This is a genomic window from Mesorhizobium sp. DxT, assembly GCF_058448885.1.
On record NZ_JBZFLJ010000006.1, the window covers coordinates 57,672 to 167,753 of the forward strand.

Annotated in this window: 117 protein-coding genes, 2 tRNA genes, 1 pseudogene and 1 riboswitch (2 of these 121 running past the window's edge); of the genes and pseudogenes, 44 read left to right on the plus strand and 76 right to left on the minus strand. The window is 63.5% G+C overall.

Annotated elements, in window-relative coordinates:
* From ACVJNE_RS12705 to ACVJNE_RS12795, 19 genes are all read right to left on the minus strand, one after another.
* On the minus strand, positions 1–557 hold the 5' portion of the coding sequence (locus ACVJNE_RS12705; RefSeq protein WP_499566043.1) for a phage distal tail protein, Rcc01695 family. Its footprint begins 85 nt before the window's first position; 557 of the gene's 642 nt are visible here — the first part of the coding sequence; it begins with the start codon at positions 555–557; the stop codon falls past the left edge of the window.
* Positions 558–570: 13 nt separating this feature from the next.
* Complete coding sequence (locus ACVJNE_RS12710) at positions 571–1,092, minus strand: phage tail tape measure protein (protein WP_499566045.1); 522 nt, start codon at positions 1,090–1,092, stop codon at positions 571–573.
* Positions 1,092–1,322: a rcc01693 family protein gene (locus ACVJNE_RS12715; protein WP_499566047.1), complete on the minus strand. Its 231-nt coding sequence runs from the start codon at positions 1,320–1,322 to the stop codon at positions 1,092–1,094. The genes ACVJNE_RS12710 and ACVJNE_RS12715 overlap by 1 nt, the downstream gene beginning before the upstream one ends.
* Positions 1,319–1,657 carry a gene transfer agent family protein gene (locus ACVJNE_RS12720; protein ID WP_499566049.1) on the minus strand — a complete coding sequence of 113 codons (339 nt, stop codon included), beginning with the start codon at positions 1,655–1,657 and terminating at the stop codon, positions 1,319–1,321. Before ACVJNE_RS12720 ends, ACVJNE_RS12715 begins: the two co-directional genes overlap by 4 nt.
* Positions 1,654–2,061, minus strand: a complete 408-nt coding sequence (locus ACVJNE_RS12725; RefSeq protein WP_499566051.1) for a phage major tail protein, TP901-1 family — start codon at positions 2,059–2,061, stop codon at positions 1,654–1,656. Before ACVJNE_RS12725 ends, ACVJNE_RS12720 begins: the two co-directional genes overlap by 4 nt.
* Before the next feature lie 44 nt (positions 2,062–2,105).
* Positions 2,106–2,516, minus strand: a complete 411-nt coding sequence (locus ACVJNE_RS12730) for a DUF3168 domain-containing protein (protein ID WP_499566053.1) — start codon at positions 2,514–2,516, stop codon at positions 2,106–2,108.
* On the minus strand, positions 2,513–2,671 hold the full coding sequence (locus ACVJNE_RS12735) for a hypothetical protein (RefSeq protein WP_499566055.1): 159 nt from the start codon (positions 2,669–2,671) through the stop codon (positions 2,513–2,515). The genes ACVJNE_RS12730 and ACVJNE_RS12735 overlap by 4 nt, the downstream gene beginning before the upstream one ends.
* Before the next feature lie 8 nt (positions 2,672–2,679).
* Positions 2,680–3,015 (minus strand): phage head closure protein, encoded by a 336-nt coding sequence (locus ACVJNE_RS12740; protein WP_499566057.1) that lies wholly within the window; start codon positions 3,013–3,015, stop codon positions 2,680–2,682.
* Positions 3,016–3,585, minus strand: a complete 570-nt coding sequence (locus tag ACVJNE_RS12745) for a head-tail connector protein (protein ID WP_499566059.1) — start codon at positions 3,583–3,585, stop codon at positions 3,016–3,018.
* A gap of 98 nt (positions 3,586–3,683) precedes the next feature.
* The gene (locus ACVJNE_RS12750; protein ID WP_499566061.1) at positions 3,684–4,940 is read right to left on the minus strand and encodes a phage major capsid protein; all 1,257 of its coding nucleotides are present in this window, start codon (positions 4,938–4,940) and stop codon (positions 3,684–3,686) included.
* The gene (locus tag ACVJNE_RS12755) at positions 4,937–5,626 is read right to left on the minus strand and encodes an HK97 family phage prohead protease (protein WP_499566482.1); all 690 of its coding nucleotides are present in this window, start codon (positions 5,624–5,626) and stop codon (positions 4,937–4,939) included. The genes ACVJNE_RS12750 and ACVJNE_RS12755 overlap by 4 nt, the downstream gene beginning before the upstream one ends.
* Positions 5,619–5,942 (minus strand): DUF6107 family protein, encoded by a 324-nt coding sequence (locus tag ACVJNE_RS12760; RefSeq protein WP_173190264.1) that lies wholly within the window; start codon positions 5,940–5,942, stop codon positions 5,619–5,621. Before ACVJNE_RS12760 ends, ACVJNE_RS12755 begins: the two co-directional genes overlap by 8 nt.
* A gap of 28 nt (positions 5,943–5,970) precedes the next feature.
* Positions 5,971–7,122 (minus strand): phage portal protein, encoded by a 1,152-nt coding sequence (locus ACVJNE_RS12765; protein ID WP_499566063.1) that lies wholly within the window; start codon positions 7,120–7,122, stop codon positions 5,971–5,973.
* 13 nt (positions 7,123–7,135) lie between these two features.
* Positions 7,136–8,410 carry a DNA-packaging protein gene (locus tag ACVJNE_RS12770; protein WP_499566064.1) on the minus strand — a complete coding sequence of 425 codons (1,275 nt, stop codon included), beginning with the start codon at positions 8,408–8,410 and terminating at the stop codon, positions 7,136–7,138.
* A complete protein-coding gene (locus tag ACVJNE_RS12775; protein ID WP_499566066.1) occupies positions 8,376–8,684 on the minus strand; it encodes a hypothetical protein in 309 nt (102 codons plus the stop codon). Before ACVJNE_RS12775 ends, ACVJNE_RS12770 begins: the two co-directional genes overlap by 35 nt.
* Before the next feature lie 434 nt (positions 8,685–9,118).
* A complete protein-coding gene (locus tag ACVJNE_RS12780; RefSeq protein ID WP_499566068.1) occupies positions 9,119–9,949 on the minus strand; it encodes a hypothetical protein in 831 nt (276 codons plus the stop codon).
* Positions 9,950–10,084: 135 nt separating this feature from the next.
* On the minus strand, positions 10,085–10,384 hold the full coding sequence (locus ACVJNE_RS12785) for a hypothetical protein (RefSeq protein ID WP_499566070.1): 300 nt from the start codon (positions 10,382–10,384) through the stop codon (positions 10,085–10,087).
* A gap of 254 nt (positions 10,385–10,638) precedes the next feature.
* Positions 10,639–11,619 carry an IS1595 family transposase gene (locus ACVJNE_RS12790; RefSeq protein ID WP_499566484.1) on the minus strand — a complete coding sequence of 327 codons (981 nt, stop codon included), beginning with the start codon at positions 11,617–11,619 and terminating at the stop codon, positions 10,639–10,641.
* A gap of 17 nt (positions 11,620–11,636) precedes the next feature.
* Positions 11,637–11,834: a hypothetical protein gene (locus ACVJNE_RS12795; protein ID WP_499566072.1), complete on the minus strand. Its 198-nt coding sequence runs from the start codon at positions 11,832–11,834 to the stop codon at positions 11,637–11,639.
* A gap of 304 nt (positions 11,835–12,138) precedes the next feature.
* On the opposite strand from ACVJNE_RS12795, the gene ACVJNE_RS12800 reads away from it, so the two are divergent.
* Positions 12,139–12,510 carry a hypothetical protein gene (locus ACVJNE_RS12800; protein WP_499566074.1) on the plus strand — a complete coding sequence of 124 codons (372 nt, stop codon included), beginning with the start codon at positions 12,139–12,141 and terminating at the stop codon, positions 12,508–12,510.
* Between the two features lie 703 nt (positions 12,511–13,213).
* Here ACVJNE_RS12800 and ACVJNE_RS12805 read toward each other — a convergent pair.
* From ACVJNE_RS12805 to ACVJNE_RS12815, 3 genes are all read right to left on the minus strand, one after another.
* Positions 13,214–13,900, minus strand: a complete 687-nt coding sequence (locus ACVJNE_RS12805; protein WP_499566076.1) for an RES family NAD+ phosphorylase — start codon at positions 13,898–13,900, stop codon at positions 13,214–13,216.
* Entirely contained in the window at positions 13,897–14,295 is a 399-nt protein-coding gene (locus ACVJNE_RS12810; RefSeq protein WP_499566078.1) for an antitoxin Xre-like helix-turn-helix domain-containing protein, read from the minus strand. The genes ACVJNE_RS12805 and ACVJNE_RS12810 overlap by 4 nt, the downstream gene beginning before the upstream one ends.
* Before the next feature lie 66 nt (positions 14,296–14,361).
* A complete protein-coding gene (locus tag ACVJNE_RS12815; RefSeq protein ID WP_499566080.1) occupies positions 14,362–15,006 on the minus strand; it encodes a TetR/AcrR family transcriptional regulator in 645 nt (214 codons plus the stop codon).
* Between the two features lie 99 nt (positions 15,007–15,105).
* On the opposite strand from ACVJNE_RS12815, the gene ACVJNE_RS12820 reads away from it, so the two are divergent.
* The 6 genes from ACVJNE_RS12820 to ACVJNE_RS12845 all read left to right on the plus strand — a co-directional run bounded on the left by ACVJNE_RS12820 (position 15,106) and on the right by ACVJNE_RS12845 (position 20,850).
* Positions 15,106–15,648 (plus strand): GFA family protein, encoded by a 543-nt coding sequence (locus ACVJNE_RS12820; RefSeq protein ID WP_499566082.1) that lies wholly within the window; start codon positions 15,106–15,108, stop codon positions 15,646–15,648.
* Positions 15,638–15,937, plus strand: coding sequence for a DUF6958 family protein (locus ACVJNE_RS12825; protein WP_499566084.1), 300 nt, complete (start codon positions 15,638–15,640; stop codon positions 15,935–15,937). Before ACVJNE_RS12820 ends, ACVJNE_RS12825 begins: the two co-directional genes overlap by 11 nt.
* A gap of 99 nt (positions 15,938–16,036) precedes the next feature.
* Entirely contained in the window at positions 16,037–17,248 is a 1,212-nt protein-coding gene (locus ACVJNE_RS12830) for an MFS transporter (RefSeq protein WP_499566086.1), read from the plus strand.
* 215 nt (positions 17,249–17,463) lie between these two features.
* A complete protein-coding gene (locus tag ACVJNE_RS12835; RefSeq protein ID WP_499566088.1) occupies positions 17,464–19,611 on the plus strand; it encodes a transglycosylase domain-containing protein in 2,148 nt (715 codons plus the stop codon).
* Positions 19,612–19,706: 95 nt separating this feature from the next.
* On the plus strand, positions 19,707–20,288 hold the full coding sequence (locus tag ACVJNE_RS12840) for a DUF1214 domain-containing protein (protein ID WP_499566090.1): 582 nt from the start codon (positions 19,707–19,709) through the stop codon (positions 20,286–20,288).
* A complete protein-coding gene (locus tag ACVJNE_RS12845) occupies positions 20,281–20,850 on the plus strand; it encodes a DUF1254 domain-containing protein (protein WP_499566092.1) in 570 nt (189 codons plus the stop codon). Before ACVJNE_RS12840 ends, ACVJNE_RS12845 begins: the two co-directional genes overlap by 8 nt.
* An 18-nt stretch (positions 20,851–20,868) precedes the next feature.
* Here ACVJNE_RS12845 and ACVJNE_RS12850 read toward each other — a convergent pair whose 3' ends face one another.
* Positions 20,869–21,063, minus strand: coding sequence for a hypothetical protein (locus ACVJNE_RS12850; RefSeq protein WP_368802602.1), 195 nt, complete (start codon positions 21,061–21,063; stop codon positions 20,869–20,871).
* 181 nt (positions 21,064–21,244) lie between these two features.
* Here ACVJNE_RS12850 and ACVJNE_RS12855 point away from each other — a divergent pair, with 181 nt between their 5' ends.
* Positions 21,245–22,189, plus strand: coding sequence for a hypothetical protein (locus ACVJNE_RS12855; RefSeq protein ID WP_499566094.1), 945 nt, complete (start codon positions 21,245–21,247; stop codon positions 22,187–22,189).
* Here ACVJNE_RS12855 and ACVJNE_RS12860 read toward each other — a convergent pair.
* From ACVJNE_RS12860 to ACVJNE_RS12870, 3 genes are all read right to left on the minus strand, one after another.
* Positions 22,176–22,523 (minus strand): DUF1491 family protein, encoded by a 348-nt coding sequence (locus ACVJNE_RS12860; RefSeq protein ID WP_368802600.1) that lies wholly within the window; start codon positions 22,521–22,523, stop codon positions 22,176–22,178. The genes ACVJNE_RS12855 and ACVJNE_RS12860 overlap by 14 nt on opposite strands.
* Before the next feature lie 9 nt (positions 22,524–22,532).
* On the minus strand, positions 22,533–23,306 hold the full coding sequence (locus ACVJNE_RS12865) for a peptidoglycan-binding domain-containing protein (RefSeq protein WP_499566486.1): 774 nt from the start codon (positions 23,304–23,306) through the stop codon (positions 22,533–22,535).
* 76 nt (positions 23,307–23,382) lie between these two features.
* Complete coding sequence (locus ACVJNE_RS12870; RefSeq protein WP_499566096.1) at positions 23,383–25,167, minus strand: sensor histidine kinase; 1,785 nt, start codon at positions 25,165–25,167, stop codon at positions 23,383–23,385.
* Between the two features lie 456 nt (positions 25,168–25,623).
* Between ACVJNE_RS12870 and ACVJNE_RS12875 the strand changes: the two genes are divergently transcribed.
* Together ACVJNE_RS12875 and ACVJNE_RS12880 are read left to right on the plus strand one after the other, a co-directional pair.
* Positions 25,624–25,998, plus strand: a complete 375-nt coding sequence (locus ACVJNE_RS12875) for a DUF5330 domain-containing protein (protein WP_173190231.1) — start codon at positions 25,624–25,626, stop codon at positions 25,996–25,998.
* A 31-nt stretch (positions 25,999–26,029) separates the two neighbouring features.
* Positions 26,030–26,464, plus strand: a complete 435-nt coding sequence (locus ACVJNE_RS12880) for a SufE family protein (protein ID WP_173190229.1) — start codon at positions 26,030–26,032, stop codon at positions 26,462–26,464.
* A gap of 5 nt (positions 26,465–26,469) precedes the next feature.
* Here ACVJNE_RS12880 and ACVJNE_RS12885 read toward each other — a convergent pair whose 3' ends face one another.
* Together ACVJNE_RS12885 and ACVJNE_RS12890 are read right to left on the minus strand one after the other, a co-directional pair.
* On the minus strand, positions 26,470–27,267 hold the full coding sequence (locus ACVJNE_RS12885) for a DUF6456 domain-containing protein (RefSeq protein WP_499566099.1): 798 nt from the start codon (positions 27,265–27,267) through the stop codon (positions 26,470–26,472).
* A gap of 10 nt (positions 27,268–27,277) precedes the next feature.
* Positions 27,278–27,691: a helix-turn-helix domain-containing protein gene (locus tag ACVJNE_RS12890; protein WP_499566100.1), complete on the minus strand. Its 414-nt coding sequence runs from the start codon at positions 27,689–27,691 to the stop codon at positions 27,278–27,280.
* Positions 27,692–27,898: 207 nt separating this feature from the next.
* Here ACVJNE_RS12890 and ACVJNE_RS12895 point away from each other — a divergent pair, with 207 nt between their 5' ends.
* Positions 27,899–28,189, plus strand: a complete 291-nt coding sequence (locus ACVJNE_RS12895) for a cytoplasmic protein (RefSeq protein WP_499566102.1) — start codon at positions 27,899–27,901, stop codon at positions 28,187–28,189.
* Between the two features lie 71 nt (positions 28,190–28,260).
* On the opposite strand, the gene ACVJNE_RS12900 is transcribed toward ACVJNE_RS12895, so the two are convergent.
* Positions 28,261–28,680: a Ros/MucR family transcriptional regulator gene (locus ACVJNE_RS12900; protein WP_173193405.1), complete on the minus strand. Its 420-nt coding sequence runs from the start codon at positions 28,678–28,680 to the stop codon at positions 28,261–28,263.
* Positions 28,681–29,091: 411 nt separating this feature from the next.
* On the opposite strand from ACVJNE_RS12900, the gene ACVJNE_RS12905 reads away from it, so the two are divergent.
* Positions 29,092–31,191 (plus strand): S9 family peptidase, encoded by a 2,100-nt coding sequence (locus ACVJNE_RS12905; RefSeq protein WP_499566104.1) that lies wholly within the window; start codon positions 29,092–29,094, stop codon positions 31,189–31,191.
* A gap of 6 nt (positions 31,192–31,197) precedes the next feature.
* Here the strand turns inward: ACVJNE_RS12905 and ACVJNE_RS12910 are convergent, their stop codons facing one another.
* The 4 genes from ACVJNE_RS12910 to ACVJNE_RS12925 form a co-directional block, all read right to left on the minus strand.
* A complete protein-coding gene (locus tag ACVJNE_RS12910; protein WP_499566106.1) occupies positions 31,198–32,121 on the minus strand; it encodes a c-type cytochrome in 924 nt (307 codons plus the stop codon).
* A gap of 24 nt (positions 32,122–32,145) precedes the next feature.
* Positions 32,146–32,577 carry a c-type cytochrome gene (locus tag ACVJNE_RS12915; protein ID WP_499566108.1) on the minus strand — a complete coding sequence of 144 codons (432 nt, stop codon included), beginning with the start codon at positions 32,575–32,577 and terminating at the stop codon, positions 32,146–32,148.
* Between the two features lie 185 nt (positions 32,578–32,762).
* Positions 32,763–33,365, minus strand: coding sequence for a superoxide dismutase (locus tag ACVJNE_RS12920; RefSeq protein WP_499566110.1), 603 nt, complete (start codon positions 33,363–33,365; stop codon positions 32,763–32,765).
* 122 nt (positions 33,366–33,487) lie between these two features.
* On the minus strand, positions 33,488–34,354 hold the full coding sequence (locus tag ACVJNE_RS12925; protein WP_499566111.1) for a branched-chain amino acid aminotransferase: 867 nt from the start codon (positions 34,352–34,354) through the stop codon (positions 33,488–33,490).
* A gap of 158 nt (positions 34,355–34,512) precedes the next feature.
* On the opposite strand from ACVJNE_RS12925, the gene ACVJNE_RS12930 reads away from it, so the two are divergent.
* The gene (locus ACVJNE_RS12930; protein ID WP_499566113.1) at positions 34,513–35,172 is read left to right on the plus strand and encodes a haloacid dehalogenase type II; all 660 of its coding nucleotides are present in this window, start codon (positions 34,513–34,515) and stop codon (positions 35,170–35,172) included.
* A gap of 240 nt (positions 35,173–35,412) precedes the next feature.
* Entirely contained in the window at positions 35,413–36,138 is a 726-nt protein-coding gene (locus ACVJNE_RS12935) for a L,D-transpeptidase (protein ID WP_499566488.1), read from the plus strand.
* 63 nt (positions 36,139–36,201) lie between these two features.
* Here ACVJNE_RS12935 and ACVJNE_RS12940 read toward each other — a convergent pair whose 3' ends face one another.
* On the minus strand, positions 36,202–37,764 hold the full coding sequence (locus tag ACVJNE_RS12940; protein WP_499566115.1) for a helicase HerA-like C-terminal domain-containing protein: 1,563 nt from the start codon (positions 37,762–37,764) through the stop codon (positions 36,202–36,204).
* Positions 37,765–38,002: 238 nt separating this feature from the next.
* Here ACVJNE_RS12940 and ACVJNE_RS12945 point away from each other — a divergent pair, with 238 nt between their 5' ends.
* Positions 38,003–39,427, plus strand: a complete 1,425-nt coding sequence (locus ACVJNE_RS12945; protein ID WP_499566117.1) for a methylmalonyl-CoA mutase family protein — start codon at positions 38,003–38,005, stop codon at positions 39,425–39,427.
* Between the two features lie 24 nt (positions 39,428–39,451).
* Here ACVJNE_RS12945 and ACVJNE_RS12950 read toward each other — a convergent pair whose 3' ends face one another.
* Complete coding sequence (locus tag ACVJNE_RS12950; protein WP_444725127.1) at positions 39,452–39,919, minus strand: GreA/GreB family elongation factor; 468 nt, start codon at positions 39,917–39,919, stop codon at positions 39,452–39,454.
* A gap of 107 nt (positions 39,920–40,026) precedes the next feature.
* Here ACVJNE_RS12950 and ACVJNE_RS12955 point away from each other — a divergent pair, with 107 nt between their 5' ends.
* Positions 40,027–41,400, plus strand: coding sequence for a TIGR03808 family TAT-translocated repetitive protein (locus tag ACVJNE_RS12955; RefSeq protein ID WP_499566119.1), 1,374 nt, complete (start codon positions 40,027–40,029; stop codon positions 41,398–41,400).
* Here the strand turns inward: ACVJNE_RS12955 and ACVJNE_RS12960 are convergent.
* Positions 41,397–42,401, minus strand: coding sequence for an asparaginase (locus tag ACVJNE_RS12960; protein ID WP_499566121.1), 1,005 nt, complete (start codon positions 42,399–42,401; stop codon positions 41,397–41,399). The genes ACVJNE_RS12955 and ACVJNE_RS12960 overlap by 4 nt on opposite strands.
* A 67-nt stretch (positions 42,402–42,468) precedes the next feature.
* Here ACVJNE_RS12960 and ACVJNE_RS12965 point away from each other — a divergent pair, with 67 nt between their 5' ends.
* The gene (locus ACVJNE_RS12965) at positions 42,469–43,218 is read left to right on the plus strand and encodes a DUF3750 domain-containing protein (RefSeq protein ID WP_499566123.1); all 750 of its coding nucleotides are present in this window, start codon (positions 42,469–42,471) and stop codon (positions 43,216–43,218) included.
* A gap of 3 nt (positions 43,219–43,221) precedes the next feature.
* Here the strand turns inward: ACVJNE_RS12965 and ACVJNE_RS12970 are convergent, their stop codons facing one another.
* The 6 genes from ACVJNE_RS12970 to ACVJNE_RS12995 form a co-directional block, all read right to left on the minus strand.
* Positions 43,222–43,575, minus strand: a complete 354-nt coding sequence (locus ACVJNE_RS12970) for a VOC family protein (protein WP_499566125.1) — start codon at positions 43,573–43,575, stop codon at positions 43,222–43,224.
* On the minus strand, positions 43,572–43,976 hold the full coding sequence (locus ACVJNE_RS12975; protein ID WP_499566127.1) for a VOC family protein: 405 nt from the start codon (positions 43,974–43,976) through the stop codon (positions 43,572–43,574). Before ACVJNE_RS12975 ends, ACVJNE_RS12970 begins: the two co-directional genes overlap by 4 nt.
* Positions 43,977–44,046: 70 nt before the next feature.
* Positions 44,047–44,844, minus strand: coding sequence for a helix-turn-helix domain-containing protein (locus ACVJNE_RS12980; RefSeq protein ID WP_499566129.1), 798 nt, complete (start codon positions 44,842–44,844; stop codon positions 44,047–44,049).
* A gap of 37 nt (positions 44,845–44,881) precedes the next feature.
* The gene (locus ACVJNE_RS12985) at positions 44,882–45,367 is read right to left on the minus strand and encodes a hypothetical protein (RefSeq protein ID WP_499566131.1); all 486 of its coding nucleotides are present in this window, start codon (positions 45,365–45,367) and stop codon (positions 44,882–44,884) included.
* An 18-nt stretch (positions 45,368–45,385) separates the two neighbouring features.
* Positions 45,386–46,135, minus strand: coding sequence for an SDR family NAD(P)-dependent oxidoreductase (locus ACVJNE_RS12990; protein ID WP_499566133.1), 750 nt, complete (start codon positions 46,133–46,135; stop codon positions 45,386–45,388).
* Positions 46,132–47,298: an acetyl-CoA acetyltransferase gene (locus ACVJNE_RS12995; protein ID WP_499566135.1), complete on the minus strand. Its 1,167-nt coding sequence runs from the start codon at positions 47,296–47,298 to the stop codon at positions 46,132–46,134. Before ACVJNE_RS12995 ends, ACVJNE_RS12990 begins: the two co-directional genes overlap by 4 nt.
* A 172-nt stretch (positions 47,299–47,470) precedes the next feature.
* On the opposite strand from ACVJNE_RS12995, the gene betI reads away from it, so the two are divergent.
* The 9 genes from betI to ACVJNE_RS13040 all read left to right on the plus strand — a co-directional run bounded on the left by betI (position 47,471) and on the right by ACVJNE_RS13040 (position 57,647).
* Positions 47,471–48,064: a transcriptional regulator BetI gene (gene betI / locus ACVJNE_RS13000; RefSeq protein ID WP_499566137.1), complete on the plus strand. Its 594-nt coding sequence runs from the start codon at positions 47,471–47,473 to the stop codon at positions 48,062–48,064.
* Entirely contained in the window at positions 48,061–49,587 is a 1,527-nt protein-coding gene (gene betC / locus ACVJNE_RS13005; protein ID WP_499566139.1) for a choline-sulfatase, read from the plus strand. The genes betI and betC overlap by 4 nt, the downstream gene beginning before the upstream one ends.
* A 1-nt stretch (position 49,588) precedes the next feature.
* The gene (locus ACVJNE_RS13010) at positions 49,589–50,227 is read left to right on the plus strand and encodes a glutathione S-transferase family protein (protein ID WP_499566141.1); all 639 of its coding nucleotides are present in this window, start codon (positions 49,589–49,591) and stop codon (positions 50,225–50,227) included.
* Positions 50,224–51,213 carry a threonine/serine dehydratase family protein gene (locus ACVJNE_RS13015; protein ID WP_499566143.1) on the plus strand — a complete coding sequence of 330 codons (990 nt, stop codon included), beginning with the start codon at positions 50,224–50,226 and terminating at the stop codon, positions 51,211–51,213. The genes ACVJNE_RS13010 and ACVJNE_RS13015 overlap by 4 nt, the downstream gene beginning before the upstream one ends.
* Positions 51,206–52,858, plus strand: a complete 1,653-nt coding sequence (betA, locus tag ACVJNE_RS13020; protein ID WP_499566490.1) for a choline dehydrogenase — start codon at positions 51,206–51,208, stop codon at positions 52,856–52,858. Before ACVJNE_RS13015 ends, betA begins: the two co-directional genes overlap by 8 nt.
* A gap of 10 nt (positions 52,859–52,868) precedes the next feature.
* Positions 52,869–54,335: a betaine-aldehyde dehydrogenase gene (betB, locus tag ACVJNE_RS13025; RefSeq protein ID WP_499566145.1), complete on the plus strand. Its 1,467-nt coding sequence runs from the start codon at positions 52,869–52,871 to the stop codon at positions 54,333–54,335.
* Between the two features lie 84 nt (positions 54,336–54,419).
* Positions 54,420–54,496, plus strand: a tRNA-Pro gene (locus tag ACVJNE_RS13030).
* 127 nt (positions 54,497–54,623) lie between these two features.
* On the plus strand, positions 54,624–54,821 hold the full coding sequence (locus tag ACVJNE_RS13035) for a hypothetical protein (protein ID WP_368802570.1): 198 nt from the start codon (positions 54,624–54,626) through the stop codon (positions 54,819–54,821).
* A 132-nt stretch (positions 54,822–54,953) separates the two neighbouring features.
* Positions 54,954–57,647 (plus strand): DUF2339 domain-containing protein, encoded by a 2,694-nt coding sequence (locus ACVJNE_RS13040; RefSeq protein ID WP_499566147.1) that lies wholly within the window; start codon positions 54,954–54,956, stop codon positions 57,645–57,647.
* A gap of 49 nt (positions 57,648–57,696) precedes the next feature.
* Here ACVJNE_RS13040 and ACVJNE_RS13045 read toward each other — a convergent pair whose 3' ends face one another.
* The 5 genes from ACVJNE_RS13045 to cysD form a co-directional block, all read right to left on the minus strand.
* The gene (locus ACVJNE_RS13045) at positions 57,697–58,938 is read right to left on the minus strand and encodes a saccharopine dehydrogenase family protein (RefSeq protein ID WP_499566149.1); all 1,242 of its coding nucleotides are present in this window, start codon (positions 58,936–58,938) and stop codon (positions 57,697–57,699) included.
* A 44-nt stretch (positions 58,939–58,982) separates the two neighbouring features.
* Positions 58,983–60,086 carry a carboxynorspermidine decarboxylase gene (gene nspC, locus ACVJNE_RS13050; protein ID WP_499566151.1) on the minus strand — a complete coding sequence of 368 codons (1,104 nt, stop codon included), beginning with the start codon at positions 60,084–60,086 and terminating at the stop codon, positions 58,983–58,985.
* A gap of 149 nt (positions 60,087–60,235) precedes the next feature.
* Positions 60,236–61,054 (minus strand): 3'(2'),5'-bisphosphate nucleotidase CysQ, encoded by an 819-nt coding sequence (gene cysQ, locus ACVJNE_RS13055; RefSeq protein WP_499566153.1) that lies wholly within the window; start codon positions 61,052–61,054, stop codon positions 60,236–60,238.
* Positions 61,055–61,077: 23 nt separating this feature from the next.
* Complete coding sequence (gene cysN / locus ACVJNE_RS13060) at positions 61,078–62,985, minus strand: sulfate adenylyltransferase subunit CysN (protein WP_499566155.1); 1,908 nt, start codon at positions 62,983–62,985, stop codon at positions 61,078–61,080.
* A 2-nt stretch (positions 62,986–62,987) separates the two neighbouring features.
* The gene (gene cysD / locus ACVJNE_RS13065) at positions 62,988–63,914 is read right to left on the minus strand and encodes a sulfate adenylyltransferase subunit CysD (protein ID WP_499566157.1); all 927 of its coding nucleotides are present in this window, start codon (positions 63,912–63,914) and stop codon (positions 62,988–62,990) included.
* Positions 63,915–64,184: 270 nt separating this feature from the next.
* Between cysD and ACVJNE_RS13070 the strand changes: the two genes are divergently transcribed.
* Both ACVJNE_RS13070 and ACVJNE_RS13075 read left to right on the plus strand, forming a co-directional pair.
* Positions 64,185–64,259: transfer RNA gene (locus tag ACVJNE_RS13070), tRNA-Gln, on the plus strand.
* 119 nt (positions 64,260–64,378) lie between these two features.
* Positions 64,379–65,497, plus strand: coding sequence for a DegT/DnrJ/EryC1/StrS family aminotransferase (locus tag ACVJNE_RS13075; protein ID WP_499566159.1), 1,119 nt, complete (start codon positions 64,379–64,381; stop codon positions 65,495–65,497).
* Positions 65,498–65,572: 75 nt separating this feature from the next.
* Here the strand turns inward: ACVJNE_RS13075 and ACVJNE_RS13080 are convergent, their stop codons facing one another.
* A complete protein-coding gene (locus ACVJNE_RS13080; protein WP_499566161.1) occupies positions 65,573–66,163 on the minus strand; it encodes a biotin transporter BioY in 591 nt (196 codons plus the stop codon).
* Positions 66,164–66,286: 123 nt separating this feature from the next.
* Between ACVJNE_RS13080 and ACVJNE_RS13085 the strand changes: the two genes are divergently transcribed.
* On the plus strand, positions 66,287–67,192 hold the full coding sequence (locus ACVJNE_RS13085) for an MBL fold metallo-hydrolase (RefSeq protein ID WP_499566162.1): 906 nt from the start codon (positions 66,287–66,289) through the stop codon (positions 67,190–67,192).
* Here the strand turns inward: ACVJNE_RS13085 and ACVJNE_RS13090 are convergent.
* Both ACVJNE_RS13090 and ACVJNE_RS13095 read right to left on the minus strand, forming a co-directional pair.
* A complete protein-coding gene (locus ACVJNE_RS13090; RefSeq protein ID WP_499566164.1) occupies positions 67,163–67,987 on the minus strand; it encodes a DUF1499 domain-containing protein in 825 nt (274 codons plus the stop codon). The two genes, ACVJNE_RS13085 and ACVJNE_RS13090, sit on opposite strands and share 30 nt — an antisense overlap.
* Positions 67,988–68,022: 35 nt before the next feature.
* Entirely contained in the window at positions 68,023–69,588 is a 1,566-nt protein-coding gene (locus ACVJNE_RS13095; RefSeq protein ID WP_499566166.1) for an MFS transporter, read from the minus strand.
* Between the two features lie 142 nt (positions 69,589–69,730).
* On the opposite strand from ACVJNE_RS13095, the gene ACVJNE_RS13100 reads away from it, so the two are divergent.
* Entirely contained in the window at positions 69,731–70,405 is a 675-nt protein-coding gene (locus ACVJNE_RS13100; protein WP_499566168.1) for a winged helix-turn-helix transcriptional regulator, read from the plus strand.
* An 18-nt stretch (positions 70,406–70,423) separates the two neighbouring features.
* Here the strand turns inward: ACVJNE_RS13100 and ACVJNE_RS13105 are convergent, their stop codons facing one another.
* Positions 70,424–72,052, minus strand: a complete 1,629-nt coding sequence (locus tag ACVJNE_RS13105) for a fatty-acid--CoA ligase (protein WP_499566170.1) — start codon at positions 72,050–72,052, stop codon at positions 70,424–70,426.
* A 250-nt stretch (positions 72,053–72,302) separates the two neighbouring features.
* On the opposite strand from ACVJNE_RS13105, the gene ACVJNE_RS13110 reads away from it, so the two are divergent.
* The 3 genes from ACVJNE_RS13110 to ACVJNE_RS13120 all read left to right on the plus strand — a co-directional run bounded on the left by ACVJNE_RS13110 (position 72,303) and on the right by ACVJNE_RS13120 (position 74,637).
* The gene (locus tag ACVJNE_RS13110) at positions 72,303–72,692 is read left to right on the plus strand and encodes a hypothetical protein (RefSeq protein ID WP_499566172.1); all 390 of its coding nucleotides are present in this window, start codon (positions 72,303–72,305) and stop codon (positions 72,690–72,692) included.
* A gap of 108 nt (positions 72,693–72,800) precedes the next feature.
* The gene (locus ACVJNE_RS13115) at positions 72,801–74,195 is read left to right on the plus strand and encodes an aminotransferase (protein WP_499566174.1); all 1,395 of its coding nucleotides are present in this window, start codon (positions 72,801–72,803) and stop codon (positions 74,193–74,195) included.
* A 61-nt stretch (positions 74,196–74,256) separates the two neighbouring features.
* Positions 74,257–74,637, plus strand: coding sequence for a DUF427 domain-containing protein (locus ACVJNE_RS13120; RefSeq protein WP_499566176.1), 381 nt, complete (start codon positions 74,257–74,259; stop codon positions 74,635–74,637).
* Positions 74,638–74,640: 3 nt separating this feature from the next.
* Here ACVJNE_RS13120 and ACVJNE_RS13125 read toward each other — a convergent pair whose 3' ends face one another.
* Both ACVJNE_RS13125 and ACVJNE_RS13130 read right to left on the minus strand, forming a co-directional pair.
* The gene (locus tag ACVJNE_RS13125; protein WP_173190164.1) at positions 74,641–75,126 is read right to left on the minus strand and encodes a peroxiredoxin; all 486 of its coding nucleotides are present in this window, start codon (positions 75,124–75,126) and stop codon (positions 74,641–74,643) included.
* 81 nt (positions 75,127–75,207) lie between these two features.
* Complete coding sequence (locus tag ACVJNE_RS13130; protein WP_499566178.1) at positions 75,208–76,005, minus strand: protein-disulfide reductase DsbD domain-containing protein; 798 nt, start codon at positions 76,003–76,005, stop codon at positions 75,208–75,210.
* A 143-nt stretch (positions 76,006–76,148) separates the two neighbouring features.
* Here ACVJNE_RS13130 and ACVJNE_RS13135 point away from each other — a divergent pair, with 143 nt between their 5' ends.
* Entirely contained in the window at positions 76,149–76,754 is a 606-nt protein-coding gene (locus tag ACVJNE_RS13135) for a YqgE/AlgH family protein (protein ID WP_368802554.1), read from the plus strand.
* 48 nt (positions 76,755–76,802) lie between these two features.
* Here the strand turns inward: ACVJNE_RS13135 and ACVJNE_RS13140 are convergent, their stop codons facing one another.
* The 4 genes from ACVJNE_RS13140 to thrC all read right to left on the minus strand — a co-directional run bounded on the left by ACVJNE_RS13140 (position 76,803) and on the right by thrC (position 83,016).
* Complete coding sequence (locus ACVJNE_RS13140; RefSeq protein ID WP_499566492.1) at positions 76,803–79,628, minus strand: EAL domain-containing protein; 2,826 nt, start codon at positions 79,626–79,628, stop codon at positions 76,803–76,805.
* A 67-nt stretch (positions 79,629–79,695) separates the two neighbouring features.
* Positions 79,696–80,292 (minus strand): GNAT family N-acetyltransferase, encoded by a 597-nt coding sequence (locus ACVJNE_RS13145; RefSeq protein WP_499566180.1) that lies wholly within the window; start codon positions 80,290–80,292, stop codon positions 79,696–79,698.
* Between the two features lie 12 nt (positions 80,293–80,304).
* The gene (locus ACVJNE_RS13150) at positions 80,305–81,597 is read right to left on the minus strand and encodes a M16 family metallopeptidase (protein WP_499566182.1); all 1,293 of its coding nucleotides are present in this window, start codon (positions 81,595–81,597) and stop codon (positions 80,305–80,307) included.
* A gap of 6 nt (positions 81,598–81,603) precedes the next feature.
* Positions 81,604–83,016, minus strand: coding sequence for a threonine synthase (thrC, locus tag ACVJNE_RS13155; protein WP_499566184.1), 1,413 nt, complete (start codon positions 83,014–83,016; stop codon positions 81,604–81,606).
* A gap of 101 nt (positions 83,017–83,117) precedes the next feature.
* On the opposite strand from thrC, the gene ACVJNE_RS13160 reads away from it, so the two are divergent.
* Positions 83,118–83,723, plus strand: a complete 606-nt coding sequence (locus ACVJNE_RS13160) for a hypothetical protein (protein WP_444851203.1) — start codon at positions 83,118–83,120, stop codon at positions 83,721–83,723.
* Positions 83,724–83,725: 2 nt separating this feature from the next.
* Here the strand turns inward: ACVJNE_RS13160 and ACVJNE_RS13165 are convergent, their stop codons facing one another.
* Complete coding sequence (locus ACVJNE_RS13165) at positions 83,726–84,415, minus strand: HAD family hydrolase (RefSeq protein WP_499566186.1); 690 nt, start codon at positions 84,413–84,415, stop codon at positions 83,726–83,728.
* Positions 84,416–84,580: 165 nt separating this feature from the next.
* Here ACVJNE_RS13165 and ACVJNE_RS13170 point away from each other — a divergent pair, with 165 nt between their 5' ends.
* Complete coding sequence (locus ACVJNE_RS13170) at positions 84,581–85,714, plus strand: site-specific DNA-methyltransferase (protein WP_499566188.1); 1,134 nt, start codon at positions 84,581–84,583, stop codon at positions 85,712–85,714.
* Between the two features lie 815 nt (positions 85,715–86,529).
* On the opposite strand, the pseudogene ACVJNE_RS13175 reads toward ACVJNE_RS13170, so the two are convergent.
* The 5 genes and pseudogenes from ACVJNE_RS13175 to mutY all read right to left on the minus strand — a co-directional run.
* A pseudogene (locus ACVJNE_RS13175) lies at positions 86,530–86,694 on the minus strand (cation transporter); the annotation flags it as partial.
* Between the two features lie 40 nt (positions 86,695–86,734).
* On the minus strand, positions 86,735–87,172 hold the full coding sequence (locus tag ACVJNE_RS13180) for an EamA family transporter (protein WP_499566190.1): 438 nt from the start codon (positions 87,170–87,172) through the stop codon (positions 86,735–86,737).
* Between the two features lie 12 nt (positions 87,173–87,184).
* Complete coding sequence (crcB, locus tag ACVJNE_RS13185) at positions 87,185–87,562, minus strand: fluoride efflux transporter CrcB (RefSeq protein WP_499566192.1); 378 nt, start codon at positions 87,560–87,562, stop codon at positions 87,185–87,187.
* A gap of 79 nt (positions 87,563–87,641) precedes the next feature.
* Positions 87,642–87,702: riboswitch (Fluoride riboswitch) on the minus strand.
* Between the two features lie 156 nt (positions 87,703–87,858).
* Positions 87,859–88,467, minus strand: coding sequence for an HAD family hydrolase (locus tag ACVJNE_RS13190; protein ID WP_499566194.1), 609 nt, complete (start codon positions 88,465–88,467; stop codon positions 87,859–87,861).
* Positions 88,464–89,585, minus strand: a complete 1,122-nt coding sequence (gene mutY / locus ACVJNE_RS13195; RefSeq protein ID WP_499566196.1) for an A/G-specific adenine glycosylase — start codon at positions 89,583–89,585, stop codon at positions 88,464–88,466. The genes ACVJNE_RS13190 and mutY overlap by 4 nt, the downstream gene beginning before the upstream one ends.
* A gap of 54 nt (positions 89,586–89,639) precedes the next feature.
* Here mutY and ACVJNE_RS13200 point away from each other — a divergent pair, with 54 nt between their 5' ends.
* The 5 genes from ACVJNE_RS13200 to ACVJNE_RS13220 all read left to right on the plus strand — a co-directional run bounded on the left by ACVJNE_RS13200 (position 89,640) and on the right by ACVJNE_RS13220 (position 95,313).
* The gene (locus ACVJNE_RS13200) at positions 89,640–90,134 is read left to right on the plus strand and encodes a DUF721 domain-containing protein (RefSeq protein WP_499566198.1); all 495 of its coding nucleotides are present in this window, start codon (positions 89,640–89,642) and stop codon (positions 90,132–90,134) included.
* 142 nt (positions 90,135–90,276) lie between these two features.
* Positions 90,277–90,966 carry a DsbA family protein gene (locus ACVJNE_RS13205; protein ID WP_499566200.1) on the plus strand — a complete coding sequence of 230 codons (690 nt, stop codon included), beginning with the start codon at positions 90,277–90,279 and terminating at the stop codon, positions 90,964–90,966.
* A gap of 51 nt (positions 90,967–91,017) precedes the next feature.
* Entirely contained in the window at positions 91,018–94,476 is a 3,459-nt protein-coding gene (gene smc, locus ACVJNE_RS13210) for a chromosome segregation protein SMC (protein WP_499566202.1), read from the plus strand.
* Positions 94,477–94,513: 37 nt separating this feature from the next.
* Complete coding sequence (locus tag ACVJNE_RS13215; RefSeq protein ID WP_499566204.1) at positions 94,514–94,840, plus strand: putative quinol monooxygenase; 327 nt, start codon at positions 94,514–94,516, stop codon at positions 94,838–94,840.
* 80 nt (positions 94,841–94,920) lie between these two features.
* Positions 94,921–95,313, plus strand: coding sequence for a hypothetical protein (locus ACVJNE_RS13220; RefSeq protein WP_499566206.1), 393 nt, complete (start codon positions 94,921–94,923; stop codon positions 95,311–95,313).
* Here ACVJNE_RS13220 and ACVJNE_RS13225 read toward each other — a convergent pair.
* Together ACVJNE_RS13225 and ACVJNE_RS13230 are read right to left on the minus strand one after the other, a co-directional pair.
* A complete protein-coding gene (locus tag ACVJNE_RS13225) occupies positions 95,307–95,651 on the minus strand; it encodes a GFA family protein (protein ID WP_499566494.1) in 345 nt (114 codons plus the stop codon). The genes ACVJNE_RS13220 and ACVJNE_RS13225 overlap by 7 nt on opposite strands.
* A gap of 2 nt (positions 95,652–95,653) precedes the next feature.
* Positions 95,654–96,004, minus strand: coding sequence for a VOC family protein (locus tag ACVJNE_RS13230; RefSeq protein ID WP_173186391.1), 351 nt, complete (start codon positions 96,002–96,004; stop codon positions 95,654–95,656).
* A gap of 196 nt (positions 96,005–96,200) precedes the next feature.
* On the opposite strand from ACVJNE_RS13230, the gene ppdK reads away from it, so the two are divergent.
* On the plus strand, positions 96,201–98,864 hold the full coding sequence (ppdK, locus tag ACVJNE_RS13235) for a pyruvate, phosphate dikinase (RefSeq protein WP_499566208.1): 2,664 nt from the start codon (positions 96,201–96,203) through the stop codon (positions 98,862–98,864).
* Here the strand turns inward: ppdK and rnhA are convergent.
* From rnhA to coxB, 11 genes are all read right to left on the minus strand, one after another.
* On the minus strand, positions 98,861–99,322 hold the full coding sequence (rnhA, locus tag ACVJNE_RS13240; protein WP_379016063.1) for a ribonuclease HI: 462 nt from the start codon (positions 99,320–99,322) through the stop codon (positions 98,861–98,863). The two genes, ppdK and rnhA, sit on opposite strands and share 4 nt — an antisense overlap.
* Entirely contained in the window at positions 99,319–100,287 is a 969-nt protein-coding gene (locus tag ACVJNE_RS13245; RefSeq protein ID WP_499566210.1) for a homoserine kinase, read from the minus strand. The genes rnhA and ACVJNE_RS13245 overlap by 4 nt, the downstream gene beginning before the upstream one ends.
* Before the next feature lie 4 nt (positions 100,288–100,291).
* Entirely contained in the window at positions 100,292–101,287 is a 996-nt protein-coding gene (gene ispH / locus ACVJNE_RS13250) for a 4-hydroxy-3-methylbut-2-enyl diphosphate reductase (protein ID WP_499566212.1), read from the minus strand.
* A gap of 51 nt (positions 101,288–101,338) precedes the next feature.
* Entirely contained in the window at positions 101,339–102,109 is a 771-nt protein-coding gene (locus ACVJNE_RS13255; protein WP_499566214.1) for an SURF1 family protein, read from the minus strand.
* Entirely contained in the window at positions 102,106–102,501 is a 396-nt protein-coding gene (locus tag ACVJNE_RS13260) for a DUF983 domain-containing protein (RefSeq protein WP_499566215.1), read from the minus strand. The genes ACVJNE_RS13255 and ACVJNE_RS13260 overlap by 4 nt, the downstream gene beginning before the upstream one ends.
* A 108-nt stretch (positions 102,502–102,609) precedes the next feature.
* On the minus strand, positions 102,610–103,488 hold the full coding sequence (locus tag ACVJNE_RS13265; RefSeq protein ID WP_173186400.1) for a cytochrome c oxidase subunit 3: 879 nt from the start codon (positions 103,486–103,488) through the stop codon (positions 102,610–102,612).
* A 1-nt stretch (position 103,489) separates the two neighbouring features.
* Positions 103,490–104,122, minus strand: a complete 633-nt coding sequence (locus ACVJNE_RS13270) for a cytochrome c oxidase assembly protein (protein ID WP_421929149.1) — start codon at positions 104,120–104,122, stop codon at positions 103,490–103,492.
* An 8-nt stretch (positions 104,123–104,130) separates the two neighbouring features.
* Positions 104,131–104,286, minus strand: a complete 156-nt coding sequence (locus ACVJNE_RS13275) for a cytochrome c oxidase system small membrane protein (protein ID WP_173186404.1) — start codon at positions 104,284–104,286, stop codon at positions 104,131–104,133.
* Positions 104,287–104,291: 5 nt separating this feature from the next.
* Positions 104,292–105,233 carry a heme o synthase gene (locus ACVJNE_RS13280; protein WP_499566495.1) on the minus strand — a complete coding sequence of 314 codons (942 nt, stop codon included), beginning with the start codon at positions 105,231–105,233 and terminating at the stop codon, positions 104,292–104,294.
* 78 nt (positions 105,234–105,311) lie between these two features.
* On the minus strand, positions 105,312–106,964 hold the full coding sequence (gene ctaD, locus ACVJNE_RS13285; protein ID WP_499566218.1) for a cytochrome c oxidase subunit I: 1,653 nt from the start codon (positions 106,962–106,964) through the stop codon (positions 105,312–105,314).
* A 35-nt stretch (positions 106,965–106,999) separates the two neighbouring features.
* Complete coding sequence (coxB, locus tag ACVJNE_RS13290) at positions 107,000–107,869, minus strand: cytochrome c oxidase subunit II (protein WP_499566220.1); 870 nt, start codon at positions 107,867–107,869, stop codon at positions 107,000–107,002.
* Positions 107,870–108,346: 477 nt separating this feature from the next.
* Between coxB and ACVJNE_RS13295 the strand changes: the two genes are divergently transcribed.
* A complete protein-coding gene (locus tag ACVJNE_RS13295; protein ID WP_499566497.1) occupies positions 108,347–108,844 on the plus strand; it encodes an invasion associated locus B family protein in 498 nt (165 codons plus the stop codon).
* 87 nt (positions 108,845–108,931) lie between these two features.
* A protein-coding gene (gene tldD / locus ACVJNE_RS13300) for a metalloprotease TldD (RefSeq protein WP_499566222.1) crosses the window boundary here: on the plus strand, positions 108,932–110,082 show its 5' portion. Its footprint extends 265 nt past the window's final position; 1,151 of the gene's 1,416 nt are visible here — the first part of the coding sequence; the start codon lies at positions 108,932–108,934; its stop codon lies beyond the right edge, outside the window.

Below are 110,082 nucleotides of genomic sequence, written 5' to 3' on the forward strand. Positions count from 1 at the left end.
AATCGGGCAGGCACATCGAATTCGTAGCCGGCGCGAACGGCCTGGCCGTTGGCCGGGATCGAACCTGGTCCGAACATGATGATGCCGCTTTCGTGGTCGACGGTGAAATCTGCAGGCTCGCTGCGCTCAATTCCATCGACGGAAACCCGCACGCTCCCCTCCACGGGTTTGCATATGTTGCGCAGGTAGGAATCCGCACCGCTGCCATAGCGCTTGATGAGCTGGAAACTCGCCGTCGCGGCGTCGCCGGTGCCAATGATCTGATCCGTGGCCGACGGCGCATTGTCCGGCGGACATGATTTCATGTCGAACGGATCGCGAAAGCGGAAGCCGTGGAATGAGCCGCGACGCGCCTCGAAAAATGCAATGATCTCATAGAGATCGCTCAGCGATCGCACGCCTGTGCCCGCATCGAAATGCCGGCGCGACTGCGCGAACCGCAAGTTCCGCCGTTCACGCCCCGATGTCAGCGCGACGATCTCGTTGCGGCGTTCCGGCCCGCCCGTCGCGCCGAACGACACGCCGACCGGAAAGCGAACCTCGTGAAAGCTGTCCATCTGCCTCTCCGGTTCACAATGTGCGCGCGCCGCGCGACACCGCACGCGCAAGCATGCCGGTGATCTGAGCCTCGGATTTGCGGAACGAGGCCGCGTCCTGCGCCGTCACGTTGAAGACGACATTGACCGGCGACCCGGCACGCGCTGCGGTCTGACCGGCTTCGGCGCCAGTCAAGGCCGGTGACGGTATCGGCGCGCCCATCGACATCGCTTCCACGTCCGGAAAGAAGTCCGGCATTCTCATCGCGCCGGCCTCCGTGGCAAACGGCAATCCACCGATGAGACGCGGCAGCAGGTCGGATATCAGACCCGACAGCGGCTTCAGCCCCTGGCTCAGCGCCATGCTCGCCAGGTTCAGGCCGATGCGCTGGAGCACGTCCTCAAGCGACCGGCCATTGATCGCCGCATCCCTGAGCGCACCCGTAAGCTGCCGGCCGAACGCATCGGACAGGTCCGCCAGTTCCCGCATCGCATCCGCGAATGGCTGCGTGTCCATCTCGAACTGGATTTCCAGCGGGTCGAGAGAGTCGTTCATCAATCCTGCCTTTCAGCCTCGTCCGGGAACCTGGTCATCAGCGTCTCGAGCGTTCCACGCTCCGGTGCACTCACTGCGCCGGACACTGCATTCAACCCACGCAAGACGCCGGCAAGTTCGCGCGGCGTCATCGCCCAGAAGTCGCGCGAGGAAAGCCGCAGCCGGCCCAGCCCGATGGCGATCACCTGATCCCACGGGAACTGACGCGCCTTGCCGCCTGCGGCGTTCAAGGGCGGCCGGAAGCCTCGCCCGCGTCACCAAAACTTGCCTTCAGCAGATCGGCTACGATGCGGGCAAAGCCGGCTACACCGCCCTCGACGGTCATTCCCGCCACATCGTCGTCGCTTACTGCAGCACCTGCACCTCGCAGCCCCGCAGCGATGATGCGCATCAGGTCCCGCGCGGAGAGCCTGCCGGACGCGAAGCGTTCCGCCAGCGCACCCAGGTCATCGACACCGAACGCGGTTTCCAGTTCCGCGAGCGCCCCAAGCGTCAGGCACAGCACGCAATCGCGACCGGCAATGGTGGCGGCGATTTCGCCGCGTCTCCTGTTCGCCGGCATCATGCGGCCGCAAACGCGATTGCGCCGGCGGATTCGAGCGCGATTTCGAATGTCACCTCGCCGTCGTGGTTGCCCGTATATTCAAGCGACGTCACCTGGAATGGCCCCTGAACCGTACCGAAATCCGGTATGGCGAACTGCCATGACGTGACCGATCCGCCAAAGAAGGCGGTCCGGATAAGTGCGTCCGACTGCGCGTCCTTGAAGATGCCTGCGCCGCTCAGCGATGCGCGCTGCACGCCGCTGCCGGCCAGAAGCTCGCGCCAGCGCCCGGTGGAATCGGCATCGGTGATGTCCACGGTCTCGCTGTTGAAGGCGAGACGTTTGGTGCGCAGCCCCGCGACAGTCGTGAACGCGCCGCCATTGTCGACCTTCAAAAGAAGATCCTTGCCCTTCTGTGCTGCCACAGCAAGCCTCCTCTGCGTTGAAATGATGTGAAGAAATGAAAGGGTCAGTCGACCGGTTCGGTCACGGCGCGGAACCTCAGGGTGCCGTGATGAACCGCGAGATCATCGTCGAAACGCGCTTCCTCGAATTCGCGGCGCAGATTGACCAGATGGTGCTCCTCCAACGCCAGGTTCGCGTCATGGAGCGTGGAGCGCACGATTTCCATCACATCCAGCGTCTCTGACAGGCCCTTGGCCTTCGACCAGACATGGACGGTGAAGACATGCTCGCTGCCATCCTCGGTGTCGGTGCTCCAGTCCTGCATCGAGGTCAGGCCGAACGTCAGATAGGGAAACGCCACATTGGCGGGCGCATGGTCGTGGATGCGGCTCTCACCGAGCTTTGCCGTCAGGTCGCCATTCCCGCTCAATGCTGCATACACGGCCTTGCGCAAGGCGGTAGCAGCCGAGCTCATTGCTGCCTCCTGGCGCGCGATATCGCCTCACGGTCCCGCGCCTCCGTCATGGCCTTTCGTCGCGCCCGCATCGCGCCTGCCGCGGCCTTGGTGTCCAGCGCACCTGCTGCCTTCATCTGCAACGCTCGCATAAGGCCGTCGAGCGTCAGTTTCATCGCCGCCTTCAAAGCCCAGCCTCCGTGACCGCACACACCAGATAGCGCCCTGTTTCATCGGGATCGTGGACGGTCACGATGTCGAACAGCCGCCCAAGCTTGCGCAGGCGCATGCCGCTGCGCAGGTCTTCGCGGTAACGCAGCGTAACACGATGCGTCACCTTCTCGAGCGTCTGATCGGCGCCGTAGCGGCTCTTCGCTGCCAACGGCTCGATCCGCGCGAAGATCGCGCCGGCCTCCGCCCACGCTTCGGTGTACCCGCCGGCCCCATCGGGAATGGTCGAGACCGTTTCCAGGACGAGTTCGTGACGGAACGATCCCGGGTCGATGAATTCCGTCCGCATCTACAGCCTCCGCGTCCGCCAGGGAGCAATCAGGCGCTCGTAACCCGGCGGAAACGAAACCGGCTGCGCGGACGGCGCAAAATGCGCGCGGAACTCGTACCAGTGCGCGACCAGCAGCACCATGGCCCGCTTCAGCAGGTCGGGCACGTCAGTACCCGCTTCGCCGAAACCTGCGGTGAAGTCGATCTCGATGCCGTTCATCGCACGGCCCGGCTCCGGGCCGTCCACGAAATGCAAACGAGCCGGCCGTGCGTGGGCATCGAGCTGATACCGGGCCGGATCGACCACTGCAGCCGCACCGTCCTGATCGTAGATCGTCACGGAAAGTACCTCGCGCACCGGATGCCTGCGGAGCAGCACGCGCCGCGTCGATGGCATCTTGTCCAGCACCAGCCGCCACGACTGGTCGACCAGCGCCAGGCCGCATGCGGCTTCCACCTCCTCGCGCGCGGCGCGTATCAAGCCATCCAGCAGCGCGTCGTCGCTGTCATGGTCGATGCGCAGGTTGCGCTTGGCGTCCACCAGCGTGACGGGCTCGGCCGAGGGCGCCACGGTTCGCAATAGTGTCATGCATGCCTCGAAGGGGGGGATGAAAAGAAGACGGCCCCGGCAAGGGGAACCGGGGCCGTCGCGGCATGGTGTTTCGGCGAAGGGACTATCGCCGGGTCTTATGCCACGCCGAACTTGACCAACTTGATCGCGTTGAAGTCCTGGACACCACCGCCCACGCGCTTGGTGATGTAGAAGAGCACGTAGGGCTTGGCGGAATACGGATCACGCAGCACTCGCACGCCGGCGCGATCCACGACCAGGTAGCCACGCTGGAAGTCGCCGAAGGCGATGGCTGTGGCATCAGTGGCGATGTCGGGCATGTCCTCGGCCTCGACGACCGGAAAGCCCATCAGCACCGCGCGACCGCCGGGCACCGCCGGCGGCTGCCACAGATAGTTGCCGTCGGCGTCCTTCATCTTGCGGATCGCGGCCTGGGTCTTGCGGTTCATGACCCAGTTGGCGTTCTGCCGATAGCCGGCCTTCAGCGCATAGATCGTGTCGATCAGCTTGTCGGACGGGTGGCTGGCCGCAAAGGCGCCGTCGACACCCGTCGCGATGTAGCCGATCTTCTCCCAGGCCCAGCTTGCCTCCGGCTCCTGATCGTAGTCGAGAAAACCGCGCGGCTTGTCGCTGCCGTCACCGCTGATGAAGGCGGTGCCCTCCTGTTCGGCGAAGGCGGATTCCACCTCGCCGACGATCCACTGGTCGAGGTCGACGACGCTGTCGTCGAGCAGCGACGGCGTCGCCGCAGGCATCGCGTAGATTTCCGCCGTCGGGAACTGGAGCGCATCCAGAACCGGCGACGTGGTCTTCGGACGTGCCGCCGTCTCGCCGACCCAGCCGACCACCGGGCCGGAGGTCATGAACGGCTTCTTCAGCACCGCCGACGAAACCTGTCGCACCGACGCAATCGACCGGATCGGGGAGATCACCGCAAGCCGCCGGCCGATCTCGGCCTCCACCTCGTCGGGCACGAGATAGCCGCCATCCGGGCCGGAGCCGTATGACATGTCCTTGGTCTCGATCGACCGCAGCGCATGTTCGTCGCCCGAGCGCAGATAGGCGTCGAAGGCCTGCTTGCGCTCGGCCCCGGCGACCGAAAACGCGTCGTCGCGGCCAAGTGCCGGCCGCACGCGCTTCAGTGCCAGATTGTCCAGCACCTGCTTCTGGCGGTCGAGCGCTTCGGAGATGCGGTCGACCTTGTCGCTGGTCACTGTGTCGGCGCCCTTGCGGGTCTCGATCTCGCGCAGGCGCCGGTCGTTTGCCTCGCGGAATTCCGCGAAGGTGGTCATGAATTCGTCGAACGTATCCGAAAGCGCGGCAAAGCCGCCGCCTTCCGATTTGATCTCGGGTGCGGCCTCATGGGTCGTCATGTCTGTTGGTCCTCATTTCTGATCAGTCGTGTCGCCTCGCGAATTCGCCCGGCAAGGCGGTCCGGTGTGCCTCGCGCGGCATCCCGCTCGCGCAACAGGCTGGAGAAGCCGCGCGCGATCACGGTGCGCGCCTCCCCGCGTGTCAGCTTCGCGTCGCGCGTCAGCCAACGTTCGAAGTCCCGCACCGACGGTAGCGCCGACGCGTCGTCCTTGACGCTTTCGATCCGCGCGCCCGGCAGCATCGGAAAGGTCACGATCGAGATTTCCCAAAGATCGGCCTCGACGATCCGGCGCACGCCGGATTTCGTGTCCCGGCGCGCCTTCACTGTCCGAAAGCCGATGGAGAGCCCGTCGAGCGCACCGCTGCGCATCAGCTCCAGCACCTCGCCGGCACGCGCCACGCCGCGTGCCAGCCGGCCGCGCACGAACAGGCCGCGCTCGTCCTCGCGCAGTTCCAGCCACGTGCCGATCGGCTGTGCCGGGTCGTGCTGGTAAAGCATGCGCACGCCGGTTGCGCCGCGCAGCCTCAAGGCTCGCGCGAACGCGCCGGGCTCCACCATGTCGCGCGCCAGGTCGACTTTGCCGAACAGGCTCGCATAGCCCGAAAACGTACCGTCCCGGCCGATGGTGCCGATGGAAACGTCGGTGAACTTGCGCTCGCGCGCGGCGAGCGGCATCTCATGCATCATGTTCGTTGCTCCGATTGCGCCCGTTCGCCCTGAATACGCGCATGACGAGACCCAGCGCCCACCAGGCGCTCAGGCTCGCCGCCGCCGATCCCATCAGCACCAGTTCGTGCGGGCCGAGGCTTTCCTCGATGCCCAGTTCCACGGCGATCTTCAGCCCGGCCGTTCCGCCGAATGCCAACCCGCTCGCAACGCCGATGCCGAAGCGGATCGCCGCTTCGCGCCGCCCGGCCGGAAGCACATAGGCGAGCGAGATGGCCGAGCCGGCCACGGCGCCGCCGAACTTGGCCAGCCAAAGCCAGCTTGCATCCGTCATCTCGTTTCCGCTCCGAATGCCCGTAGCCTCAACCGCGCGGTCCATAGCCGACCGCCTCGCGTTTCTCGTCGTCGGTCAGGAAGTCGGCCGTGCCCAGCCGCGCCCAGAGCGCCTCGCGCTCTGCCGAGAGGCCATCGATCCGGTCGGCGTCGAAGCCGAGCCGCAACCCGTTCCCGAAGCGCTGCCCGAGCCAGGCCGACAGCTCCACCGCCGTGCGCGCCACCAGCGGCAGCACGGTCATGCGGTAGAAGGCGCGGTTGGCTTCCTGGTAGTTCGAATAGGTGTTGTCGCCGGGGATGCCGAGCAGCATCGGCGGCACGCCGAAGGCCAGCGCGATGTCGCGGCTGGCGCCGTTGCGCGCCTCCATGAAGTCCATGTCCTTGGGAGAAAGCCCCATCGCCTTCCAGTCGAGGCCGCCTTCCAGCAGCATCGGACGCCCGGCCCGCGACGCGCCCGAATAGCCGTCCTCCAGCTCCACCTTCAGCCGCTCATACTGCTCCTCGCTGAGGTTTCCGCCCTCCTTCGGCGCATAGACCAGCGCGCCGGAAGGCCGCGCTGAATTGTCCAGCAGAGCCTTGTTCCAGCGCCCCGCGGCGTTGTGGATGTCCAGCGCCATCAACGCCGCCTGCAGGGGTGGAAAGCCGTAATGGTCGTCGAGCGGGTGAAACAGCGACAGATGCAGCGCGCCATCATCCAGCGGAATCCGCCGCTTCGTCGCGCCCTGCCGATATTCGAGCGCCACCGGCCAGCCGGACGCGTCGGCCGCCACCGCCACCCGATCGGGCCGCAGCAGGTGCAGTTCGCGCGCGTCCGCCGCCTCGATCAGCTCGACATAGGCGTTGCCCGACATCAGCAGGTGGCCGTAGAGCGTCTCGAAGAAGCCTGCGCCGGCGCTGCGCTGGTTCGGCCGCGCCAGCAGTTCCAGCAGCGGATGTTCGCTCAGTTCCTCCGCCCCGTCATAAAGCAGCCACGGCACGGCGGCGGCTGATTCCGCGACCATGCGCACCGCCCGGTGTACGACCGGATTGTGCATGAAGCCCTCGCGCGCCAGCGCCGTATAGTCGCGCCGCGTCCAGCGGGCGTCGCCCTGCGCGTGCAGCGCCACGAAGCCGTAGCCGTCCTTGCGTTCAAGGCGCGCGCCATCGCGCCGGCCCCGTCTCCACGGCCAGTTCCAACCCATCATCATATCCCGTTCAGCTCAGATTGCGGATGCGCGGCCGGTTCGCCCGGCCAAGCAGGAGTTCGGTGATCGCCCACACCAGTGCGTCGACGCGGTCGGGCGAGCGGCCGCCCGAGAGCCCGTCGGGGCCGAAATCGCACATCTCGTCCTCGAGTTCGGGAAAGTGGCGCGCATGCATCACCCGCCCTTGCGCGTAGAGTGCTGCGACCGGCTCCGCGCGCAGCCACTTGCCGCGGCTCGCCCTCACTTCCTTCACCGGCACGGCGGGGTCGACCGTGCGCAGCACGGCCGTCACCATCTCGCCGCCCTGGTTGACTTCGGCGACCACGCAATCCGCCTCATGGGCATGGAACCGCGCCACCGCGCGCGCCGCCCAGTCCTGCGGCCTCGCCGCAGCCATGGTCGCGTCCTCGATCACGATCGCTCGGTCGCTTTCATCCAGACCCGCCACCACGATGCCGCACGCATCCGAAGTCCGCCGCGACGTTGCCGGCGGGTCCACCGCGACGACGATGCGCCGCAGCGTTCCGACCGGCGCGGCCGGCGTCTCCAGCGCCGCGCGCGTCCACAGCGCATCGGCGCGATCTTCGATCATCTCGCCGTCGAGTTCCTGGCGGCCGAGCCGGGAGCCCGCATAGCGGGCGCGCACCGCCTCCAGAAAACCCGCCGCGAGGTTATCGACGTTCTCCCGCGTCGCCATGCGCGTCACGGTGAAGGCCGGATCGGCCAGCAGCCGCTTGATGAGCGGCACCGGCTTGGGCGTCGTCGTCACGAGCTGGCGCGGCTGCCGCCCCAGCCGCAGCCCGAACTGCAGCATGTCGAAACACGCCGTCGCGTTCTTCCACTTCGCCGCCTCGTCGCACCACGCGGCCTCGAACTGCGGCCCGCGCAGGCTTTCGGGGTCCTCCGAGGAGAATGCCTGCGCCACCGCGCCGCTGTCCCACAAAAGCCTGCGCCGCGTCGGCTCGTAGCGTGGCCGGTTCCGGCGCGCTATCGTCGCGATGCCCGACGGCCCGTCCACCATCACCTCGCGCACGTCGCCCAGCGTCTCGCCCACCAGCGCGATGCGCATGTGCCTGTGCCGGTGCGAAAAAGGCCCGAGGCCCCGCGCCAGCGCGTTCACCCATTCCGCGCCGAGCCGCGTCTTACCGGAGCCGCGCCCGCCCACGACCAGCCAGTTGACCATCGGCGGCAGGCCCAGCAGTTCGAACCCGAGCGGATATTGCGACAGCCGCGCATGTCCGACCCAGGCGTCACGAAGCAGCTTCAGCCGGTCGGGCGTCAGCACGCGCCGCGACCAGTTGGCCTGCAAGTCCCTCAGCCAGTTCGATGATGCGATCGTTGATGCGCCCGAGTATGGCGGCCAGCTCTTCATCGCCCAATTCTTCTTTTTCTTGTTGCGAGCGTTCCGTGGCCAGCACGTCCCAGCGCTCCATCATGCGCATGAGGGCGACAAGCGCCTCGATCTCGGTCTTCTGGATTTGCTCCCCCGCCTCGGCACGTGAGACCAGCGCGCCGACCTGGCGGGCGACATGCGCCGCGCATCTCGCCATCATCGCCACGGGGTCCTCCCCCGGTCGCGGCTCCACAAAACCCTCGTCAGCCGCCCCAACGGCACCCTGCGGCACGGAAACCGCACCCGCGTTTCGCGAACACCAAACCCAGCCTTCGCCATTCGCACGCCGCCGCACGGTCGCCTCGCTGCACCCCAGCGCAGCCGCAAGGTTCCCAGGCGTCGCCCCCGTCTCCACAACCGCGCGCACGGCATCCCACCGCGCCGCCGCGATAACGCACCGCCGCCTGCTCTGCCTGGCCATGAAAGAGAATGATCCGTTCGGGAAGGATTGCGCCGGAGACGCCGCCGTCAGGCGCAATTCTTCGACGATAGCGACAACCTACCAAAGCACCGTCACGGTGTCAAGGAATTTTTTCCTTATTATATACTTGACGTACCAAGGGAGTTTTTCCTATGATTCGCGGCGACAGGCCGGCAACTTCAATTGATGGCAGCGGTAGCGAATTTATCGAACGCCTTCAGCGTTTGCAGCGTGACGTGGGAGAGATTGACCAGCGTTGGAAGGACAGGTTCGTTCCCGAAAAGGTCGCCCTGAGGGAAAGTTACCTGCAAGGAGACTTCGATATTGTTCTCCACTTTCGCGTCTCTGCGGGCTGGCCCGGTAAAAAGGGCGATTGGCTGGTCCGCGTCATTTCCCCAGCGAGCCCCAATTACGCTGATGTTACCCTGAGCGCCCGTGATGATGGGCGAGGTAATCCCGACTACAGCGACGCGGGGGATGAGCATATTGTGCTTGTCGATCTTGTCGAGCTTGGTGAGAGCCCAAAGAGGGAAGTTTCCGTCCTTGTAAGGGCGTATCGTGTTTTGGAAGAAATCGGTGCAATCAGAACCGGGAATGGCCTTCTGTATCGCAGCGAGACCGGACGACTGGGCGGGTATAAGCTTCTCCCTTTCTTCGTGAAAGGGGAACGTGACGAATTGGGTCGAACCATTGGCCTTGCGAACGATAGCCGTCGCGGCGAGGTCCAGCGCGGATCGCAAATTGTGTATTGTGTCGCCGAGGATGAGGGCGAGGCTAACGGAGATCGCGGACGTTGGCTTGTAGATCAACTGGCGCATCTCATAGTCAGGATCTCTGACCGGGATGTCTATGTGTATCCCAGAAGCCATCAGGCGGTTGCCGCTGACCCATCCGATTTCATAAAGGTCGGGCGACAAATGAGGGTCAGTGAAGCTGCGGAACTCATCGATGTGTATATTGGCCCTTTGGACCTTTAGGTAAGCTTGAGGAAAGGCACTGGTCGCGGACATGGGTACGAATCCTAACAATGAAGACCAGGAAAAGGGCGACGAGGTATTGCGCCGCCTGTTGAAAACCCCTCCCGATCACAAGACCGGGAAGGGCGCGAAGCGCGAGAAGGGCAAGCCTCGCGACAGCTTGAAGGATCAAGCTGCCAAGCGGCGCTGATTCCTTTCGAACGTTGCTTTGAATTGGGCGGTGTCCACTAGGAGCTTGGTCCATGCTGCACCTGATACTTCCGCCACAATCAGAAGATCGTTTTGGCTCAGGATTTGCTGGATATATCCCCGCAGCGCCGTTGCGTTTGTTGGACCCCCAACATACCAGACTGTCTCAAGAATTCGGCCACGCACGAACGTTGGCCCCAGCGCCTTTAGATGATCGTCCATCTGTTTGTGCGTGGGGCGAGGTCCGTTCAAGTCATAAGTGACGAGGAAGTTTGCCATGACTGGCTCCTGTGGTTTTGTGCCACAGGACGGTTGACGGAACCACCTTTGGGAGTAGTGTGGTGATCGAGTTTCATGTGCCGGGCCGTCCTGTGGCTTGGTTGCATTAACGGCGGCGAAGTGATGATTCGCCGCCGTTTCCATTGGACGGCATGACGTACGGGAAAGACAAGCCTCGTTCCCGTTCTGTGCCCACAATTCACACTTACGGCTTCTTGCGCTTGCGCCAGCGGGTAAACGCCGCTGCCTTCTGCTTAGGCGTGACTGGCTTCACCAATCCGCCGATAGGTCAGGCGCTTGTCACGAGCCATACGAAGCAAATCTTCGGCGCGTTCTGCATCGCTGATCTTGAGCGCAGCGCGGCGGTTGTAGCGGAAGTCAAATTCGGCAAGATAGCGGTGAAGATGGGCTTCGCCGCAATGCTGGTAAACGCCGACCATGCCGCGCTTGAATACGGAGAACACGCTTTCGATGGTGTTGGAGTGAACCACTTCCGCGCCTTCATAGCGGACGTATTCGCCGCGATTGTGATTGGTGGTCTTGTGCGAAGCGTATTCCGCGGCGGTCTTCGTGTAGAGGCGTGACGAGTCGGTATAGAGGATCGAAGAACGGTCGGCATTGCGCACCAGCACTTCGCGCACCGTTTCCTTGGTGGCGTCGTTCAGATGGAACATGCGGGCTTTGCCGCCACGCTCCACGAGGCCGACAACGATGCGCTTCTGTGCGCCGCCTGCCTTGCCTGACTTGGTAGGCTTGGCAATGCGGCCACGAGAGAGTTTGCGGGGCGTCTCACGCTTGCCGATATAGGTTTCGTCGGCTTCAACGGTCTTGCCTTTGCCACCAAGAGGACCGGAGGACTTCACGTCCTCTTTCATGGCCTCACGAATGCGGTGCGCCATGAACCATGCGGTCTTGTAGGTGACGCCAAGCATGCGGTGTAGCTGGTGGGCGGACATGCCCTTCTTTGAAGCAGCCATGAGATGAGAAGCCAGCACCCACTTGTTGAGCGGGATTTTGGAGCGCTCGAACACGGTTCCGACAGTCACGGTAAAGGGCTGGCGGCACTCATTGCACTTATAGACGCCGGGGCGGGTGGACTTGCCCTCCAGCTTCGTGATGCGGTCGGGATGAACGTTGCCGCAATGCGGGCAGATAGGACCGTGCGGCCAATGGATGGCTTCCAGATGCTCGCGGGCCTTCTCGGCGTCGGTGTAGATAGGAGTAGTAATGTCCATGATAGCGGTATCCCGGTTCACGCCTGACCAGAGGCGGGCTTTTCACGAGGCAACACAACATCGATTTCCAGACGCAGACGTTCGAGGGTGGAGCGATCCATGTGAAAACTGTGGTCGGCATCGCCTTCCGTTGTCACGTGAAGGGCAAACGAGGTCGGATCGAGGCGATCAACGACGGCCTTTGTGGCTTCGTGTGTCCAGCGTCGTTTCGACATGGCGAGGCTCCTTGTTGCGCCTACTATCGCAAATCAAGGATGGTACGTCAAGTATATAATCAGGAATTTTTTCCTAGACCAATGCGAAAAAAGCGCAGATCATATGTGGCACGGAAAGGCGATAGGCCGGCAGTATGTTAGAGTGAGTTATACTCGAGACAACCAAGGCGGACCAGAGAACATATTTTTGGCGCTCGCGCCGCGAGGTGATACAATCTGGATCGTGTTCGGCCCGAGCAGGCTTGCGTTAAACGCTTCTCCACTATACCTCTTGCCTGAGAAGAAGATAGCGGGGAGATTTTCCATGGCAGATGAGAAGTCGAGTTTGCTCGAATTCCATATGCTTAAGAGCAATTTCTTTCGCGTGGTCCACGCCGATGGCGCTTGGGGAGGGGTTTCACCACGAGGCCATATTGCCTTTGCGTTCTACAGCGAGCGTGGCGCGATTCCCCGTAAGACACGCCTTAAAGTGACGCCAACAGAGGGCGGTATGAAGCCGGAGGGCGCCGAAGAGATTGTGGCTACCGAAGACACCAAGTCCGGTATCGTTCGGGAGTTGGAGGTCCAAGTTATGATGGACATTCAGGCGGCGAGCGATTTCCATGATTGGTTAGGTAAGAAGATCCAGGAACGGCTAGCCGCCACGCAACCGCAAGCCCAGGGTGTAGTACAATGACGCCATTTGCGATGCAGTTGGTCGACAATTCTGCACGAAACAACCCTGCGCCTCCCGTTGGGAAGCATGAGTTGCGTCCCAATTTTTGGATCGCGAACCTTACTCCTAGCACGCCAACAATCTCACGCCCCCTTCTGACGAAAGACATCCTCATTGTTCGCTCGATTGAACGGAACGCCAACGACAACGTTGATCACGAGAGGTATGCGCTCATGAGAAACCTTCTCGGGGGAGGTGTAGTACTTGGTGTGCTGTTTATGGCTGTGGCTGTTGCTGCCAATTTAGCGGTAGGGGCTACGATCGTTTCGATCCTCTTCCCTGTTGGGGCAACGCTAGTATTTCTGATTGCTTTGCTTGCGGGTGGAAATAGGGGCGGCACCAGTGGCGACACTCGGATCACTGCCTGATCTAGTTAAGAATGTTCGCGGCGGAACGGCTGCGCTCTGCGTGGCAAGTTGGGGCTCGTGGTCTGGGCCCCATGCAAAGAGCTTCTTACAACCTTTTGATTGGTGGGCGTCGCTTGCCGCCACCAGTGCCATGTGGATTGGCGTCGCGCTTCTTGTTTTTGGTGCAGTAAGATCGGCACTGTCGTCGGCGAACTAAAAACGTTCATACTTTCTGCCAAGAGGTGACTGCACCAATCCGCCGAGAAATGGACGCTTCTTGGTAGCACTGACATGGGCACCCCCAGCCCGCTCCAAACCTAACCCCTCTCAACCTCCGGCCCCTCACCACCACTCCACGTAAGCACGAACGACTCCCCGCGCGTCACGGTCTTGATGCAGGAGGGTTTCAGGGCCGCGAGGCACACACCGCCGGCGTGGCGCACCGAGGGGTAGCGGATGCCGACGAGATCCCTGGCGCGGATGTCCGCCGCGAAGGCCTGCCCGGCCGGGTAGCCGACCAGCGGGTCGGGGTTTAGGCAGGGGGCGTCGCGGTGCTGCAGCAGGCATGCCATCGGGCCGGCGATATGGGCCATCAGTTGCACATATTGGGTGACGTTCTCCGTCTCGCCGGTGTTCTTCAGTTCGCGGCCGAGGTGAAAGGCGATCTCCGCCAGGCAGGTTTCGACGGCGAGTGCGGCATACCAAGCGCCCCGCCCTTCCCGGTTGAACCGGTTGCCGCCGATGCGCGTGTAGGAAAACGCGGCGTTGACGAAGGACCAGCCATAGCCGAACGTCTCCGTCAGCAGTTCCCTCGGGTCGACCTCGTCGAGCTGGCCGTCCTGCCCCAGCAGCCGGTTGCTGGTTCTTGCCTCCAGCCTGTCCAGTATCGCCTTCTCGCCCTCGTCGTCGCACAGCGGCGCGATGGCCGGCTCGTCGACATAGGCGCTGGACAGGAGACGGTGCGTATTCTGCTCGTCGATGAACTGGATGTCGAAAGCGCTCACGCGCCACCCCTGAGGGCGTCGATGTGGCGGCGCATCCGCACCATTTCGGGAATGCCGTCACGCATCATCAGCTCCACCGGCGCCCGGCCGTCAAAACCCTGATTGGCGCGTTTCGGCCATTCATAGGTCAGCGGTCCGTTGAAGAGCAGCCGCAGACCCTTGAACAGGCCCACAAGCAGGCTCGCCCGCATCTCCTGGTCCTGGTTCAGCGTGCCGGAGAAGGTGCCGCCCTTCATGCGCGACCATGTCCGCACGTTCACGCCGGCCAGCGCGGCCGCCTCCTCGTTGGTGAGGTTCCAGAGCGTTGCGATGCGCGTCAACGCCTTGACGATGGCTGCCCGCTCGTCGGCTGCCGATACGTCGAGCAGTTCGTCGGATGTTACAGGCTGGGCCATGTCGAAATCTCCTTGCCAAATGGCAATATAGTATTCGCCATATGGCAAGTCAATAAAGCCGTTGCCTCACTCGACCCGAGGCGCATCCGGCCCGAAGGCACACAGGAAGATGCGCACCGCCTCCTCGGCGTGGCTGCGCAGCTCGGCCGGTTTCGGGATACCCGCATCGCCCAGCAGCATTGCCGCATTCGTCGGTGCGGCCATCAGGATCCAGTTGAACTGCACGGCTGCCGCCCTCGGGTCCGGCGTCGCGAGCTGCCCGATCCGCGTATAGTGCGCGAACGCCCGCTCCATCCGGCGGATAGAGCGCCCCGGCCCGTTGTCGTGCAGGGATCGCCCGAGCTCGGGAAAACGCTCGACCTCGCCGATCACCATGCGCCGCAACCGCATCAGCCGCGGCGTGAGCACGACGGTGAGCTGATCCAGCGCCAACTGCATCAGGAAATCGCGCACCGAGCGGTCGCCGAACACATCCTCCTCGTCCTCGCGGATTTCGCGCGCCGCCCCGCCGGTCATCGCCTCGACGACCTGGATGAACAGCGCCTCCTTGGAATGGAAATGCGCATAGACCGTCTGCTTCGAAACCCCGGCGTGCTCCGCCACCGCATCCATGTTGGCGCCCAGGAAACCGTTGTGCAGGAACACCTCTTCCGCCGCCGCGACGATCTTCTCGCGGCTTCTTCGGGTTCGCGTGGCGGCTCCGTTCGACATGGCACCTGCTCTTGGCATGAACCGGCAAAGCATACCACGGCCGCTTGACAAATCAAACTGGACCGTCCAGTCTAATTAATGATCCACTGGAGACTGCCGATGGCCAGCCATACCGAACTGAGCTGCACCTGCGGAAAGGTGGCGATGCGCGTCGAAGGCGCGCCGATCCTCACCGCCGAATGCCTGTGTTCCGACTGCCAGAAGGCCGGCGCGTTTTTCGCAACACTGCCCGGCGCGGAACCGATCGTCGATGAGAAGGGCGCCACGTTTCACGTTGTCTATCGCAAGGACCGGGTCGGCTGCGTGAGGGGCGCCGAGTTCCTTCGCGAGCACCGCCTCACGGCCGACACCAAGACAAGGCGCGTCGTCGCGACCTGTTGCAACACGCCGATCTTTCTCGATTTCACCAGCGGACATTGGCTGGATCTTTTCGGCACGCTCTGGCCCGAGGGCACCCTGCCGCCGCTCGACCTGCGCACCATGACCCGCGACACGCCGCACAACGTCCAGCTCCCCAACGACGTGCCAAACCCGAAGACCCACAATTTCGGCTTTTTTGCCAAGCTGCTCATGGCGTGGGCCGCCATGGGCTTCCGCACCCCCAAGATCGACTATGTGAAAGGCACCCTCGATGCCCGCTGAAGACAAGATCGAAATCGAGAATGTCGTCTCGCCCGGCCGCACCGTACGGGTCGACCGCGCCAAATACGAAGCGATGCGCGACGCGCTGCTTGCGGTCCTGCCGCATTCCTCCCCGGGGCTCACGGTGGCCGAGGCCAAGGCAAAGCTGCTGCCACTGCTGCCCCAGGACCTATTTCCGGGCGGAGACAAGGCCGGCTGGTGGCTCAAAGCCGCCCAGCTCGACATGGAGGCCAAGGGCACGATCCTGCGCGACAGCCCCAAGCCGGTACGGCTGCGCCTGCCCGATTAGACGGGAAGGCCCGCGCCTGATCCGCTTGGCAGGTTTCGGGTGGAGCATGCGGCTGCGCAAGCGCTAGCTGCGCCCCGACATCAACTTCGGGGCCTTTCCATGCGCGCCATCCGCAACCTGACCTTCGCCGCCTACGGCATGCACCTCGCCGACCAGATCGCGCTCGTCGCCGTGCCCCTGGTCGCCGCGCTCGTGTTCGGCGCTTCGGCGCAGGTCATCGGGCTGCTCGTTGCCTGCCAGTCGATGGCGCATTTGCTCGGATCCCTGCCCTTCGGTCTCATCATAGACCGTGCCCAGGCGCGCACGGTCGCCATCGTCTCTACACTCATCTCGCTTGCCGGTTTCGGCGGCGCTGCCCTGAGCATTCTCGGGGGCAGCCTCGTCGGGTTCGGCACCTTCGTCGTTGTCGGCGGGTTCGGCATCGTCGTTTTCGTGCTGGTCAGCCTGTCGATCCTGCCCCGCCTTGCTCAGCCCTCCGATCTCGCAAGGGCCAATGCCCGCCTCGACCTCGCCCGCGCGCTCTGTTCCTTCGCCGTCCCGCTCGCAATCGGCCTCATCATCACGACCCGGAATGCAAACTGGGTCTTCGTCGTGGCTGCCGCGGGCGGGCTGCTGGCGCTGGTCTCCGCAATCGGCCTGCCCCGCTTTCCAGTCTCGCCGCCACAGCAGGCCGGCATCGTCAGCCTCATCCGCGAAGGTGGCCGCTTCGTCCTGCGGCATCAGCTCCTGCTGCCGATCGCGCTCTGCGCCGTCCTGTGGAACCTCGCCTTCGCGGCGCTGCTCGCGATCATGGTGCCGCTGGCAGTCGACATCTATCTAGCCGAACCGGGCGTGTTCGGCATTGCGCTCTCGGCTTTCGGGCTGGCAGCCACACTCGGCGCCTTCACCGTCGGTCGTCTCTCCGCAGTGCTGCCCACCAGCTTCTTCCTGCTTTTTGGGCCGGGCAGCTCGGTGGTTGCCATCCTCTTGCTGTTTGCGGTCGCTCCCGGCGGTTCGGTCCTCCCGGTCTATGCCGCCTTCTTCATCCTGGGTTTCGGCCCATCAATGTGGCTCACCACGCAGAACTCCGTCCGGCAATTGGTCACGCCCGCGGCCATGCTCGGCCGCGTCAATGCCGTCATCCAGACTGCCATTTACGGGATCAGGCCCGTCGGCGCGCTTCTTGGCGGCTTCATCGCGGGAACGGCATCGCCAGATGCCGCGCTGGTCTTCGTCGCGGCAGCTTACGCGGGCTCCTTCGCGGTCCCCCTCTTCAGCCGCTTGCGCACGGTGCGGCGCTTCACAGATCTTACGATCATGGAAGCCGGCTGAAAGAGTGGATACGCCCCACACTCGCCGTCGATAACCAGTGCGACCTTCTTCACACACTGCCGCTGCGAAATTTACGATCACTACGGATTTATCGGACTAGTCCTTGTTCCTGGTATCGAAATAGGCAAGAAAAGTCGTAAGTTGACCCTGCGTAGACTGCCCTCTGATCGAGCGACACTCGGGCAAGGCGGGGTCGATCGCGTGGCGTGGGTGTAATGGAAAATCCGTTCGAGGCGAGAAAATCGAAGGCCCCGCGGGCAACGCGTCTGCTCGCCATCGACGCTTGGATCGATTCCAGCCTTTACGAAGCAGGCTTCAAGGCCCGCGAAGCCTGGGAAAACATCACAATCTTCTTCCGCCGCTTCCGGGTGACCGGCTGGCGGCGCGCGCTCGTCGAGCTTGGCAGCGAAGGGTTCACGCTCGGCACACTGGGCACCATCGTCATGCTCGCGCTCGCGCTGCCCGCCTTCGAGGAAACCGCCAAGGACTGGCGCAGCCAAGGGGATTACGCGGTTACCTTCCTCGACCGCTACGGCAACGAGATCGGACAACGCGGCATCATCCAGCGCGACTCCGTGCCGGTCGACGAGATACCCGACCACGTCATCAAGGCGGTTCTGGCGACGGAAGACCGGCGGTTCTTCGAGCATTTCGGCATCGACTTCATCGGCCTCGCCCGCGCCATGGGCGAAAACGTGCGCGCCAACTCGGTCGTCCAGGGCGGCTCCACCATCACGCAGCAGCTCGCCAAGAACCTGTTTCTGACGAATGAGCGCTCGGTCGAGCGAAAGATCAAGGAAGCCTATCTGGCGCTGTGGCTGGAGTGGAACCTCTCGAAAAAGGACATCCTCCAGCTCTATCTCGACCGCGCCTATATGGGCGGCGGTACGTTCGGTATCACGGCCGCCGCGGATTTTTATTTCGACAAGGGCATCAAGGAGGTCAACCTCGCCGAGGCGGCGATGCTCGCCGGCCTGTTCAAGGCTCCCGGCAACTACGCGCCGCATATCAACCTGCCTGCCGCGCGCGGCCGCGCAAACGTTGTGCTCTCCAACCTCGTCGAAAGCGGCTTCATGACCGAGGGGCAGGTGCTTTCCGCGCGTCTGCATCCGGCCACCGCGATAGACCGCGGCAGTCAGGACAGCCCCGACTACTTCCTCGACTGGGCGTTCGAGGAGGTCAAGAAGATCGCGCCGAAGAATGGGCCCCATGCGCTGGTCGCACGGACCACCATCGACCTCAACCTGCAGAAGGCGGCCGAGGAATCGGTGGAATTCAACCTGCGCCAGCACGGCCAGGCATATCGCGTGACCGAGGGCGCAATGGTCGTGCTGGAGAACAACGGTGCGGTGCGCGCCATCGTCGGTGGGCGCGACTACGCCCGCAGCCAGTTCAACCGCGCCACGCGCGCGCAGCGCCAGACGGGCTCGTCCTTCAAGGTCTATGTCTACACGGCCGCGATGGAAGCGGGCTTCACGCCCGATTCCGTAATTTCCGACGCGCCGATCTCGTGGGGCGGCTGGTCGCCCCGCAACTACGGTCGCAGTTATGCAGGCCGCGTCCCACTTTCCAACGCGCTGATCCGCTCGCTCAACACTGTGCCGGTGCGGCTTGCAAAGGACCATCTGGGCATTCCGGCGGTCATCGAGACGACCAGGGCGATGGGCGTCGAGTCCGAACTCAACGGCCACAAGACCATGGTGCTCGGCACGTCGGGCATGACCGTCATGGACCAGGCCACCGGCTATCTCACGCTTGCAACGGGCGGGTTCGTGGGCAAACGTCACGGCATCACGCAGCTCCTGACCCATTCCGGCGACATCGTCTACGATTATGGCCGCGACGCACCAGAACCGCGACGCGTGGTGTCCGAGCAGGCTGCGGCATCGATGAATTCCATCCTCGTGCAGATCCCGGAGATCGGCACCGGTCGGCGCGCCGCCCTCCCCGGCATCCGCTCGGCCGGCAAAACCGGCACGACCCAGGCCTATCGCGATGCGTGGTATGTGGGCTTTACCGGCAACTACACGGCGGCCGTCTGGCTCGGCAACGACGATTACACGTCGACCCGCAACATGACCGGCGGTTCCGTCCCCGCGATGGTGTGGCAGAGGCTGATGGAGTACGCGCACCAGAACGTCGAGCTCAAGCCTATCCCAGGCATCGAAAATCCGTTTATCGACAAGCCAGCCGACGCCGCCGTCGCAAGCGCAGACGGCGACAACGGCGAGGCGGCCCTGGATGAGAGGCCGTCCGTCCTGTCGGCCCGCACAACACGCCTGCTGAGCGAGATGTCCGGCGAATTCCGCAACGCTCCGCGTCTCGAGGTTCCGCCGGGACCGGAAACACTTTCCTCGCTGTAGGTGCAGCACTCTGCCTTGACTTTCGCGGGCAGGACGGCAACCGCTGTGTGCGCGCGACAGTTGCCATGAACAATGACTGACCTCGATAGCAATCGATGCTGAAGACGATCTTCCTGACCGCACTGACACTTGCGATCGCCATCGGTGGCGGTGCTGCAAGCGTTTGGCTTGTGGTCGAGCGCGATTTCGAGTTCGGAACCGTCACCATCGGCAACTGGACAGCGTATCCCAAGCGCGGCACGCCGGCCGCGGACCCCTATTCGAAAGCCACGTTCTCGCGCGAAGCCGATCTCGCCCTGGGATATGCCGAGGGGCTCGTCTTTACCGCCACACGCGATGCTTCAGGCGCACTTCTACGTCGCGAATGCGACTACCGAGTCGAGGGCAGCCTGCCTCCCGCGCGTTTCTGGACGCTTTCGGCGCGCGATGCAGACGGCGGCTTTATTGCCCCCGACGACAGCGTTCCTGCTCTGCATTCCTACGCGCTGCTGCGGCAGTCCGACAACACGGTGGCAACCACCGTCTCCCGCAATCCTGTGCCCGGCAACTGGCTTGCCGTTGACGGTAGCGGTGCATTTGCTCTCGTGCTGACCCTCTACGATACGGCGGTCGCATCCAGCGCCCGGATCGCCGACGTGGAGCTTCCGCAGGTGCTGCGCGAGGGTTGCGATGGCTGAGCCCCGCACCTCGCGCCCGTTCTGGACGGGGCTGTTGCATGCACTGGTGTTGGGCCTGGTGGGCGCGGGCATCGTGCACATCGCCATTTTGCTGATGCTGCCCTCCTATTCCGAGCGCGACGCGTGGTCGATTCTGTCCAGACAAGCCAACTACTATGCCATGACGCGCCTTGATCCACCCGATGCCGCGCCGCTGATCTCTTCGCTGGACCCGCTATTCGATGCGGCGGCGTGCCGCTTCGACCTGCGTGACGGCACCCTTCACATGACCGGCCGGGGCGACGTCCCCTATTGGTCGATCTCCGTCTACGACAGGGCGGGCCAGAACATCTTCAGCATGAACGATCGATCCTCGACGGACGGAGCGCTCGATTTCGTCGTCGCCACTTCTGAACAGATGATCGACCTGCGCAATGCGCTGCCGGCGGATTACGACCGCGCGGTCTTCGTCGAAGCCGATGTCGACGAAGGCATCGTGGTGGTGCGCGCCTTCGCTCCCGATGAAAGCTGGGAGCCGACGGTCACGCGTTATCTGGCAGGGCTGAGCTGCGTCTCAGGCTGATTGTGGACGAACGTTGTCCTAGCGCGCCTTGCGCTTGCCCTTGCGTGACCCGCCATCGACCGTAGCCGGGGTCTCATGACCGTCGCGCTCGATGCTCTCGCGCGCCTTCTCATAACGAATGCCCGGAAAGATGATGATCGTGCTGTGTCCCTGTCGGTCCGGGGCCGGTGCCGTCGCGCGTGGGCGGACCACGAAGGGAAGTATGGTAGCCATGACTATGCTCTTTTCTCGGTTAGACCGGAGCAGAACGCTACGCCTCCGTCCCAACTAAGCGCATCAGAGGGTTAACACGACGCTAACGAATACACTCTAATTTGAGTCGATGCGGGGACTCGCAGCCAGCTCGATAGGCACGACACCCGTTTGTGTTGATTTGCGTATCGGACGTTTCCACGTGTATCGCTTGGCATCCCACCCGTACAATTCGCATCGCGCCGCCGGCCGACCGGAACGGCTCCTGCGGGCGTCGGTTACAGCGTTCTGCGCGACCCCGCGCCCCACGCGACGCGAAATCGCACAACTGGACGACCTGGCGACACCCCTGCTGGGGCGGGTTTCGGATGAAACGCTGCGCTTCGTGGCGGCAGCTCTTTCAGAAACGCCCCACGCGCCCGCTGCACTGGTCCGCCGCCTTGCCGATCTACCTGCGGATATCTCCGCGCCGTTGCTTGTCAGTTCTCCGGTTCTGACAAATATCGACCTGGTCGCCCTCATCGGGCGCCATGGATTGGGGCACGCGCGGGCGATCGCCGCACGCGCCGGGCTCGACGACCGCATCAGGCGCCTGGTGCAGGTGGTCGGCGCCATGGAGCATTCGCCAGTATCGACCGAGAAGGAAACCGGTGCTGCCGAGGAGGCGCGCGAGCGTCTCCGCCACATGATGCGACCTGCGGGAGCCCTGGCACAGGAAAGCGCATTGCCGCCGGGCACGGCAGTGAATCTGCGTTGGGAAAGCGAGCCCACACCCTATCTCAAGTTGAGGTCCACTGCGCTCGCCGGCGTACCCACCCTTTTCCACACAGCGCTTGCGGACGCACTCGGCATCGGCCTCCAGCGCGCGGCCGCGATCGCCGACGACAGCGACGTCTCGTCCTTCATCGTTGCGCTGCGTGCGCTATGTCTTTCAGATGAGCAGGCGTTTCTGCTGATGCAGTGCGTCCGCCGCGACCGCAGCCAGGACATCCGCTCCATCGCCGCATTTCTCGATGCCTACGCTGCCGTAAGCTCCGAAACGGCAGCGAGATTTGTCGAAGCATGGCGCGAATCGCCGCACGAGAACCTTCATCGAGAACCGGCCAACCAACCGGCTCCGTCGTCGACGAGGCTCAGGGCGTCGTAACGTTCACAAGTTCTGCGAACAGTGCGTCGTCGACTTCGAGCTCAACCACCCAGATATCCGGATCGAACCGCAGTTCCCGTTCTATCTTGTCGTGAATCGACTGCTCGTCATCCGAATTCAGAAGCTCAACGAAAAGCCGCTGGTCTGGCTTCGCATCCTCGTAGCTGGTTTGAGGCGCCGGTCCGTAAAGCCGGGTCTGTCCCATGCGGTCGCGCTGGGTAATCATCACAGCCCCCGCCTCGCTGGCGCCGCGCCGTGCGACAGCAGCGAAACCGCCGGCGGAAAAGGCGCGTCGGACGATCGATGAAACCCAGAAATCGGTTGTTACGCGCATGTGCGGAACTCAGTCCGCAAGGCCGATCTCACGCATCTTCGCATAGAGCGCCTCGTCGGGCTCGCCGGTCTCGGGAAGGCCGAAGAGCGACTGGAACTCGAGTATCGCCGACTTTGTCCTGGCGCCCACAACCCCGTCGACCTCGATCCCCTCGTTGCCGAACGCTTTCAAGCCGGCCTGAATACGCTTGACGGTGGCATCGCCGACCCCGGCTGACGACGTCTCAATCAGATCTGTGCCCGGTGAGCCCTCAGGCAAAGGCGGTGCCCCGCTTACCGAACGCGGTGCCGCGCCAAGCTGCGTCAGAAGCTGATCGTCGATTTCCGCTGAGACGCTCAGACCGACCATCTTGCGATAGCCCTCGATGGCGCTGCGGGTTTGCGGACCTGTCAAGCCATCGATCTTACCGTCGTACAGCTTCAACTCGGCCAGTATGCGCTGGACGTCCTCGACGACCGGATCGCCTCGCGGTGAGATTGCCGGCATGGGCACTTCGGCCGGGTTCGGCGCGGGCGCGGCGATCAGCGTCTCTATCGCCGGTGTCTGCGTCGTCTGCGGTCGAGCTGACGGCAACTCTGCCGACGAAGTCTGCTCCTCGCGCTCCAGCCGGATCACCGTCTCGCCGTCGGCGATCTCTGCTCCGCCGCCTGCGAATTCGCTTTCCGGCGTAGCCACGAGCGGCCGCGTTGCGAAGAATGCGCTGCCATGGGCATGGGGCTGATACCAGACCGCATTTGCGGCGACGTAGGAAAACGCCACTGCGAATGCGGTCAAGCCGCCCACCGCCATCCTATGGCGCATCAGGAAAGCTGCGACGCCACTTCCCTCGTCAAAAATTTCCTCAGCCGCCGTACGGCGCCTAGGCGGTCTTGCGGAGCGCGATGCCATATCTCTCCCCTTTCTCGCCTCGTGTTGCCTCAACTTCGTGGTCGTCATCGTCGCCGCCCAGCTCGCTGGGCGCTGCCGATGGCAGGCCGATTGTCACCGTCGTGCCCAGCCCCGTGGCGCTCTCGATGGTCATCGTGCCCTTATGCAGTTCAACCAGCCCCTTGACCAGCGACAGCCCGAGGCCCGTCCCCTGGAATTGGCGCGTATAGTCGTTGTGCACTTGCACGAACGGCCTTCCGACCTGAGCCAGCTCGTCCGATGACAGGCCGATGCCTGTATCATTGACGAAAATACGAACAGTATCGCCGTGCGAAGCCGCGCTGACGCTAACGCTGCCACCGTCAGGCGTGAACTTGATGGCGTTGGACAAAAGGTTGAGCAGGATCTGCTGCACCGCCCGCTGGTCTCCTGCAATCGGGCTCAACCCCTGCGGCAGCCTGACGGACAGCGCAATGTTCTTTGCCTTTGCCTGCGGCTCCAGCATCGCCCGGCACATCTCCACGGCCGGCTTAAGATCGAACGGCTCGACATAGATTTGATAGGAGCCCGACTCGATCTTCGAAACGTCCAGGATCGCATTGACGACCGACAGCAGATGATTGCCCGCTTCGCCGATCAACTGCACGTGCTCGGCCTGCTTGGCCGCCAACTCGCCGGAAATTTCCGGATGCAAAAGCATGTCCGAGAACCCGATGATCGCGTTCAGCGGTGTGCGCAGCTCGTGGCTGACCGCGGCGAGGAACCTGCTCTTGGCCACTTCCGTCGCACCCGCCTGTTCAACGGCGCGCGCAAGTTCGTCGCGAAGCTCGGCTATTTCCCGTCCGTCGCGCACGATGGCGACAACCGTATCGTCACCCTTGCGTGCGCGCAGAATCTCGAGATCGAAGTGCCGGTAGCCGCCGCTGCTCCCGTCGACCGTCATCGGCATGCGGATACGCAGCTCGCACCGCGCCGGCCTGCCGCTGTCGTGAGCGTCTGCCACAGTGCACAGAAACGCCACCCGGTCTGCCACATGAATGCGCTCGAACAGTCCGGTGCCAAGCAGCAACTCGGGCTCGACGCCAAGCGTGGCCACGGCGTGGCTCGACGCGTTCTCCACTTCGCCAACGCGGGTGATCCTTGCAACCAGCGCATCGAAACAGGCTTCAGGCAGAACGCTGGCCAGATCGACGGCACCGTTTTGATCCCGTGGCTCATACTTCAGCAAACGGCCAACGAGCGTCGCGGCATAGAGAAGTGGCGTCGTCCAGACCCAGGCCGACATTGATGCGCCCTCGGCTGCAATTGCCTGACCAAATAGAACGGCTGACCCGAAAGCCATCGCGCCGCCGATCATGGCGGCCTTGCGCGAACGGCTGATCCAATAGATTTCAGCCGCCAATGCAGCCACAAGAACCGCCAGCGGCGCACTGAAACCGCCGCCCAAAGCGACCAGCAGACCGGAGACGCCTGCCGCGCCCGCGAGCACCGCGATCTCCATTGTGCGGGAAGAGCCACGAGTACTTGTTGTCAGCGCCGCCAGCCAGCTCAGCCCGTAGGTGGCACATAGAAGCGCCATGCTGACCGAAGGGCCATAAGCCGGCATCGTAACTTGCACGATCGCGGCCGTCAGGATGAAAGGTCCAGCCAGAAGCGCGACCAGCAGGCGATGCTGCCTTTCACGCTCATTTCCGTGCACGGCAGGATGGACAAGGCGCTCGCTTACCGCGATCAGCCCCGTGATCCAGTTGCCCGGTCTGGTTGCATCTGCACTCAACTCAACGCACTCGCACAGTGTCCGCTTTTGCGGATCAATCTCATTGGCCCCGACACTCGCAGCCGCGGTTTAAGGAATGAATAAACGCGACGCCTCGATCGGCCCCGAGACACCGCTTTCCAAAGGATTATTCGCTGCAGAAAGGGCCGAATTCGCGCCATGGTAAACAGAGGGTAAGGGCGGGATCGTCCCGAACCGGCACCTCGAAATGAGACGCCGGCCAATCAGGCAGGCCAATTATGCACGCAATTTCATATAGTTAAGTAGCGACTGACCTAACAAGCATTCGTATCAACTCAGATTCAAGGTCGATACGAATGCGGAAAGCTAAAATTTGCACTGAATTTGATGCGAATCTGACCGAGTGCCGCAAGCGGTCTTTTGCGCGTGTCGTGCATTGTATGACTGCATTCGCGGAATTGGGGATGAGTCCGCGCTGATATCGAGGGTGAAGTCATGGGGTTCCTGATCAAGTCTGCTTTCTGGCTGTCGCTGGTGCTCTTGCTGATTCCGTTCGGCGGGGCCGAGAACAACGAAGGCCAGCCCACCGTGGGAGCCATCGAGGCCTTCTTTGCGGCCCGTGCGGCAATCGGCGATATGGCGGGGTTGTGCGAACGTCAGCCGGATGTCTGCGACGTGGGACGGTCTGCCATGCAGACGATCGGTGTCCGGGCTCGCGAAGGCGCGCGTATCGCCTACGGCTTGCTGGACGAGCATTTCGGCGAGACGTCCAATATGGCTGCGAGTTCAGACCTTGTCCCGCCGGTTGAGCCGATCCACACCGGATCGGTGCCGACGCCCTCCGAGCCCGTGGCACGCCCGCAGGAGTGACAGCGAAGGCGGCACGCTCTATATCCGGGCGATGAGCGCCACGATCGAAACCATCCGCGACGACTTCGCCTTCCTCGACGATTGGGAGGATCGCTATCGGTACGTGATCGAACTGGGCGGAGACCTGCCTCCCTATCCGGACGACGCTCGTGATGACGCCCACAAGGTGCGCGGTTGCGCCAGCCAGGTCTGGCTGCACACGACCCGTGGCAAGGGCGATGATCCGACGCTGAAGTTCCTAGGCGATTCCGACGCCCATATCGTGCGAGGGCTGGTCGCTATCCTGCTTGCACTGTATTCCGACCGTAAGGCATCGCAAATCCTTGCCACCGATGCGGAAGCAACGCTGCGGGAACTGGGGCTCGACGAGCATCTCACGCCACAGCGGGCCAATGGATTGCGCTCGATGGTTCAGCGCATCCGCCGCGAGGCGGAAGACGCGTTGTCCGCGCCCGCAGTATCCTGATCAGCTCACCGAATGGTCGGACGGTAATCATCCGTTCCCCAATGGAGCAGAGCCTCCCGAGCCCGAGAGGCGGGGTTCGGTTCGTAGTGTCGTGCCAGCGCCGAAAGCGCAGATTTCAGCACCACCTTTGCCGAGCGTGCCGGCCAGCTTCGTTCGGCCTCCACCTGCTCGAGCCCTTTGAGGAAGCAGCATACATCGACCAGCACGCCCGCAAGTTCCGGGCCCACCGCGCTGATCGCGTGGTCGACCCGCTTGCGCGCCGCGAGAGCCGCGTCGGTCAGGTCGGCGATGCCGCCCGCACCGCCGCCGTCCGAGTGCCCTGTGCCGAAGCTGTTCCAGTTGACGCCCAGGCGCGGCACGAGCTGCCCGCGGGTATAATCAGTCCTGAGGCGCTCGCCTGCCCGAAACTCCCGTGCCTCCAGGAAGCGCGAGCCGTCGCGCGCCTTGCGTCGCCACAAAAGTGCAAGCGGCGACTCGGCATGGTTGATCGCTACAGACTGGCTCGCGCCCTCCACCACAACCGTGGCGGCGCCGATCTCACTGCGGGCCTGCAGTTGTTCCGCCTGCATGGTAGTCACTTCTCGTAGCGAGCGCGTTCCGACCTCCGTCAGTCTGATTTCTTCATCGGAAATCGAGACCAGCCCCGCATTCGCCAGGCGCCCCAGCGCATCCGTCTCGATCGCGATCGTTCCGCGATCACCGCCCTCAAGAAGTGTTGCGCCGCCCGCGCCTGCCTTGCGCAAAGAGGCGGCTCCCCTTGCAAGAAACCGCATCGCGCGCACAGCCCCCTTACCTTGCATCATGTAAGCCTCTCTATTCTCCCGGACGCCCCAGCGCCGCCGTCATCACCCGTTCGGTCATCGCAACGATGCCGTCGAATTCCTGATCGTCCCGCATGTCCTCAATCTGGTGGCACGCGTGAAGGACAGTCGTCCGGTCGCGGCCAAAACCTTGACCGACCTCGCGCATGCTCAGCCCAAGCGCGACATGGGTCACATACATTGCGATCTGCCTGACCCTGCTGACGCTCAAACTCGAGCGGCCGGGATGGCGCAGTTCACGCCCGCTGACATTGAAAAGCGCAGCAGCGATGTCGATCACGGCGTCGCAGATCGCAGGCACTCGTTCGGCGGGGGAAAGCTTCTGCAGACGGACAGCAGGCGATTGAGCAACTGCTGCGATATCGCCTTCTGTCTCATCCGTTTGTTTCAGCGCCGTGGATAACAAGATCTCACCCCATGAATAGGAATGATTTCTTATATCAAGGCGGCATCAGAGTGTGAACAAACAGAGAACTAATTTAACCCAGAAAATTCCTATGGCTCTGAAATTCCAGCCGATTTTTCTGAACACCGTCATTTCCGCGCATGACTTTATCCACCGGCTCCAGCCACCGCCGATGATCCAGGCATCAAGACAAGAAGGAGCTTTCCGGTGGACACACTTTGCAGCGACATCCATGCCTTCCAGCGCAAAAAGTATCACGAACAGCGCGTTGCCGGGCAGACGGCGGCGCTTTTTCTCACGTGCGGCGTGGATCTTGCCGACGCGCTATTGGCGCCGCGGGTTGAAAAGCAAAGGATTGCGCTCAAGCTCGAGCGGCTGATCGAGCGCGAGCGTCTGAGGGGGATGCGCCGCCACTGGAGCTACGATCTCAATCGGCACATCGCATTGAAACAGACGCTGAACCGACTGCGACACAGTGCCGGCACGCTGCTCGACTAATGGCCTTAACGCACGAAAGCGGCGCCACCGACGCCGCTTTCGTCTAATCAAAGCGATGTAGGACCCAGCGCCTATTTGCGCTTGCGGCCCAGGCCCATCTTCTTCGCGAGCTGAGAGCGCGCTGCCGCATAGTTCGGCGCGACCATCGGATAGCTTGCATCCAGACCCCACTTGTCGCGGTACTGGTCGGGCGTCAGCCCGTAATGGGTCATCAGGTGCCGCTTCAGCGACTTGAACTTCTTCCCGTCCTCGAGACAGACAATATAGTCGTCGTGAACCGACTTCTTCGGATTCACCGCCGGCTTCTGCTTGTCGACCGGCGCCACTTCCGGCGCACCGCCGACGCGGCCGAGTGCAGCATGAACGTCCGCGATCAGATTAGGAAGATCGCCGACCGGAACCGGATTATTGCTGACATAGGCTGCCACCACATCGGCGGTCAGCTCGATCAGCATCTCGTCATTTCTCGCGGGAGTTTCGGTAATGTCCATCATTTGGCCCCAGTATGGTAAGAAATTGCACCTTCCGAGGCATGTCCGCTCCCGGAATATAACGCACGGGCGCATTTGTGTTGCACCTTCCGATTCGCGTTACGCCGCATACATGGGGCCAACAGTACAGCAAGTCAATTCTTCATCTTCTATTTTCCCAAAAAATCAAATTAAGTATCAGTATAAGACATATCGATCTTCTTTGGGCATTTGCTCAATTCAATAGTTGTCATAGACGAGGCTTGGCTGTCGGACTGAAGACGCCAGGCGTGGCTTCCCGGTCCGAAATCGTCTGGGCTTGGCATCCCTTGCGCCCCTCACCACATCTGCCTATTCGCATGGCCTGCGCGTCTGACCGGCGGGCCAGTACATGTCGGTTCCAACGACCATCGACGAGGAGTAGCAAGCAACATGTCATCGACAGCAAGGTTTTCGACCGCCACCGTGCCAGGCGCCGAACAACGCCCGCATAGCGATGTGCGTCACGGAGTCGAGCGTGTGGACGAATATGCCTGGCTGCGCGCCGACAACTGGCAGGAGATGTTCAAGGATTCGTCGAAGCTCGATCCGGCCATCCGATCGCACCTGGAGGCGGAAAACGCGTATCAGGCGGCGCTGATGGCCGACACGGCCCCCCTTCGCGAAACACTCTTCGGCGAGATGAAGGGGCGGATCAAGGAAGACGATTCGAGCGTGCCGATGAAGGATGGTCCTTTCGCCTACGGTACGTCCTACCGCACCGGCGGCCAGCATCCGCGTTTTTTCCGCGTTCCGCGCGAAGGTGGGGAGGAGACCATTCTCATCGATGGTGACGCGGAAGCCGAGGGCAAGGCCTATTTCCGTATCGGAGGCGTCGATCACGCTGGCGACCACGAGCGGCTTGTGTGGGGCTTCGACGACAAGGGTTCCGAGTTCTACACGCTCAAGGTTCGCGACCTTCGGACCGGCGAGGACCTCGCAGACCTGATCGCCGACACCGGCGGAGAAGGCCAGTGGGATGCCACCGACAACGGCTTTTTCTACACCAGGCTGGATGACAACCATCGCCCCTCGCAGGTCTTCCACCACCGCATTGGCACCGATACCGCGCAGGACAGGCTGGTTTACGAGGAAACCGATCCGGGCTTCTTCATGAGCGTGGGCGGAACCCGCCTGAACGACTGGATTATGATCTCGATCAGCGATCACGAAACGAGCGAGTACCGTCTGCTGCCCGCTGCCAGACCCGACGCGGAACCGGTTCTCGTGAAAGCCCGCGAAGCGGGCATTCAGTACGATCTGGAGGAAGGCGGCGATGTCTTCTTCGTCCTCACGAACTCGGGGGGCGCGAAAGACTTTCGCATCATGACGGCGCCGGTGTCCGATCCGCGCGAGGCGAACTGGACCGAACTGGTCCCGCACGAACCCGGACGGCTGATTCTGTCAGTCATGGGTTTCCGGGACTACCTCGTCCGGCTGGAACGCAAGGATGGGCTACCGCGCATCGTCGTGCGTCACCGAGCTACGAGCGAAGAGCACGTGGTGGCCTTCGAGGAAGAAGCCTATTCGCTTGGACTGGCCGGCTCATACGAATATGACACCGACATCATCCGCTTCAGCTATTCGTCGATGACCACGCCCGCCCAGGTCTATGACTACGACATGCGTACGCGCGAGCGTGTGCTTCTGAAAACCCAGGAAGTGCCTTCCGGCCACAATGCGGACGACTACATCACACGCCGCCTTCTTGCGCCGGCAGCAGACGGCCAACTCGTTCCCGTGTCGCTGCTATACCGCAAGGACACGCCGCTCGACGGCTCCGCACCTTGCCTGCTCTATGGCTACGGCTCCTACGGCATCGCGATTCCGGCATCCTTCAACACGAACTGCCTTTCACTGGTCGATCGCGGTTTCGTCTATGCCATCGCGCATATCCGCGGCGGCAAGGACAAGGGCTATGGCTGGTACGAAGATGGGAAGCGGGACCGCAAGCAGAACACTTTCACCGATTTCATAGCGGCTGCGCGCCACCTCGTTGCCGAGAACCTCACCAGCCACGACCGTATCGTCGCTCAGGGTGGATCTGCGGGCGGCATGCTGATGGGTGCCGTCGCAAACATGGCGCCAGAGGCATTCGCCGGCATCATCGCGGAGGTTCCGTTCGTCGACGTGCTCAACACAATGCTCGACGCAACCCTGCCGCTGACCCCGCCGGAATGGCCGGAATGGGGCAACCCGATTGAATCTGCGGCCGACTATCGAACGATTGCGGCCTATTCACCCTACGACAACGTGTCCGCCCAGGCCTATCCGCCGATCCTCGCGGTCGCCGGCCTCACCGATCCGCGCGTTACCTATTGGGAGCCTGCCAAATGGGTCGCGCGGCTGCGCGCACGCAAGACCGACGACAATCCGGTCCTGTTCCGCATCAACATGGATGCGGGCCACGCGGGTGCGTCGGGCCGTTTCTCGCGCCTTGAGGAAATCGCCTACGGCTACGCGTTCGCACTGAAGGTCGTAGGCAAGGCCTAGGATCGCTCAGGATCCATCAGGATGTCCGGGTATGGCCTTCAGATAGGCGGCGATGGCGTCGCGGTCCGAAGACGGCAGTTCCGCCATGTTGCGTATGACCGACGCCATCGAGCCGCCGACTGAATCGAAATCCGGCGTGAAACCGGTCTCGAGCAGGTCTGCGATTTCGGCCTCGCTCCAGTCGCCTATCCCGCCCTCGCCGGAGGTGATGTTGGGTACCCTGCCCTCGCCTTCGGCAGCGGGGCCGCCGGCAAGCCACTGGCCCTTGTCGAGCCCACCGAGCGCGTTGCGGGGCGTGTGACACTCGCCGCAATGGCCGGGACCCTCGACAAGGTATTGGCCGCGCGCGATCGCGTCGGATGGATTGTCGAGCGCCACGACAGGCTCGTCGTTGAGGAACAGCATCTTCCAGAGACCGATGCCGCGGCGCATGCTGAACGGGAAACCGATTTCGCTCTGCGGCGCCTTGCCTTCCACCTCCGGAAGCGTGATCAGGAACGCGTGAAGGTCGGCTACATCACCGGGCTTCATCCGGGTATATGACCCATATGGAAAGGCAGGATAATAATGCTCGCCTGCCGGCGAAACGCCGCGCAACATGGCGTTGCCCAGATCGCCGGCGGACCATCCGCCTATGCCATCCTGGGGGTGCTGAGAGATATTCGGCGCGACAAAGTTCCCGAACGGTGTTTCGAGCCTGACGCCACCGGAAAGAACCAGCCGGTCGTCGCCGGTCGCTCCGGGCGCCGCATGGCAGGAGGCGCAGCCGCCTGCCCAGAATATCTGTTCGCCCCGCCCGGCGTCGCCGCCTTCGAGTTCGGCCAGCGCTGCATCATCCAGCGGCCGCGGCGCGCTGGCGAACCAGAAGGCCGCGCCTCCGGCCAGCGCCAGCATGGCAAGGCTCAGCAGCAATTTGCCGGAACGGGACATCGAGGCGGATGCGATGGCCGGAGCCTACATCCGGTAGGCTTCGTGGCAGGAGCCGCAATTGCTGGCGACGGCGCCGAAGACCGCCTGAAAGGCAGCGAGATCCTGCGGGGCAGCCTCAACCGCAGCCGCCGTATCAGCAGCGAACTTGTCGCTTGCCGCCTGGAAACCAGCCATGTCCTCCCAGATTTTTGGAGAGGATTCGGTATCGCCGGTGTCGCTTCCCTCTGGCCAAAGTGCCGCCACGTCGGTGGTTGCCTGCGCGTTCGCGTTCATCTTCTCAAGCGCATCGAGCACGGTTGCCGCGTCGAACGGCTGCTTTTCCTGGGCGATCGGCGCCAGAATGCGCATCAAGCTGCCACGCTCCTTCATTAGGTTCTGCCTGTCTTCCAACGCGTCGGCGGCGGCGGCGACGCTCATGGCCGTAAGGGCTACTGCGGCATATGCGAACAATTTCATGAAGGGCTCCGATATCTGGCAATGGCTGGAACGGAATTTCGGACCGATCTTCGCGGATTCTTCGCATAGTCAAAGTCAAATCGCCCGACGCACTCGTCACGGTTGCGTGATCGCGCGCCCCGTCCGGGCAAAAATAAAAGGCCCCGGTCGCCCGGGGCCTTTCCAATATCCGATCGATACGGAGCTTACTTGGTGGCTGCTTCGTACCGCTCCAGCACGTAATCCCAGTTGATCAGGCTGTCGACGAAGGCTTCGAGATATTTCGGCCGCGCGTTGCGGTAGTCGATGTAATAGGAATGCTCCCACACGTCGACGCCAAGGATCGGCTCAGCACCATGCACCAGCGGGTTCTCGCCATTGGGCGTCTTGGTGATCTCCAGCTTGCCGTTCTTGACCGTCAGCCATGCCCAGCCGGAACCGAACTGGGTGGTGCCGGCATTGATGAAGTCGGAGCGGAATTTGTCGTAGCCGCCGAGGTCGCTGTCGACCGCCTTCTGCAGCGCGCTCGGCAGGCTCTTGCCGCCGCCGCCCTTCTTCATCCACTTCCAGAAATGGATGTGATTGTAATGCTGGCCCGCATTGTTGAAGAGGCCGGGATTCTTGCCATACGACTGCTTCACGATCTCTTCCAGCGAGAGATCTTCCATGCCCGCTTCGGCAGCCAGCTTGTTGCCGTTGTCGACATAGGCCTTGTGATGCTTGTCGTGGTGGAACTCCAGCGTTTCCTTCGACATGTAGGGCTGCAGCGCCTCGTAATCGTAAGGCAGTTCGGGCAGTTCGAAGGCCATGGCAAATTCTCCCTTGCTTAAATGAATGGGTTGATGGCTCAGCTTCTACATAGGGGCAATCCGCACGGGCGCAACACCGTTCCGCGCGGAATGTGAAAATTGCTCCGCGATCAAGCCAAAGGTCAGGAGTGGGCCCAATCCCAATAGAGTTCGCGGGCCTTCTTGGCGACCGGCCCCGGCTGAAGGTCGCGGTTCTCGATGCGCACGATCGGCACGACCTTCGAGTGGTTGCCGGTGGAGAAGATTTCATCGGCTTCCATGAAATCGCGAACGCTCAACGTGCGCTCGCCCACTTTGTAGCCGGCCTCGGCTAGCAGCGTCAGCGTGCGCGACCGCGTGATGCCCGACAGAAACGTACCGTTCGGCGCCGGCGTGAGCACATGACCGTCCTTGACCATGAAGATGTTCGAAGACCCTGTCTCGGCCACGTTACCGAGCATGTCGAGCACCAGCGCGTTGTCGAAGCCGCGCATCTTAGCTTCGAGAATGGCGCGACCGTTGTTGGGATAAAGGCAGCCGGCCTTGGCGTTGGTTGGCATCGTCTCGATGGTAGGGCGACGGAACGGCGACACGGAAACCGAGAAGCCGGTCGGCTCCAGCATCGGCGCTTCGTAGAGGCACAGGCAGAAGCGCGTCGATTCGGGATCGGCGGGCACGCCCATATAGCCGCCGTGCTCGGCCCAGTACATCGGCCGTATATAAACTGCGGTCATGCCGTCGAATTTCTTCAGCCCCTCCCAGGTCAGCGCGACGATTTCCTCGGGGGTCTTGGTCGGCTTCAGGCCGAGCGCGATCGCGGAAACGTTGACGCGTTTGCAATGAAGATCGAGGTCGGGGGCAACCCCTTCAAACCAGCGTGCGCCATCGAAGACGCTTGAGCCGAGCCACATGATGTGGCTGCGCGGGCCGACAACGGCCACGTTGCCCTCGTGCCAGTCGCCATCGACGAATGTCCATGTGGTTGTTTGCGCTGGGGTGGACAGGCTCATGCTGGCTTTCCTTCTTCTGATGTACGCCATCGAACGGCCTTTGCCGCGCCGCGTCAACCGACAGCGAGGCGGCTTCTTTCGGTCCAGACCCAACGGCAGCCATCGCTTGACCGCATCCTGCCATTGGGATCAAGTCGGCCGCGAAAGGTGCAACTGCCATGACCCATTCCGCTTATGTCTTCGACGCCTACGGTACACTGTTCGACGTGCACGCGGCGGTGCGCCGCCATGCCGGCGAAATAGGGCCCGAGGGACAGGCCCTTTCGGAGATCTGGCGGGCCAAGCAGCTCGAATATTCATGGGTCAGGACACTGATGGGCAGCTACCGGGATTTCTGGCAGTTGACGGAAGAAGCGCTCGACTATGCGTTCCTCAAGGTTCCGACGGCCGATCCTGCACTGCGCGGCAAACTGCTGGACGCCTATTGGCGACTCGACTGCTTTCCAGAGGTTCCGGCCGTACTCGCAGCACTCAAGGCCGCCGGAGGGCGCATTGCGATCCTGTCCAACGGTTCGCCGGCCATGCTGGAATCTGCCGTGAAATCGGCAGCGCTCGACACCGTCGTCGACGAAGTGTTCTCCGTTGATGAGATCGGCCGCTACAAGACCGTTCCAGAGGTCTACGAGATGGTCACGACCGCATGGCGCCTCTATCCACAGTCGGTGTCATTTCAGTCCTCCAACCGCTGGGACGTCGCGGGAGCTCACAAATTCGGGTTCAGGACGGTATGGATCAATCGAACCGGCCAGCCGGACGAATACAGGGATCACCCGCCCGCGCTCATCCTTCCGTCGCTCGACGGGCTGGACGCTCTCTAGCTCCGACAACCACGCCGTGAAAAGTCATTTGCCGTCTCTGTTGCGGTGCGGCAACAGTGGTTCAGCGTCGGCTGTGTTAGGTAATTGTTATCCATGTTTCTGACAAAGTCAGGATCACCTGTCCACGGAGCCGGATCGGGGATTGGTTTCGGGGAGAAACTCGTGTCCGGCTTCCGCTTCATTTCTGTCGCTTGAATTTTCCAAGGAGCCGACGTGTCCGCCGCCCCCACCAATCCATTGATGACCCGACGCTCCTTGCTTGCGTCCGCCACGGCTGCCGCCGCTGCGACAGCGCTCGCTGGTTGCACGACGAACGGCCCGCCCCAGCGCAACCGCGTGATCGAGGAAGCGCGTCCGATCGAACCTGAACTCGGCGCGCCGGTTTCCATGTACGCTGCCGTGAGCGACGGAGGACACGCCATTCCCGCCGTGCCGTTCGACAGGATCGACAAGCAATATCTGCGTCAGGTCGTATCGGATCCGACGGGCGAGCGGCCCGGAACGGTCGTCGTCGATACCTCCAATCACTTCCTCTACGTCGTGCAGCGCTTTGGTCGCGCCATGCGCTACGGCGTCGGCCTTGGCCGTCAGGGCTTCGAGTGGTCGGGCAATGGCGTGATCGAATGGAAGCAGCATTGGCCGCGCTGGTTCCCGCCGGAAGAAATGATCGCGCGCCAGCCTGAGCTGAAAAAATACACCGCGCGGCAGGTGCCGGGTACCAACGAGTGGGAAGGCGGCATGCCCGCCGGCGTGAATAATCCCCTCGGCGCGCGCGCGCTTTACATCTACCAGGATGGCAAGGACACGCTCTACCGCCTACACGGCTCGCCGGAATGGTGGTCGATCGGCAAGTCCGTCTCGTCGGGCTGCGTGCGCCTGATCAATCAGGATGTCATGGACCTTTATGACCGCGTGGCAGAGAAGTCGCCAATCGTTGTCACGTCTGGCCTGCGCGTCACTGCCTGAAGTGATGATGTGCAAGTGAGAGTTGAGCGGCGGAGTTAGTGCTCCGCCGCTTCTTCATTTGCGCTACCGCTTGCGCAAACTGCCCAGAATACCGCGCACAAGTTCGCGGCCGAGCGTCGAGCCGATCGTGCGCACAACCGACTTGATCGCGGTTTCCGTTACCGTCTGTCGCTGATAACCGCTGCGCCGCGTTGTCTTTCGCGGCGCCTTCCCGCTATCGGAGCCGCCGAAATCGGGCAGCGTCCAGCCGGAACCGCCTTCGCTTGCGGTCTCTTTATCCGTCTGGCGTTCGTCTTGCTCCGCGGCCTTGGCTGCCTCCGCTGCCTTCTTTTGAAGAAGCTCGTATGCGGATTCCCGATCGATCGTCTGATCGTATTGCCCAGCCACGGGGCTCAGTCCCATTACCTTCTTGCGCTCGTCCGGGGTGATCGGACCCATCCGCGCCGAAGGCGGCCGGATAAGCGTGCGCTGCACCATCGAGGGAATGCCCTTTTCCTGCAGCGTCGAAACCAGCGCCTCGCCGGTGCCGAGCTGGGTGATGGTCTCGAAACAATTGAAATCCGGGTTGGGGCGGAACGTATCAGCTGCCGTCTTCACCGCCTTTTGCTCGCGCGGCGTATAGGCTCGCAGAGCATGCTGGATGCGGTTGCCAAGCTGCGCCAGCACCGTTTCCGGCACATCAAGCGGGTTTTGCGTGACGAAATAGACGCCCACGCCTTTCGACCGGATGAGCCTCACCACCTGCTCGACGCGTTCGACCAGCGCGCGCGGGGCTTCGTCGAAAAGCAGGTGTGCCTCATCGAAGAAGAACACCAGCTTCGGCTTGTCCGGATCGCCGACCTCGGGCAATTCCTCGAACAGCTCAGAGAGCAGCCAGAGCAGGAATGTCGCGTAGAGGCGGGGATTCATCATCAGCTTGTCGGCAGCCAGCACGTTGATCGCGCCGCGCCCGTCGCGCGTGGTGCGCATGATGTCGCTGATCTTAAGCGCGGGTTCGCCAAAGAAGTAGGCGCCGCCCTGCTGTTCCAGCACGAGAAGCTGGCGCTGGATCGCACCCACCGACTGCCGCGATACGTTGCCGTAGCGCGCACCGATCTCCGACGCGCGTTCGGCCATGTTGGCCAACATCGCCTGCAGGTCCTTCATGTCGAGGAGCAGCAAGCCTTCTTCGTCGGCAATGCGGAAGGCGATATTCATCACGCCTTCCTGCGCCTCGGAGAGGTTCATCAGACGCGACAGGAGCAGCGGTCCCATTTCGGAAACGGTTGCCCGGATCGGGTGCCCCTGCTCGCCGAACAGGTCCCAGAATATGACTGGAAACTCGCCGAACTCATATGGCTCCAGCTTGATCGTTTCGGCGCGTTTCAGCAGAAAGTCCTTGGCCTCGCCCATCATCGCGATGCCCGACAGGTCACCCTTGATGTCGGCGCAGAAGACCGGGACACCGGCATTGGAAAAGCCTTCCGCCAGGATCTGCAGGGTCACCGTCTTGCCGGTGCCGGTCGCGCCGGTCACGAGCCCATGGCGATTGCCGAACTTCAGCAGCAATTCCTCGGGCTGCTGGTAGCTGTCATCCGGCTTGCGGCTGGCCCCGAGAAATATGCTCTTCTGCTGCTCGTCCCACATGAGTTCCCTCTCCGCTGTCGTTTCCGTGGCCGGCACGGGCTGCCCAGCCGGTATAGCCACCCCGGTGGACCCTGCCAATGCGGATGATGCGAGCCGTTGCCGAATGAACACACGCGTTCATGAAATGCCGTCATCAGCCGTGATAAGCCTATTGGCGGTGCCGCTTCGCATTGCAGCAAGCTGGCGTGCATCCTAAACTTGCGACGACGCTCGCCATAAGGCGGAGATGGGAGCAGGCATGGAAGCCGCGATCATAAACACCGGAAGTTTTCCGCCGATCGGCCGGTCGCAATGGCTGGAATCGGTGCGCGGCGTCACGAGCGCGCACACGGAAGCACCGGCCGTGCCCTCCTATTCGGATTTGCAGTTCGAGAGCCTGCGCCAGGACCGGTCCCGGCCGGGATTGATGTCCCGAGCGGCGGCAGGATGGACCGTCGTGCAGCGCGTCGACGATTCGGATGCCAAGCGTGCGAATGCGCAGGCGCAGGAAGACATCGCCAATGGGGCGACCGGCCTGGCGGTCGTCTTCGAGGATGCCCCGAACGCATTCGGCTTCGGCCTTCCCGCCAAGCCCGAGGCGCTGGCAGCGGCCCTCCACAACATACCCCTGAACCGGATCTATCTGCGCATAGACGTTCATCCGTCGAGCCGGGCGTCCGTCGACTGGATCGTCGAACTGATGCGCCGCAAGAAGGTTGACCCGACCCGTTTGGGACTGTCCTTCGGCATCGATCCCGCGGCCATCTTTGCCGGCAATGGCAGCCTGCGCATGTCGATCGAGGCCTTGCAGGCGTCAATGCCGCAGTCGCTGGCGCATTTCTTCGGCATGGGCATTCCGGCAGTGCTGCTGGAAGCCGACGGCCGTGTTTTCCACAATGCCGGCGCGACGGAGGCACAGGAGCTCGGCGCGATGCTGGCCAGTGCCGTTTCTCACCTGCGCATGTTCCAGGAAGCGCGTCAGCCGCTTGTCTATGCCACGCCTCACATCGGTTTCGCCCTCTCTGTCGACCAGGATCAGTTCCTGTCGGTCGCCAAGGTTCGTGCGCTGCGCAAGCTCTGGTCGAAGGCTCAGGAAGCTTGCGGCATCCCGCCTTCGCCGACCAAGGTACACGTCGAGACTTCGTACCGGATGATGAGCGCGCAGGCGATAGAGACGAACATCCTGCGCTCGACGCTGGCAGCGTTCGCCGCGGCGGCTGGCGGGGCCGACACGATCAGCGTTTTGCCGCACACGCTTCCGCATGGATTGCCGGAATCCAAAGCGCGGCGGCTTGCGCGCAATGCCCAGCTCATTCTGGCGAACGAGACCAATCTCAGCCTGCTCGGCGATCCGCAGACCGGCTCCGAAGACCTGGATATCCTCACCGCTTCGCTGTGTGAGGCAGCCTGGGAAGAGTTTCGGCAGATCGAAGCTGAGGGTGGCCTGCTCGCCAGCCTCGCTGCTGGTCGGCTTCAGAAGCGGGTTGTCGAGGCGCGCGAAAGACGGGCACAACGCCTTCGCGAAGATCGTTTTAAGATCGTCGGCACCACGCTGCACGCGCAAGGCACCGACGAAGATTCCGCGCCTACGCTTTCAACGGAGCGCCGCAATCCCCCATCGGACGGGGTGGTTTTCTGCGAAAAGTTGCCGCCCATTCGGCTCGATTCGCTTCTGGGCGACTGACTGGTTAGGTTTATCGCGCGCCGTTCAGACGCCCAGCTCCACGATTTCCCAATCCTTGCCGCTAACGGTTACAACGTCTCCGACGCTCTTGCCGAAAAGCGCCTGTGCCATCGGCGAAACGTGGGAAATCTTGCCGGCTGAGACGTCCGTCTCGTCCTCGCCCACGATCTTCCAGGTACGCCGTTCATCGTCGTCGTTGACGATGGTGACATGCATGCCGAAACGTACGACCTTGTCGTCATGCGGCTCTGAAAGTTCAGCCGTTTCGCGCCGCGCGTTCCAGTAGCGCAGATCTCGCGAAACGAGCGCTATGCGTTCGCGCACGCCTTCCGCCTCCGCGCGTGCGAGCTCTTCGCGCAATCGTGTCACTTCGTGATCGATCGCGGCAAGCCCTTCGCGGGTCACCAGGTTTCGGTGTTGGCTGACGGGCCGCTCGCCAATATCGGGCAGCGCGCCGTCGCCATCGTCTTCTCGGGTAAAAGCTCTGCTCATGGAGTGAATCTAGGTCCGAACCCCGGAATCGGCAAGCGCAAGCCGATTTGCCGGTCGTGGCACGCTTCCTGCTTCGGCTTGTCTGACAGGACGGGATTGTATCGAAGATGGACAGACGGAAGTTTCTTGCGACAGGTATTGGCCTCGCGCTTGGCGGGCTGGCAACGCGCGCGATGGCTTCACCTCTGTCGGACCTGACCGTGACGGCCGCCATCCGCGGCTCCATCAACGCGGAAGAATTCGGCGTCCGCCCCGGCGCCGTCGACGACCAGAGCCGCAATTTCCAGAAGATGCTCGACGCGGCCGGCGAGCGCGGCGCACCTGTATTCCTGCCGCCCGGCGACTATGTCGTTTCCAACATACGTTTCCCGCGCGAAACGCGACTGATCGGCGTGCCGGGCACGACCCGTATCGTCTATGGTGGCGGCGGCTTCCTTTTCGCCGCCGAAGACGCATCTACCGTGGACCTCACCGGCCTCTCGATCGACGGCGCCAACCGGCCGCTCGACGAGCAGGCGCAGGCTCTTGTGGACATGCGCCGAGTGGCTTCTTTCACAATGGACCGCTGCGAAGTGAGCGACAGCGCGCGCTCGGCAATCGCGCTCGAGCGCGTCTCGGGCTCCGTAGAGCGTTCAACGATCACCGGTGCTACCGATTACGCGCTTTACAGCGTGGAGGCGGGCCGGATGCGGATCGTCTCCAACGTCGTCGCCGACTGCGCAGATGGCGGCATTCTCGTCCATCGGTGGGAAGCGGCAACCGACGGTTCCATCGTCACCAACAATCACATCGAGGGGATCGGTGCGCGCAGCGGCGGCACGGGGCAATACGGCAACGGCATCAATGTCTTTCGCGCCGACAACGTCATCGTCTCGAACAACCACGTCGCCGACTGCGCTTTCTCGGCCATTCGCGCCAATAGCGCCAGCAACGTCCACATCACCGGCAACCAGTGCCTGCGCTCGGGTGAAACGGCGGTTTATTCCGAATTCTCGTTCGAAGGCGCGGTCATCAGTTCCAATATCGTCGACGGGGCGGCAGTCGGTATATCTATCGCCAATTCCAACGAAGGCGGCCGCATGGCCGTTTGCAACGGCAACATCGTGCGAAACCTCGTCGATGAAGCTCCTTACGAAGCCTTCGAGGCCGTCGGTTTCGGCATCGGCATCAGCGTCGAGGCCGATGTCGCCGTAACCGGAAACGTGATCGAGAAAGCACCCCGCTACGGCATGATGCTCGGCTGGGGACCGTTCCTGCGCAATGTAGCTGCGACCGGCAATGTCATCCGCATGGCGGGCGAAGGCATCGCCGTCTCGGTGGTCGAGGGCGCTGGTTCGGCGATTGTCGCCGACAACATCATCGAAGCCGTGGAGCACGGGGTGGTCGGATACCGCTGGGCCGATCCCGCCACAGGCGATCTCGCCGGCGACGACGAAACCCGCTTCGCCCATCTCAGGGTCGAGCGAAATCTCGTGAGCTAGACAAGCTCGGCAGTCGGCCTCAGCCGGCCCACCTCTACCCCGTTCCAGTTGCGCAGGACAGGATTTGCCATATCCCGGAGAGCGCCTGCCAGTTCGGCATCGTCTGCCAACAACTTCGCCAGGATGGCTGCCACCGCCACCTCGGCAGCCCGGCCGGCGCCGTCGTCGCATTTGATGGCGATGCCCAGGCCCAGTTCGGGCACGGCTCCGCAGTAGACGCCTTCTGCGCCGGTCTTGACCATGATCCGGCCGCTCGCCGCCTTCATCAGGCGGGTATCCAGACGGTCGGTGCCCGAAACGTAAAACGGCTCTGCCATGCAGGCGGCAAGAATGCGCCTTGCAGCGCGCGCCCGCTCGGCGCCAAGCCCCTGCCCACTCGCCATGCGAGCGAAGCCGCGCGCGAGGTTCTTCAGCGGCACCGCATAGGTCGGGATCGAACAGCCGTCGGTGCCGCAGACATCGGCACCGTGAGCGGCCCCGGTCACCGCCTCCATCGCCTCGCGCACCATCTCCTGTAGCGGATGCCCCGCGCGCACGTAGCCGCGATGTTCCAGACCGACATGGCGGCAGGTGCACAAGAATCCTGAATGCTTGCCGGAGCAGTTGTTGTGCCGGGCGCCGGGCTTGCCGCCGCCGGCGGCCAGATCCAGCGCGGCCTCCTGCCGGGATGGCCAGTGCGCGCCGCACTCAAGTGCGGACTCGTCCAGACCAGCCTTTGCAAGCATGGCGGTCGCGAGTGCAGCGTGTTCCGGCTCGCCCGAATGCGACGCGCAGGCCAGCGCGATCTCGCGTTCGCCGAATCCGTAAGCGTCGGCGGCGCCCGATTCCAACAGCGGCAGTGCCTGTATCGATTTCACCGCCGACCGCGGGAAAACCGGACGGTCTACATCGCCGATCGAGAGCACCGCCTTGCCGTCGGCATCGACCACCATGGCCGCGCCGCGATGCCGGCTCTCGACGATGTTACCGCGCGTGACTTCAACGAGGACTGGATTTGCCATTATCTCACCGGAATTTCGCGTTCCGAGGGCTGTAATCGCTGATACCGTTCGACGCAAAGGCTTTCGCTTGTTCCAGATTCTGAAGGGTACATTCGCCGTCTTCTTGGTCGTGTTCGTGTTGCCTGTCGCCGCGACCTCGGCATGGTGGGCGATGCTGGACCGCCCTGCCTCATGGCGTGTCGCAAACTGGCAATCCAGCGGCGTGCTTCCGCCCGCGAAGGCGCCCGGGGCCGCCATCCATGTACTGGCGGCGCGCACCGGCGGTCTCAAGGGTGCTCTTTCGGTCCATAGCTGGATTGTCATCAAGCGTCCGGGCGAAGCGAACTACGAGCGCTACGACAAGGTCGGCTGGGGCATGCCGATCCGGCGCAACGGCTATCCCGCCGACGCGCACTGGTACTCGAACCGGCCTTTCTTCGTCCACTCCATCACCGGAGAAGAGGCCGAACGTCTTGTCCCGCAGGCCGAAGCGGCGATTGCCAGCTATCCTTGGCGCAACAACGGCGATTACCGTATCTGGCCGGGACCAAACTCCAACAGCTTCGTTGCCCATGTGCTGCGAGAGGTCCCCGGCATCGGCATTAGGTTACCGCCAAACGCGACCGGGCGCGACTATGCCCCCGGGTTTGCCTCCGTGCGGCTCGCACCCGATCGGCGGGACCTTCATGTCACGCTGGGCGGCCTCGCCGGCTTCGCCGTTGGCGTTCGCAGCGGGCTGGAGGTCCATCTGCTCGGTGTCGTCGCCGGCGTGGATTTCGTGAACCCTGCGCTCAAGGTGCCGGCATTGGGCAGCATCGCCGTCGCCGACATCTGGTAGACTTCATTTCCGGTGCGAGAGCACGTTGAGCAGCTTGCCGGCCGGATCCTCGATGAAGAAGCGCCGCACGCCCCAGGGCTCGTCGGTCAGGTCGTGGATGAACGTGCAACCCATCGCCTTCGCGCGGCGATGGGCTTCGTCGACGTCGTCGACCTCAATCGAAAGGTTCGGCACGGGCGCGCCTGCTCCGCCTTCCGACATGACGCTGACTTGCGGGTTCGTGGCGGCATCGGTGGCAAGGGTCGCGATCCAGCCGAGATCCATAACTATTTCGAGCCCGAAGAGCTCGGTGTAGAAGTCGCGAACCTCGGCAACCTTCTCGGCCGCGATGTTCGGAACGATGCGTAGAACCATCATGCCGTCAGCTCCCGGCTGAGAATCCAAAGATGGCCGAAAGGGTCGCGCAGGCGACCTTCCCGCTTGCCATAAGGACGATCCTTGATCGGGATGACGATCTCCGCGCCCTCGGCCTCCATCCGAGCAGCGACAGCGTCGCAGCCGTTCAGGTCAAGTTGCATAAGGACCGGAGAACCGCCCAGCGTGATCGGCGAGGTCCATCCCCATTCGGGCACCTCTTCGCTCAGTGAAAAGGAAAAATCTCCCGAAGCCAATCTGGCAAAGGCCACACGTCCGCGTGGCTCGGCAAAGCGTTCGATGAGCCGGGCCCCAAGTGCCTTTTCAAAGAAGCCGATCGCGGCATCGGCGTCACGAACGATCAGGCGGGGAAAGGCCGCCCGCGGGCTGGCAACATCTGGCATGGCGATCTCCTGCAGCTATTGAGGGCCCCGGCATTAGCGTCATGAGCAGTGATGCGTCTTGAACGAAAAGCTACGCGGAAGGATCGCGAACGTGGCCGGCATAGGGTCGATTGCTCGCGCGCAGGCGACCGGGCGTCATGGCCGCGAACTGCTCGATCTCGCGCGTCATGTGCGACTGGTCTGCGAAATCCGCATCGAATGCCAGGTCGCACAGTGAGGAAGCCGGCGTGAGACGCCCGAGCGCGTCGCGAAACCTCGCGATCCTGAGGTAGCGCTTCGGCGTCATGCCGACATTGGCGACGAAGAGTTTCCTGAAGACGTACGGTGAAAGCCCTTCGCCCGCGCAAACGTCCTTGATAGCGACACCTTTCCTCATGCGCTCGATGGCGCTGGCCAACAGTGCGGCCGCCGTCAGCTCGCGCAGGCGGCTTTCGACTTCCGCTTCGAGGAGATCGAGGCGTGCATCATGCGATTCGAGTGCTTTCAACCGCGTCTGGATCTGCCCGGCTTCATCACCCCAAAAGCGGGAGAGGTCGATGAGCTTGTCGGTCGTCCGGTCGACCACCGGGCCAAAGAGCGCGCCTGCACCGCCCGGCCGGAGGCTCACGCCGCAGGACGACACCTGCGACGCGCGCGCTATGCGGCGCGGCTGCGTCGACGGCCCCTGCAGCACATGCATCAAGCCGGAGCGGGGTTGCGGCGCTGTCGGGTCATGCTCATCGAGCGGAACTTGAAAGCTGAAGATGATCTGCGCCCGGCCCGACGGCAGCAGCGTCTCGAAGCCGTCCGCAGCCGGATCCGATACGCACCAGAGCCGGTCGATGACGAGCTTCGTCGCTTCGTTCTCCGGCTCGCGTGCCGTCAGCATTCCTCTTCTCCGGTCGATTGCCGCCGCCTTGCGGATGCTAGTCGGAGAAAGCCCCGGCAAGCGCGGTGCGCAGCGTGTTCTCGTCGCCTTCCGCGCCATAGCGGATGTCGTCGATCACGTAGACGCCACCCTCGCCCTTGACGAGCACCAGCCGATCCGTCGCCTTCGCGCCCTCCTCATCAGGAAATGCGTAATTGACCTCGGCGATGATCTTGTCGCCTTCCACGACGGATTCACCCGGCTCGCAGACGGGCGCGTAGTCCTGGAAGCCCTGATAGGGAACGCCATCGCCCAGCGGCGGCTTCTCGTCAGGCGTTTCGGCTTGTATCGCCGCGTTCTTCTCCAGCGCCGCTGTGACCAATTCGGTCAGTCCCGGGCTCAGCAGGTAGATGCGCGCCGCGCCACCATCGGCCTCCCGCAGGCCGCAGAATGCCTGCACATAGGAGTCGACATCATCATCCTGCGCCGAGGCCACACACGTGGTGGCAAGCGTCATCGCCAGGACAGCAGCCCATTTCCTCATCTCGAATAATCTCCTGTCTTATGAATTGTCGTGGCGAATAATGCCGGCCGCCATGAAGCCGCCGTCCACCGCGATCGTCTGGCCGGTGATGAAGCTCGCCTCGGGCGAAAGCAGGAACGCGATCGCTGCTGCAACCTCGTCCGGCTCCCCGTAGCGCCCTTGAGGCAGGCGATCGAGCCATTGCCTGCGGGCGTGCTCGCCATGCAGCCGCGCGACCATCGGCGTGTCGATCGGTCCCGGCGCCACGCAATTGACCCGCACCTCGCGGGTGGCAAGCTCCACCGCCATCACCTCCGACATCAGCCTCACACCCGCCTTCGAAGCGCCATATGCGCAGCGACCGTGATTGGCCCGCAGCCCGGACACGGACGCGATGTTGACGATCGACAGCGTCTCGGCCTTCCGCTCCACCGCCGCCTTCGAGGCGATGAGCGTGCCGACGAGATTGACGTCGAGCACTTCGCGAAACTTTTCGGCCGTGGTTTCCATGACCGACACGTCCATGGCTATGCCGGCGGAGTTGACGAGCCCGCCCAGCGGACCAAGCGCATCGACGGCCTGGTCGAAAGCCTCGGCGACCATCTCCTCGTCGGTGACGTCGACGCCGATGAAGACCGCGTTCTCGCCCGAAAACATGTCCTCGGCGGCGACGAGCGCCACGGGATCGGAATCTAGCACGGCCACCGGCCAACCATCGTCGAGGAGCCATTCGACAGTGGCAAGGCCAATGCCGGATGCGCCCCCAGTGACGATGGCGGATGGCTTCATTTGATCCGTTCGAGGATGGACACGTAGTTGGCGACGGCAGCGCCGCCCATGTTGAAGATGCCGCCCAGCTTCGCGCCCTCGACCTGGATGCCGCCGGCTTCGCCGGTAAGCTGCATCGCGGTCAGCGCATGCATCGAAACGCCCGTGGCCCCGATCGGATGACCCTTGGCCTTGAGCCCACCGGACGGATTGACCGGCAGCCGGCCGCCCTTCTCGGTCTGGCCTTCGAGCGCCACCTTGCCGCCCTGCCCCCGCGGAGCCAGCCCCATCGCCTCGTACTCGATCAGTTCGGCGATTGTGAAGCAGTCATGCGTTTCGACGAAGGACAGGTCGTCGAGCGACACACCTGCCTGTTTCAGCGCGCGCTCCCAGGCTGCCTCGCAACCCTCGAACAGCAGGATGTCGCGCTTCGACATCGGCAGGAAGTCCTGTACGTGCTCGTTGGCGCGGAATGCGACGGCGCGCTTCATCGACAACGCGGTGGTCGCGTCTGTCAACACGATCGCTGCCGCCCCATCAGAGACCAGCGAACAGTCGGTGCGCTTCAACGGGCCGGCGACGAAGGGGTTCTTCTCGCTTTCGGTGCGGCAGAACTCGTAGCCGAAATCCTTGCGCATATGCGCATAGGGGTTTTCGACGCCGTTCTTGTGGTTCTTGGCCGCGATGCGGGCGAGCGCGTCCGATTGGTCGCCATGGCGCTGGAAATAGGCGGCCGCGATCTTGCCGAACTGGCCCGCGAATCCTGCCGGAATGTCGCCTTCTTCAACGACGTAAGAGGCTTTCAGAAGGTTCTTTCCGACCTCGGGTCCCGGCGTCGTCGTCATCTGCTCCACGCCGACCACCAACACCACGCGGGCCGCTTTCGCTTCCAGCGCACGGATGCCCTGGCGTACGGCTGCGGAACCGGTCGCGCAGGCGTTTTCGACGCGGGTCGCCGGCTTGAAGCGCAGCCGGTCATCGGCCTGAAGAACGAGGCTCGCGGTAAAGTCCTGCGCGGAGAAACCTGCGTTGAAATGGCCGAGAACGATCTCGTCGACATCCTCAGGCCCGATGCCGGCGTGCTCGAGGGCGTCGTTGGTTACCTTGACGATCAGGCTTTCCACGGTTTCGTCGGAAAACTTGCCGAACTGCGAATGGGCCCAGCCCACGATACAAGCTGTCATTCTTCTCTCCCTAGCTTCAGCATAACATGGCCGATCCGCTTCGGCGCATACTTATATATTGTTCAACGATGAACTGTTTGTGCGCCGCCGTAAAGTCTTTTTCGCAAGCGCGAACAGACCGTTTTTATTGATTGATTGATCAATCAATAATAGGCTCCCTTCAGGAGTCGCTATGCCCAAGATCGGAATGGAACCCCTGCGCCGCAAGGCGCTGATCGATGCAGCCGTGCTCGCCATAGGCGAACGCGGCTCGCTCGACGTGACCATGTCGGAAATCGCCACGCGCGCCGGCGTTTCGGCAGCACTCGCGCATCATTATTTCGGCGGCAAGGACGACCTGCTCGAAGCAACCATGCGGCACATACTGCGCGAGCTCGGCAGGGATTCCGTGGCCGCGCTTGCCGGCGTCGCGGACCCGCTGGGCCGCGTCAGCGCGGTGATCGCGGTCAACTTCGCGCACAGCCAGTTCCGCCGCGAAACGATCGCGGCCTGGCTCGCCTTCTACGTCGAAGCGCAGCGCTCCGCCCCGATGCGCCGCCTGCTGCGCGTCTATACGCGCCGGCTTCATTCCAATCTCATGAGCGGGCTGCGTGAGCTGCTGCCCGAGCGCGAAGCGGAGCGCACCGCCGAAGGAATCGCGGCATTGATAGACGGGCTCTACATCCGCCGCGCGCTCGTGGCTGGCGCGCCGGATGCGGCAAGCGCCGTCGCGCTCGTCGAAGACTATCTCGAAACAAGGCTGACAAGGGAGACCGCGCGTACATGACCGGCAGGCCGAACATTCTCGTCATCATGGTCGACCAGCTCAACGGGACGCTGTTTCCCGACGGGCCGGCCAACTTCCTGCATACGCCGCACCTGAAGGCGCTGGCGCAGCGTTCGGCCCGGTTTGCCAACAACTATACCGCCTCGCCGCTCTGCGCACCCGGCCGTGCTTCCTTCATGAGCGGCATGCTGCCGTCACGCACCGGCGTCTACGACAACGCTGCCGAGTTCGCTTCGTCGATCCCCACATTTGCGCATCATCTGCGCATGGCCGGCTACCAGACCTGCCTTTCCGGCAAGATGCACTTCGTCGGACCGGACCAGCTTCACGGCTTCGAGGAAAGGCTGACCACCGATGTCTATCCCGCCGATTTCGGCTGGACTCCCGACTACCGCAAGCCGGGCGAGCGCATCGACTGGTGGTATCACAATCTAGGCTCCGTCACCGGGGCCGGTGTGGCCGAGACGACCAACCAGCTCGAATATGACGACGAGGTGGCGCACCATGCCGTCCAGAAGCTCTACCAGCTTTCCCGCACGTCGCAGGATGAAGCGCGCCGTCCGTGGTGCCTGACCGTCTCTTTCACCCACCCTCACGATCCCTATGTCGCGCGCCGCAAATACTGGGATCTCTATGAGGATTGCGAGCAGCTCGAGCCGGAGGTCGGTTTCATCTCCTACGAGCGGCAGGACCCGCATTCGCAGCGCCTTTACAAGGCCAGCGACTACGATTCCTTCGACATCCAGCCAGAGGACGTTCGACGCTCGCGGCGCGGCTATTTCGCCAACATCTCCTATCTCGATGACAAGGTTGGCGAATTGCTCGACACGCTCGAGCGCACGCGCATGCTGGACGACACCGCCATCCTGTTCTGCTCCGATCACGGCGACATGCTCGGCGAGCGTGGCCTCTGGTTCAAGATGAGCTTCTTGGAAGGTTCGGCGCGGGTGCCGTTGATGATTGCCGGTGCCGGAATCCCGGCCGGCCGACATGACAGCCCGGTATCGAACCTCGACATCCTGCCCACGCTTTGCGATCTCGCCGGCGTGGATTTGAGCGCGGTCGCACCCTGGGCCGATGGGCAGTCGCTACTGCCACTGACACGCGGCGAGCCGCGCGCTGAACCGGTCCTGATGGAATATGCCGCCGAAGGATCATACGCCCCGCTGGTCGCGATCCGAGAGGGACGCTGGAAATTCGTCCATTGCGAGCTCGATCCGCCGCAACTCTTTGATCTGGAGGCCGATCCGCGGGAGTTGACCAATCTCGCGGCCGATCCCGCCCATCAGGCCACCGTCGCGCGGTTCATGGAGACGGTGCGCGCCCGCTGGGATCTGGCCCGCTTCGACGCCGAGGTGCGTGAAAGCCAGGCTCGGCGCTGGGTTGTCTACCCGGCGCTACGCAACGGCGCATACTATCCGTGGGACTTCCAGCCGCTGCAGAAGGCGTCCGAGCGCTACATGCGCAATCACATGGACCTGAACGTGCTGGAAGACCGCCAACGCTTTCCAAGGGGAGAATGAGATGATCACCGTATGGGGCCGCGCAACATCTTCGAATGTCCAGATCGTGATGTGGGCTTTGGCCGAGATCGGCCTGGCATGCCACCGCATCGACGCAGGGCACAGCTTCGGAAAGGTCGACACGCCTGAGTTTCGGGCGATGAATCCCAACGGCCTCGTGCCGGTGCTCATCGACGGCGACGCCGAGCCCTTGTGGGAGAGTGCTGCGATCGTGCGCTACCTCGGAGCCAAGTATGGCTCCGGGACGTTCTGGCCTGCCGATCCGTTGGAGCGCGCACAGGTCGACAAATGGGCCGATTGGATCAAGACAAGCTTCGGCCCTGTCTTTCTCACGGGCGTCTTCTGGTCGCTGCTCCAGAAGCCGGAAAACCGTGATGCCGCCGCGTTCATGGCCGCCGTGGGAAAGCTTAAGCCGCTGGCTCGAATGCTCGATGCGCGGCTCGCGGAAGGTCCATATCTCGGCGGCGACGAACCCTGCTTTGCCGACATGATCGTCGGCACTCTGCTTTATCGCTATTTCACGCTCGACTTCGACCGCGCCGATACCCCCAACCTGCGCGCCTACTACGACAGGCTTGTCGCCCGCCCAGCCTATGCCGAGCACGTGATGGTTTCCTACGATGTGTTGAGGGCAAAATGATCCCGGATCTGGACCATCTTCGTCGCGCCTATGCGGCAACCTCGCAAGCAACGCAGGTTACGCCGCTGCTTGAATCGGCCGCACTTGCGGGGCTCACCGGCGCGGCGCGCGTCTTCGTCAAACCGGAGTCGCTGCAATGGGCAGGCTCCTTCAAGGTGCGCGGCGCCTACTGGCGGCTGAAGCGGCTTTCGCCGGAAGAAGCGAAACGCGGGGTCGTCGCCTACTCGTCGGGCAATTTCGCGCAGGGCTTGGCGGCTGCCGGTCAGTCGCTCGGCGTGCCAATCACCATCGTCATGCCCATCGACGCGCCGAAGGCCAAGAGCGACGCCACGCGCGGCTACGGAGCACGCGTGGTCCAAACGGAGCATGGCAGCCGGGCGCGGGAGGAAGTCGCTTTCGAGCGTGCACAGCAGATCGCAGCAGAGGAAGGCCTCACCCTTCTCCATCCGTTCGACGATCCCGAGGTCGTGGCCGGCCAGGGCGGCGTCGGCATCGAAGCGATCGACCAGCTCGCCGCACGCAATGCGGCGGCCGACATCGTCTTCTGTCCCGTGGGCGGCGGTGGGCTGATTGGCGGCGTGGCACTCGCCTTTCACTACCTTTCGCCGACAACCGAAATCGTTGCCGTCGAACCCGACGGTTTCAACGGCATGGGCACATCGCTGTCGAAAGGCGAAATAGAGACGGTGCCGCTCGGCGGCCCTTCGATCTGCGACGGTCTGATGGCACGTCGCCCGGGCGTCGCCCCCTTCGCCGCGATCACGACAGCCGGTGCCCGCGCCGTTACAGTATCGGATGCCGAGGTCCGGCAGGCAATGAAGCTCGCCTTCGAGCGACTGAAGCTGGTGCTCGAACCTTCGGGCGCCGCCTCCCTCGCCGCCCTGCTTTCCGGCAAGGTGGACGTCGCCGGAAAAACTATCCTCGTGGTCTCGTCGGGCGGCAATGTCGCGCTGGCCGATTTCATGCGGCATGTCGGCGATGCTTGAAGCGGATTTCGTCATCGTCGGCTCGGGCTCGGCGGGCGCAGCCATGGCCTACAGGCTGTCGGAGGACGGCAAGCACTCGGTGATCGTGATCGAGTATGGCGGCACCGACATCGGCCCATTCATCCAGATGCCGGCTGCCCTGTCCTTCCCGATGAACATGAGCCGCTACGACTGGGGCTTCCAGAGCGAGCCCGAGCCTCATCTCGGCGGGCGGGTGCTGGCGACGCCGCGCGGCAAGGTGATCGGCGGCTCGTCGTCCATCAACGGCATGGTCTACGTGCGCGGACATGCCCGCGATTTCGACCACTGGGCGGATGAGGGCGCGGCCGGCTGGGCCTACGCCGACGTGCTGCCCTACTACAAGCGGATGGAAAATTCGCATGGCGGCGAAGATGGCTGGCGTGGCCATGACGGCCCTCTCCACGTTCAACGCGGACCGCGGAAGAACCCGCTCTATTCGGCCTTCGTCGAGGCGGGCCGGCAGGCCGGCTTCGAACTCACACCCGACTATAACGGCGCCAAGCAGGAAGGCTTCGGCCCGATGGAGCAGACGATCCATAAGGGTCGCCGCTGGTCCGTCGCCAACGCCTATCTCCGCCCGGCGCTGAAACGCAGAAACGTGAATCTCGTCAACGGCTTCGCGCGGCGTGTGGTCATCGAGAATCAACGCGCCGTCGGTGTGGAAATCGAAGCTCACGGAAAGATTCAGGTCGTTAAGGCACGACGCGAGGTGGTGCTTGCCGCCTCCTCGATCAACTCGCCAAAACTGCTGATGCTTTCCGGCATCGGGCCCGCCGACCATCTGCGGGAAAACGGCATCGCTGTCGTCGCCGACAGGCCAGGAGTCGGCCAGAACCTGCAGGATCACATGGAGCTCTACATCCAGCAGGAATCGCTCCAGCCGATCACGCTCTATTCGAAGCTGAACCTGTGGTCCAAGGCGCTCATCGGCGCCGAGTGGCTGTTCTTCAAGTCTGGCCTTGGCGCGAGCAACCATTTCGAGGCGGCCGCCTTCCTGCGTTCGGCTGCAGGCGTCGACTATCCCGACATCCAGTATCACTTCATCCCCGTCGCCATCCGCTATGACGGCAAGGCGGCGGCGAAGGCGCACGGCTTCCAGGCCCATGTCGGGCCGATGCGCTCCAGGTCGCGCGGGGTCGTCACGCTTCGCTCGGGCGATCCCAGCGAAAAACCGCTCATCCGCTTCAACTACATGTCCCACCCTGACGACTGGTCGGACTTCCGCCACTGCATCCGGCTCACCCGGGAGATTTTCGGACAGGCGGCGTTCGATCTTTATCGCGGCCGCGAAATCTCGCCCGGCGAGCACGTTCAGAGTGACGACCAGCTCGACGATTTCATCCGGGAGCATGCGGAGAGCGCCTACCATCCGTGCGGCACCTGCCGGATGGGATCTGCCGACGACCCCCGGAGCGTTGTCGACCCGGAATGCAGGGTGATCGGCGTTGAGGCGCTGCGTGTGGCGGATTCCTCGATCTTCCCGCGCATCACCAATGGCAATCTCAACGCGCCTTCCATTATGGTGGGCGAAAAGGCGTCCGACCACATCCTCGGCCGCCAGCCGCTCAGCCCGTCCAATCAGGAGCCGTGGATCAATCCACGCTGGCAAACTTCCGACCGATAGGAGTTCCGGTATGCGCGCCCAGCCCAAGGCATCGCACTACATCAACGGCCGTTTCGTGGACGACGAGCAAGGCCAGCCACTCGAGGTGATCTATCCCGCCACCGGGGAGGTGATCGCGCGGCTGCACGCGGCGACCGGCAATATTGTCGAACTTGCAGTCGAAGCCGCACGCGCCGCCCAGGAGCAATGGGCCCGTATGCGCCCCGCCGAGCGCGGCCGCGTCCTGCGTCGCGCAGCCGAGCTGCTCTACCGGCATAACGACGAGATCGCGCGGCTTGAAACGCTGGATACCGGCAAGCCATTGCAGGAAACCACGGTCGCCGATCCTGCATCGGCAGCCGAGGCCCTCGAATTCTTCGGCGGCGCGGTTGCGGGCTATCACGGCGAATATGTTGACCTCGGCGGCGGCCCCTTCGGCTACACGCGGCGCGAGCCGCTGGGTGTGTGCGTCGGTATCGGTGCGTGGAATTATCCGATCCAGATCGCTGGCTGGAAATCGGCGCCGGCGCTGGCCATGGGCAACGCCATGATCTTCAAGCCGTCCGAGGTCACGCCGCTATCCGCGCTCCGGCTTGCCGAGATTTACACGGAAGCCGGTTTGCCTGCGGGGCTTTTCAACGTCGTTCAGGGCTTCGGCGACGTTGGCGCCGCACTGGTCGCGCACCCGGCAGTCGCCAAGGTCTCGCTGACGGGCTCGGTGCCGACCGGCAAGAAGGTTCTGTCGCTGGCCGGCTCGCACATGAAGCACGCGACGATGGAACTGGGCGGCAAGTCGCCGATCATAATTTTCGACGACGCCGACGTGGAAAACGCCGTCAGCGGCGCGATGCTTGGCAATTTCTATTCCACCGGGCAGGTATGTTCGAACGGCACCCGCGTCTTCGTGCAGGACGGCATCTATGAGCGTTTCCTCCAACGCCTGACCGCCCGCACGAGCAAGATCGTCATCGGCGACCCGCTCGACCCTGACACTCAGATGGGACCGCTGATCAACAAGGCGCAGCACGATAAAGTCACGGACTACATCGAGATCGGCAAGTCGGAAGGCGCCAAGCTCCATTATGGCGGCACCGTGCCCCAGCTTCAGGGTTTCGAGAACGGCCTGTTCGTGGAACCGACCATCTTCACCGCCGTGACCGACGACATGCGCATCGCGCGCGAGGAAATCTTCGGGCCGGTCATGAGCGTGCTCTCCTTCTCCGACGAGGTCGAGGCGATCGAACGCGCCAACAATACCGAATTCGGGTTGGCGGCCGGCGTGTTCACACGTGATCTGCCGCGCGCGCACCGGGTGATCGGCGAGCTCCAAGCGGGAACCTGCTGGATCAATACCTACAATCTAACGCCGGTCGAACTGCCTTTCGGCGGCGCCAGGCAGTCCGGCATTGGCCGCGAGAATTCGCTGGCCGCGCTTTCCCACTACTCGCAACTCAAGTCGGTGTACGTGGAGACGGGGGACGTCGACAGCCCTTACTGACGCTCGGCGTATAAATAGCGATTGTCCGCCGGTTCGGGCTTGCGGGCGATGCGGCCGAACGCTATAAGCCCGGCCTGCTGGTCACGGAGTGTAGCGCAGCCTGGTAGCGCACCTCGTTCGGGACGAGGGGGTCGCAGGTTCAAATCCTGCCACTCCGACCAGCGTTTTCAGACATACTCCTGGTGCAACCCAGCTCCGTTTTGTCACACGGGACGATGCAAACTCTTGTTTGCAGAGGGGCGCATCCACCGCTAATATTGATTTCTCAGCGGGTTACAGGGGGCCAACTTGAAACTTCACCAGCGCGGTGTTGATCTTTTGCTGAACGTGCAATCGGCTCTGGAACATCTGGATGCATTGCCTGCGCATGAAGTGAGAAACCTGCTGATCGAGACAGAGATCGTGTTGCGCGACCTGCTCGCGCGCGATCGCCCGGTGCAGCAGGCGAGCGAAAAGGCTTCTCAACCGGGTGCTGCGGGCAGCTAGGCGGAATTAGACCCACTGCTCGCCGGTCAGGGCGACAAAAGACCGCCAATGCACGGCTAGATTGAACGAACGGGCAATAAGGGGTAGCCATCCTTCTGCGCGACTCGCGCCGGGAGAGAGGGAAGCCCCGCGATGGAATTCATCATCCTCATAGCCGCCATCGCGGTATTCGCCGTGCTGCGCAAACAGCACACGCGTCTCGGTGAGCTGGAACGTCAGGTGACCGCATTGCAGGCACGGGTCGCTGCCGACAGTTCGATGGCCGCGAACGCAGCGCCCGCGGCGGTAACGGAAGCAAAGCCTGTTTCCATCGAAGACGGCACTGTCGAGCCTGCTGAACCCGCGCCGGTCGAGGACAGCGAGCCCGATAGTGAGGAGCAGTCGCCAAGCCCGTGGGCGCAGGCTGCGGCGCGCGCCACAAACGACGAAGCAGCGGCAACCGCCCTGCCCTACGTCACGGAGGTGACTCGAAAGCCGGATCTTGAAACGACGCTTGGCACGCGTTGGGCTGTCTGGGTCGGGGGTCTTGCGCTGGCGCTGGGCGGTGTCTTCCTTGTCCGCTACTCGATCGAGGCCGGCATATTCGGCCCCGGCGTACGGCTCACTTTCGCCTCCGTGTTCGGCGTGCTGCTGGCCGGCGCGGGCGAACTGGCAAGACGGCGCGGCTTCCAATCGCCTGTTGGAGGGCTGGATGCCGCCTATATCCCCGCCATTCTGACGGCCGCCGGTGCCTTCACACTGTTTGGCGCCACCTACGCTGCTCATGGAATCTACGGTTTCATCGGGCCGACTGTCGCGTTCGTGCTGCTTGGCGTATTGGCGCTGGCCACCGTCGCCGCAGCGCTCATTCACGGGCAGGCGCTCGCCGGCCTCGGGCTTCTTGGCTCCTACCTAACGCCGTTACTGGTCGCTTCCGACGCGCCGAGCGCGTGGACGCTGTTCATCTACCTGGCGATCGTGCTGGGCGCGGCCGTTGCCGTCGCTGCCACAAGGCGCTGGCAGTTGCTGGCATCAGGCGCATATCTGGGCGCTGGCCTGTGGAGCGTCGCCTATCTCGCCGGCGCTCCCGTACCTGAGGCGGGCCCACTCGTATTCCTGCATCTGGTGGGACTTGCCGTTCTCGGTGGCATCTGGCTTGCCAGACGGTCCGATGCCGACACCACCCGCACGACCGATGCCGCGTCCGTGGTCGCTGCGATCTTCGCCGCGCTCATGGCACTCAATGCAGTGAATCTCGACGGCGCGACCTCCAGCAATGTCTGGGCCGCGGCGTTGATAACCGCCATGCTCGGCGTGGCCGCATGGCGCGCCCGCGCGGTTGCGATGCTGCACGCAGCCGGACTGGCGGCAATCGTCCTCCAGGGCCTGCGCATTCTGAATGGCGATTTCATTTTCGACCTCTATGGCGGCCGCTTCGCCATGGACGGAATCTGGGCCGATGTCGGCGCCGGCAGCTTCGCGCCTTATGCCGCCGCCATCGCGATCCTGTTTTTTGCCGGTGGCGTTGCGATGGCCAGGCGTTCGGTCGCAACCAATTCTGTTCAGGCGTTGAGCTGGGCGTTTTGGGCGGCGGTGGTACCAGTCGGTACACTCGCGATCACCTGGTTCCTCCACGGCAATCTCAACATCGACTGGCGTTTTGCCGCAGCGGCATTCGTCCTTGCGGGAGCATTGGGTGCAGCGGCAGAACTGGTCGCCCGAGCCGAGCAACCACCGCAGACCGGCGGCTGGGCGGTCACCTTCCTCGCAGCAGGCGCTGCGGCAGCCATGTGCCTCGCGCTCGTCACCGGTTTCGGTCCGGTACTGACAACAGTGCTGTCCGGCGTCGCCGCGGCTTTGCCGGCTGCGTTGACACGACTGCGGCGGTGGCCTGTGCTCGGCTGGCTATCAACCGGCTTCGCGGCGGTGACGCTTGGCAGGGTGATTGTCGATCCGACCATCGCCGGTCCGGAATTCCTCGGCACGACGCCGTTCTTCAACGCGCTGACGCCCGGCTACCTGCTGCCTGCTGCGGCATTCGCCTATGCCGCATGGCAACTGCTGCGCACCACTGATGGCAGGGCGCGGCTGACGATGGAGGCATTCTCGGCGCTTTTCGCGCTGGTCGGCGCAGGCATGCTGGCGCGGCACGCGATGTACGGCGGCGTCATCGACGCGAGCGAGCCGACCCTCGGGGAGCAATCCATCTACACACTGATCGCCATCGGCGGCGGCGCGGTGCTGCTGGCACTCGACAGGCGCTCGCCGAGCCCCGTGTTTCAATGGGGCTCTATAGGGCTCGCCGTGTTGTCGGTCCTGTTCATCGCGAGCGCGCATTTCATCGGCCTCAACCCGCTGCTCACCAACGAGTCCACGGGCACCATTCCAGTCGTCAACCTTCTGCTGCTTGGCTATCTGATGCCCGCGATCGCGCTGGCGGCGCTGGCATGGCGCGCGCGGGGCATCCGGCCGGACTGGTACGTCGCGATGCTGTCCATCTGTGCGGCAGCGCTCGGCTTTGCCTACGTCACGCTTTCCGTGCGTCGCCTTTTCCAGGGTGAGTTCATCGGCGCGTGGAAGGGCATGGGCGAAGTCGAGGCCTACACGCACTCCGCCATCTGGCTGGTGCTCGGCGTACTCCTGCTGGTCGCCGGGCTACGCTTCGGTTCGCGGGCCCTGCGTCTCGCCTCGGCGGTGCTGGTCGTGGTGGCTGTGGCCAAGGTCTTCGTCTACGACATGCGCCAGCTTGAAGGCGTATTGCGCGCCCTCTCCTTCATGGGGCTGGGCGGCGTGCTGATCGGCATCGGCATGTTCTACCAGCGCATGCTGGCAACGGCCAAAAACTAACCCGCCCCGGCGTCTGGCCGAGGCGGGTTACAGGCACGTTCAGTGGAAACTAGGCGAAGTCGAGCACCCTGTCGTCCTCGCCTTCACGGATCCGCGTCGGCAGGCCGATCCTGTCGAGCACCGCGAGGAACGGACGCGGCGGCAGGTCTTCGACATTGGCCATCTTCTTCACGTCCCACTCTCCGGTCGCAATCAGCATCGCGGCCGCGACCGCAGGAACGCCGGCAGTGTAGGAGATGCCCTGGCTGCCAACCTCCTCGTAGGCTTCCTTGTGGTCGGCCACGTTGTAGATGAAAACCTCGCGCTCTTTGCCGTCCTTCACGCCCTTGACCAGGTCGCCAATGCAGGTCTTTCCGGTGTAGCTCGGCGCGAGCGACGACGGATCGGGCAAGACCGCCTTCACCACCTTCAGCGGCACGACGTCGAGGCCTTCCGCGGTGGTGACCGGCTGCTCGGAGAGGAGCCCCAGGTTGTTGAGCACGGTGAAGACGTTGACGTAGTGGTCGCCGAAGCCCATCCAGAAGCGTACGGTCGGCACGCCGAGGTTCTGCGACAGCGAGTGCACCTCGTCGTGCCCGGTCATGTAGGTCGTGCTGGTGCCGACCACCGGCAGGTCCCATTCCTTGCGGACCTCGAACATCTTGTTCGAAACCCACTCGTTGCTCTGCCAGGACCAGACCTGTCCCGTGAACTCGCGGAAATTGATCTCCGGGTCGAAATTGGTCGCGAACCAGCGGCCATGGCTGCCGGCATTGACGTCGATGATGTCGATCGTGTCGATGCGGTCGAAATATTCGTCATGGGCGAGCTTGGCATAGGCGTTCACCACGCCAGGGTCGAAGCCCGCGCCCAGAACGGCCGTCACACCGGCCTTCTCGCATTCCTCGCGCCGCTTCCATTCGTAGTTGGCGTACCACGGCGGCGTCTCGCAGATCTTCAGCGGATCCTCGTGAATGGCGGTGTCGATATAGGCCGCGCCCGTCTCGATGCACGCAGACAGTACCGACATGTTGACGAAGGCCGAGCCCACATTGATGACGATTTCAGCGCCCGTCTTCTCGATCAGCGCCTTTGTCGCGCCGACATCCATCGCATCGAGCGCATGAGCCTCGACCCGGCCGTCTGTCTTGAGAGCCTTCTTCTCGTTGATCGAATTCACGATGGCGTGGCATTTCTCGACGGTTCGAGAGGCGACATGAATGTCGCCGAGAACGTCGTTGTTCTGCGCGCATTTGTGCGCCACGACCTGCGCCACGCCGCCGGCGCCGATGATGAGAACGTTTTTCTTCATTTCGGGGGTCTGTCTCCTTCAAGACTGCTTGAAACGGGACGGGCCTACGAAAGGCTCGCAGCATAATCGTCGAAGCCGAACTCGCGCACGACCTTTACGGTTCCGTCGAGCTCGCGCACCGCGATGGACGGCATCTTCACTCCGTTGAACCAGTTCTTCTTGACCATGGTATAACCGGCGGCATCCTGGACGGAGATTCGGTCTCCGACCTTGAGTTCGCCCGGGAAGCGAAACTCGCCGAAGATATCGCCCGCAAGGCACGACTTGCCGCACACCATGTAGGTGTGCCCGCCCTCGTTGGGTTCGATCTTGGCGGTCTCGCGATAGATCAGCAGGTCAAGCATGTGCGCTTCAATGGAGCTATCGACAATGGCGAGGTTCTTGCCGTTGAAGAGCGTGTCGAGCACGGTCACCTCGAGCGTCGTGCTCTTGGTGATCGAGGCTTCGCCCGGCTCGAGATACACCTGCACGCCATAGCGCTCGGCGAACGCCTTCAGTCGCGCGCAGAATGCGTCGATCGGGTAGTCGTCGCCGGTGAAATGAATACCGCCGCCAAGGCTGACCCACTCGACGCGCGACAGCAGCGTGCCGAACCGCTCCTCGATCTGGCCGAGCATTCGGTCGAACAGGTCGAAATCAGCATTCTCGCAGTTGTTGTGGATCATGAAGCCAGTGACCCGGTCCATCACCGCCTCGACCTTGGCAACGTCCCATTCACCCAGCCGGCTGAACGGGCGCGCCGGGTCGGCGAGATCGAAACTCGATGACGAGACCTGCGGATTGAGCCGAAGCCCGCACGCAATGTCGGTCGCCCGGTCGGCGAAGCGCTCGAGCTGGCCGATGGAGTTGAAGATGATCTTGTCGGCGTGGGAAACGACCTCGTCGATCTCGTGATCCGCGTAGGCGACCGAATAGGCGTGGGTTTCGCCGCCGAACTTCTCGCGCCCGAGCCGCACCTCGTTGAGCGACGAGGAGGTGGTGCCATCCATGTAGTCGCGCATAAGGTCGAAGACCGACCATGTCGCAAAGCATTTGAGCGCCAGCAGCGCCTTGGCGCCAGAGGCCTGGCGCACATGGGCGATCTTCTCCATGTTGGGCAGCAGCTTCTGCTTGTCGATCAGATAGTACGGGGTGGCAATCGTGGTCATCGTGCAATTCGCCTTCGGGTCTCGGGGCGGGTTATAGGCATGCGGGCGCGAATGGCAAATCCCGCACGGCCCATGGCAGCCTTTTGCCACATGCGCTTGACGGTGAGATCACACGGAAAACGGGTTCAGCAGGCCGCTACGGTGGCGACCTAGTCGCGTGGCAGCCGGCCTTCGGCAACGAAATGCGGGTTCGCGAAAGGTGCATCGCCTTCCGCTGTGCCCGCACCATAACGAAACGGCTTGCCGTCCAGAGTGCGGGTCATGCCGCCTGCTGCGCGCAGCACCGCGTCGCCTGCCGCGGTGTCCCACTGCATCGTACGTCCGAGGCGCGGGTAGAGGTCCGCCTCGCCACATGCGAGCAGGCAGAATTTCAGCGACGATCCGACGGACACGCGCAGCGCGGGCTCGTAGCGGCCGATGAAGGCATCGGTATCCGGCGTGTTGTGGGAGCGACTTGCGACGACGGTCAGCGGCGCGCAGCCATCGCGCACAACGATCGCACGACGGTCGCGCGCTTTATGGTCGGCATCGGTCGCAACCAGTGACGCCGAACCGGGATAGCCCGAATAGAGCTCCCTCCGCGCGGGTGCATAGACCACCCCGATGACAGGCGTGCCGTCACGCACCAGCGCAATGTTAACGGTGAAGTCGCCATTGCCGCTGACGAACTCACGTGTGCCGTCCAGCGGATCGACGAGAAAGAAGACACTGCCGACAGAATCGGGCGCGTGCCCCTCGGCGGCCTCCTCTTCGGCGACGACGGGAAAATCGGGAAAGTTCTCCCTCAGGCCCTTCAGGATGATTGCCTCGGCGTCCCGATCGGCTTCGGTCACCGGCGAGCAATCGGATTTCTCCTCGGCGGCAAAGCCACGGTCGCAAATTTCCATGATCCGCCGCCCCGCCTGCAATGCGAGCGGTTCGAGAACGGCAAGAACGGAACGGTCGTCTGGCAAGATCTGCATGGCCATCGCGATAGCTCGTTGGCGCGCCGTCAGCAATAGCCGCGCTGGCGCAACCAATTTTCCAGTTGGTCGGCCATCTCCTCCGGTGCATGCCCTGCCGTCTCCAGATGGACGTCGGCATTCTTTGGCGCCTCATAAGGCGAATCCACGCCCGTGAAATTCGCGATCTCACCCTTCAGCGCGCGCGCATACAGCCCCTTCGGGTCGCGCCGCGCGCACTCCTCGAACGGCGTGTCCACAAACACCTCGACGAATTCGCCGTCGCTCATCAGCTCGCGGGCCATCCGGCGTTCGGCACGGAAGGGCGAGATGAAGGAGACGAGCACGATCAGACCCGCATCGGCCATCAGGCGCGCCACCTCGGCCACCCGGCGAATGTTCTCCACGCGATCTTCCTCGGTGAAGCCGAGGTCGCGGTTGAGGCCGTGGCGCACATTGTCGCCATCGAGAATGTAGGTGTGACGCCCGGACGCGTGCAGCTTCTTTTCAAGCAGGTTCGCGATGGTCGACTTTCCGGAACCCGACAGGCCGGTGAACCACAGAACTGCGGGCTTCTGATGTTTCAGCTTAGCGCGGGCCTTCTTGTTCACATCCAGTGCCTGCCAGTGAATGTTGGCCGCCCTGCGCAACGGATGCAGGATCATGCCCGCACCGACCGTGGTGTTGGTGATGCGGTCGATCAGCACGAATGCGCCGGTCGTCCGGTCGTCGGCAAACTTGTCGAACACGAGGGGCGATTGCACCGAGATGTTGCAAACACCAACCTCGTTCATCTCTAGCGATTTCGCCGCCTCATGCGCGAAGTTATTGATATTCGTACGATACTTAAGTTCCGTAACGGTAGCGCCAACCTGGTCTGTCTCGGTTCTCAACAGATAGGACCGTCCGGGAATCAGGGCGTGCTCATCGAACCAGACGAGGTTGGCCGCAAACTGGTCGGCCACCTGCGAGCGCGCATCCGGCGCGACCAGCATGTTCCCGCGCGATACTTCAACCTCGTCGTCGAGGACCAGCGTCACGGCCTGCCCTTCGCGCGCGACGGAAATATCTCCATCGGCCGTCACGATGCGGCTCACGCGCGCGGTCTTGCCGGACTTGGCAATGACAACCTCGTCGCCCTGCCGCACAGTCCCGGAAGCGATGGTCCCCGCGAAACCGCGAAAATCCAGATTGGGTCGGTTCACATACTGGACGGGGAAGCGGAACGGCCGCTGCGCCTTGTCCTCATCGACCTTCACCGTTTCCAGATGCTCGATCATCGTAGGCCCGCGGAACCAGGCCGTTCTGTCCGAACGTGTCACGACGTTTTCGCCATAGCGTGCGGAAACGGGGATCGGCACGACGGAGGCGAAGCCAAGATCGGTCGCAAACGCGCGATAGTCCTCAACAATGCCGTCGAAGACCGCCTGATCGTGATCGACGAGGTCGATCTTGTTCACCGCCAGCAAAATGTGGCGAATGCCAAGGAGCGAGGCGATGAACGAGTGGCGGCGCGTCTGCGGTAGCACACCCTTGCGCGCATCGATCAGCACAATTGCGAGATCGGCCGTCGACGCTCCTGTTGCCATGTTGCGGGTGTATTGTTCATGCCCGGGCGCATCGGCGACGATGAACTTGCGGCTGGGTGTCGAAAAGAACCGGTAGGCGACATCGATCGTGATGCCCTGCTCGCGCTCGGCCTCCAAGCCGTCGACCAGCAGCGCGAAATCGATCTCGTCGCCGGTGGTGCCGTGCTTCTTGGAATCGCGTTCGAGTGTGGCAAGCTGATCCTCGAAGATCAGCTTGGTGTCGTAAAGCAGCCTGCCGATCAGCGTCGACTTGCCGTCGTCCACGGAACCGCACGTCAGGAACCGGAGCATCGACTTCTGCTCCTGCTCCGCGAGGTAGTCCCGGATATCGCTCGAAGCGGGCGAGCTATCAGCCACATTCTGGAGCATGATCAAAAATACCCTTCCCGCTTCTTCTTCTCCATCGAACCCGCCTCGTCACGATCGATGAGACGCCCCTGGCGTTCGGAGGTGCGTGCCGTCAGCATTTCGGAGACAACCCCCTCGAGCGTATCGGCATCGGATTCGATCGCGCCGGTGAGCGGGTAGCAACCAAGCGTGCGGAAACGTACGAGACGCTCACTGACCACTTCGCCAGGCTGCAGCTTCAGCCTGTCATCATCGACCATGATCAACATGCCGTCGCGCTCGACCACCGGCCGTTTCGCGGCGAAATAGAGCGGCACGATCGGGATGTTCTCCTGCAGAATGTACTGCCAGATATCGAGCTCGGTCCAATTGGAGAGCGGAAAGACCCGGATCGATTCGCCCTGGTTGATCCGCGTGTTGTAGATCTTCCACATTTCCGGGCGCTGGTTCTTGGGGTCCCAGCCGTGCTTGTCGTCGCGGAAAGAGAAGATACGCTCCTTGGCGCGCGATTTTTCCTCATCACGCCGGGCACCGCCGAAAGCGGCGTCGAAACCGTATTTGTCGAGCGCCTGGCGCAGCCCCTGCGTTTTCATCACATGGGTGTGGACGTTGGAGCCGCTGTCGATCGGGTTGATGCCCCGCTCGACGCCCTCCTGATTGATATGAACCAGCAGGTCGAGGCCATGCGTCGCCGCCATCTCGTCACGGAAGGCGATCATCTCGCGGAACTTCCAGGTGGTGTCGACATGCAGGAACGGGAACGGAGGCTTCGCCGGATAGAATGCCTTCATAGCAAGGTGAAGCAGCACCGACGAATCTTTGCCAACCGAATAGAGCATCACCGGGCGGGCGAACGTGGCCGCCACCTCTCGGAAGATATGGATCGCCTCGGCCTCCAGTCGATCAAGATGGGTGAGTGTTGGAAGCTTTGCTGAGGAACTTTGTGTCATAACCGATCGGTAACCGCCTGATGGAGTGCCGCGAGCGTCGACGGCATCATGCCTTGCCTTCTGGCCCGGCGCGAAACTACCGCATAGTGCGCAAGGAAGACAAAATTAGGTTTTCAAATTTGCGCCGGACATCGAAAATACCCCTACCCTTCGGCACAGGTCCTTGCACGTTTTTTCCTGTCGCCGGCTTGCGGCATGTTCTCTGCTGTTCGCTTCAAGATGAGGCTTTACGGCGTCGGGCGCACGCGATATTGAACGGCCCGGCCGCGTTGGGGCGTAGCCAAGCGGTAAGGCAGCGGTTTTTGGTACCGCCATTCCCTGGTTCGAATCCAGGCGCCCCAGCCATCAACGCCCGGCGATCTCGCGACAAAAGACGCTTCACCGCCACGCTTTCGGTCTCCCCTCAACTCTGCTAACAGCGTCACCGCAAGGCAGGCGGGCCGCATCACAGTGAACGGGAAGACATGCAATTCATCGATCTGGGCGCTCAACGGGAGCGCATTCGCGACAAGCTTAAAGCGGCGATCGACAATGTCGTCGACGACGGCCGATACATACTCGGGCCGCAGGTAGCCGAATTCGAGAAGGCGCTGGCAAACTATGTCGGCGTCAAGCACGTGATTGCCTGTGCCAATGGTACCGACGCGCTGCTGCTGCCGCTCATGGCTTATGGGGTCGGCCCCGGCGACGCCGTTTTCTGCCCCTCCTTCACCTTTGCTGCAACGGCTGAAGTTGTCGCGCTCAGGCAGGCCGAGCCGGTCTTCGTCGAGATCGACCCTGACACCTATAACATCGACCCTGCGAGCCTCGAGGCGGCCATCGAGATGGTCAAGTCGGAAGGTCGGCTCACGCCGCGTGCGATTATCCCCGTCGATCTCTTCGGTCTTTCCGCCGACTATTCCGCGATCACGGCGATTGCCGAGCGCCACGGGCTGGCCGTCATCGAAGACGCGGCTCAGGCAATCGGCGGCAAGTTCGGCAACGGCATGTGCGGTGGCTTCGGCCAGGTCGGCTCGACCAGCTTCTACCCGGCCAAGCCGCTAGGTTGCTACGGCGACGGTGGTGCGATGTTCACAAACGACGACGAGATGGCTGATAAGCTGCGCTCGCTGGCCTTCCACGGCAAGGGCGAGACGCAGTACGACAACATCCATGTCGGCATCAATTCGCGTCTCGACACGCTGCAGGCCGCCATTCTCATCGAGAAACTCGCCATCCTCGAAGACGAGATGGAGAAGCGCCAGGCGGTCGCACGGCGCTACAATGAAGGCCTGCGCGGCGTGGTCAAGGTTCCGGAAATTCCAGCAGGCAGCCGTTCGGCCTGGGCGCAGTATGCCATAGAAACGCCGCGTCGGGACGAGTTGAAAGCTCATTTGCAGGCCCAGGGCATCCCGTCGGTAATCTACTACGTCAAGCCGCTGCACCAGCAGGTGGCCTATTTTCAATACCAGACCGCGCCGGGCGGGCTGGCGCTCTCGGAAGAACTGCCGTCGCGGATTCTTTGCCTGCCGATGCACCCCTACCTCTCGACGGAGGATCAGGATCGCATCATCGCGACCATCGTGGATTTCATCGGTCGCTAGGACCGAAGCAGCTAGACGAAAAAGGGCCGGTCGATCGACCGGCCCTTCTTTTTTCTTGAGATGTCTCAAGCGCCTTTAGCGGCGAGCAAATAGCGCCCACACGGCCGGCACGATTGCCGCGGCGAGCGCGACCTTGATAAGGTCCGGCAGGATGAACGGCGCAACGCCGAACTGCCAGGATGCCGAAGCGCCGATGATACCGGCGAGCCAGGCGAAGCCCATCGCCATCATGACGATCTCGGCAGCAAGCATGGCGCCGAAGAGCTTGAACGGGTTGCGATCCCAGCCGCGATCGGCGGCCCAGCCGACGATAGCCGCCATGACGACGAAGCCGGCGAGGAAGCCGCCGGTGGTGCCCATCATGTAGGCGATGCCGATTCCCTTCTCGGGAGTCGACTGGAAGACGGGGAAGCCCATGGCGCCCTCGGCCATGTAGAGCAGCAGCGTCGCGACGCCGAGCCGCAGCCCGAAAGTTGCCGCGATGCCGAGCACGGCAAGCGTCTGCAGCGACATGTCGACCGGGCCGAGCACCACCTTGGTCTTGGCCGAAATGGTGAGCAGCAGCGTGCCGGCGATTGCCAGGAAGGCGAGCGCGGCATAACGCGCAACGCCCTTTTCGGGCAATGCGAGCGAAACCAGCGGACGAGACAGGATTGCGGCGGACATGTCGTTCTCCATCAGAGTGTCGGCGGGCAAGGCTGCCCGGTGCGATGGTTCCCCTATATGGTCTTCCATGATATGCGGCAACTCGTTTCGCCTGCTCTTTCCACATCGCTACGGCACCTCTCCATGGCACTCGATTTCGATACAAAGTTCGAACCCGCCTATGGCGAGGCGGTCGAGGTCGCGCCCGGTGTGGCGCGAATCACGGTCAACAATCCGAGCGCCTTCACCTTTCACGGCACCAACAGCTATCTGGTAGGACGCGACACGCTGGCCGTCATCGATCCGGGTCCGGAAGACGACGCACATTTCGCTGCTCTCGTCAGGGCGATTGCGGGCAGGCCCGTGAGCCATATCTTCGTCAGCCACACCCACGTCGATCATTCGCCGCTGACCCGGAAGCTGGCGGAGCTGACCGGCGCGACCGTCCTGGCCGAAGGACCGCACCGCCCGGCAAGGCCGCTGCGCATCGGCGAGATCAATCCGCTGGACGCCAGTGGCGACACCGATTTCATGCCGGATGTCACACTGGCCGATGACGAACTGGTCGAGGGTGACGGCTGGGCGCTGCGCGCAATCCATACGCCTGGCCACACAGCCAACCACGTTTCCTTCGCATTGGAGGGAACGGGCATGTTGTTTTCGGCCGATCATGTGATGGCCTGGTCGACGTCCATCGTCGCGCCGCCCGATGGGGCGATGTCCGACTACATGGCGTCGCTCGACCGGCTTCTGGGGCGCGACGATCGACTTTTCCTGCCGGGCCATGGCGGGCCGGTGACCCAGCCTGCCGCCTTCATGCGGGGGCTGAAAGCACATCGCAAGATGCGTGAGCGGGCCATCATCGAGCGGCTTCGCGGCGGCGACCGCACCATCCCCGAGATGGTCGCAGCCATTTACCGCGACACCGATCCGCGTCTCTACGGTGCGGCTGGGCTGTCAGTGCTGGCACACCTGGAAGACATTGTCGGCCGAGGCATCGCGGCGGCCGAAGGCGAGCCGTCAATCGACGGGGTCTTCTTCCTGGTCTGAGGCCGGAATATCGATGATCTCCAGCGACTGGCGCGCGAACTCGGCGTCGAGGTCGGCCATGAAGGCGCGGATGCGCCGTGCATTATCGCCGAGGTCGTGCTTGGCGTAGCGCGTGTTCAGACGCATGTCGACGAAGGTCGACGCGCCCTCGTCCGTCAGCCGGAGCACCGCATCGGCCGGGAAGCGGACCAGCAGCGTCGGCGCTTCCAGTTCGATGGAAACTTCCCCGTGCTCGGCCTCCATGGGCAAGCGCGCATAGGGTTTCCAGCCTCGCGCGGCAATCACCGCTGCTGCGGCATTCATGATCCGGCTCATCGAGGCGTCGTAACGGCGCCCACTCACATCAGGATAATGTTCGGTCTGCAACGCGGCGGCCTCGCGCGTGAACGGCACGATGGCGTTCATGGCACCGCTGCGGCGCGCAGGAGCCAGAACGAATTGCGGTGGCTCGACGAGGTCGGTCGAGACGTCGTTCAGCACGGGATAGCGCAGTACGAAATAAGCGCCGGCCGCGTAGGGGGCGAGTACGATCGCCGCGAGAACGGTTGCGGCAAGCGACGCTTTGCCGGCCTTTTCGCCATACAGCCAAAGCCGCCAGAAACCGCCGGCGGCCAAGCCCAGCGCCAGCAGTGCAAGCCCGCCGGCGAGCGCCAGGACCCAGAAATAGGCGACCGTCTCCACCATGCCGTAGCGATGGCCGACACCGGCAACGATCAGAAGCACGAGCGAGAAGCCGGCCATGCTCTTCGCCCGCTGCGCCATTGGCGAAACCCGCCGTTCCGGTCCTGTCGCCATCCTAGCCTTGCCATGCCCGAGACTGATCGAGCCTCTTACCGGCTTGCCACCGGAGCGTCAAAGGGGCCTCCGGGAGTTGCTTGCCGCCCGATGACTAGGAACGTCACGGCAGCAGTCACGAGCGCGATAGCGGCGCTCGCCAGCGCGGCCATCTGGAATCCGGTCCCGAAAGCTGCCTGGGCTGCAGCAACCAGCGCAGAGCCCTGCTCTGCCGGCAAGGCTGCCGCCAGCGACGACACGCGGCCAAGCGGTTCGCTTGCCGCCGTGACCGCATCGCCGCCGACGATCCCGCGAACGCCGCTCTCCAGATCCAGTCGATAGAGTGCGGAAGCGAAGCTGCCCAAGAGTGCGATGCCCAACGCGCCGCCGAGCTCCGTGCTGGTTTCGGCGATGCCGGCGGCCGAGCCTGCCCGCTCGGGCGGAGCAGCCGAGACGATCAGGTCAGTCGTCAGCGTGAACACCGGCGCTAGACCGAACGAAAAGATGACATAGCCCGCAACGACCCGCGCGAGGTCCGGATCGTCGCCGATGCCGAGCATCAGGAAGCCCCCCGCAGCAACCGTCAAGGCTAGGGCAACCAGCCTCTGCGGGGCGACAAGGCGAGTCATCAGCGGCGTGAGCAGCGCACCGGCCACGAAGGCGATGCCGGACGGCGCCGACCACAGCCCCGCCTCCAAAGGCGACAGACCCAACGCGAGCTGGAGATATTGCGCGATCAGCAGGAAGGAGCCGAATGCGATGAAGAAGCCGAAAATGTTGACAGCCAGCGCCGTGCTGAACGCCGGTCTGCGGAAGAGCGCCAGATCGATGAGCGGATCGGTCAGACGGTTCTGCCGGCGCACGAAGATGGCCGCCATCAGCATGCCCGCAACCAACGCCGCACCGACGGCAAGGCTAAGGCCGGAATGCGCAAAGAGCTTGATTCCATAGACGAGAGACAGGACGGCGATCATAGACAAGGCGGCGCTCACGAAGTCAGGCCAGGGTGCATCAGCTTCACGTGCTTCGGGAAGCAGCCACGGCCCCACAGCCAGCAACAGCACCATGATCGGCACGTTAAGCAGGAAGACGGCGCCCCACCAATAGTATTCAAGCACCACGCCGCCCAGCACCGGCCCGATCGCGGCGCCCGACGAAAAGCTTGCGATCCAGACACCGATCGCAAAGGTGCGCTGCGCGGGATCGCGAAACATGTTGGTCACAAGCGACAGGGTCGAAGGCGCAAGCGTTGCCGCAGCCAGCCCTAAAAGCGCCCGGGCCGCGATCAGCATCCATACTGTGGTCGAGAACGCAGCGGCAATCGATGCAAGACCGAAAGCGGCAGCACCTATCATCAGCAGACGCCGGCGACCGACGCGGTCTCCGAGAACGCCCATGGGAAGCAGCGCGCCAGCCAGCACGAAACCGTAGATGTCGACGATCCAGAGAAGTTCGACCGCGCTCGGGCCGAGATCGGCTGTGAGTTTTGGAACCGCCAGGTTCAGCACCGTCAGGTCCATGGAATAGAGGATGCAGGGAAGCGCAAGCACCGCCAGCCCCGTCCATTCCTTGACGGTTGCGCGGGGTGTCGCGGTTGATTGCATTGGCGCGGTGGTGATCATGAATAGCTCCGGTTTTCCAACGCCGCGAGGCGGTTGAGGTTTTGCCTTTTCGTTTCTCGGCTTCATGTGGGCCGGATAACGTAGTATGCTATTATAATCTGATGATATCATTTTACTACTGACAAATACGAAAAAGAGACAAATGGCTGGAAAACGGAGTTACGACGATGGCTGCGCCGCGGCGTTTGCGCTGGATCTGATCGGCGAGCGCTGGGCTTTGCTGGTGGTTCGCGAGCTGATGTTCGGACCGAAGCGCTTCTCCGACCTGAAGGCCGACCTGCGCACGATCACGCCCAACGTCCTGACACAGCGGCTGGAAGACCTGGAGGTGGCGGGGATCATCACCCGGCGCCGTCTCCCGCCGCCGGCAGCATCATCCGTCTACGAACTTACCCCTTGGGGTCGCGCGCTGGAGCCGGTTCTGGTCGAGCTCGGACGGTGGGGCGCACAGTCGCCTGCCCTGCCACAGGGCAGGCCTATCAGCGCGGCGTCGGTGGTGCTGTCGCTCCGAACACTGTTCGACCCGACGATTGCGGGCGACGCCGCGTTACGGCTATCGCTTGTTCTCGACGGCGTGCCGTTCAGCGCTCGGGTAAGTAACGGAGAATTCGAAGTCGCAGCGCATCGGCACGACGGCAATGCCGACGCCGAGGTGGTAACCGAGGCCTCGATACTGGACTCGCTGCTTTTCAACAGTGCCGATCTGGATCGCGCCGTTGCCGGAAAAGATGTTCAGCTAACCGGCGACCGTGGGGCCTTCGAACAGTTCCTGTCATGGTTCCCGCTGCCGGTCGAAGATAACACGGCAGCGGGGTAAGGTTCGCGGGCGAAGGCCTCAGGCTGTCGGCAGCTCGTAGGTTTCGAACTGCTTGCGCAGCGTCGTCTTCTGGATCTTGCCGGTGGCGGTATGGGGAATCTCGTCGACGAAGACCACGTCGTCCGGCATCCACCATTTGGCGATCTTCCCTTCCATGAAGCCGAGGAGCTCGTCCTTGGAGGGTTCCTTGCCCGGCTTGCGCACGACGACCAACAAAGGCCGCTCGTCCCATTTCGGATGCGCAATGCCGATTACAGCGGCCTCGGCCACGTCGGGGTGCCCGACCGCAAGGTTTTCGAGATCGATGGTCGAGATCCACTCGCCGCCGGACTTGATGACGTCCTTGGCCCGGTCGGTAATCTGCATGTAGCCCTGCGGGTCGATGTGGGCGACATCGCCCGTGTCGAACCAGCCTTCATCATCGAACTGCTCGGTGCCGGCGCCGCCGTAATAGGCGCGGGCAACGGCCGGCCCGCGCACCTTCAGCCTGCCGAAGGTCTTTCCATCCCATGGCTGATCACGGTTTTCGTCGTCGGTGACCTTCATCTCGACGCCGAAGGGCGCGAAACCCTGCTTCTGCTGTATGTCGAGCTTGGCGTCGCCTTCCAGGTCCAGATATTCCGGCTTGATCGTGGCCAGCGTGCCGAGCGGAGACATTTCGGTCATGCCCCATGCGTGGATCACCTCGACGTCGTAGTTCTCCTGGAACTTCTTGGTCATGGCGCGCGGGCAGGCAGAGCCGCCGATCACCACCTTCTTGAGATAGGGCAGCTTCTTGCCGCTTTCTTCGAGATGCTGCAGCAGCATCAGCCACACGGTCGGCACCGCGGCGGTGAAGGTCACCTTCTCCGTGTCCAGCAATTCGTAGATCGCCTCGCCGTCCATGCGCCCGCCGGGCATGACGAGCTTTGCCCCGCACATCGGCGCGCTCTGCGCGAGCCCCCACGCGTTGGCGTGGAACATGGGCACCACCGGCAGCACCGTATCGCGCGAGGAGAGCCCCATCGCATCCGGCACCAGTGCGATCATGGCATGAAGAACGTTCGAACGATGCGAATAGACGACCCCCTTCGGGTCGCCCGTCGTCCCGGAGGTGTAGCACATTCCGCAGGCGGCCGTTTCCTCGAGCTGCTTCCAGCGGAAGTCGCCGTCGGCGCCGTTCAGCCATTCCTCATAGGCGATGGCGTTCGGCAAGGAGGTCTGCGGCATGTGCGCCTTGTCGGTGAAGACGATCACGCGCTTAACGGACGGCACCTGCGGGACGATCTTCTCGGCCAGCGGCACGAAGGTCAGGTCAACGAACAGCGCCTTGTCCTCGGCGTGGTTCATGATCCATGCGATCTGTTCGGGGAAAAGCCTCGGATTGAGCGTGTGATAAACACCGCCAACGCCCATGATACCGTACCAGGCCTCCAGGTGCCGCCCGGTATTCCAGGCCAGCGTGGCGATCCGGTCTCCGGCGACAAAGCCCTCGCGATCGAGAAGCTGGGCCGCCTTAAGCGCGCGCTGGCGTGTCTCGGCATAGGTCGTGCGCACGATCGGCCCCTCGACCGAGCGCGAAACGATCTCGCGCGCGCCGTGCTGCGTTGCCGCGTGGTCCAGTATCTTGTGGCAGAGCAGCGGCCAATCCTGCATCAATCCATGCATCGCGTTCCTCCTCCTTTTCTTGGTGTCGGCAGTCTTCGCCGGAACACGCGGCTTGTCCAGTCTCCCGCCTTCGAAATTCATCCTGGCATGTGGTTGGCGGCGGCAAATCCGGGAAACCGGAAGGGCGCTTCAACCCCTCGATTCCAAGGTCGTCCGAGCGTCCCTGGACCGCTCGCCACAAAGCCGCCATCTTTGCGACCGAACCGTTAATGCGGGGCGGTAAGAAATTCAGTGTCGTAAGAGGCGTCCCATGAATATGTCAGTTGCGGAAACCACCCCTCCGCCCCTTCAGCCCCCTGCCCCGCCCGCTGTCATAGCATCGCTCGAAGCCGTCGAGATCGAGCTGGAGCTCGGTCGCAAGGAGATCGGCGAGGAACAGTACGAGACGACGATCCGCGAAACGGTCGAGGCCGTCGGCGGCGTCCTCCTGTTCCAGATGAAGATCGAGAAGGAAGGTGTCGGCCACTGGGTGGCGGCGATCGCGCTCGAAAGTGCCGAAGGCCGCGAGATCGCGATCATCGACCTGCCATGCAGCGGGGAAAGCGCCAGCGTGATACCGGCATCCGAGAGCGATCTGCCGATTGCACGAATTGCGGCCGCCTATGCGAGCCTCGCAGACTGCTGGTCGACCGCCGCCTGAAACATCGCCGGGATGGTCCAGCATCCACGGCGATGTGAACCAGCCTTCACGCGACCTTACGCGACCATCCGTTAGCAGGTAGGTTTGGTCTCCACCAAGGAGGCCATGATGACCCAGCCGATCCCGCTCACCAATCTTCAGGCACGCGACATTGCGTCCGTGCTGCATCCATACACGCCGATCCACAAGCTCGGTGAGATGGGGCCATTGGTGATCGAGCGCGGCGAAGGTGTCTACGTCTACGACACGCAGGGCAAACCTTACATCGAAGGCATGTCCGGTCTTTGGTGCGCCGGCCTCGGCTTCGGCGACGAGGAAATGGTGGAGGCAGCCACCGCGCAGCTCCGCTCGCTTCCCTACTACCACCTGTTTGGCGCCAAGGGCACGGAATCGGCGATCGAGCTCGCAGAGAAGCTGAAGGAGATCGCGCCGATGCCGATCTCCAAGGTGTTCTTCACCTCCTCAGGATCGGAGGCCAACGACACCCAGGTGAAGCTTGCCTGGTACATGAACAACGCGCTCGGCAGGCCCGAGAAGAAGAAGATTATATCGCGCATGAAGGCCTATCACGGCGTGACCGTGATGTCGGCGTCGCTGACCGGCCTGCCCTATAACCATATGGGCTGGGACCTTCCGGTTGACCGGGTGCTGCATACCGACTGCCCGCACTACTATCGCTTCGGTGCGGAGGGCGAGAGCGAGGCCGAGTTCGTGGCGCGAATCGTAGGCTCGCTGCGCGATCTCATCGAGCGCGAGGGACCGGACACCATCGCGGCGATGATCGCCGAACCCGTCATGGGCGCGGGCGGCGTGATCGTGCCGCCGGTCGGCTACTATCCGGCCATTCAGGAAGTGCTCGACGAGCACGACATCATCCTGATCGACGACGAGGTCATCAACGGTTTCGGACGTACCGGCAACTGGTGGGGTTGCCAGACGCTGGGCATGAAGCCGACGACCATCTCGGCCGCCAAGCAACTTACGGCCGCCTATGCGCCGCTGGGCGCCGTTATGGTGCCGGAGGATATCTATCAGGCCTATGTGGACCATTCGGCCAAGATCGGCACCTTCGGCCACGGCTTCACCTATGGCGGCCACCCCCTTGGCTGCGCGCTGGGGGTCAAGGCTATCGAGATTTACCAGCGGCGCGACATACTCGGCCACGTCCGCAAGCTTGCTCCGGTTTTCGAGAAGCGCATGCGCAAGCTGGCGGACCATCCGCTGGTCGGCGAAGCACGCCATTGCGGGCTGGTCGGCGGTGTCGAGTTGGTGGCGGACAAGGCGTCCAGGCGCAGCTTCAACGCCAAGTCGGGCGTCGGCGCGCAATGCGCGCGGTTCTGCGAGGCGCATGGTGCGATCCTGCGCGCGATCGGCGACACCATCGCGCTGTGCCCGCCGATGATCATCACGGAGAGCGAGCTGGAAGAGTTGTTCGACCGGCTGGAAAAGGCCCTCGACGATTGCGAGGCATGGGTTTCCACGCAAGGCCTGCGCGCCGGCTAGCCCTTCACATCGCGGTTGGCGTTCCTACCTTCAGCTTTGAGAAGCGACGAAGGAGCAAGTCATGCCCAACCCCGCACCCGGCTTCCAGCGCCGACCGGACCATAGGATCGTTGTCGAGCCCTACACGGGCACGGTAACGGTTCGCTTCGGCGACGCGGTGATCGCATCGTCCGAACGGGCGCTCGAGCTGCGCGAAGGCAGTTATCCGCCCGTCCTCTATCTTCCCCTGGAAGACATTTATCTCGAGCATTTTGAGAAAAGCGCTACGACCACGCATTGTCCGTTCAAGGGCGATGCGACCTACTGGAGCGTAAGCGCTCAGGGCGAAGCTGCCGACGACGTCTTGTGGGTGTATGAAGAGCCCTATGACGAGATGACCGCCATAGCCAGCCACGGCGCCTTCTACCCTGACAAGGTCAGGATCGACGCCGCGAAGCCGTAGCGGTCAGAGCTGCTCCAGGATCACTGCGGCGCCCGACGTGACGGCGCTGCCGGGAGAATCCTCGATGTTCAGCGCGGTGACCGTGCCATCTTCGACGATCATCGAGAAACGCGCCGAACGCAGGCCGAGGCCGCGTGCGGACATGTCGAGATCGAGCCCGGTCGCCTTGGCGAAGTCACCGCTGCCGTCTGCCAGATAGAGCAGCTTGCCCTCGCCGCCGGTGAAGCGGGCCCAGGCCGACATCACGAAGGCGTCGTTGACGGCGACGACGGCGATGGTGTCGACGCCGCGCGCCAGGATCGCATCGTAATTCTCGAGATAGCCGGGCAGATGGTTGTTGGAGCAGGTCGGCGTGAATGCGCCTGGAACGCCGAACAGGACGACCTTCTTGCCGGCGAAGATATCCGCCGTATTCAGGTCTTTCATCCCGTCTTCGGTCATCGTCTTCAAGCTGACATCGGGCAGTTTCTGTCCAACGGCGATCGTCATCGTGTTTACCTCAGGCAGAGCGGGAGATTGGTTATTGGTGGGACGAAACGGTTAGCCTTTGCCCAGCGCGAACGCAACAGGTCACGGCAGATCGAGGGTTCCGCTGACCGCGCCCGCGCTGGTGATCAGCGTGTAGGCAAGCTGTTTGTCGCCGCCAGCCTCGTCGCGATCGTGGACGGCTATGCTGAAAGTGCGTGATGCAACATCTAGCTCGGCCGTGCCCAGCACCAGCGTTTCGGTTCCGGCCACGAAAAGTTCCAGCGGCTTCACATTCTCTGGCAACTTTGCCTCGACCTGCATCCGATCACCCGACATATCGACCGCTCTGGCCTCAAATCCCGCTCGTGCCGGCCCCGGCATCGCGGCAAATGCCGCAGCGACGGCGGTCATGTCATCTCCGGCATGAGCGTTGGCATTCGGGTCAAGGGTCAGCCGCGCCTGCACCGGCACGCAGATGCTTTCGCAGACGCCGAGAAAGACATCCGCCTCTACCTGTTCGTGTTCCGTATCGTCGGGCAGCGTGAATGTGAGCCCGAGCGAAACCGATTTGTCGTAGCCGGCCCAGATGGAATAACCGTCATCGAACCGCTTGGGCGCCGGGTAGTCGATCTGGACCGGCGTCTCCTTCCCGTCAGCCAGGATCGCGACCGTCGGAGGCACACCCGACTCGCCAGGGTCGCGCCAGTAGGTTTTCCATCCACGATCGAGCCTGATTTCCAGAGCGCCGCGCACCTGCCCGCTGGCATCGGGCGCGCCGCTGGTCACGATGCGTATCGCGCCTCCCTCGACGTCATGCCATTCGCTGGAAGCAGCCTGAGCGTGACCTGCGCCGGCCACGGCAAGGACAAGCAGCGATGCGGAAATGCGGGTGATTTTCATGGGCTGGAACTTGGTACGGTTCCGTCTGTTTCGCAATCGGCGGCGATATGCTCATCATCATAATTGTGTGAGCGAAAAGCCGCAGCCCGATTGCGGGCTCGCGACGTCTTTCAAGCGGCAAGGAAACAGGCTAGCCTTCCATCATGGATATTCCGGGTTCAAAGACGTCGGCGCGGGCCGGCTTCCTAGACGACCAGTTCCTCATCGCCATGCCGGGCATGAAGGACGAGCGCTTCGCGCGCTCGGTTATCTATATCTGCGCGCACAGCGAGGAAGGCGCGATGGGCCTGATCATCAATCAGGTTCAGGAAATGCTGTTCCCGGACCTGCTGGTACAGCTTGGCGTGCTCGACGAGAAGCAGGCGATCCGCCTGCCGCCGCAGGCGCGTGATCTCGTCATCCGTCATGGTGGGCCCGTCGACCGAAGCCGCGGCTTCGTTCTTCACAGCGACGACTACATGGTCGAATCCTCGATGCCGGTGTCGGATGAGATCTGCCTGACGGCAACCGTCGATATCCTGCGCGCAATCTCGGCGGGCAGCGGGCCCCGCCACGCGCTGATGGCGCTGGGTTATTCGGGATGGGGTGCCGGACAGCTGGAGCACGAGATCGCCGAGAATGGCTGGCTCACCTGCCCTGCCAGCATGGACCTGCTGTTCGATCCCGATCTCGACCGCAAATACGATCGGATTCTCGCCTCGCTCGGCATCAACCCCGCGCATCTGAGCATCGACGCCGGCCACGCCTGATCGAAACGCAGGCATATCGGCAGTATTCTTCGTGCGGGTGCTGGCGTATCAGGCCTGCACCAGCGGAAACTGCTCCTTCAGCAGCTTGACCGCCGCATCGGCCTGCATGGGCGGGCCGAACATATAGCTCTGCACGTATTCGCAACCCATCTGGCGAAGCTCCAGCGCATCGTTCTCGTCGGCAACGCCTTCTGCAACGACCGACAGGCCGAGTTCATGCGCCATGTTGACCATCGACCGCAGCAGCACTGCTCGCTTCGGGCTGGCATCGTCGACGAAGCTCTTGTCGATCTTGATCGTATCGAACGGGAAGCGGGTGAGATAGGCAAGCGACGAATAGCCGGTGCCGAAATCGTCGAGCGACAGGCCGATGCCCAACTGCTTGAGCTTGCCGAGAATGTGGGCCGACTGCTCGGGATTGTCCATCACAAGCGACTCGGTCAATTCCAGCCGGAAACAGCGCGGCTTAAGATTGGCTCGCGCCACGATGGACCGCACGTCGCTGACGAGATCCCGGCGGATGAGTTGGCGGCTCGACAGATTCACCGAGACTGAAAGCGGCACGTCGCCGACCTGTTTCTGCCACGAAGCAAGATCGTCCGCTGCCTGTTGCATCGCAAACAGGCCAAGTTGCACGATCAGCCCGCAGCTTTCGGCCACTGGAATGAAATCGGACGGTGGAATCGATCCGCGCCGTGGATGCTCCCAGCGCAGCAATGCCTCGAAGCCGGCGATCGAACGATCTTCGAGGCGCACGATCGGCTGGTAGGCAAGTCGCAGCTCCGAGCGTTCGACCGCGCGGCGAAGGTCCGATTCAAGCTGCAGCCTGTCCGTACCCACGGAGCGGAATGCAGGCCGGAAAGGCTCGATACGGTCACCCCCGAAGCGCTTGGCCTGATGCATGGCCAGTTCCGCGTCCTTCACCATGTCCTCGGCCCCGGCCTGCGAGGAGTTCCACGAAACGAGGCCGATGGACGCGGCCAGCACGATCTCGCGCTTGGCAAAAGTGATCGGCGCGTTGATCGCCTGCTTGACCGCGTCCGCGACGCCCGCGATGCGTGCGGGATCCTGTTCGGAAAGCAGCATCAGCGCGAACTGATCGCCACCGAAGCGGGAAAGCGAATCGCGTGGCTTGAGAAGCCTGTGCAGACGCCTCGCAATCGTCAGCAGGATCGTGTCGCCGGCGGAGATGCCGAGCCCGTCATTGACCTGCTTGAAGCGGTCGATGTCGATGACCATTACCGTCGGGCGAACACTCTCCTCGGTTCGCGCGATGGAGATCACCGCTTCCAGCCGGTTGAGAAACAGTTCGCGGCTCGGCAGTCCGGTCAGGTTGTCGTGAACTGCATCGTGCAGCAGACGCTCTTCCGCCTTCTTCTGCTCGGTCACGTCGACCAGCGTCCCGACGCAACGGATGACCTCGCCGTCGGAGCCGATGACCGGGCGGGCGCGCAGCGTGAACCAGTGATAATGGCCGTCGGCGCCGCGCAGCCGGAAGGATTGCGAGACGCGGCCGCGGCGATGTTCGAGTATCACATCGAGCGTCGTACGGAACGTATCGCGATCATCGACATGCAGCGCCGGCAGCCAGTTGCGAGCGGCTCCATGGAGGGTTCCAGGCGCAAGACCGAGCTGTTTGGAGACGTCGGGTTTCGTCACCACGCGGTCGCGCAGCACATCCCAGTCCCAGACGATGTCGCCGGCCCCGGTCACGGCCAGCGCCTGCCGCTCCATGTCGCTGAAAAGCCCCTGATGCAGGGCACCGCCCGCAAAGGCGTGCTGCATGACCGTGAAGCCGATCAGCAGAATGATCAGGATGAGACCGCCACCCAGCGCGGGTTGGACTATGTCGTTGTCCAGCACGCCCGTCACGGCCATCCACGAGCCGACAAGCCATGCAAGGATCATCAGCCAGCTCGGCACCAGCATGATCGCGCGATCATAGCCCTGGAACGACAGATAGGCGATGAGGCCGATGCCGGCGACCGCCGTCAGCGCGAAGGAGAAACGCGCCACCCCGGCAGCAATCGACGCGTCGAAGAGCGCCACGCCGGCTAGCGCCAGAAGGGCGAGTATCCACGCAACCGCGCCGTAGCTGAAATGAAGGTGCCAGCGGTTCAGGTTCAGATAGGTGAACAGGAAGACCACGAAGGTGGCCGCCAACGCTACCTCTGTGCCTGCGCGCCAAAGCTGCTCATTGCCGGCTGTAATGTCCAACACCTGATTGAGGAAGCCGAAGTCGATGCAGATATATGCCAGCACCGCCCACGAAAGCGCCGCCGTGGCCGGGAACATCGACGTGCCCTTGACCACGAAAAGGATGGTGAGAAACAAGGCCAGCAGACCGGCAATGCCGATCACGATGCCACGGAACAGCGTGTAGGAATTGGTCGTGTCCTTATAAGCCTCCGGCTCCCAGAGATAGACCTGCGGCAGCCGTGGGGACGAAAGTTCGGCGATGAAGGTGACTACAGATCCCGGATTGAGGGTGACAAGGAAAACGTCCGCGTCGCGGCTAGCCTGGCGGTCGAGCGCGAAGCCCTCGCTCGGCGTGATCGCGGCGATGCGGTTCGAGCCGAGATCGGGCCAGACCAGACCCGATCCAACCAGCCTGAAATGTGGCGCGACAATCAGGCGGTCGAGCTGCTCGTCGGTCGTGTTGGCGAGGGCGAAGACCGCCCAGTCGCCGCTTGAGCGCTCGTCCAGCGCTTCGACCTCGATGCGCCGCACGATTCCATCGACGCCGGGAGCCGTCGACACCTGAAAATTCTCGCCCTGATCGCGGTAGATTTCGACGGCGCGCGACAGGTCGAGCGCGACATCCTCACGCGAAATCTTGATCGGCTCGATCGCGGAAGCGGGAAATGCCAGCATCGCAAAGATCAGCGCCAGAAAGGCGCATGCGAGCCGTTGCCCCGTTCGCACTGTCGGTCTCAAACGTTCAGCCTTTTGTTTCAGCGTCCCGACGCTCGTCCGCGATCAGGGCGTATATGTAGTGATCCTGCCAGACCCCGTTGATGCGCAGGTATGAACGCAACAGTCCTTCACGCGTGAATCCGGCTTTTTCAAGCACGCGGATTGAACGTGCGTTTTCTGGAATACAGGCGGCCTCGATACGGTGCAACCTCATCGCGCCGAACGCATGGGAAATCAGAGCGCGGATCGCATCCTGCATGTACCCCTTGCCGGCGTAACGCTCGCCCATCCAGTACCCGATCTGTGCCGATTGCGAGACGCCGTAGCGGATATTGCCGATGGTGACGCCGCCGATGAGCCGACCAGTCTCGTTCTCGAAAATCAGAAATGCGATGGCAGTGCCGGCCGCAAATTCCTCTCGGTAGCGGCGGATGCGGTGGCGCCAGCCTGCGCGCTCCAGTTCGTCACGCGCCCAGCGCGGCTCCCACGGTTCCAGGAAGGCGCGGCTCTCGTGCCTCAACGCCGCCCATTCGTGGTAGTCGGATGGTGCGGGCAAGCGCAGCGTAACACGCGTGCCCTTGAGCGTCAGCTTCGGACGGCTGAAGAACGGCAGCGCCGGCATTGAAGCTGGAAATCAGACGGCGAGCTTGCGCGCGGCCGGCGCAATGCCCATCAGGCTGTCGTTGACGGTCTCGAAAGTGGGCAACATGCCGACCGGACCGACCGCGGCAATCGTCGGTCTGGTGGAGAACAGCCGCGATGACAAGTCGGTCAGGCGTTCGATCGTCAGCTTCGACAGGCGGTCGACCAGTTCGTCGGTATCGATCGGACGCCCAAACAGCAGAAGCTGGCGCGCGATCTGCCCTGCGCGGCTCGCAGCACTCTCGCGCGACATCATGAGCCCCGCACGATATTGGGCCCGCGCACGGTTAAGCTCCTCCTGACTGATGTCCTTGCCGGCGCGCTGGAGTTCCTCGATCAGCACAGGGACGAGTTCGGCGATGTCGCTGCGCCCGGTGGCGGCGTGGACGCCGAAAACACCGGTGTCCGAAAAACCCCAATGAAACGCGTAGACGGAATAGCAGAGCCCGCGCTTCTCTCGCACCTCCTGGAAAAGCCGGGACGACATGCCCCCGCCGAGGATCATGGAAAGCACCTGAGAGGCGTAAAAGTCGCGCACATGATAGGCACGACCCTCGAAACCAAGCACGATCTGGGCATCCATCAGATCACGGCTTTCGCGATAGTCGCCGCCTGTATAGATCGCCTGGCGAGGCTCTTCTATCTTGGCGTGGGCACGGAACCCGCCGAGACGCTTCTCCACCTCACGGACGAACTCGTCATGGGTCACGCCGCCGGCGGCGACCACCACCATGCGGTCTGCCCCATACTGCCGCTCGATGAATTTATGCAGTTGTTCCGAGGTGAAGGATTTCACCGTTTCCGGCGTTCCGAGAATGGAGCGTCCGAGCGTCTGATCGCGAAAGGCCGTTTCGGTGAAGCGGTCGAACACGATGTCGTCGGGCGTGTCGTGAGCGGCACCGATCTCCTGAAGGATCACGTGCTGTTCGCGTTCGAGTTCCTGCGGGTCGAACTTTGAGTCGGTCAGGATGTCAGCGAGGATGTCCACTGCGAGCGGAACGTCGTCCTTGAGCACCCGCGCAAAGAAGGAGGTGGTCTCGACGCTTGTCGCCGCGTTGATCTCCCCGCCCACATCCTCGATCTCGGAGGCGATCCTCCATGCGCTTCTGCCACTGGTGCCCTTGAAGGCCATATGTTCCAGCAGATGCGCCAGGCCGTGCTCGTCGTCGCGTTCGTTGCGGGCGCCGGATTTGACCCAGACGCCAAGGGCAACGGACTCGATGTGGGGAAGGGTTTCGGTGGCGACCGTCAGGCCGTTCGACAGACGGCTTACCTCAACACCCATATAGACTTAACTCCCTGAACTCTCGCGGGCCGCTCTGGAGAGGCGGCTGAGATGATCTTCCAACATTTTCGGATCGGATGGAAGCACCGCAAATTTCTCGGGCCGTTCCATCAGGTCGCCGAGCCATACCGGCAAGGCCGGAGACACGCCGCATGCGGCCTCGACGGCCGCCGGGAACTTTGCCGGATGGGCTGTGGAAAGCACGACCATCGGCGTTGTCGGCTCCGCCTTCTCGCGCGCGACCTTCACGGCCGTGGCCGTGTGGGGATCAATGAGGTAGCCGGATTTCGCAAGCACGTCGCGGATCGTGTCGGCAGTCTCGGCCATCGACGAGCGGCCGGCGTCGAATTCGGTGCGGATCGCATCGAGCGCCGGCTCGCCGATCTCGAAGCTGCCGGACTGGCGCAGCCCCTGCATCGCCCGCACGACACTGTCGGCGTCTCGGCCATGCGCCTCGAACAGCAGCCGCTCGAAATTGGACGAGACCTGGATGTCCATCGACGGTGACGTGGTCTCCATCACGCCGCGTGTCTCGTAGGTGCCGGTGGCGAGCGTACGCGCCAGAATATCGTTGTCGTTGGTGGCGATGACCAGACGGTCGATCGGCAGGCCCATACGCTTGGCCGCATAAGCGGCGAAGATGTCGCCGAAATTGCCGGTCGGCACGGTGAACGAAACGGCCCGGTCGGGCGCACCGAGTGAAAGCGCCGACGAGAAATAATAGACGATCTGGGCCATGATGCGCGCCCAGTTGATCGAGTTCACACCGGATAGCCGCACCCTGTCGCGGAAGGCATGGTGATTGAACATGCCCTTCACGAGGTCCTGGCAATCGTCGAAATTGCCTTCGACGGCGATCGCGTGCACGTTGGCCGCCGTCGACGTCGTCATCTGCCGCTGCTGCACCGGCGAGACCTTGCCATGCGGAAACAGAATGAAGATGTCGGTACGGTCGCGGCCTCCAAACGCGTCGATGGCCGCGCCGCCCGTGTCGCCTGACGTCGCGCCGGCAATCGTCGCCCGCTCGCCGCGCTCCGCCAGGACATGATCCATCAGGCGGGCGAGAAGCTGCATCGCCACGTCCTTGAATGCCAGCGTCGGACCGTGGAAGAGTTCGAGCACGAATTCGTTGGCGCCCGTCTGGACGATCGGACAGACGGCTTCGTGGCGGAAAGTACCATAGGCTTCACGGACGATGCGGGCGAACGTCGCCTCGTCGATCTCGCCGCCGACAAACGGGGTGAGCAGTCGCACCGCCAGTTCCGGATAGGCCAGCCCGCGCATGGCGCGGATCTCGGCCTCGCTGAACTTCGGCCATTCGGCCGGCACGTAGAGGCCGCCGTCCCGGGCCAGCCCAGCCAGCAGCACGTCGCGGAAACCGAGTGCGGGCGCGCTGCCCCTGGTGCTCACATAACGCATGATTGCTCGTCCATCGTCGGGACCTTGAATCCGGCTACGGAAAAACCGCAATCCAATGGTCGCATTTTCATTGCGGCGTTGGTATAGAACGCCACCTTTGCATGAGGGAAGTGCAGTTTATGGCTGTCAGTTTGTTTGAACGCAGAAAGCTGGCGGGTATCGCCGCGGCAGGCTTTATACTCGCCGTCTCCGGATGCCAGTCTGGCGACACGCTGGGCGCGCTCAATCTTGGAGGCGGCGGCAACGCTCAGCCAGCCGCGGCGCCCGACACGCGGGTCACACAGCAGGAGCTTCTGGCCTACTGCCCGTCGGTTGCGCTGCGCAGCGACGGCGCGGTCCACACGACGTACCAGCGCAACGCCGCTGACGATCCCTCTGCCGTTATTTACCAGGCGTCGATCAGCGACACCACGCGAAGCTGCACCTATCAGAACGGCATCATGAACATGACGATCGCCGTGGCGGGCCGTGTGGTCCCCGGCCCTCAGGGCAGCGCCGGTCAGGTCAATCTGCCGCTGCGCGTCACGGTTTTTCGTGACACCGAGCAGGTTCAGTCGGACGTGAAGACCCATCAGGTCAACGTCACGGACATCGCCGGTGCGACGCAGTTCGTGTTCAGCGACGCCAGCATCTCGATGCCGAACCCGACGGCGCGCAACATCCGCGTCCTCGTCGGCTTCGACGAGCCCTCGAACGCCAAGCGCTAGGCTCAGGCGTCTTCCGACCATTCCGACAGCGCGGCCAGCATGGGCGCGAAGTCGGCCCAGCGGCGGATGGCAGTCTCGGCGCCCGCCTCCATCAGGAGGTCGGCATGGCCGGGATGGCTGTGCGAGGCGCCGGTGAATCCGATCACCCTCATGCCGGCAGCCTTCGCGCCGGCAACGCCGTGCACCGAATCCTCGACGACGAAGGTTCTGGCGGGATCGGCGCCCATCTTCTCCGCGCCGTAAAGGAAGACGTCCGGCGCAGGCTTCGGCTTGCCCGACGGCGTGTCGAGCGACGAAAACACCACGCCGTCGAAAAAGGGCAGCAGATGCGTGCGGGTGAGCATGGCGCGCAGCCGCTCGGTGCCCGAATTGGAGCAGATGCAGCGCTTGGTTGTCACCGACGCAACCGCCTCGGCCGCGCCGTCGATGGCGCGGACCTCCGCGCGCAGCCGGCGATCCACCAGCTCCTCGGCCTCGGCGATCAGGCTCGCCTGGAAGAGCTGCTGCGATTCCTGCTCGATGCGCAGCATGATGTCCTTGAAGGTGAGGCCCGAATAGAGCCGGGCGAGTTCCTCGGCCTCGATCGGGTAGCCGGCGGCGGTCAGCAGTTCCGCCTCGACCCGCGCGGCGATGATCTCGGAATCGACGAGCACACCGTCGCAATCGAAAATGACGAGATCGATACCGGACATCCTTCAGCGCTCTCCACGGCCAGCCAATGAAGGCGCGGGGCTTACACCATGCAGGCCCAAACGGCAAATCCGCCCTGCCTGCCCAAATCGCCGCTTCATTAAATATTTACGCGCTGCGGTAACCATAACGCGAAGTAAACAGTAACCCCGCGTATCCGGTGTACCATGTCTGCCCTGCGTCTCCTCGACGATCTCTCCCATGCCGCCCCCGCCGCCCATTGGCTCGACACCATCCTCAAGGGCGACTGCGTCGCTGCGCTCGAGCGGCTGCCAGAAAAGTCGGTCGACGTGATCTTCGCCGATCCGCCCTACAATTTGCAGCTCGATGGCGACCTGCATCGGCCCGACCAGTCGAAGGTCGACGCGGTCGACGACGCCTGGGACCAGTTCGAGAGTTTCGCGGCCTACGACGCCTTCACCCGCGCCTGGCTTCTGGCCGCGCGCCGCGTCCTCAAGCCCAACGGCACGATCTGGGTGATCGGTTCCTATCACAACATCTTCCGCGTCGGCGCGACGATGCAGGACCTGGGCTTCTGGATCCTCAACGACGTGGTGTGGCGCAAGACCAACCCGATGCCGAATTTCCGCGGCCGCCGCTTCCAGAACGCCCACGAGACGATGATCTGGGCCTCGCGCGACGCCAAGGCGAAGAGCTACACCTTCAATTACGAAGCGATGAAGGCCGCCAATGACGACGTGCAGATGCGTTCCGACTGGCTGTTTCCGATCTGCACCGGGGCGGAACGCCTGAAGGACGAGAACGGCGCCAAGGTTCATCCGACCCAGAAGCCGGAAGCGCTGCTGGCGCGGGTGCTGCTATCCTCGTCCAAGCCGGGCGACGTGGTGCTCGACCCGTTCTTCGGCTCCGGCACCACCGGCGCGGTGGCCAAGCGGCTAGGCCGGCATTTCGTCGGCGTCGAGCGCGAGCAGGCCTATATTGACGCTGCGCTCGACCGTATATCGGCCGTGCGCCCGCTGGGCGAGGCCGAGCTTTCGGTCATGACCAGCAAGCGCGCCGAGCCGCGCGTCGCCTTCGTCAGCCTGCTCGACAGCGGTCTCATGAAGCCGGGCGCCACGCTCTACGACGCCAAGCGGCGCTGGAGCGCCAGGGTGCGCGCCGACGGCACGCTGGCCTGCGACACCGCCTCGGGATCAATCCACAAGGTGGGCGCGGCCGTGCAGGGACTGGATGCGTGCAACGGCTGGACCTTCTGGCACTACGAGCGCAATGGCGGCCTCAACCCCATCGACGACCTCCGCCGCATCGCCCGCCTCGGAATGGAGCGCTCGGGGGCGTAGGCCTCCGCTCACGCGCCGCACCGATCGCCCTCGGCTCGCTGGCGCTCCGCGAGGGACCCGCACGACCGGCGGCCCGCAGTCGCGGGCGTAGGTCTTCGCTCACACGCCGCACCGCTTGCCTTCGGCTCACTGGCGCTCCGCAAGGGCGCCGGACGTCCGGCGACCCGCAGTCGCGGGCTTGCGGCCGGCCTGCAACCGTCATCCCGGAAGCCGGAGCGCAGCGAAGGCTATCGGGGACCCATTGGCCAGATCATCGTCGAGCACGGCCCCGCTCCTGTTGTGGCGCGTTTCAATGACCTCACTACGAACCCGCAACCCGGCCGCGTTGCTCAATGGGTCCCGGCTCAGCGGTCGCTGACGCTCCCTTGGCCGGGATGACGTCGAGCTTTGCCGTCGCCGCGCCTGCTTTCGCATCCGGCCATTGTCAAAGAACGGGAAGCGGGGCGCGAGGCCGGGCCTTCCGAGTAGCAGATACGTGGCGCGACGTTCGCGCCCCGCCGGTGCGTTCACCTGCGGCGCGGTGGGACGGACTGAGCCGGCCGGACCATCGCCGAGGCCCGGATCTGGGGCAGGTCTGATCCCACCAAGCCGCGCTACCGTCGACGCGACCGACCCGGAGACCGTCGCCTTCCCCGGATACCCGGTGCGCATCCGAGTCCCACGAAGGCGATGCGGCATTGTCCCGCAGGCGGCCACGGGCGTGGACAGAAAAGATGCGAATGGGCGCGGTGGAAACGGCCAAGAGGCTGAAAGGCGCGGATATTTTTTCGAGCTAGGGGCGAGTGGACGCAGGATTTGCCCACCGAGCCAGCGTCGCGTGCTGCGACCGCCAAGGCGAGCGCGAAGAAGATCAGGAGGTTCACCGGCGCGTCTTCGAGGAAGTCGATGCTGTCGGCGAAGAGCGAGGCCGAGCCAATCGAAAGGGCTACCGTAAACTCGATGCCGAAATAGGCGAGGTTCGCCAGAGCGACGATCAGCACGACGCGTCACAGAGCAGGGTCGAACGTGGTTCCCATCGGCCTATCCCTTGTAGGCGACGAGAACGGCCCCGAGCGCGATGAAGCAGACGCCGAGCCAGTTCGGTAAGGTCAGCTTCTCGCCGAGGAAGATGACCGCGAAGACGGCGACCAGCACGACGCTCAGCTTGTCGATTGGCGCGACGCGTGCAGCGTCGCCGAGCTTGAGGGCGCGGAAGTAGCAGAGCCAGGAGGCACCCGTCGCCAGGCCAGACAGGAACAAAAACACCCATGTCCGGCCGGGCACACCGGAGGGCGCCTGCCAGTTCCCGGTCGCCCAAAGGATTCCGCCCAGCACCACGACGATGACGCAGGTCCGGACGAAGGTCGCGAAATCGGAGTTGACGCTCTCAACCCCGACCTTGGCGAAGATCGCGGTGAGCGCGGCGAAAGCGGCAGAGAGGAGTGCCCAGGCTTGCCAGGGAAGGATGGTGCTGCTCATGATGGTCGCTTCTCAGTTGAAGGCTCGGACAAGGGCGAGGCCCGCGGCAAGCCCGGCTATCGCAAGTACGACCGAAGCGCAGACGTAACCAGCCGCAGCGCCGATCCTGCCTTCTTCATACAGCAGGACGGTCTCCAGAGAGAAGGTCGAGAATGTCGTGAAGCCGCCCATCAGCCCGGTGGTGAGGAACAGCCGCCATGCCTGTGGCCCGCCGCCCCGGAAGGCGAACCAGCCCGCAAGCATTCCCATTGCAAAGCCGCCGATGACGTTGACGGCGAGGGTGGCAACCGGAAACCCTGTCCAGCCGAGACGCAGGACACCCACGCTCAAGGCGTAGCGGAGGACGGAGCCGATGCCGCCTCCGACGAAGACAAGCGATGCGAGATACATGCGGGTGTCCCTCCTGTAGGCGACTTGTGGTCCTTTCCAGACGGCCTTCGGAGGGTGCACTGCTCCCGCCGACGCAATGCGCCCGGCAGGAGTCATCAGCCTTGCGGCGGTTATCGGGGAACTCCATCCCCATCACGGCGAAACATAGCCATGCCCGGGTCGAGCGTCAAATGCTGCGATAGGCTGCCTTGATTTGCAGGTGGCGTGTCTATCGCCGAGGCACACTCTTTGGGCATCTTACTGGCAGCTATTGGGCAGAGCGCGAAATCGCGAATTATGTTCGCTCCCCGCCCCCCTCACATCACCCCGTGCTCCCTCAAATCCTCCGCCAGCCTGTCTGCGCCGGTGAAGAGCACGGCGTTCCAGCCAGCTCCCTTCGCGCCTTCGACGTTCTTCGCGCTGTCGTCGATGAAGAGCGTGGTGGCGGGGGTGAGGCCGAAGGTGTCGGCGTGCAGGCGATAGATGCGTTCGTCGGGCTTGATGAGGCCGACCTCGCCGGAGACCGTGACGCCGCGCGGCTTTTCCAGAAACGGAAAGAGCCCCCTCGCCTCGGTGAAGGTGTCGGCGGCGAAATTGGTAAGCATGGTCACGTCGCGGCCCTGCGCGATCAGGCCTTCCATGATGGCGACGCTGCCGTCATAGGCATGCGGCACCATCTCGTGCCAGTGGCGGCGGAAGTTGCGGATGTTTTCCTCGTGCGCCGGGTGCTCGGCAATCAGCAGCGCCTCGGCCTCCTGCCAGGTGCGGCCACGATCCTGCTCGATGTTCCAGTCCGACGTGCACACATTGTCGAAGAACCAGCGGCGTTCGGCCTCGTCGGGAATCAGCCGGCTGAACGGCAGGTCCGGGTCGTAGTGGATCAGCACCTTGCCGATGTCGAAGACGATGTGGTCTATCTGGATCATGCCTTGTCCTGTTGCTCTCGATAGGTTGCCGCACCCTCCATAGCCGCGGCTATTGCCTTCTTCATGACGGTGGGCAGCGCCTCGCCGGAAAGGTCTTGCGGCGGCGACCACCACCAGCCGGGCGGCGACGTATGCTCGACGCGCTCGGCGCGGAAGACGTCCAGCGTCAGCTCGAAATGGGTGAAGACGTGGCGGATCGAGCCCGCCGCGCGCCAGCCGGCGGCGAAGGGTGCCGCGCCAACGCCCGTCTCGCCGTCGGCGCGGGCGGTCCAGCCTGTGGTGGGCGGCTCGGCCATGCCTGCCAGAAGGCCGGAACCCGGCCGCTTGCGCAGAAGTACGGCGCCATCGCTGCGGATCGCGACAAAGGCCGCGCCGCGCCGCTGTGGCCGCTCGGGCTTGGGCAGCTTCACCGGGTAGCGCTCGGGATCTCCTTCGCGCAGCGCGGCGCAGCCTTCATTCAGAGGGCAGAGCATGCATTTCGGCCGACGAGGCGAGCAGATGGTCGCGCCGAGGTCCATCGTCGCCTGCGCGAAATCGCCCGGCCGGCCGGCGGGCAGCATGGCCTCGACATGCTGCCTGATTTCCTCCTTGGCCGCCGGCAGCGGGGTGGCGATGGCGAAAAGTCGCGACACCACGCGCTCGACATTGCCGTCGACGACCACCGCAGGCCTGCCGAAGGCGATCGCGGCAATTGCGGCGGCCGTGTAGGCGCCGATGCCCGGCAGAGCGCGAAGCCCGTCCTCCGTGTCGGGGAAAAGGCCGTCATGGTCGGCCGCGACCCGGTCGGCGCAGGCCTTGAGGTTGCGGGCACGCGAGTAGTAGCCGAGGCCGGCCCAGGCCTTCATGACGTCGTCAGTTTCGGCAGCGGCCAGGTCTGCGACGGTGGGCCAGCGGGCCAGGAAGCGCAAATAATACGACTTCACCGCCTCCACCGTGGTCTGCTGCAGCATGACCTCCGACAGCCAGACGCCGTAGGGGTCCGGCCGGCGGCCGGCGGCGATCTCGCGCGGCGGCGTGCGCCAGGGCAGTTCGCGATGGTGGGCGTCGTACCAGGCGAGAAGAGCCGCCGCCCTCGCCTCCTGATTTTCGCCGCGAATGCTGCTAGTGTCGGTCGTCATCAACCCAGTGAACCGTAATCGCGCCCCCGCGCGAAGGAAAAGCGCCGACCGCTCATGACAGGGAAACGCAGAGACGGCAATGCCGTGCCGGTGAGCGATCTCGCCGCCCATGTGATCGATCCGGTGCTGCGCAAGCGCGCCGGCATCACGATCGGGCTGGTGCAGTCGTGGGATGAAATCGCCGGCGAGCGGCTTGCGCAGAGCACACGACCGGAAAAGATCGCATGGCCGCGCCGGCTGAGCGATGACGATCCGTTCGAACCGGCGACGCTGGTGATCGCCTGCGAGGGGGCGGCCGCGCTGCGGCTGCAGCACGAAACGGGCGAGATCATCGCCAGGGTCAACGCCTTCCTCGGCTTCGCCGCGATCGGCCGCATACGCATCGTGCAGAAACCGGTCGCCCCGGCGCCAAAGCCCCGGCCGCGAATGAGGCCGCTCAGCGGTCAGGAGACGGCACGGCTCGACACGCTGGTGGGGGGCATCGAGGATGACGCCCTGCGCGAGGCGCTGGCACGGCTCGGCCGCTCGGTGTTCGGCGAAAAGCGCTGAAGTCACACCCTGTTTCGCGCTTTCGTGAACGATCTGTCGCTTCAAGGCGATTGGATTGGGGACAGATTTGCCTTATTTCGCTTCGACACTCGCCTTTGGATGCTCCAAAGCTGCACCATTCAACCGCAAACAGGTGATTCGCATGACCCGCGCCATTCCACGCCGAACCGTTCTCGCATCGCTGGTGGCAGTGCCCGCAGCCGCGGCATTCCTGTCGTCATGCAGCGATTCCGGCAGCGCGCAGGCGCAGACCGCGACGGCGGCAGCCGATGCGCCGCAGCCCGCCGGCACCGTCGACATGGCCAAGCTGCTTGAAGAGGGCTCGTTGCCAGAAAAGGTGCTGGGCGAAGCCGATGCGCCGGTGACGATCGTCGAATATGCGTCGATGACCTGCGGCCACTGCGCCAACTTCCACAACAACACGCTGCCGGCGATCAAGGAAAACTACATCGACACCGGCAAGGCGCGCATGATCATGCGCGAGTTCCCCTTCGACCCACGGGCGGAAGCAGGTTTCATGCTCGCGCGCTGCGCTGACACCAAGTATTTCGCCATGGTGGACGTGCTGTTCAAGCAGCAGCAGGCCTGGGCCGGCGTGGAAAATGCGCGCGAAGCACTGCTGCAAATCTCCAAACTGGCCGGTTTTTCACAGGAGTCGTTCGAGGCCTGCTTGACTGACCAGAAACTTCTGGACGATGTGAGAGCAGTGCGGGCCCGCGGCGCAAGCGAGTTCGGCGTGGATGCCACGCCGACCTTCTTCATCAACGGAAACAAGTATTCGGGGGCACTGACGGTTGCCGAGATGTCGGCCATCATCGACAGCATGCTGTAACCGCACGGTTCCCGCGCGGCACCGCTTCCGCGCGTCCGCGGAGGCGCGCGCATGAAATTCTCGCGCCTCCGCCTTCTCGGCTTCAAGTCTTTCGTCGAACCCGGCGAATTCGTCATCGAGCGCGGCCTGACGGGCATCGTCGGGCCGAATGGCTGCGGCAAGTCCAATCTTGTCGAAGCGCTGCGCTGGGTGATGGGCGAAAGCTCCTACAAGAACATGCGCGCGTCCGGCATGGACGACGTGATCTTCTCGGGCTCCGGCACGCGCCCTGCCCGCAACACGGCCGAGGTGACGCTGTTTCTAGACAACAGCGACCGCACCGCGCCGCCCGCCTTCAACGACGCGGATGAATTGCAGGTCTCGCGCCGCATCGAGCGCGAGGCGGGGTCGATCTACCGCATCAACGGCAAGGAAGCGCGCGCCAAGGACGTGCAGCTTCTTTTCGCCGACCAGTCGACCGGCGCGCGCTCGCCTTCGATGGTCGGCCAGGGCCGTATCGGCGAGCTGATCCAGGCCAAGCCGCAGGCGCGCCGGGCCTTGCTGGAAGAGGCGGCGGGCATTTCGGGCCTGCATACGCGCCGCCACGAGGCCGAGCTGCGGCTGCGCGCCGCCGAGCAGAACCTCGAACGGCTTGACGACGTCGTCGGCGAATTGGAAAGCCAGATCGAAAGCCTGAAACGACAGGCCCGCCAGGCCTCGCGCTTCAAGAACCTTTCGGCGGAGATCCGCAAGGCGGAGGCCATCCTGCTGCACCTTCGCTGGACGCAGGCGAAAACTCAGGAAGCGGAAGCGAAGTCGGCCCTGGCGCAGGCGACCACGCTGGTGGGCGACCGTGCGGCGGGCCAGATGCAAGCCGCCAAGGACCAGGCGGTCGGCGCCCACAAGCTGCCGGAGCTTCGCGACGCGGAAGCGGCGGCCGCCGCAGCCCTGCAAAGGCTGACGATCGCAAAGACGCAGCTCGAGGAAGAAGCCAACCGCATGCGCGCGCGCAATGCGGAGCTCGAGAAGCGGCTTGCCCAGCTCGACGCCGACATCGCCCGCGAGGAACAGCTCGTGCGCGACAACGCCGACGTGCTGGAACGGCTCGACGTCGAAGAACGCGCGCTGAACACGGAGAATGCAGGTGCGGCCGAGCGCGAGGCGCAGACGCGCGCCGCCTTCGAGGAAGCGCAGGCGCATCTGGCGGCAAGCGAGGCCGCGCTTGCCAAGGTGACCTCCGAACGCGCCGAGGCGTCCGCCGCGCGCGGGCAGATCGAGCGCACGCTGCGCGAGACCGGCGAGCGCCGCGACCGGCTTCAGCGACAACTTGCCGAGATCGACCGCGAGGCGGCTGAGATCGCGCAGCGAATCGCAGCACTTGCCGACCCGGCCGAGAAGCGCGTTCTGGTGGATGAGGCCGAGGCGGCGGCGACCGCGTCCGAGACGGCCGCTGTCGAGGCGGAAAAGACCGTCGCGGACGCCCGCGCGGCCGAGGCCGCGGCCCGCCCCCCGCTGGCCGAGGCCCGCAGCGAATTGCAGCGCGTTGAAACTGAAGCACGCACGCTCGCCAAGATGCTCAATGCCGCGAGTGGCGATCTCTTTCCCGCAGTGCTCGAACAGATCAAGGTCGAGCGTGGCTTCGAGACGGCGCTGGGCGCGGCGCTGGGCGAAGACCTCGACGTCCCACTGGATCGCGCGGCACCAGCCCATTGGGGCGAGGCCGAACGGCAGGCGGACGATCCTGCCCTGCCTGCAGGCGCGAGGCCGCTGGCTGACGTAGTGACGGCACCCCACCAGCTTGCCCGACGTCTGGCGCAGATCGGCATTGTCGAGGATGCGGACGGGGCCAGGCTGCAACGCGAATTGAAGGTGGGCCAGCGGCTTGTCAGCGCCAGCGGTGCGCTGTGGCGCTGGGACGGGCTGACGGCGAGTGCCGATGCACCTACCGCAGCCGCACTGCGGCTGGCGCAGAAGAACCGCCTCGCGGAACTCGAAGCGGAAGCGACCGAAGCCACGCGCGCGCTGCGCGTTGCGGAGGCCGCACTTGCTGCCAGCGAAGCGCGGGTGAAGCAGGCCGTGGATGCCGAAAAGGCCGCCCGCGAGGGCTGGCGCGACGCACAGCGCGCGTTGGGCGAGGCACGCGACGCACTGGCACGCGCGGAAAAAGCTGCCGGCGAACTGGCGAGCCGCCGCGCTGTGCTGGACGAGTCGCGCGGCCGGGTCGCCGAAAGCTTTGCCGAAGCCGAGGATGGTTTTCAGCAGGCGCAGAAGGCGCTCGAAGTCGCACCCGACCTTTCGGAGCTTCAGGTGCGACTGGACGGGCTGGCACGCGACGTGGCGCAGGATCGGGCGAAGCTCGCCGACGCGCGCGCGGCACATGAGGGGCTCCGCCGTGAAGCCGAGACCCGCGCGCGCCGGCTGACCGCGATCGGCACCGAGCGAACATCGTGGACGCAACGCGCGGCCAATGCCGATACGCACATCGCTTCGCTGCGCGAGCGCCGCACGGAGACCGCCAACGAGCATGCCGCACTGGCGGAGGCACCGGATGAGCTCGATGCGCGCCGCCGGGCGCTGATATCGCAGCTCAGCGAGGCCGAAACGCTGCGCAAGGCTGCAGCCGACCGGCTGCAGGAGGCCGAGAACCGACAGGCCGAGCTGGACAAGGCGGCTACCGCCGCGATCCAGGCGCTGGCCGAGGGCCGCGAAAACCGGGTACGCGCGGAAGAGCGGCTGACGGCCGCCGACGAGCGGCGCAAGGAGGTCGAGGCGCGCATCCTGGAGGCGCTGAACGTGCCGCCGCATCTGGTGATCCGTCATACCGGGCTCGAAGCCGACGATCCGATGCCCGACATGACCGTCGTCGAACGCAATCTCGAACGCCTGAAGATCGAGCGCGAGCGGCTGGGCGCGGTGAACCTGCGCGCCGAGGAAGAACAGCGTGAAATGGCCGAGCGGCTGGAGACGATCGTCGCCGAGCGCGAGGACGTGATCGAGGCGATCCGCAGACTGCGCCAGGCGATCCAGAGCCTAAACAGGGAAGGCCGTGAGCGCCTGCTGGCCGCCTTCGAGGTGGTCAACACCCAGTTCCAGCGACTGTTCACGCATCTCTTCGGCGGCGGCACCGCAGAACTGCAGCTTATCGAATCCGACGACCCGCTTGAGGCCGGGTTGGAAATTCTCGCCCGTCCGCCCGGCAAGAAGCCGCAGACGATGACGCTGCTTTCGGGCGGGGAGCAGGCACTGACGGCTATGGCGCTGATCTTTGCCGTGTTCCTCACCAACCCCGCGCCGATCTGCGTGCTGGACGAGGTCGACGCGCCGCTCGACGACCATAATGTCGAGCGCTTCTGCAACCTGATGGACGAAATGGCGGCGACCACCGAGACGCGGTTCGTCATCATCACCCACAACCCCATCACCATGGCGCGGATGAACCGCCTGTTCGGCGTCACGATGGCCGAGCAGGGCGTGAGCCAGCTCGTATCGGTCGACTTGCAAACCGCCGAGCAGATGCGCGAGGCGAGCTGATCGGCGCGGGCGCGGCATCGCAGAACCGGAGGAGTTCGTGAGCGACCAACCACTGGTGAGGCTGGCAGAAATCGAGATCGATCCGGATTGTCTGGACGAATACGATGCGCTGCTGAAGGAGGAGATCGAGGCCTCGATCTCAAAAGAACCAGGTGTGCTGATGCTTTATGCCATGCGCGTGCGCGGAGAGCCGACGCAGCGCCGCCTTGTCGAGATCTATGCCGACGAGGACGCCTATCGGGCTCATTTGCAATCCGAACACTTCCTCAAGTACAAGACCGGCACGGAAAAAATGGTCCGTTCGCTCAGGCTGATCGAGACCGATCCGCTGCTGTTGCGTTCCCGGCTCGGCGACCTCACATAGAGCAGCTTGCAAGGGTCTAACCGCGAGATCACGAGCGTCGGCGCGGTTGGTTGACGCCAGTGCACGAAAGAGAGTTAGAGATGCCCGATCAGAACTCCGATACGGCCCAGGTTGTCGCGCTCTCAAGCGCGCTGAAGGACCTGCATCGCGCGCTCATCCGCGCCGAAATCGGCGACGATCCTGCACTGCAGAACCCGTACACGATGCTTTTTGCCCTGATCGGCGACCCGCGCTTTGCGTGGATGGGCACCCTCTCGGAGTTGATCGCCCGTATCGATCACATGGTGGCCGACAAGGAGGTGGACGAGACCACTGCCCTGCCCGGCTTCCGCGAAGAAGCGGCGGGGCTGATCGGCGAGGCGGGCGGCGAAGCCGCTGCCGCCTTTCGGCTGCGTCACCTGATGGCGCTCCAGAAAGAGCCGGAGGTCGGGCTCGCCACCGGCCGCCTGCGCAAGTTGCTCGCCAATCAGTAGCTGCGACCGTCGACCGGAACCCGCTTCACGGACGTCAGATCCACGCCCTCGAGGCAACGGATGTTGACTGCCGCCGTCGCCTTGCCGTCGGGCGCGGTGCCGAACCCGAATGGAGCGCAGCCGCAATTCAGGCAGAAATGGTGGTCGATCACGTGACGGTTGAAGCGATAGGTCGACAGGTCGTCCTGCGGTGTCTGCAGATGCAGTTGCTCGCGCGGCACGAACCACAGGAGATAACCCTTGCGGCTGCAATGCGAGCAGTTGCATTCCATCGCCTCGGCGAACTCTCCCTCGACCTCGAACTTCACCTTGCCGCAATGGCAGCTTCCGGTCTGCATCTTCACGCGCCCTTCTCGCTCCACACTGCCAGCTCGTTGCCGGCCGGATCGGTAAAATGGAAACGCCTGCCGCCCGGGAAGGTGAAGATCGGCCGGACGATCCTGCCACCCGCTTCCTCGACAGCCTCCACTGACCGTTCCAGATCATCCGAATAGAGTACCGGAAGCGGCTTCGTTTCGGCCGCGGTCTGTGCGTCGAAACCGCCATCCAGCCCCTCTTCGAAGGCTGAATAGGATGGGCCATAATCCGTGAACGACCAGCCGAAGGCGGCGCTGTAGAAGGACTTGACGCTGTCGATCGTGCCTCCGGCAGCCTGCATTTCCAGATAATCGAGCTTGCCGTCCTTGCGCATAATTCCACTCTCCATCGTTCTCTTTTTGTTCTAATCCGTACGGCCGATACCCGCAAGTCGAAAATTTTCGCCGTGCCTAATCGATTGATTTGGGAACCGCCCCTGCTGGCTGCTTGCCTTTGCGGGTTCGGGGTCTTATCGCTCAGCGCGCGGGCGGAAAAACGCCGGCGAACACGCACGGAGACGGGGAAGCAGGATGACGAAGTGGGTCTACAGCTTCGGCGACGGCAAGGCGGAAGGCAGCGCCGGAGACCGGAACCTGTTGGGTGGCAAAGGTGCCAATCTTGCCGAGATGTGCAGCCTCGGGCTGCCGGTCCCGCCGGGTTTCACCATCACCACAGAACTGTGCACCTCATATTATGCCAACGGCCGCACCTACCCCGACGATCTGAAGGCGCAGGTCGCCGAGGCGCTCGAAGGCATCGGCGCGATCGTCGGCAGGCGCTTCGGAGATCCGGACAAGCTCTTGCTGGTGTCCGTGCGCTCCGGCGCGCGCGCTTCGATGCCGGGCATGATGGACACGGTGCTCAACCTCGGCCTCAACGACGAGACCGTCGCCGCACTTGCGCGTGATTCCGGCGACGAGAGGTTCGCCTATGACAGCTATCGCCGGTTCATCCAGATGTATTCGGATGTCGTGCTGGGCGTCGACCACGAGCATTTCGAGGAAATCCTGGAAGACGAGAAGGCGCGGCGCGGCCATGAGCTCGACACCGACCTCTCCGCTAGGGAATGGCAGGAGGTGATCGGGCTATACAAAGCGAAGGTCGAGGAAGAGCTTGGCTCCCCCTTCCCGCAGGACCCGCAGGAGCAGCTCTGGGGGGCGATCGGCGCGGTGTTCTCGAGCTGGATGAATCACCGGGCGATCACCTATCGCCGGCTGCACGACATTCCCGAAAGCTGGGGCACGGCGGTCAACGTGCAGGCGATGGTGTTCGGCAACATGGGCGACACCTCGGCAACGGGCGTCGCGTTCACCCGCAATCCGTCGACGGGCGAAGCCAGGCTCTATGGCGAGTTCCTCGTTAACGCGCAGGGCGAGGACGTGGTGGCGGGCATCCGCACGCCGCAGAACCTGACCGAGGAAGCCCGCATCGAGGCCGGCGCCGACAAGCCCTCGATGGAGAAGGTGATGCCTGAGGCGTTCGCCGCCTTCGTCGACATCTCGCAGCGGCTGGAACGCCACTACCGCGACATGCAGGATCTCGAATTCACCATCGAGCGCGGCAAGCTGTGGATGCTGCAGACCCGCTCGGGCAAGCGCACGGCAAAGGCCGCGCTGAAGATCGCCGTCGATATGGCAGCCGAGGGGCTCATCACCAAGCAGGAAGCTGTAGCCCGGATCGACCCGGCATCGCTTGACCAGCTTCTGCACCCGACCATCGACCCGTCCGCCAAGCGTGACGTGATCGGCATCGGCCTGCCGGCATCGCCCGGTGCGGCTACCGGCGAGATCGTCTTTTCCTCCGACGACGCGGAGGAGATGCGCGCACAGAACCGCAAGGCGATCCTGGTGCGCGTGGAGACAAGCCCGGAAGACATTCACGGCATGCACGCCGCCGAAGGCATTCTGACCACACGCGGCGGCATGACCAGCCACGCGGCGGTGGTTGCCCGCGGCATGGGCAAGCCCTGCGTCTCGGGCGCGGGCACGCTGCGCGTCGACTACAAGACCGGCACGCTGACGGCGATGGGGCAGACGCTGAAGAAGGGCGACGTCATCACCATCGACGGCGCCAGCGGGCAGGTGCTGAAGGGCGCGGTGCCCATGCTGCAGCCCGAGCTTTCCGGCGACTTCGCATCGATCATGCAGTGGGCGGACCAGATCCGGCGGATGAAGGTGCGCACCAATGCCGAGACGCCGGCGGACGCGCGCATGGCGCGCTCCTTCGGTGCGGAAGGGATCGGGCTCTGCCGCACCGAGCACATGTTCTTCGACGACGAGCGTATCGTGGCGATGCGCGAGATGATCCTGTCGGATGCCGAGAAGGACCGCCGCGCAGCCCTTGCCAAGCTTCTGCCGATGCAGCGCTCTGACTTCGCCGAGCTGTTCGAAATCATGGCCGGGCTGCCGGTGACGATTCGCCTGCTCGACCCGCCGCTGCACGAGTTCCTGCCCAAGAGCGAGGAGGAGATCGCGGACGTCGCCAAGGCGATGAACGTCTCGGCCGAGAAGCTACGCCAGCGCACCGAGGCGCTGCACGAGTTCAATCCGATGCTCGGCCATCGCGGCTGCCGGCTGGCGGTCTCCTACCCCGAGATCGCCGAGATGCAGGCGCGGGCCATCTTCGAGGCCGCGGTTGAGGCCGGCAAGAAGACCGGAAGCCCGGTGGTGCCGGAGATCATGGTACCTCTGGTCGGCATCATGAAAGAGCTCGACTACGTCAAGGCCCGCATCGACGAGGTCGCCAAGGCGGTGATGGAGGAGAGCGGAACGACCATCGACTATCTGGTCGGCACGATGATCGAGCTGCCGCGCGCGGCGATCCGCGCCCATGTGATTGCGGAAGCCGCGGAGTTCTTCTCCTTCGGCACCAACGACCTGACCCAGACGACTTTCGGCATCTCGCGCGACGACGCCTCGTCCTTCCTCGAAACCTATCGCCAGAAGGGCATCATCGAGCAGGATCCATTCATCTCGCTCGACCTCGAGGGTGTCGGCGAACTGGTGCGGATGGCGGCAGAGAAAGGCAAAGCGACGCGACCCGATATCAAGCTCGGCATCTGCGGCGAACATGGCGGCGACCCGACCTCGATCCATTTCTGCGAGGAGGTCGGGCTTGACTATGTATCGTGCTCGCCCTTCCGCGTGCCGATCGCCAGGCTGGCGGCGGCGCAGGCAGCGAGCCGCAAGGGCTAGCCGGCCGCCGCCGGCCTGCGTTTCGTCTTGAAGGGGGCCATGCCGAGGCGGGCGAGCTCGTCGGCACGCTCATTCTCGGGGTGGCCTGCATGGCCCTTGACCCAGTGCCAGGTGACCTTGTGGCGCCGGCGCGCCTCATCCAGCGCCTGCCAAAGCTCCGCATTCTTGACCGGCTTTTTCGCCGCCGTCTTCCAGCCGTTGCGCTTCCAGCCCTCGATCCAGCCAGAAATGCCGTCCTTGACGTAGTTGGAGTCGGTGTAGAGATCGACCGTGCACGGCTCCTTCAACGCGCCGAGCGCGGAGATCGCCGCCATCAGCTCCATGCGGTTGTTAGTGGTTTCGGCCTCTCCGCCGGAGAGTTCCTTGACGATACCATTGAAGCGCAGGATCGCGCCCCAGCCGCCCGGACCGGGATTGCCCGAACATGCGCCGTCGGTGAACACCTCGACATTCTTCATGGCATCACCGCGCCATATTCGGAGGCGGAACCGATCTGCCGATGGAAGCGCATCTTGCGCACATATTCGAGCGGGTCCCTTTTGTTGACCAGCGCGCCGCCAGGACCGTTCAGCCAGTCGTAGAGCCGCGTCAGCATGAAGCGCAGCGCCGAACCATGGCAGAGCAACGGCAGCGCCTCGATCTCGGCCGGTGTCAGCGGCCGCACGCTTTGATAGCCGGCGAGGAAGGCCGTGCCCTTGGTCAGGTTGAAAGCGTGGTCGCGCTCGAAACACCAGGCATTGAGGCAGGTCGCGACATCGTAGGCGAGGAAGTCGTTGCAGGCGAAATAAAAGTCGATGACGCCGGAGAGGTCGTTGCCGAGAAAGAAGACGTTGTCGGGGAAGAGATCGGCATGGATGACGCCGGCCGGCAGATCGGCGGGCCACGCCGCCTCCAAGGCGGTAAAATCCGCGCTCACCTCGGCGCGCAAACCGGGCTCTACCTCGTCCGCGCGGTCGACGCAGCCCTTCCACAGCCTGTGCCAGCCAGGCAGCGAAAGCGCGTTGGGACGCGAGAGCTGAAAATCCGCGCCGGCCAGGTGCATTGCGGCAAGCACCTTGCCCACCTCTCGGCAGTGCGCGGCGCTCGGTCGGCGCGGCCACATGCCTTCGAGGAACGTGATGATGGCCGCCGGCCTGCCGGCAAGCTCGCCGATGATCTCGCCGTCGCGGCGATGAACCGGCAACGGACAGGAGATGCCCTGCCGGGCAAGATGCTCCATCAGGCCGAGGAAGAACGGGAGATCGCGCTTTTCCACCCGCTTTTCATACAGCGTGAGGATGAACGAACCGCCGCTTGTGTGCAGGATGAAGTTGGAGTTCTCAGTGCCTTCGGCGATGCCCTTGTAGGATAGCAGGTCGCCGATGGCGTAGCCGCGCAGGAACGCGCCGAGTTCCATCTCGGTGATGTCGGTGTAGACGGCCATGTGTTCAGGCGTTCCCGTTGACGAATGCCATGTCGGCCGTGGTGAGTTCGATGTCGCGCAGGACACGGTTGACGGGGAAGTTCTCCGTCTCCTCGGCAGTGACGGCGAGATCGACGGTGACGTCGAACCGTTCGCGGAAGGCATCGATGATCTCGTCGACGATGATTTCCGGCGCCGAAGCACCAGCCGACAGGCCGAGCGTGCCGATCTCGTCTATCTCGTCCCAGGGAATCTCGGATGCGCGCTGCACCAGCAGGCCGCGCTTCGCACCCGCGCGCTCGGCGACCTCGACCAGCCGCATGGAGTTGGATGAGTTCGGCGCGCCGACGATAAGGAACAGGTCCGCGCCGGGCGCTGCTTCCTTCACTGCGTCCTGACGGTTGGTGGTGGCGTAGCAGATCGATTCTGCGGCAGGCGCCTGCATCTGCGGGAAGCGCGCTTGAAGGGCGCTGATGATGCCGGCGGTGTCCTCCACCGAAAGTGTCGTCTGCGTTACGAAGCCGAGCGCGGCCGGGTCGGCCGGCTGGATGCCCGCAGCGTCTTCCTCGGTCTCCACGAGGGTCACCGCACCCTCGGGCAACTGACCCATGGTGCCGATCACCTCCGGGTGGCCGGCATGGCCGATCAGCAGCACATGACGCCCCTGACGCTGATGGCGCATCGCCTGCTTGTGCACCTTGGAAACCAGCGGGCAGGTGGCGTCGAGATAGAACAGGTTGCGCGCCTCGGCGTCCGCCGGCACGGATTTGGGAACGCCGTGGGCGGAAAAGACCACCGGCTGGGCATGGTGTTCGGGCGGAATCTCGTCCAGTTCCTCGACGAATACTGCGCCCCGCGCCTGCAGCCCCTCGACCACGTAACGATTGTGCACAATCTCGTGGCGCACATAGACCGGCGCGCCGTATTTTTTCAGCGCCAGCACCACGATCTGGATCGCGCGGTCGACGCCCGCACAGAAACCGCGCGGGCCGCAAAGCCTGATCGTCAATGGTCGCTTCATCATTCTACTCGTGATCCGTCGTGTGCAGATGGCGGTTGCGGCCCTGCCCTGTCAACCCGCATCGGCGGCGCGCGTGCGGCGCTGTCGCAACAACCACGCCCCGAGCACCGCCACCAGCGCGCCGGCAAGCCCGTACCACGTGACGGCATACTGGAGATGATTGTTGGGGAGATCGATCAGCGTCACACCGCCGACCGGCAGCCCGCCGGGATTGGGCGCATCGTTCGCATCGATGAAGAACGGCAGGTAGTCTCCCGGGTCGCCCACGCCCGATGTCGCCGCCATGACGTCGAGGTCCTTCCAGTAGAAGATATTCTTGGCCGGATCGTTGTCGGGCACGATGAGCGACGGCTTGCCGTCGAGCCTGTTGCGCGCGAGGCCGGTGATGGTGTGGGGACCCTCGACCTGCCCTTCAGGGCGTGTTTCAGGCTCCTTCAGCTCGAATGGCACGAAGCCGCGATTGACGAGGACAAACCGCCCGCTGCCGAGTTCAAGCGGCGTATAGACGAAATAGCCGGAATGCCCCTGGTGGGTGGCGAAGAAGTGGCGCTCACCCTCGTGGCGGAGTTCGCCGCTGACAGCCACCGGCCAGTAGTCGACGTCGCCGGTCGTCGTCAGCCGCGCCTGCACGTCTTCCAGCGAGCGCGGCTCGGAGGTGATGCGCGCGTCAATGGTGGCGATCAGGTCTTCCTTCCAGTGTAGCCGCTGCACCTGCCAGGTGCCGAGCGCCAGCAGCACGGCCAGCGCTGCTAGAGAAAGTGTGACCAACAGCACGCTGATGCCCGGCTTGCGGGCTTGAACCTGGCTCTCGCTGGCACTCATCGGTCGTCCAATCGGCCTTCCGCCGCCTTGTTGCGGTATTGCAGCACGATCAGCAGCCCCTTGATGAGCCGTAAGGCCACCAGGCTCAGCACGAGCGTCAGCGGTATCCACAGCAGGAAATGCAGCCACAGCGGCGGGTTGAGCGAAACCTCCATCCACAGTGCCAGGCCGACGACCACGAAGCCGATGATGAGGATGACGAAAACCGCCGGGCCGTCACCCGCATCCGCAAAGGAATAGTCCAGCCCGCAATTGTTGCAGCGATCGCCGACGGAGAGGAAGCCATGGAACAGGCGGCCCTCGCCGCAGCGTGGGCAGCGACCGGAAAGGCCGGCCTTCACCGGGTCGACCGGCGCCCAGATGGCGCTGTCGGGCTTGCGATCGTCAGTCATGTTGCAGCCTCGTGCATGGTGGCACGCTATCGCATGCGAAACGGGCCAAAGAAAGAAGGCGGCCATGTTGCCACGGCCGCCTCCCGAAAACCGCTCGATTCAGGCTGCTCAGTGCGCCGCAATTGGCGCGCCGGCCGATGCCCATACGTAGACGCAGGCGAAGAGGAACAGCCACACCACGTCAACGAAATGCCAGTACCAGGCTGCCGCCTCGAAGCCGAAATGCTGCTTGGGCGTGAAGTGGCCTGCCATCGCGCGCAACAGGCACACCAGCAGGAAGATGGTACCGATCAACACGTGGAAGCCATGGAAGCCGGTCGCCATGTAGAAGGTGGCGCCATAGATCGAGCCGGAGAAGCTGAACGGCGCGACCGAATACTCGTAGGCCTGGACGAAGCTGAACAGCACGCCGAGCGCAACGGTGATTGCGAGACCCCATACAAGGCCCTTGCGATCGTCGTGCAGCAATGCGTGGTGCGCCCACGTCACCGTCGTGCCGGAGAGCAGCAGGATGATGGTGTTGTAGAGCGGCAGATGGAAAGGATTGAGAACCTCAACGCCTGCCGGAGGCCACTGGCCACCGAGGAACTCGGCGCGGGCGACCTGCGCCGCTTCGTTGGGGAAAAGGCTTGCGTCGAAGAACGCCCAGAACCAGGCGACGAAGAACATCACCTCCGAGGCGATGAACATGATCATGCCGTAGCGCAGGTGCAGCGAAACGACACGCGTATGGTGGCCCTCATGAGCCTCCTTGATGGTGTCGCTCCACCAGCCGAACATCACGTAGAGCACCAGAGCCAGGCCAATGAAGAAAAGCCACGGCGTCGCCAGCGGGATACCGACGAGCGAGAACTCGTTACCCTTCAGGTACTGCATCCAGCCGATGCCGCCGACCGCCATGACAAGCGCGCCGACGGAGCCGAGGAAGGGCCATGGGCTTGGGTCGATGATATGATAGTCGTGGTTCTTTGCGTGTGCGTCTGCCATGTCATCCCCCGATTTCGGTGTCGGCGTCCGTATTGCTGTTCAGTTGCCCGCCTGTGGCCGCCGATTCCTGCGGCTTGCCCTCGGCGAGCGGGAAAAAGGTGTAGGACAGCGTGATCGTACCGACGTTCTTCAACTCAGGCACATTCACGATCTCCGGATCGACGTAGAAGACGACCGGCATATCCATCTCCTCGCCCGGCTGCAACTCCGTATCGGTGAAGCAGAAGCATTCCACCTTCATGAAGTAGGCGCCCGCGAGTTGCGGCGTGACGTTGAACGACGCGCGGCCCGAAGTGGGGCGCGAGAACGTGTTCTTCGCCTTGTAAGAAATCTGCGTCGTCTCGCCGATTTTCATGGTCACGTCGCGCTGGACCGGCTTGAAGTCCCACGGCAGGCCGCCGGCCGTGTTGGCATCGAAACGAACCTTGATCTCGCGATCGAGCACGGTCTGCGAGTATTGCGTGACCCGCTGCGTGGTGCCGCCATAGCCGGTCACCTGGCAGAAGAGCTGATACAACGGCACCGCCGCGTAGGCCGCGCCAACCATGCTGGCAAAGAAGGCCAGGCACACAACCGCGATCACGCGGTTGGAGCGCTGGGCTTTTTCGCTGACAGTGTTATCGCGTTCGCTCATCGATACTCTCACATCGGCCGGTCGAGGATCGACGGGCCCATCTTCACGATGGTCACGACGTAGATGATGACCACGAAAGCAACCAGCGCCAGCGCGATGGCGACCGAGCGACCACGACGCGCCTTCTTCTGCGAATCCGTAAGGCTGACCTTGTCGTCTTCCATCACACTCACCAGACCGGCGCCCCGAGGCGCGCCGCAATCGAATCGAGCAGCAGAGCCGCAAAGATCGCGAAGAGATAGAGCAGCGAATATCCGAAAAGTGCCTTGGCCGGCCGCATGACGCGATCGGCGTCGGGCATGCGCAGCACCTTCCAGGAATACCAGACGAAGCCGGCACCGAGCGCTGCGGCGAACACGCCGTAAGTGGCGCTTGCCTGGCCGAGCACCGACGGCAGAACGCCGACGACAGCCACGAGCACCGCATAGGCGAAGATCTGCCGCTTGGTCGATGCTTCGCCAGCAACGTTCGGCATCATCGGAATGCCGGCGCGACCGTAGTCACCGGACTTGAACAGCGCCAGCGCCCAGAAGTGCGGCGGGGTCCACAGGAAGATAATGAGGAACTGGATTACGCTTTCGAGGCCGATCTGGCCCGTGACGGCCGCCCAGCCGATCATGGGCGGGAATGCGCCGGCCGCACCACCGATGACGATGTTCTGCGGCGTCCAGCGCTTGAGCCACATCGTGTAGACGACAGCGTAGAAGAAGATGGTGAAGGCGAGCAGGCTGGCGGCCAGCCAGTTGGCGACGAGACCGAGCGTCATCACCGAGAAAGCCGACAGGAACAGACCGAAGACCAGCGCCTCGCCCGGCAGCACGCGGCCCGATGGCACCGGCCTGCCCGCGGTGCGCGACATCACGGCGTCGATGTCGGCGTCGTACCACATGTTGAGTGCGCCGGACGCACCGGCGCCGACCGCGATCGCGAGGATCGAGACCACTGCGATGATCGGGTTGACCGGCACCTGCGCCGTCACCAGCCCGACGAAGGCGGTGAAGACGACCAGCGACATCACCCGCGGCTTGAGCAGCGCGAGATAATCGCCAGCCTGCGCTTCCGAAATACGGAAGGCGGCGTCTTCATATCCATTCTTCTCGACGAGGGCCATGCGTACGCGGTCCGTTCTTTCCGTCTGGCCGAAACCGCCGGCCGGGCCGGCGGTTTCCATTCTGTTGCGGCTGCTGCCTTACTTGATCTTCGGCAGCTGTTCCCACTGGTGGTAGGGCGGCGGCGACGAAAGCTGCCACTCAAGCGTGGTTGCACCCTCGCCCCACGGATTGGCGCCGGCCTCGCGCTTCTTCGAAAAGGCCTCGAAGACGCCATAGAGGAAGATCAGCACACCGATTGCGGAGATGTAGGAGCCATAGGACGAGACGGCGTTCCAGCCCGCATAAGCATCCGGATAGTCGATGTAGCGGCGCGGCATGCCGGCCAGACCCAGGAAGTGCTGCGGGAAAAACACCAGGTTCACGCCGATGAACGTGACCCAGAAATGGGTGCGTGCGATGAGCGGCGAGTACATGTAGCCGAACATCTTCGGGAACCAGTAGTACCAGCCCGCGAAGATCGCGAACACGGCACCAAGCGACAGCACGTAGTGGAAGTGCGCGACCACGTAATAGGTGTCGTGAAGCGCGCGGTCGAGGCCGGCATTGGCAAGCTGAACGCCAGTGACGCCGCCGACGGTGAACAGGAAGATGAAGCCGATCGCCCACAGCATCGGGGTGCGCATCGAGATCGAGCCGCCCCACATGGTGGCGATCCACGAGAAGATCTTCACGCCAGTCGGAACCGCAATGACCATCGTCGCGAAGACGAAATAGCGCTGCGTGTCGAGCGACAGGCCGGTCGTATACATGTGGTGCGCCCACACGATGAAGCCCACCGCGCCGATCGCCACCATGGCGTAGGCCATTCCGAGATAACCGAAGATCGGCTTGCGCGAGAAGGTCGACACGATGTGGCTGACGATGCCGAAGCCCGGCAGGATCAGGATGTACACCTCAGGGTGACCGAAGAACCAGAACAGGTGCTGGAACAGGATCGGATCGCCGCCGGCGGCCGGATCGAAGAAGGCCGTGCCGAAATTGCGGTCAGTCAGCAGCATGGTGATCGCGCCAGCCAGCACCGGCAGCGACAGCAGCAGCAGGAACGCGGTGATGAGCACCGACCAGGCAAACAGCGGCATCTTGTGCAGCGTCATGCCAGGAGCGCGCATGTTGAAGATCGTGGTGATGAAGTTGATCGCACCGAGGATCGACGAGGCACCCGCGATGTGCAGCGAGAGGATCGCAAAGTCCATCGCCGGGCCGGGCTGGCCAGACGTCGAAAGCGGCGGATAGATCGTCCAACCGCCACCAACGCCATAGGCACCGGGCGCGCTCGGCATGAAAATCGAGATCAGCAGCAGAATGAAGGCGGGCGGCAGGAGCCAGAACGAGATGTTGTTCATGCGCGGGAACGCCATGTCCGGCGCGCCGATCATGATCGGCACCATCCAGTTGGCGAAACCGCCGATCATCGCCGGCATGACCATGAAGAAGATCATGATGAGCGCGTGGCCGGTGGTGAACACATTGAACATGTGCTTGCCGCCGTCGATGGCGGCATCGCCCTCATAGCCGTAGACGATAGAAGCCAGGCCGTGGAAGATCTGAATGCCCGGTTCCGCGAGCTCCCAGCGCATCATCACCGACAGGAAGCCGCCGATGATGCCCGCCATGATCGCGAAGATCAGGTAGAGGGTGCCGATGTCCTTGTGGTTGGTCGAATAGACCCAACGAACCCAGCCGGTCGGCTTGTGATCGTCATGGGCGTCGTGAGCTGCAGCGCCTGCCATTTTCCCGCTCCGTATCCTGTTCTCTCACGCAGACTTCAGTTGCCGGCGTCCGCTACATTCATTTGCTGGCCGCGAATCGAGGCCATCAGCGACTTGTTGGCCTCTTCGAGGCTCGCCTGAGCCTCCGAGCGCCATGCGTCGTACTGCTCCTGGCTGACGACGCGGATGCCGATCGGCATGTAGGCGTGGTCCTTGCCGCAGAGCTCAGAGCACTGGCCGTAGAAGATGCCTTCGCGCGTGGCGTTGAACCAGGTCTCGTTGATACGCCCCGGCACGGCGTCGACCTTGATGCCGAAGGACGGCATCGCGAACGCGTGGATCACGTCGGCCGCAGTGACGAGAACGCGCACCGTGGTGTTGACCGGCACGACGACCTCGTTGTCGACAGCCAGAAGACGCGGAAACTCTGCCATGTCTTCCTTGCCCGCCGAGGCGCGATCGCCCTCCTGCAGCATGAAGGAGGCGAACGTCAGCGGCTCCTCGTCCTGGTACTCATATTCCCAGTTCCACTGGTAGCCGGTGGCCTTGATGGTCATGGTCGGCTCTTCCGGCGGATTGTACTGCGCCGTCAGGAGCTGGAACGATGGAACCGCCAGGAAAAGCAGAACGATAACCGGACCTACGGTCCAGATCACCTCGATCATGGTGTTGTGGCTGGTGCGCGACGGCGTCGGATTGGCGCTCGCGCGGAACTTGATGATGCACCAGGCCAGAAGCGCCAGCACAAGAAAGGTAATCGGCACGATGAACCAGAGCGTGTAGCGCTCGAACCAGATGATCGCTTCCATCATGTCGGAAGCCGGCTCCTGGAAGCTCAGCTGCCAGGGAACCGCCTGCCCCGCGAATGCGCTCGAAGCGGCAAGAACCAGCGAAACGGCGCCCAGGCCCGCAAGGAACTTCTTCATAACCCTCTTCATCTCCCCGGTCGAAACGTCTCGACGAAATCACAATGCCGGCCGGCGGACGTGCGCCGGGCCGTTATCGCGCGTTCAAACCATACTCTCATATCAACCGCAAGAAAGGCATGGCGGGATATCTGCGGCATTTTTGCGCGCGCGGCCCACATCCTGCCCCGCACGCCTTGATTTCGCTCAACTTGTAACGAAAGCAGTGGGCGTGCACAGGATGCGCATCTGCGGCGGACAATCGCGAGGCATCGCAAGGACTTGCGCATAGTCTTGTTTGCGCGAGCCGACTCTCGGGCTAGATTGTCGTGATTCGCGAAGGCATGATCGCAAATTCCGGTCGCGGATGCCGGTTTCGGACACGATCATGCCCCATCGATGTGATTTGGGCTGACTTGGCGCGACGCAGGCGAAGATGCCGCGCCGCCAGAGTGCTTGAGGATGCAAGGGGTAGGATCGATGCCGTTTCGTTGGACAATGCCGTTTGCGGCCGCCCTCGGTGCGATCGCCTTTTGCCTTCCGGCGGCGGCGCAGCAGCAGGCGCCCTCGGGCGCGGTGAAGTCGACCCACGGCGCGTGGTCGGTGATCTGCGATACGCCCGGCGGCGCTGCGACCGAGCAATGCGCCCTGATGCAGAACGTGATCGCTGAAGACAGGCCGGAGGTTGGCCTTTCCGTCGTTGTGTTGCGCACGGCGGACGACCGGGCAGAAATCCTGCGGGTGCTGGCACCGCTGGGCGTGCTTCTTCCCAACGGGCTCGGGCTCAATGTCGACGGCAACGACGTCGGCCGTGCCTATTTCGTTCGCTGCTTCCAGGACGGCTGCTACGCCGAGGTGATTCTCGAACAGCCCCTGCTCGACATGCTGCGCAACGGCGATGCGGCAACGTTCATCGTCTTCCAGACGCCAGAGGAAGGTATCGGCATTCCGGTCGAACTCGACGGCTTCGGCGAGGGCTTCGACGCGCTTCCCTGATTTTTCGGGGCATTTGACGCGGCGGGTGCAACTTTTCGCCCGCGCGACTATATAGCGGCCAGTGCCATTCAGGAACGGAGCCGCACAGTGCCAGCCAGCCTTCTCGAACAGTTCGACGTCTCCGAAGACACCATCCGCCGCATTGTCGCCGAAACCATCGATGGCGCCGATGACGGCGAACTCTTCATGGAATATCGCGAAGGCGAGGCTCTCGTTTTCGACAATGGCCGCCTGAAAACTGCGAACTTCAACGCCGATCGCGGTTTCGGGCTGCGCGCCGTCGCCGGGGAAGCGGCCGGCTACGCGCACGCCAGCGAGTTCTCGCACGCGGCACTTCTGCGCGCGTCCGACGCGGTTTCCGCAGTCAAAGCCGGCTATAGCGGCAAGCTCGCGGACGCGCCGACCGGCACCAACCGCAAGCTTTACGGCGAGGAAAATCCCACCTCGGAGCCGGTCTTCGGCGAAAAGGCAAAGCTGCTGCAGGAGATCGACGCGTGGGTTCGCGATCGCGATCCGCGCGTGCGCCAGGTCACCGCGTCGCTGGCCGCCTCGTGGCAGCAGGTGGAGATCCTGCGCGCCGACGGCCGCATCGCCCATGACGTCCGGCCTCTGATCCGCGTCAATGTCGCGGTCGTCGTCGGCGAGGGCGACCGCCAGGAGAGTGGCTCCTACGGCATGGGCGGACGCAAGGGTTTCGGCGAGTTCATCGCCGAGGAATCTTGGAAGCATGCGGCCGAGGAGGCACTGCGCCAGGCGCTTGTAAACCTTGAGGCGGTGCCTGCTCCGGCCGGCACGTTTGACATTGTGCTTTCAGCCGGCTGGCCCGGTGTGATGCTGCACGAGGCTGTTGGACACGGGCTCGAAGGCGATTTCAACCGCAAGAAGACGTCCGCCTTTGCGGGGCTGATGGGCCAGCAGGTTGCGGCAAAGGGTGTCACCGTGGTGGATGACGGCACGATCACCGATCGGCGCGGATCGCTGACCATCGACGACGAGGGTACAGCCACCAACCGCACCGTTCTCATTGAGGACGGCAAGCTGGTGGGATACATGCAGGACCGGCAGAACGCGCGGCTAATGGGCATGCGCCCGACCGGCAACGGACGACGCGAATCCTACGCACACACGCCGATGCCGCGCATGACCAACACGTACATGACCGCCGGCGAGCATACGCCCGAGGAGATCATCTCTTCGGTGAAGAACGGCATCTATGCCGTATCGTTTGGCGGCGGGCA

Coding starts and splice junctions, on each gene's coding strand:
- ACVJNE_RS12710 (WP_499566045.1), bottom strand. CDS start 1,092: ATGAACGACTCTCTCGACCCGCTGGAAATCCAGTTCGAGATGGACACG.
- ACVJNE_RS12720 (WP_499566049.1), bottom strand. CDS start 1,657: ATGATGCCGGCGAACAGGAGACGCGGCGAAATCGCCGCCACCATTGCC.
- ACVJNE_RS12730 (WP_499566053.1), bottom strand. CDS start 2,516: ATGAGCTCGGCTGCTACCGCCTTGCGCAAGGCCGTGTATGCAGCATTG.
- ACVJNE_RS12735 (WP_499566055.1), bottom strand. CDS start 2,671: ATGAAACTGACGCTCGACGGCCTTATGCGAGCGTTGCAGATGAAGGCA.
- ACVJNE_RS12740 (WP_499566057.1), bottom strand. CDS start 3,015: ATGCGGACGGAATTCATCGACCCGGGATCGTTCCGTCACGAACTCGTC.
- ACVJNE_RS12745 (WP_499566059.1), bottom strand. CDS start 3,585: ATGACACTATTGCGAACCGTGGCGCCCTCGGCCGAGCCCGTCACGCTG.
- ACVJNE_RS12750 (WP_499566061.1), bottom strand. CDS start 4,940: ATGACGACCCATGAGGCCGCACCCGAGATCAAATCGGAAGGCGGCGGC.
- ACVJNE_RS12755 (WP_499566482.1), bottom strand. CDS start 5,626: ATGCATGAGATGCCGCTCGCCGCGCGCGAGCGCAAGTTCACCGACGTT.
- ACVJNE_RS12760 (WP_173190264.1), bottom strand. CDS start 5,942: ATGACGGATGCAAGCTGGCTTTGGCTGGCCAAGTTCGGCGGCGCCGTG.
- ACVJNE_RS12765 (WP_499566063.1), bottom strand. CDS start 7,122: ATGGGTTGGAACTGGCCGTGGAGACGGGGCCGGCGCGATGGCGCGCGC.
- ACVJNE_RS12780 (WP_499566068.1), bottom strand. CDS start 9,949: ATGTCCGCGACCAGTGCCTTTCCTCAAGCTTACCTAAAGGTCCAAAGG.
- ACVJNE_RS12785 (WP_499566070.1), bottom strand. CDS start 10,384: ATGGCAAACTTCCTCGTCACTTATGACTTGAACGGACCTCGCCCCACG.
- ACVJNE_RS12790 (WP_499566484.1), bottom strand. CDS start 11,619: ATGGACATTACTACTCCTATCTACACCGACGCCGAGAAGGCCCGCGAG.
- ACVJNE_RS12795 (WP_499566072.1), bottom strand. CDS start 11,834: ATGTCGAAACGACGCTGGACACACGAAGCCACAAAGGCCGTCGTTGAT.
- ACVJNE_RS12800 (WP_499566074.1), top strand. CDS start 12,139: ATGGCAGATGAGAAGTCGAGTTTGCTCGAATTCCATATGCTTAAGAGC.
- ACVJNE_RS12810 (WP_499566078.1), bottom strand. CDS start 14,295: ATGGCCCAGCCTGTAACATCCGACGAACTGCTCGACGTATCGGCAGCC.
- ACVJNE_RS12815 (WP_499566080.1), bottom strand. CDS start 15,006: ATGTCGAACGGAGCCGCCACGCGAACCCGAAGAAGCCGCGAGAAGATC.
- ACVJNE_RS12820 (WP_499566082.1), top strand. CDS start 15,106: ATGGCCAGCCATACCGAACTGAGCTGCACCTGCGGAAAGGTGGCGATG.
- ACVJNE_RS12825 (WP_499566084.1), top strand. CDS start 15,638: ATGCCCGCTGAAGACAAGATCGAAATCGAGAATGTCGTCTCGCCCGGC.
- ACVJNE_RS12830 (WP_499566086.1), top strand. CDS start 16,037: ATGCGCGCCATCCGCAACCTGACCTTCGCCGCCTACGGCATGCACCTC.
- ACVJNE_RS12835 (WP_499566088.1), top strand. CDS start 17,464: ATGGAAAATCCGTTCGAGGCGAGAAAATCGAAGGCCCCGCGGGCAACG.
- ACVJNE_RS12840 (WP_499566090.1), top strand. CDS start 19,707: ATGCTGAAGACGATCTTCCTGACCGCACTGACACTTGCGATCGCCATC.
- ACVJNE_RS12845 (WP_499566092.1), top strand. CDS start 20,281: ATGGCTGAGCCCCGCACCTCGCGCCCGTTCTGGACGGGGCTGTTGCAT.
- ACVJNE_RS12850 (WP_368802602.1), bottom strand. CDS start 21,063: ATGGCTACCATACTTCCCTTCGTGGTCCGCCCACGCGCGACGGCACCG.
- ACVJNE_RS12860 (WP_368802600.1), bottom strand. CDS start 22,523: ATGCGCGTAACAACCGATTTCTGGGTTTCATCGATCGTCCGACGCGCC.
- ACVJNE_RS12875 (WP_173190231.1), top strand. CDS start 25,624: ATGGGGTTCCTGATCAAGTCTGCTTTCTGGCTGTCGCTGGTGCTCTTG.
- ACVJNE_RS12880 (WP_173190229.1), top strand. CDS start 26,030: ATGAGCGCCACGATCGAAACCATCCGCGACGACTTCGCCTTCCTCGAC.
- ACVJNE_RS12885 (WP_499566099.1), bottom strand. CDS start 27,267: ATGATGCAAGGTAAGGGGGCTGTGCGCGCGATGCGGTTTCTTGCAAGG.
- ACVJNE_RS12900 (WP_173193405.1), bottom strand. CDS start 28,680: ATGGACATTACCGAAACTCCCGCGAGAAATGACGAGATGCTGATCGAG.
- ACVJNE_RS12905 (WP_499566104.1), top strand. CDS start 29,092: ATGTCATCGACAGCAAGGTTTTCGACCGCCACCGTGCCAGGCGCCGAA.
- ACVJNE_RS12910 (WP_499566106.1), bottom strand. CDS start 32,121: ATGTCCCGTTCCGGCAAATTGCTGCTGAGCCTTGCCATGCTGGCGCTG.
- ACVJNE_RS12915 (WP_499566108.1), bottom strand. CDS start 32,577: ATGAAATTGTTCGCATATGCCGCAGTAGCCCTTACGGCCATGAGCGTC.
- ACVJNE_RS12920 (WP_499566110.1), bottom strand. CDS start 33,365: ATGGCCTTCGAACTGCCCGAACTGCCTTACGATTACGAGGCGCTGCAG.
- ACVJNE_RS12925 (WP_499566111.1), bottom strand. CDS start 34,354: ATGAGCCTGTCCACCCCAGCGCAAACAACCACATGGACATTCGTCGAT.
- ACVJNE_RS12930 (WP_499566113.1), top strand. CDS start 34,513: ATGACCCATTCCGCTTATGTCTTCGACGCCTACGGTACACTGTTCGAC.
- ACVJNE_RS12935 (WP_499566488.1), top strand. CDS start 35,413: ATGACCCGACGCTCCTTGCTTGCGTCCGCCACGGCTGCCGCCGCTGCG.
- ACVJNE_RS12940 (WP_499566115.1), bottom strand. CDS start 37,764: ATGTGGGACGAGCAGCAGAAGAGCATATTTCTCGGGGCCAGCCGCAAG.
- ACVJNE_RS12945 (WP_499566117.1), top strand. CDS start 38,003: ATGGAAGCCGCGATCATAAACACCGGAAGTTTTCCGCCGATCGGCCGG.
- ACVJNE_RS12950 (WP_444725127.1), bottom strand. CDS start 39,919: ATGAGCAGAGCTTTTACCCGAGAAGACGATGGCGACGGCGCGCTGCCC.
- ACVJNE_RS12955 (WP_499566119.1), top strand. CDS start 40,027: ATGGACAGACGGAAGTTTCTTGCGACAGGTATTGGCCTCGCGCTTGGC.
- ACVJNE_RS12960 (WP_499566121.1), bottom strand. CDS start 42,401: ATGGCAAATCCAGTCCTCGTTGAAGTCACGCGCGGTAACATCGTCGAG.
- ACVJNE_RS12970 (WP_499566125.1), bottom strand. CDS start 43,575: ATGATGGTTCTACGCATCGTTCCGAACATCGCGGCCGAGAAGGTTGCC.
- ACVJNE_RS12975 (WP_499566127.1), bottom strand. CDS start 43,976: ATGCCAGATGTTGCCAGCCCGCGGGCGGCCTTTCCCCGCCTGATCGTT.
- ACVJNE_RS12980 (WP_499566129.1), bottom strand. CDS start 44,844: ATGCTGACGGCACGCGAGCCGGAGAACGAAGCGACGAAGCTCGTCATC.
- ACVJNE_RS12985 (WP_499566131.1), bottom strand. CDS start 45,367: ATGAGGAAATGGGCTGCTGTCCTGGCGATGACGCTTGCCACCACGTGT.
- ACVJNE_RS12990 (WP_499566133.1), bottom strand. CDS start 46,135: ATGAAGCCATCCGCCATCGTCACTGGGGGCGCATCCGGCATTGGCCTT.
- ACVJNE_RS12995 (WP_499566135.1), bottom strand. CDS start 47,298: ATGACAGCTTGTATCGTGGGCTGGGCCCATTCGCAGTTCGGCAAGTTT.
- betI (WP_499566137.1), top strand. CDS start 47,471: ATGCCCAAGATCGGAATGGAACCCCTGCGCCGCAAGGCGCTGATCGAT.
- betC (WP_499566139.1), top strand. CDS start 48,061: ATGACCGGCAGGCCGAACATTCTCGTCATCATGGTCGACCAGCTCAAC.
- ACVJNE_RS13010 (WP_499566141.1), top strand. CDS start 49,589: ATGATCACCGTATGGGGCCGCGCAACATCTTCGAATGTCCAGATCGTG.
- ACVJNE_RS13015 (WP_499566143.1), top strand. CDS start 50,224: ATGATCCCGGATCTGGACCATCTTCGTCGCGCCTATGCGGCAACCTCG.
- betA (WP_499566490.1), top strand. CDS start 51,206: ATGCTTGAAGCGGATTTCGTCATCGTCGGCTCGGGCTCGGCGGGCGCA.
- betB (WP_499566145.1), top strand. CDS start 52,869: ATGCGCGCCCAGCCCAAGGCATCGCACTACATCAACGGCCGTTTCGTG.
- ACVJNE_RS13040 (WP_499566147.1), top strand. CDS start 54,954: ATGGAATTCATCATCCTCATAGCCGCCATCGCGGTATTCGCCGTGCTG.
- ACVJNE_RS13045 (WP_499566149.1), bottom strand. CDS start 58,938: ATGAAGAAAAACGTTCTCATCATCGGCGCCGGCGGCGTGGCGCAGGTC.
- nspC (WP_499566151.1), bottom strand. CDS start 60,086: ATGACCACGATTGCCACCCCGTACTATCTGATCGACAAGCAGAAGCTG.
- cysQ (WP_499566153.1), bottom strand. CDS start 61,054: ATGGCCATGCAGATCTTGCCAGACGACCGTTCCGTTCTTGCCGTTCTC.
- cysN (WP_499566155.1), bottom strand. CDS start 62,985: ATGCTCCAGAATGTGGCTGATAGCTCGCCCGCTTCGAGCGATATCCGG.
- cysD (WP_499566157.1), bottom strand. CDS start 63,914: ATGACACAAAGTTCCTCAGCAAAGCTTCCAACACTCACCCATCTTGAT.
- ACVJNE_RS13075 (WP_499566159.1), top strand. CDS start 64,379: ATGCAATTCATCGATCTGGGCGCTCAACGGGAGCGCATTCGCGACAAG.
- ACVJNE_RS13080 (WP_499566161.1), bottom strand. CDS start 66,163: ATGTCCGCCGCAATCCTGTCTCGTCCGCTGGTTTCGCTCGCATTGCCC.
- ACVJNE_RS13085 (WP_499566162.1), top strand. CDS start 66,287: ATGGCACTCGATTTCGATACAAAGTTCGAACCCGCCTATGGCGAGGCG.
- ACVJNE_RS13090 (WP_499566164.1), bottom strand. CDS start 67,987: ATGGCGACAGGACCGGAACGGCGGGTTTCGCCAATGGCGCAGCGGGCG.
- ACVJNE_RS13095 (WP_499566166.1), bottom strand. CDS start 69,588: ATGATCACCACCGCGCCAATGCAATCAACCGCGACACCCCGCGCAACC.
- ACVJNE_RS13100 (WP_499566168.1), top strand. CDS start 69,731: ATGGCTGGAAAACGGAGTTACGACGATGGCTGCGCCGCGGCGTTTGCG.
- ACVJNE_RS13105 (WP_499566170.1), bottom strand. CDS start 72,052: ATGCATGGATTGATGCAGGATTGGCCGCTGCTCTGCCACAAGATACTG.
- ACVJNE_RS13110 (WP_499566172.1), top strand. CDS start 72,303: ATGAATATGTCAGTTGCGGAAACCACCCCTCCGCCCCTTCAGCCCCCT.
- ACVJNE_RS13115 (WP_499566174.1), top strand. CDS start 72,801: ATGACCCAGCCGATCCCGCTCACCAATCTTCAGGCACGCGACATTGCG.
- ACVJNE_RS13120 (WP_499566176.1), top strand. CDS start 74,257: ATGCCCAACCCCGCACCCGGCTTCCAGCGCCGACCGGACCATAGGATC.
- ACVJNE_RS13125 (WP_173190164.1), bottom strand. CDS start 75,126: ATGACGATCGCCGTTGGACAGAAACTGCCCGATGTCAGCTTGAAGACG.
- ACVJNE_RS13130 (WP_499566178.1), bottom strand. CDS start 76,005: ATGAAAATCACCCGCATTTCCGCATCGCTGCTTGTCCTTGCCGTGGCC.
- ACVJNE_RS13135 (WP_368802554.1), top strand. CDS start 76,149: ATGGATATTCCGGGTTCAAAGACGTCGGCGCGGGCCGGCTTCCTAGAC.
- ACVJNE_RS13140 (WP_499566492.1), bottom strand. CDS start 79,628: ATGCTGGCATTTCCCGCTTCCGCGATCGAGCCGATCAAGATTTCGCGT.
- ACVJNE_RS13145 (WP_499566180.1), bottom strand. CDS start 80,292: ATGCCGGCGCTGCCGTTCTTCAGCCGTCCGAAGCTGACGCTCAAGGGC.
- ACVJNE_RS13150 (WP_499566182.1), bottom strand. CDS start 81,597: ATGGGTGTTGAGGTAAGCCGTCTGTCGAACGGCCTGACGGTCGCCACC.
- thrC (WP_499566184.1), bottom strand. CDS start 83,016: ATGCGTTATGTGAGCACCAGGGGCAGCGCGCCCGCACTCGGTTTCCGC.
- ACVJNE_RS13160 (WP_444851203.1), top strand. CDS start 83,118: ATGAGGGAAGTGCAGTTTATGGCTGTCAGTTTGTTTGAACGCAGAAAG.
- ACVJNE_RS13165 (WP_499566186.1), bottom strand. CDS start 84,415: ATGTCCGGTATCGATCTCGTCATTTTCGATTGCGACGGTGTGCTCGTC.
- ACVJNE_RS13170 (WP_499566188.1), top strand. CDS start 84,581: ATGTCTGCCCTGCGTCTCCTCGACGATCTCTCCCATGCCGCCCCCGCC.
- ACVJNE_RS13180 (WP_499566190.1), bottom strand. CDS start 87,172: ATGAGCAGCACCATCCTTCCCTGGCAAGCCTGGGCACTCCTCTCTGCC.
- crcB (WP_499566192.1), bottom strand. CDS start 87,562: ATGTATCTCGCATCGCTTGTCTTCGTCGGAGGCGGCATCGGCTCCGTC.
- ACVJNE_RS13190 (WP_499566194.1), bottom strand. CDS start 88,467: ATGATCCAGATAGACCACATCGTCTTCGACATCGGCAAGGTGCTGATC.
- mutY (WP_499566196.1), bottom strand. CDS start 89,585: ATGACGACCGACACTAGCAGCATTCGCGGCGAAAATCAGGAGGCGAGG.
- ACVJNE_RS13200 (WP_499566198.1), top strand. CDS start 89,640: ATGACAGGGAAACGCAGAGACGGCAATGCCGTGCCGGTGAGCGATCTC.
- ACVJNE_RS13205 (WP_499566200.1), top strand. CDS start 90,277: ATGACCCGCGCCATTCCACGCCGAACCGTTCTCGCATCGCTGGTGGCA.
- smc (WP_499566202.1), top strand. CDS start 91,018: ATGAAATTCTCGCGCCTCCGCCTTCTCGGCTTCAAGTCTTTCGTCGAA.
- ACVJNE_RS13220 (WP_499566206.1), top strand. CDS start 94,921: ATGCCCGATCAGAACTCCGATACGGCCCAGGTTGTCGCGCTCTCAAGC.
- ACVJNE_RS13225 (WP_499566494.1), bottom strand. CDS start 95,651: ATGCAGACCGGAAGCTGCCATTGCGGCAAGGTGAAGTTCGAGGTCGAG.
- ACVJNE_RS13230 (WP_173186391.1), bottom strand. CDS start 96,004: ATGCGCAAGGACGGCAAGCTCGATTATCTGGAAATGCAGGCTGCCGGA.
- ppdK (WP_499566208.1), top strand. CDS start 96,201: ATGACGAAGTGGGTCTACAGCTTCGGCGACGGCAAGGCGGAAGGCAGC.
- rnhA (WP_379016063.1), bottom strand. CDS start 99,322: ATGAAGAATGTCGAGGTGTTCACCGACGGCGCATGTTCGGGCAATCCC.
- ACVJNE_RS13245 (WP_499566210.1), bottom strand. CDS start 100,287: ATGGCCGTCTACACCGACATCACCGAGATGGAACTCGGCGCGTTCCTG.
- ispH (WP_499566212.1), bottom strand. CDS start 101,287: ATGAAGCGACCATTGACGATCAGGCTTTGCGGCCCGCGCGGTTTCTGT.
- ACVJNE_RS13255 (WP_499566214.1), bottom strand. CDS start 102,109: ATGAGTGCCAGCGAGAGCCAGGTTCAAGCCCGCAAGCCGGGCATCAGC.
- ACVJNE_RS13260 (WP_499566215.1), bottom strand. CDS start 102,501: ATGACTGACGATCGCAAGCCCGACAGCGCCATCTGGGCGCCGGTCGAC.
- ACVJNE_RS13265 (WP_173186400.1), bottom strand. CDS start 103,488: ATGGCAGACGCACACGCAAAGAACCACGACTATCATATCATCGACCCA.
- ACVJNE_RS13270 (WP_421929149.1), bottom strand. CDS start 104,122: ATGAGCGAACGCGATAACACTGTCAGCGAAAAAGCCCAGCGCTCCAAC.
- ACVJNE_RS13275 (WP_173186404.1), bottom strand. CDS start 104,286: ATGGAAGACGACAAGGTCAGCCTTACGGATTCGCAGAAGAAGGCGCGT.
- ACVJNE_RS13280 (WP_499566495.1), bottom strand. CDS start 105,233: ATGGCCCTCGTCGAGAAGAATGGATATGAAGACGCCGCCTTCCGTATT.
- ctaD (WP_499566218.1), bottom strand. CDS start 106,964: ATGGCAGGCGCTGCAGCTCACGACGCCCATGACGATCACAAGCCGACC.
- coxB (WP_499566220.1), bottom strand. CDS start 107,869: ATGAAGAAGTTCCTTGCGGGCCTGGGCGCCGTTTCGCTGGTTCTTGCC.
- ACVJNE_RS13295 (WP_499566497.1), top strand. CDS start 108,347: ATGCCGTTTGCGGCCGCCCTCGGTGCGATCGCCTTTTGCCTTCCGGCG.